The organism is Corynebacterium sp. EPI-003-04-2554_SCH2473622 (assembly GCF_001665955.1).
Lineage (GTDB): Bacteria > Actinomycetota > Actinomycetes > Mycobacteriales > Mycobacteriaceae > Corynebacterium > Corynebacterium pseudodiphtheriticum.
The window spans coordinates 1-115,343 of sequence record NZ_LZMN01000072.1; the positions used below are offsets into that span (position 1 = coordinate 1).

101 protein-coding genes, 1 tRNA gene, 1 other RNA gene and 3 pseudogenes (1 of these 106 running past the window's edge) are annotated in these 115,343 nt (G+C 55.0%); 29 read left to right on the top strand and 77 right to left on the bottom strand.

The genetic code is table 11. The features are described 5' to 3' along the window. Window positions 1-116: 116 nt before the first annotated feature. From A5774_RS07755 to A5774_RS07780, 6 genes are all read right to left on the bottom strand, one after another. Window positions 117-1,100: a hypothetical protein gene (locus A5774_RS07755; protein WP_082936160.1), complete on the bottom strand. Its 984-nt coding sequence runs from the start codon at window positions 1,098-1,100 to the stop codon at window positions 117-119. Between the two features lie 62 nt (window positions 1,101-1,162). Then, window positions 1,163-1,918: an ABC transporter ATP-binding protein gene (locus A5774_RS07760; protein ID WP_027017965.1), complete on the bottom strand. Its 756-nt coding sequence runs from the start codon at window positions 1,916-1,918 to the stop codon at window positions 1,163-1,165. Continuing rightward, entirely contained in the window at window positions 1,915-2,964 is a 1,050-nt protein-coding gene (locus A5774_RS07765) for an iron chelate uptake ABC transporter family permease subunit (RefSeq protein WP_064834281.1), read from the bottom strand. Before A5774_RS07765 ends, A5774_RS07760 begins: the two co-directional genes overlap by 4 nt. Before the next feature lie 94 nt (window positions 2,965-3,058). Next, window positions 3,059-4,102, bottom strand: a complete 1,044-nt coding sequence (locus tag A5774_RS07770) for an ABC transporter permease (protein WP_023018217.1) — start codon at window positions 4,100-4,102, stop codon at window positions 3,059-3,061. 163 nt (window positions 4,103-4,265) lie between these two features. After that, complete coding sequence (locus A5774_RS07775; RefSeq protein ID WP_023018218.1) at window positions 4,266-5,315, bottom strand: siderophore ABC transporter substrate-binding protein; 1,050 nt, start codon at window positions 5,313-5,315, stop codon at window positions 4,266-4,268. Window positions 5,316-5,542: 227 nt separating this feature from the next. Beyond that, window positions 5,543-5,992, bottom strand: a complete 450-nt coding sequence (locus A5774_RS07780; protein ID WP_231892386.1) for a hypothetical protein — start codon at window positions 5,990-5,992, stop codon at window positions 5,543-5,545. 178 nt (window positions 5,993-6,170) lie between these two features. Between A5774_RS07780 and A5774_RS07785 the strand changes: the two genes are divergently transcribed. Continuing rightward, window positions 6,171-7,661 carry a peptide MFS transporter gene (locus A5774_RS07785; RefSeq protein WP_082936161.1) on the top strand — a complete coding sequence of 497 codons (1,491 nt, stop codon included), beginning with the start codon at window positions 6,171-6,173 and terminating at the stop codon, window positions 7,659-7,661. 86 nt (window positions 7,662-7,747) lie between these two features. Here A5774_RS07785 and A5774_RS11745 read toward each other — a convergent pair. Further along, a pseudogene (locus A5774_RS11745) lies at window positions 7,748-8,773 on the bottom strand (DUF2891 family protein). A gap of 509 nt (window positions 8,774-9,282) precedes the next feature. Next, window positions 9,283-9,670: a transfer-messenger RNA gene (gene ssrA / locus A5774_RS07795) on the bottom strand. Between the two features lie 150 nt (window positions 9,671-9,820). On the opposite strand from ssrA, the gene A5774_RS07800 reads away from it, so the two are divergent. Then, on the top strand, window positions 9,821-10,852 hold the full coding sequence (locus tag A5774_RS07800; protein WP_064834209.1) for a DUF4300 family protein: 1,032 nt from the start codon (window positions 9,821-9,823) through the stop codon (window positions 10,850-10,852). Window positions 10,853-10,938: 86 nt separating this feature from the next. On the opposite strand, the gene A5774_RS07805 is transcribed toward A5774_RS07800, so the two are convergent. The 4 genes from A5774_RS07805 to ftsE all read right to left on the bottom strand — a co-directional run bounded on the left by A5774_RS07805 (window position 10,939) and on the right by ftsE (window position 15,192). Continuing rightward, a complete protein-coding gene (locus tag A5774_RS07805; RefSeq protein ID WP_064834211.1) occupies window positions 10,939-12,945 on the bottom strand; it encodes an acyltransferase family protein in 2,007 nt (668 codons plus the stop codon). A 78-nt stretch (window positions 12,946-13,023) separates the two neighbouring features. After that, on the bottom strand, window positions 13,024-13,533 hold the full coding sequence (gene smpB / locus A5774_RS07810; RefSeq protein WP_021353701.1) for an SsrA-binding protein SmpB: 510 nt from the start codon (window positions 13,531-13,533) through the stop codon (window positions 13,024-13,026). A 22-nt stretch (window positions 13,534-13,555) separates the two neighbouring features. Further along, window positions 13,556-14,458: a permease-like cell division protein FtsX gene (gene ftsX / locus A5774_RS07815; RefSeq protein WP_021353700.1), complete on the bottom strand. Its 903-nt coding sequence runs from the start codon at window positions 14,456-14,458 to the stop codon at window positions 13,556-13,558. Between the two features lie 44 nt (window positions 14,459-14,502). After that, on the bottom strand, window positions 14,503-15,192 hold the full coding sequence (gene ftsE, locus A5774_RS07820; RefSeq protein ID WP_023018224.1) for a cell division ATP-binding protein FtsE: 690 nt from the start codon (window positions 15,190-15,192) through the stop codon (window positions 14,503-14,505). Between the two features lie 160 nt (window positions 15,193-15,352). On the opposite strand from ftsE, the gene A5774_RS07825 reads away from it, so the two are divergent. Continuing rightward, complete coding sequence (locus tag A5774_RS07825; protein ID WP_064834213.1) at window positions 15,353-17,044, top strand: AbgT family transporter; 1,692 nt, start codon at window positions 15,353-15,355, stop codon at window positions 17,042-17,044. Here A5774_RS07825 and prfB read toward each other — a convergent pair. Continuing rightward, window positions 17,041-18,186, bottom strand: a complete 1,146-nt coding sequence (prfB, locus tag A5774_RS07830; RefSeq protein WP_064834215.1) for a peptide chain release factor 2 — start codon at window positions 18,184-18,186, stop codon at window positions 17,041-17,043. The genes A5774_RS07825 and prfB overlap by 4 nt on opposite strands. A gap of 192 nt (window positions 18,187-18,378) precedes the next feature. On the opposite strand from prfB, the gene A5774_RS07835 reads away from it, so the two are divergent. After that, entirely contained in the window at window positions 18,379-19,287 is a 909-nt protein-coding gene (locus tag A5774_RS07835) for an inositol monophosphatase family protein (RefSeq protein ID WP_021353696.1), read from the top strand. Then, a complete protein-coding gene (hisN, locus tag A5774_RS07840; protein WP_064834217.1) occupies window positions 19,280-20,104 on the top strand; it encodes a histidinol-phosphatase in 825 nt (274 codons plus the stop codon). Before A5774_RS07835 ends, hisN begins: the two co-directional genes overlap by 8 nt. Before the next feature lie 75 nt (window positions 20,105-20,179). Here hisN and A5774_RS07845 read toward each other — a convergent pair whose 3' ends face one another. The 3 genes from A5774_RS07845 to A5774_RS07855 all read right to left on the bottom strand — a co-directional run bounded on the left by A5774_RS07845 (window position 20,180) and on the right by A5774_RS07855 (window position 23,150). Next, window positions 20,180-21,514, bottom strand: a complete 1,335-nt coding sequence (locus tag A5774_RS07845) for a S1 family peptidase (protein WP_231892387.1) — start codon at window positions 21,512-21,514, stop codon at window positions 20,180-20,182. Window positions 21,515-21,711: 197 nt separating this feature from the next. Then, the gene (locus A5774_RS07850) at window positions 21,712-22,281 is read right to left on the bottom strand and encodes a VanZ family protein (protein ID WP_035000635.1); all 570 of its coding nucleotides are present in this window, start codon (window positions 22,279-22,281) and stop codon (window positions 21,712-21,714) included. After that, window positions 22,281-23,150: a mechanosensitive ion channel family protein gene (locus A5774_RS07855; protein ID WP_231892388.1), complete on the bottom strand. Its 870-nt coding sequence runs from the start codon at window positions 23,148-23,150 to the stop codon at window positions 22,281-22,283. The genes A5774_RS07850 and A5774_RS07855 overlap by 1 nt, the downstream gene beginning before the upstream one ends. A gap of 35 nt (window positions 23,151-23,185) precedes the next feature. Here A5774_RS07855 and A5774_RS07860 point away from each other — a divergent pair, with 35 nt between their 5' ends. After that, window positions 23,186-23,671 carry a DUF488 domain-containing protein gene (locus A5774_RS07860; RefSeq protein ID WP_082936162.1) on the top strand — a complete coding sequence of 162 codons (486 nt, stop codon included), beginning with the start codon at window positions 23,186-23,188 and terminating at the stop codon, window positions 23,669-23,671. 42 nt (window positions 23,672-23,713) lie between these two features. On the opposite strand, the gene A5774_RS07865 is transcribed toward A5774_RS07860, so the two are convergent. From A5774_RS07865 to A5774_RS07895, 6 genes are all read right to left on the bottom strand, one after another. Further along, window positions 23,714-25,393: a urocanate hydratase gene (locus tag A5774_RS07865; protein WP_021353690.1), complete on the bottom strand. Its 1,680-nt coding sequence runs from the start codon at window positions 25,391-25,393 to the stop codon at window positions 23,714-23,716. A gap of 124 nt (window positions 25,394-25,517) precedes the next feature. Next, window positions 25,518-26,264, bottom strand: a complete 747-nt coding sequence (locus A5774_RS07870) for an IclR family transcriptional regulator (RefSeq protein WP_021353689.1) — start codon at window positions 26,262-26,264, stop codon at window positions 25,518-25,520. Between the two features lie 23 nt (window positions 26,265-26,287). Next, window positions 26,288-27,646 carry a nucleoside recognition domain-containing protein gene (locus A5774_RS07875; protein ID WP_156519588.1) on the bottom strand — a complete coding sequence of 453 codons (1,359 nt, stop codon included), beginning with the start codon at window positions 27,644-27,646 and terminating at the stop codon, window positions 26,288-26,290. 423 nt (window positions 27,647-28,069) lie between these two features. Next, on the bottom strand, window positions 28,070-28,681 hold the full coding sequence (locus tag A5774_RS07885; RefSeq protein ID WP_064834223.1) for a LysE family translocator: 612 nt from the start codon (window positions 28,679-28,681) through the stop codon (window positions 28,070-28,072). Window positions 28,682-28,802: 121 nt separating this feature from the next. Continuing rightward, window positions 28,803-28,879, bottom strand: a tRNA-Met gene (locus tag A5774_RS07890). 202 nt (window positions 28,880-29,081) lie between these two features. Then, complete coding sequence (locus tag A5774_RS07895) at window positions 29,082-32,060, bottom strand: UPF0182 family protein (protein WP_064834291.1); 2,979 nt, start codon at window positions 32,058-32,060, stop codon at window positions 29,082-29,084. 145 nt (window positions 32,061-32,205) lie between these two features. Here A5774_RS07895 and A5774_RS07900 point away from each other — a divergent pair, with 145 nt between their 5' ends. After that, entirely contained in the window at window positions 32,206-32,832 is a 627-nt protein-coding gene (locus A5774_RS07900; protein WP_021353684.1) for a PPA1309 family protein, read from the top strand. 11 nt (window positions 32,833-32,843) lie between these two features. Here A5774_RS07900 and A5774_RS11325 read toward each other — a convergent pair whose 3' ends face one another. Next, the gene (locus A5774_RS11325) at window positions 32,844-33,203 is read right to left on the bottom strand and encodes a hypothetical protein (RefSeq protein ID WP_156519589.1); all 360 of its coding nucleotides are present in this window, start codon (window positions 33,201-33,203) and stop codon (window positions 32,844-32,846) included. Between the two features lie 100 nt (window positions 33,204-33,303). On the opposite strand from A5774_RS11325, the gene A5774_RS11330 reads away from it, so the two are divergent. Continuing rightward, on the top strand, window positions 33,304-33,633 hold the full coding sequence (locus A5774_RS11330) for a hypothetical protein (protein WP_052013833.1): 330 nt from the start codon (window positions 33,304-33,306) through the stop codon (window positions 33,631-33,633). Window positions 33,634-33,659: 26 nt separating this feature from the next. Here A5774_RS11330 and A5774_RS07910 read toward each other — a convergent pair whose 3' ends face one another. Continuing rightward, window positions 33,660-34,772 carry a PDZ domain-containing protein gene (locus tag A5774_RS07910; protein ID WP_231892389.1) on the bottom strand — a complete coding sequence of 371 codons (1,113 nt, stop codon included), beginning with the start codon at window positions 34,770-34,772 and terminating at the stop codon, window positions 33,660-33,662. 90 nt (window positions 34,773-34,862) lie between these two features. Between A5774_RS07910 and A5774_RS07915 the strand changes: the two genes are divergently transcribed. After that, window positions 34,863-36,266: a zinc-dependent metalloprotease gene (locus tag A5774_RS07915; RefSeq protein ID WP_064834225.1), complete on the top strand. Its 1,404-nt coding sequence runs from the start codon at window positions 34,863-34,865 to the stop codon at window positions 36,264-36,266. Window positions 36,267-36,307: 41 nt separating this feature from the next. Then, window positions 36,308-37,291: a hypothetical protein gene (locus tag A5774_RS07920; protein WP_064834227.1), complete on the top strand. Its 984-nt coding sequence runs from the start codon at window positions 36,308-36,310 to the stop codon at window positions 37,289-37,291. Here the strand turns inward: A5774_RS07920 and A5774_RS07925 are convergent. The 7 genes from A5774_RS07925 to A5774_RS07955 all read right to left on the bottom strand — a co-directional run bounded on the left by A5774_RS07925 (window position 37,218) and on the right by A5774_RS07955 (window position 49,251). Next, complete coding sequence (locus A5774_RS07925) at window positions 37,218-39,266, bottom strand: ATP-dependent DNA helicase UvrD2 (RefSeq protein WP_064834229.1); 2,049 nt, start codon at window positions 39,264-39,266, stop codon at window positions 37,218-37,220. The two genes, A5774_RS07920 and A5774_RS07925, sit on opposite strands and share 74 nt — an antisense overlap. A gap of 11 nt (window positions 39,267-39,277) precedes the next feature. Continuing rightward, on the bottom strand, window positions 39,278-40,519 hold the full coding sequence (locus A5774_RS07930) for a TrkA family potassium uptake protein (RefSeq protein WP_027017981.1): 1,242 nt from the start codon (window positions 40,517-40,519) through the stop codon (window positions 39,278-39,280). 9 nt (window positions 40,520-40,528) lie between these two features. After that, entirely contained in the window at window positions 40,529-43,963 is a 3,435-nt protein-coding gene (locus tag A5774_RS07935) for a UvrD-helicase domain-containing protein (protein WP_064834231.1), read from the bottom strand. Next, complete coding sequence (locus A5774_RS07940; protein WP_082936164.1) at window positions 43,956-47,141, bottom strand: ATP-dependent DNA helicase; 3,186 nt, start codon at window positions 47,139-47,141, stop codon at window positions 43,956-43,958. Before A5774_RS07940 ends, A5774_RS07935 begins: the two co-directional genes overlap by 8 nt. Window positions 47,142-47,144: 3 nt before the next feature. Beyond that, complete coding sequence (locus tag A5774_RS07945) at window positions 47,145-47,798, bottom strand: hypothetical protein (protein ID WP_231892390.1); 654 nt, start codon at window positions 47,796-47,798, stop codon at window positions 47,145-47,147. A 110-nt stretch (window positions 47,799-47,908) separates the two neighbouring features. Then, on the bottom strand, window positions 47,909-48,877 hold the full coding sequence (locus tag A5774_RS07950; RefSeq protein ID WP_021353673.1) for a DUF3152 domain-containing protein: 969 nt from the start codon (window positions 48,875-48,877) through the stop codon (window positions 47,909-47,911). 146 nt (window positions 48,878-49,023) lie between these two features. Further along, window positions 49,024-49,251 (bottom strand): DUF3107 domain-containing protein, encoded by a 228-nt coding sequence (locus A5774_RS07955; protein WP_021353672.1) that lies wholly within the window; start codon window positions 49,249-49,251, stop codon window positions 49,024-49,026. Window positions 49,252-49,334: 83 nt separating this feature from the next. On the opposite strand from A5774_RS07955, the gene A5774_RS07960 reads away from it, so the two are divergent. Both A5774_RS07960 and A5774_RS07965 read left to right on the top strand, forming a co-directional pair. Then, the gene (locus A5774_RS07960) at window positions 49,335-50,684 is read left to right on the top strand and encodes a DEAD/DEAH box helicase (RefSeq protein WP_064834234.1); all 1,350 of its coding nucleotides are present in this window, start codon (window positions 49,335-49,337) and stop codon (window positions 50,682-50,684) included. A gap of 17 nt (window positions 50,685-50,701) precedes the next feature. Further along, on the top strand, window positions 50,702-52,081 hold the full coding sequence (locus tag A5774_RS07965; RefSeq protein WP_064834235.1) for a hypothetical protein: 1,380 nt from the start codon (window positions 50,702-50,704) through the stop codon (window positions 52,079-52,081). 89 nt (window positions 52,082-52,170) lie between these two features. Here A5774_RS07965 and A5774_RS07970 read toward each other — a convergent pair whose 3' ends face one another. After that, window positions 52,171-52,674 carry a hypothetical protein gene (locus A5774_RS07970; RefSeq protein WP_051137335.1) on the bottom strand — a complete coding sequence of 168 codons (504 nt, stop codon included), beginning with the start codon at window positions 52,672-52,674 and terminating at the stop codon, window positions 52,171-52,173. A gap of 376 nt (window positions 52,675-53,050) precedes the next feature. On the opposite strand from A5774_RS07970, the gene A5774_RS07975 reads away from it, so the two are divergent. Both A5774_RS07975 and A5774_RS12000 read left to right on the top strand, forming a co-directional pair. Next, window positions 53,051-53,311 carry a WhiB family transcriptional regulator gene (locus A5774_RS07975; RefSeq protein ID WP_021353668.1) on the top strand — a complete coding sequence of 87 codons (261 nt, stop codon included), beginning with the start codon at window positions 53,051-53,053 and terminating at the stop codon, window positions 53,309-53,311. A gap of 124 nt (window positions 53,312-53,435) precedes the next feature. Further along, complete coding sequence (locus A5774_RS12000; RefSeq protein ID WP_369707185.1) at window positions 53,436-53,513, top strand: 50S ribosomal protein bL37; 78 nt, start codon at window positions 53,436-53,438, stop codon at window positions 53,511-53,513. A 184-nt stretch (window positions 53,514-53,697) separates the two neighbouring features. On the opposite strand, the gene A5774_RS07980 is transcribed toward A5774_RS12000, so the two are convergent. After that, window positions 53,698-53,991 (bottom strand): hypothetical protein, encoded by a 294-nt coding sequence (locus A5774_RS07980; RefSeq protein ID WP_034644914.1) that lies wholly within the window; start codon window positions 53,989-53,991, stop codon window positions 53,698-53,700. Between the two features lie 140 nt (window positions 53,992-54,131). Further along, window positions 54,132-54,869 (bottom strand): sigma-70 family RNA polymerase sigma factor, encoded by a 738-nt coding sequence (locus tag A5774_RS07985; protein WP_021353665.1) that lies wholly within the window; start codon window positions 54,867-54,869, stop codon window positions 54,132-54,134. A 91-nt stretch (window positions 54,870-54,960) separates the two neighbouring features. Here A5774_RS07985 and aroA point away from each other — a divergent pair, with 91 nt between their 5' ends. After that, the gene (gene aroA, locus A5774_RS07990; RefSeq protein ID WP_064834238.1) at window positions 54,961-56,220 is read left to right on the top strand and encodes a 3-phosphoshikimate 1-carboxyvinyltransferase; all 1,260 of its coding nucleotides are present in this window, start codon (window positions 54,961-54,963) and stop codon (window positions 56,218-56,220) included. After that, window positions 56,221-57,255, top strand: a complete 1,035-nt coding sequence (rsgA, locus tag A5774_RS07995) for a ribosome small subunit-dependent GTPase A (protein ID WP_064834240.1) — start codon at window positions 56,221-56,223, stop codon at window positions 57,253-57,255. Here the strand turns inward: rsgA and A5774_RS08000 are convergent. After that, a complete protein-coding gene (locus A5774_RS08000) occupies window positions 57,252-57,758 on the bottom strand; it encodes a hypothetical protein (RefSeq protein ID WP_064834242.1) in 507 nt (168 codons plus the stop codon). The genes rsgA and A5774_RS08000 overlap by 4 nt on opposite strands. Before the next feature lies 1 nt (window position 57,759). Then, entirely contained in the window at window positions 57,760-58,170 is a 411-nt protein-coding gene (locus A5774_RS08005; RefSeq protein WP_021353661.1) for an HAD family hydrolase, read from the bottom strand. Window positions 58,171-58,320: 150 nt separating this feature from the next. On the opposite strand from A5774_RS08005, the gene A5774_RS08010 reads away from it, so the two are divergent. Next, complete coding sequence (locus A5774_RS08010; RefSeq protein WP_064834244.1) at window positions 58,321-58,746, top strand: hypothetical protein; 426 nt, start codon at window positions 58,321-58,323, stop codon at window positions 58,744-58,746. Here the strand turns inward: A5774_RS08010 and secA are convergent. From secA to A5774_RS08050, 8 genes are all read right to left on the bottom strand, one after another. Further along, window positions 58,743-61,337 carry a preprotein translocase subunit SecA gene (gene secA / locus A5774_RS08015; protein ID WP_023018250.1) on the bottom strand — a complete coding sequence of 865 codons (2,595 nt, stop codon included), beginning with the start codon at window positions 61,335-61,337 and terminating at the stop codon, window positions 58,743-58,745. The genes A5774_RS08010 and secA overlap by 4 nt on opposite strands. Window positions 61,338-61,509: 172 nt before the next feature. Beyond that, a complete protein-coding gene (gene hpf, locus A5774_RS08020) occupies window positions 61,510-62,187 on the bottom strand; it encodes a ribosome hibernation-promoting factor, HPF/YfiA family (RefSeq protein WP_021353658.1) in 678 nt (225 codons plus the stop codon). Between the two features lie 147 nt (window positions 62,188-62,334). Next, on the bottom strand, window positions 62,335-62,982 hold the full coding sequence (locus tag A5774_RS08025) for a ComF family protein (RefSeq protein ID WP_051619308.1): 648 nt from the start codon (window positions 62,980-62,982) through the stop codon (window positions 62,335-62,337). Between the two features lie 24 nt (window positions 62,983-63,006). Then, window positions 63,007-64,845, bottom strand: coding sequence for an MtrAB system accessory lipoprotein LpqB (lpqB, locus tag A5774_RS08030; protein ID WP_021353656.1), 1,839 nt, complete (start codon window positions 64,843-64,845; stop codon window positions 63,007-63,009). After that, window positions 64,835-66,460 (bottom strand): MtrAB system histidine kinase MtrB, encoded by a 1,626-nt coding sequence (gene mtrB, locus A5774_RS08035; RefSeq protein WP_197490275.1) that lies wholly within the window; start codon window positions 66,458-66,460, stop codon window positions 64,835-64,837. The genes lpqB and mtrB overlap by 11 nt, the downstream gene beginning before the upstream one ends. A 99-nt stretch (window positions 66,461-66,559) precedes the next feature. Further along, complete coding sequence (gene mtrA, locus A5774_RS08040) at window positions 66,560-67,264, bottom strand: MtrAB system response regulator MtrA (RefSeq protein ID WP_021353654.1); 705 nt, start codon at window positions 67,262-67,264, stop codon at window positions 66,560-66,562. A gap of 29 nt (window positions 67,265-67,293) precedes the next feature. Beyond that, the gene (locus tag A5774_RS08045; protein ID WP_064834246.1) at window positions 67,294-67,935 is read right to left on the bottom strand and encodes a dTMP kinase; all 642 of its coding nucleotides are present in this window, start codon (window positions 67,933-67,935) and stop codon (window positions 67,294-67,296) included. After that, a complete protein-coding gene (locus A5774_RS08050; RefSeq protein ID WP_021353652.1) occupies window positions 67,935-68,339 on the bottom strand; it encodes a hypothetical protein in 405 nt (134 codons plus the stop codon). Before A5774_RS08050 ends, A5774_RS08045 begins: the two co-directional genes overlap by 1 nt. A 321-nt stretch (window positions 68,340-68,660) precedes the next feature. Between A5774_RS08050 and A5774_RS08055 the strand changes: the two genes are divergently transcribed. Continuing rightward, entirely contained in the window at window positions 68,661-69,677 is a 1,017-nt protein-coding gene (locus A5774_RS08055; protein WP_064834248.1) for a hypothetical protein, read from the top strand. Between the two features lie 81 nt (window positions 69,678-69,758). On the opposite strand, the gene manA is transcribed toward A5774_RS08055, so the two are convergent. The 3 genes and pseudogenes from manA to A5774_RS11750 all read right to left on the bottom strand — a co-directional run. Continuing rightward, window positions 69,759-71,024, bottom strand: a complete 1,266-nt coding sequence (gene manA, locus A5774_RS08060; protein ID WP_064834249.1) for a mannose-6-phosphate isomerase, class I — start codon at window positions 71,022-71,024, stop codon at window positions 69,759-69,761. Between the two features lie 108 nt (window positions 71,025-71,132). After that, window positions 71,133-72,515 carry a phosphomannomutase/phosphoglucomutase gene (locus A5774_RS08065; protein WP_064834250.1) on the bottom strand — a complete coding sequence of 461 codons (1,383 nt, stop codon included), beginning with the start codon at window positions 72,513-72,515 and terminating at the stop codon, window positions 71,133-71,135. A 408-nt stretch (window positions 72,516-72,923) separates the two neighbouring features. After that, window positions 72,924-73,349 (bottom strand): annotated as a pseudogene (locus A5774_RS11750) (DUF3499 domain-containing protein); the annotation flags it as partial. A 107-nt stretch (window positions 73,350-73,456) separates the two neighbouring features. Between A5774_RS11750 and A5774_RS08075 the strand changes: the two are divergent. Then, the gene (locus tag A5774_RS08075; protein ID WP_064834253.1) at window positions 73,457-73,930 is read left to right on the top strand and encodes a metallopeptidase family protein; all 474 of its coding nucleotides are present in this window, start codon (window positions 73,457-73,459) and stop codon (window positions 73,928-73,930) included. A gap of 38 nt (window positions 73,931-73,968) precedes the next feature. On the opposite strand, the gene A5774_RS08080 is transcribed toward A5774_RS08075, so the two are convergent. From A5774_RS08080 to A5774_RS08090, 3 genes are all read right to left on the bottom strand, one after another. Next, window positions 73,969-74,295 carry a WhiB family transcriptional regulator gene (locus tag A5774_RS08080; RefSeq protein ID WP_021353645.1) on the bottom strand — a complete coding sequence of 109 codons (327 nt, stop codon included), beginning with the start codon at window positions 74,293-74,295 and terminating at the stop codon, window positions 73,969-73,971. Window positions 74,296-74,575: 280 nt separating this feature from the next. Continuing rightward, window positions 74,576-75,646, bottom strand: a complete 1,071-nt coding sequence (locus A5774_RS08085) for a sugar phosphate nucleotidyltransferase (protein WP_064834255.1) — start codon at window positions 75,644-75,646, stop codon at window positions 74,576-74,578. 208 nt (window positions 75,647-75,854) lie between these two features. Next, window positions 75,855-76,757, bottom strand: a complete 903-nt coding sequence (locus tag A5774_RS08090) for a glycosyltransferase family 2 protein (protein ID WP_231892391.1) — start codon at window positions 76,755-76,757, stop codon at window positions 75,855-75,857. Between the two features lie 53 nt (window positions 76,758-76,810). On the opposite strand from A5774_RS08090, the gene A5774_RS08095 reads away from it, so the two are divergent. The 4 genes from A5774_RS08095 (at window position 76,811) to A5774_RS08110 (ending at window position 82,820) form a co-directional block, all read left to right on the top strand. Further along, window positions 76,811-78,406 (top strand): LCP family protein, encoded by a 1,596-nt coding sequence (locus A5774_RS08095; protein ID WP_064834257.1) that lies wholly within the window; start codon window positions 76,811-76,813, stop codon window positions 78,404-78,406. 90 nt (window positions 78,407-78,496) lie between these two features. Further along, on the top strand, window positions 78,497-79,219 hold the full coding sequence (locus A5774_RS08100; RefSeq protein WP_064834259.1) for a TIGR03089 family protein: 723 nt from the start codon (window positions 78,497-78,499) through the stop codon (window positions 79,217-79,219). Window positions 79,220-79,347: 128 nt separating this feature from the next. After that, window positions 79,348-80,526 carry an acetyl-CoA C-acyltransferase gene (locus tag A5774_RS08105; RefSeq protein ID WP_064834261.1) on the top strand — a complete coding sequence of 393 codons (1,179 nt, stop codon included), beginning with the start codon at window positions 79,348-79,350 and terminating at the stop codon, window positions 80,524-80,526. A gap of 2 nt (window positions 80,527-80,528) precedes the next feature. Continuing rightward, complete coding sequence (locus A5774_RS08110) at window positions 80,529-82,820, top strand: 3-hydroxyacyl-CoA dehydrogenase/enoyl-CoA hydratase family protein (protein WP_064834262.1); 2,292 nt, start codon at window positions 80,529-80,531, stop codon at window positions 82,818-82,820. A gap of 96 nt (window positions 82,821-82,916) precedes the next feature. Here the strand turns inward: A5774_RS08110 and A5774_RS08115 are convergent, their stop codons facing one another. Further along, window positions 82,917-84,092, bottom strand: a complete 1,176-nt coding sequence (locus A5774_RS08115; protein WP_064834264.1) for an acyl-CoA dehydrogenase family protein — start codon at window positions 84,090-84,092, stop codon at window positions 82,917-82,919. A gap of 167 nt (window positions 84,093-84,259) precedes the next feature. Between A5774_RS08115 and A5774_RS08120 the strand changes: the two genes are divergently transcribed. Beyond that, window positions 84,260-84,904: a TetR/AcrR family transcriptional regulator gene (locus A5774_RS08120; protein WP_064834266.1), complete on the top strand. Its 645-nt coding sequence runs from the start codon at window positions 84,260-84,262 to the stop codon at window positions 84,902-84,904. A 100-nt stretch (window positions 84,905-85,004) separates the two neighbouring features. Here A5774_RS08120 and A5774_RS08125 read toward each other — a convergent pair whose 3' ends face one another. The 4 genes from A5774_RS08125 to lepA all read right to left on the bottom strand — a co-directional run bounded on the left by A5774_RS08125 (window position 85,005) and on the right by lepA (window position 89,694). Next, window positions 85,005-85,886: a CoA ester lyase gene (locus A5774_RS08125; RefSeq protein ID WP_064834268.1), complete on the bottom strand. Its 882-nt coding sequence runs from the start codon at window positions 85,884-85,886 to the stop codon at window positions 85,005-85,007. Window positions 85,887-85,983: 97 nt separating this feature from the next. Then, window positions 85,984-86,142: a hypothetical protein gene (locus A5774_RS11335; protein WP_153246426.1), complete on the bottom strand. Its 159-nt coding sequence runs from the start codon at window positions 86,140-86,142 to the stop codon at window positions 85,984-85,986. 27 nt (window positions 86,143-86,169) lie between these two features. Beyond that, window positions 86,170-87,636 (bottom strand): amidohydrolase, encoded by a 1,467-nt coding sequence (locus tag A5774_RS08130; protein ID WP_156519591.1) that lies wholly within the window; start codon window positions 87,634-87,636, stop codon window positions 86,170-86,172. A 210-nt stretch (window positions 87,637-87,846) separates the two neighbouring features. Continuing rightward, a complete protein-coding gene (lepA, locus tag A5774_RS08135; RefSeq protein WP_021353631.1) occupies window positions 87,847-89,694 on the bottom strand; it encodes a translation elongation factor 4 in 1,848 nt (615 codons plus the stop codon). A 104-nt stretch (window positions 89,695-89,798) separates the two neighbouring features. Between lepA and A5774_RS08140 the strand changes: the two genes are divergently transcribed. The 4 genes from A5774_RS08140 to A5774_RS11845 all read left to right on the top strand — a co-directional run bounded on the left by A5774_RS08140 (window position 89,799) and on the right by A5774_RS11845 (window position 91,785). Further along, on the top strand, window positions 89,799-90,335 hold the full coding sequence (locus A5774_RS08140; protein ID WP_021353630.1) for a type II toxin-antitoxin system PemK/MazF family toxin: 537 nt from the start codon (window positions 89,799-89,801) through the stop codon (window positions 90,333-90,335). A gap of 271 nt (window positions 90,336-90,606) precedes the next feature. After that, the gene (rpsT, locus tag A5774_RS08145) at window positions 90,607-90,873 is read left to right on the top strand and encodes a 30S ribosomal protein S20 (protein WP_021353629.1); all 267 of its coding nucleotides are present in this window, start codon (window positions 90,607-90,609) and stop codon (window positions 90,871-90,873) included. A 296-nt stretch (window positions 90,874-91,169) separates the two neighbouring features. Continuing rightward, window positions 91,170-91,334 carry a hypothetical protein gene (locus A5774_RS11340; protein WP_021353628.1) on the top strand — a complete coding sequence of 55 codons (165 nt, stop codon included), beginning with the start codon at window positions 91,170-91,172 and terminating at the stop codon, window positions 91,332-91,334. 316 nt (window positions 91,335-91,650) lie between these two features. After that, entirely contained in the window at window positions 91,651-91,785 is a 135-nt protein-coding gene (locus A5774_RS11845) for a hypothetical protein (protein ID WP_021353627.1), read from the top strand. 302 nt (window positions 91,786-92,087) lie between these two features. Here the strand turns inward: A5774_RS11845 and A5774_RS11850 are convergent, their stop codons facing one another. From A5774_RS11850 to A5774_RS08235, 18 genes are all read right to left on the bottom strand, one after another. After that, complete coding sequence (locus A5774_RS11850; RefSeq protein ID WP_255342454.1) at window positions 92,088-92,219, bottom strand: hypothetical protein; 132 nt, start codon at window positions 92,217-92,219, stop codon at window positions 92,088-92,090. A gap of 502 nt (window positions 92,220-92,721) precedes the next feature. Next, on the bottom strand, window positions 92,722-93,372 hold the full coding sequence (locus A5774_RS08155; protein ID WP_027018000.1) for a LysE family translocator: 651 nt from the start codon (window positions 93,370-93,372) through the stop codon (window positions 92,722-92,724). Beyond that, on the bottom strand, window positions 93,369-93,800 hold the full coding sequence (locus A5774_RS08160) for an ankyrin repeat domain-containing protein (RefSeq protein WP_064834270.1): 432 nt from the start codon (window positions 93,798-93,800) through the stop codon (window positions 93,369-93,371). The genes A5774_RS08155 and A5774_RS08160 overlap by 4 nt, the downstream gene beginning before the upstream one ends. A gap of 12 nt (window positions 93,801-93,812) precedes the next feature. Then, window positions 93,813-94,769, bottom strand: a complete 957-nt coding sequence (gene holA / locus A5774_RS08165) for a DNA polymerase III subunit delta (RefSeq protein WP_021353623.1) — start codon at window positions 94,767-94,769, stop codon at window positions 93,813-93,815. A 19-nt stretch (window positions 94,770-94,788) separates the two neighbouring features. Beyond that, on the bottom strand, window positions 94,789-96,519 hold the full coding sequence (locus A5774_RS08170) for a ComEC/Rec2 family competence protein (RefSeq protein ID WP_064834272.1): 1,731 nt from the start codon (window positions 96,517-96,519) through the stop codon (window positions 94,789-94,791). 7 nt (window positions 96,520-96,526) lie between these two features. Beyond that, complete coding sequence (locus A5774_RS08175) at window positions 96,527-97,375, bottom strand: helix-hairpin-helix domain-containing protein (protein ID WP_064834300.1); 849 nt, start codon at window positions 97,373-97,375, stop codon at window positions 96,527-96,529. A 167-nt stretch (window positions 97,376-97,542) separates the two neighbouring features. Continuing rightward, the gene (locus A5774_RS08180; protein WP_023018275.1) at window positions 97,543-98,352 is read right to left on the bottom strand and encodes a DegV family protein; all 810 of its coding nucleotides are present in this window, start codon (window positions 98,350-98,352) and stop codon (window positions 97,543-97,545) included. Next, window positions 98,353-99,030 (bottom strand): histidine phosphatase family protein, encoded by a 678-nt coding sequence (locus A5774_RS08185; protein WP_021353618.1) that lies wholly within the window; start codon window positions 99,028-99,030, stop codon window positions 98,353-98,355. Beyond that, complete coding sequence (gene rsfS, locus A5774_RS08190) at window positions 99,027-99,485, bottom strand: ribosome silencing factor (protein WP_021353617.1); 459 nt, start codon at window positions 99,483-99,485, stop codon at window positions 99,027-99,029. The genes A5774_RS08185 and rsfS overlap by 4 nt, the downstream gene beginning before the upstream one ends. A gap of 197 nt (window positions 99,486-99,682) precedes the next feature. Next, a complete protein-coding gene (gene nadD / locus A5774_RS08195; protein WP_021353616.1) occupies window positions 99,683-100,327 on the bottom strand; it encodes a nicotinate-nucleotide adenylyltransferase in 645 nt (214 codons plus the stop codon). Window positions 100,328-100,342: 15 nt separating this feature from the next. Beyond that, entirely contained in the window at window positions 100,343-100,948 is a 606-nt protein-coding gene (locus tag A5774_RS08200; RefSeq protein ID WP_064834274.1) for a hypothetical protein, read from the bottom strand. A gap of 53 nt (window positions 100,949-101,001) precedes the next feature. Further along, window positions 101,002-102,303, bottom strand: coding sequence for a glutamate-5-semialdehyde dehydrogenase (locus A5774_RS08205; RefSeq protein WP_021353614.1), 1,302 nt, complete (start codon window positions 102,301-102,303; stop codon window positions 101,002-101,004). Window positions 102,304-102,398: 95 nt separating this feature from the next. Further along, window positions 102,399-103,307, bottom strand: a complete 909-nt coding sequence (locus tag A5774_RS08210) for a D-isomer specific 2-hydroxyacid dehydrogenase family protein (RefSeq protein WP_034644925.1) — start codon at window positions 103,305-103,307, stop codon at window positions 102,399-102,401. 74 nt (window positions 103,308-103,381) lie between these two features. Then, on the bottom strand, window positions 103,382-104,620 hold the full coding sequence (gene proB / locus A5774_RS08215) for a glutamate 5-kinase (protein ID WP_021353612.1): 1,239 nt from the start codon (window positions 104,618-104,620) through the stop codon (window positions 103,382-103,384). Window positions 104,621-104,676: 56 nt separating this feature from the next. Then, window positions 104,677-106,206 carry a GTPase ObgE gene (gene obgE, locus A5774_RS08220; protein ID WP_021353611.1) on the bottom strand — a complete coding sequence of 510 codons (1,530 nt, stop codon included), beginning with the start codon at window positions 106,204-106,206 and terminating at the stop codon, window positions 104,677-104,679. Between the two features lie 131 nt (window positions 106,207-106,337). Further along, entirely contained in the window at window positions 106,338-106,616 is a 279-nt protein-coding gene (rpmA, locus tag A5774_RS08225; RefSeq protein WP_023018278.1) for a 50S ribosomal protein L27, read from the bottom strand. 20 nt (window positions 106,617-106,636) lie between these two features. After that, complete coding sequence (rplU, locus tag A5774_RS08230) at window positions 106,637-106,942, bottom strand: 50S ribosomal protein L21 (protein ID WP_021353609.1); 306 nt, start codon at window positions 106,940-106,942, stop codon at window positions 106,637-106,639. A gap of 242 nt (window positions 106,943-107,184) precedes the next feature. Beyond that, window positions 107,185-110,844 carry a translation initiation factor IF-2 N-terminal domain-containing protein gene (locus A5774_RS08235; RefSeq protein ID WP_064834276.1) on the bottom strand — a complete coding sequence of 1,220 codons (3,660 nt, stop codon included), beginning with the start codon at window positions 110,842-110,844 and terminating at the stop codon, window positions 107,185-107,187. A 297-nt stretch (window positions 110,845-111,141) separates the two neighbouring features. Here A5774_RS08235 and A5774_RS08240 point away from each other — a divergent pair, with 297 nt between their 5' ends. Further along, window positions 111,142-111,867 (top strand): hypothetical protein, encoded by a 726-nt coding sequence (locus A5774_RS08240; RefSeq protein ID WP_064834277.1) that lies wholly within the window; start codon window positions 111,142-111,144, stop codon window positions 111,865-111,867. A 302-nt stretch (window positions 111,868-112,169) separates the two neighbouring features. Here A5774_RS08240 and ndk read toward each other — a convergent pair whose 3' ends face one another. From ndk to A5774_RS08260, 4 genes and pseudogenes are all read right to left on the bottom strand, one after another. Beyond that, window positions 112,170-112,580 carry a nucleoside-diphosphate kinase gene (ndk, locus tag A5774_RS08245; RefSeq protein WP_021353603.1) on the bottom strand — a complete coding sequence of 137 codons (411 nt, stop codon included), beginning with the start codon at window positions 112,578-112,580 and terminating at the stop codon, window positions 112,170-112,172. Between the two features lie 127 nt (window positions 112,581-112,707). Further along, window positions 112,708-113,073: a DUF4233 domain-containing protein gene (locus tag A5774_RS11560; RefSeq protein WP_081703827.1), complete on the bottom strand. Its 366-nt coding sequence runs from the start codon at window positions 113,071-113,073 to the stop codon at window positions 112,708-112,710. A 188-nt stretch (window positions 113,074-113,261) separates the two neighbouring features. Beyond that, the gene (locus A5774_RS08255) at window positions 113,262-114,860 is read right to left on the bottom strand and encodes a folylpolyglutamate synthase/dihydrofolate synthase family protein (protein ID WP_369815546.1); all 1,599 of its coding nucleotides are present in this window, start codon (window positions 114,858-114,860) and stop codon (window positions 113,262-113,264) included. Then, window positions 114,860-115,343: pseudogene (locus A5774_RS08260) on the bottom strand (valine--tRNA ligase); its annotated part runs 1,682 nt beyond the window's last position; the annotation flags it as partial. The pseudogene A5774_RS08260 and the gene A5774_RS08255, both read right to left, overlap by 1 nt.

The window sequence follows — 115,343 nt, forward strand, 5'->3', positions numbered from 1 at the left end:
CAAACAAAGAACACAACCACCAGAACCAACATCCTGTGAAGTTATTTTCTCTGTCAGCCCCTCGCGGCGACTTGGATAAGCTTAAGCGATAACAAAACACAATGCAAATTCGGGATTTATTGCAAAAGTTTCTGCAGGTAAGGGGCTGTTTTTATGAACAACACCATTACGCACAACTCGACCAAGGTTTGCGTGACTATCACGATCGGAACCGCCTCAAAACCATCCGGAAATGCGAAAGCAATCGGCATAACAACTAGGGAATTTCGGGTGACGCCAGAAAATACCGCTGCCACCCCGTCGTCGATACGCAAATTAGCCACTCTTACGGCAACAATTCCGACCATCGCCATGATTACTGCGAAGACGACATAGATAGCTACCGCAGGTACCAGCTCGCGGCCTTCGCGGAACACATCTGCGCCGTACGTCGCGGTGATGGCGAATAACGTCACCATCATCAACGGCACCATTGCGGCATCTAAGGTGATTCGAGCGTGTCTGGCTATCTTTCCGACGCTCCGGTGCCGCGACGTGCGTTCACACCGCTGTAGTAACCATGCACAACCCAGTGGGATAGCCAACATCCCGACAACGGCACGCAACATTGGCCCCATCGCAGAATCAACGAATTCCGCCCCAATCAACCGCGGGAGTAGCAGACTGAGCAGCGTCATCTGCAGCAGAAACAGCAACGGTGTGATCGCCAACAGCCGGTGATGCGCGGCTCCGGCCATGCCAGAAAATGGCACCACGTAGTCGATGCACGGGGCCAGCAAAACCAAAGTAATCCCGATGAGCAGCACCTGGTCACCACGTACAGGCTGGATTAAAGCCCAAACAACACACGGCACGATGAGAAAATTTAAAACCAAAATTAGTGCGGTTAGCCGTGGGGCTAATCGCACTCGCCGGAGCGGGAGCGCAGAAAACGTCGACAGCATCAAGAGACCAAGAACCGGAGTCGCCATCTTCTCCAGGTCCCACGGGGAGGCGAGAAGGCCGAGCAGTATCGCCGCAATATAGAAAAGAACCTGGTGCTCAGCAAGGAAATCTATCCAACGCTGCTTCCGCTGTGCCACCAGGTTCTGATTCATCATATCGCCGTCACATTAGCGACGTCATATTTTTCTCTGTCACATTCTCACCGTCGTCGGTTAATCTAGTGATAGCAGGCCAGCAGGCCGTCCGGCCCATCAATCACGGCGATGTTCGTATTGAAAATCTCGGTAAGAATCTGATTTTTCATGACCTCTTCTGGAGTACCGAACTCGCAAATCTGTCCGTCTTTTACCGCACAAATATAGTCCGCGTAGCGTGCAGCGAAGTTAATATCATGCAGCACCAGAATGATGGTCCGCCCGAACTCCGGACCTACTTGTTTCAGGTGACGCATCATCTCGACTGAATGCGCAATATCAAGGTTATTTAGCGGTTCATCGAGCAGCACATAATCGGTTTCCTGGCACAACACCATCGCGACGTACGCGCGTTGGCGTTGCCCACCCGATAGCTGGTCCAAGTAGCGGTTTTCCAACGAAGTGAGATTCAGAAAGTCGATGTACTTCGAAATGACTTCCTCATCAGCAGGCGTCAAACGACCTTTGGAATACGGGAAGCGCCCAAACCCGACGAGCTGGCGCACCGTCAAACGCGTAATGAAATGATTTTCCTGGCGCAGAATGGAAACAATGCGCGCCAATTCCTTCGACTTCGTATTAAAAATGTCTGCCCCACCGACGGTAATCTCTCCGGAATCCGGCTGCAGTAACCGCCCGATCATCGTAAGCAAGGTTGACTTGCCGGCGCCGTTCGGGCCGACGAGCGCGGTGATACCGCCGGCAGGAATCTCCAGATTCACCGGGCCAATCTCAACGTCACTGCTATAGGCCTTGTGCAGGTTTCGGAGGGTAATCACAAGCGTCCCTTTCTCAAAATGACAAATAGGAAGACCGAGCCGCCAACCAGCTCGATGACGATCGAGACGACTCCCTGGGCATAGAAAACGTGGTTGAGCACAAAATACGCACCAGTGAGTACTGAAAATGCGGTAAATACCGCCATGGGGAAAACGAAACGGTGGTCAAAAGTATCGGCAAATTGATAAGCCAACGTCGCTACCAAAAATCCAAGGAAGGTCATTGGTCCGACCAATGCCGTCGAAACCGCCATCAGCACGGATACCAAAATCAGCGTACCAATCGACCACAACTTATAGTTCAAGCCCAGGTTCATTGCTGCGTCTTTGCCAAGCCCCAGCACATTCAACCTGCGCGAGAAAACGAACAATAGTCCGGCCGCCCCCAGGCAGAGCGGAATAGCTAACGGATAATATTCCGGATCAGCATTATTGACCGACCCAAACATTCGTGCGGTCAACACATCGAACTCGGACGGTGTGAGCAAGCGCTGCATGAAAGTCGAAATGGAACCCAGACCGCCACCGATAATGATGCCGACCAGCAACATGGCGTGCATATTTGCATGCCTTCCGGTCAACAGCCAAGAATACAGGATCAAGGAAAGCAGAATCATCACGACGATCTGGAACACGAACGTCGACAAGGTGCGGGCGTTATGCAATCCGGCCGCTCCCAGGAAAAACACGGTCGAGGTATGAATCAGCACATACAGCGATTCAAACCCCATGATGGAAGGGGTAATAATGCGGTTATTCGTAACGGTATGAAAAGCCACCGTCGCCATGGCCTGACAGATCGCGACCACCGCCATCGCGATCACGGAATTCATCCGCCGCTCGGCAATGAGCCAAAATTGCTCGGTGCCCACCGGCATCGGGTTCCCATAAGCCAGAAGGCCGAACCCGCAACCAGCAGCTATGACCGCGAGGACACCGAAAATAATCCAATATTTGCGAGCCGCGGCGGAATTTTGAAAGGCAGAGGCACTGCGTTCCCTTCGTTGTTGCCCTTGGTTCTCGCTTATGCATGCTGCCGCACTCATACCGTCTTCCACACGATCCGAAGACTCAGGATTTCCCACCTGCGCACGATCTGCTGTACGAGAAGTGCGTGCCGATACCTTATTTGTCTCAAGATTATCCACGGCGTGCCTGCCTAACAATCAGGGTGACAAAGACAATGGCACCAACGATGCCCAGAATGACAGAAACGGGCATTTCGAATGGACTGATAATCGTACGTCCGATGAGGTCGCACACCACCACAATCGCGATTCCCAACAAGCAGACCCACGGAAGATTCGAGCGCAAATCATCGCCGCGGAACATGGAGACCACATTCGGCACAATCAAGCCCAAAAACGGCAAGGCTCCCACCACTACCGTGACCACGCCGGTGGCTACAGCGATCAAGGCAGTGCCCGCCAATACGATCCGCGCATAATTAACGCCAACGTTGGTGGCAATATCTTCACCAAGCCCGGCGACCGTCAAACGATCGGCAAAGAAAAAAACCGCAACGGCGATCGCAACAACTACCCACAGCACCTCATATTGGCCTTTGTATACCGAGGTAAACGAGCCCATAAACCAGATGCCCAACGATTGCAGCATATCGAATTGCAAGGCGAAAAAAGTCGAGATCGACGAGACCACTGCGCCCAGCATGATGCCGATAATTGGAACTACCAACGATGACCGCAACGAGACCTTGCGCAAAAACAGGAAAAACACCATGGTGCCGACAAAAGCAAAAAAGACGGCACCAATCATGCGTTCAAGCACCGACGCCGTCGGAATGAAGTACATGACAAACAGCAGACCAAGCCCGGCCCATTCGGTAGTTCCAGTGGTGGTCGGCTCCACAAATCGGTTTTGCGTCAGTAATTGCATGACCAAGCCCGACATCGCCATTGCCGCACCTGCTAATACCAACGCAATAGTACGTGGCAAGCGCGTGATGTAGAAAAAGTCCGAACCGTCAGCTGCTTCAAAAATGTTGTATTCGCCAACCATCAGTGATGTCACCAGCAGCGCTGCGACGACGGCGAAACCGACGGCCAGTTTCCAGTCAAATAATTTCGTGCGTGTCTGCGCTCGCCGTGATTGGGATTGCTGTCCCGGCTCGTCGGGAGGCGGACTTGTGCCATCGGGGGTGCTAGGCGTTGTGGCAGTGGTCATGTCTTGTGCCTTCATTTCTTCATCATCGACCGATGCTCATGGCAATGCCGAGGCTACGAATTCGTAGCCTCGGCTGGCATTGTAGGCCTCACTTGTGCATCATTCGAGGAATAATGACTACTCTCGGGACGATCACTCGCACCTACAAACGAGAGCGGAAGAATTACTTCTTCGCTGCTTCAAACGCGTCAGCGATATCGTTCAGAATCTCGGTGTAGGTAATGATGGATTCGTTAGTGTAGGTGTCTTCTGGAGCGTAGACAATCTGCCCGTCTTTGACAGCAGCGACGTTACGCAGAGCATCGGAACCTTCAATCACATCTTTCGCTGCCTGGTAGCCAGGTTCCAACCGTGCAGAAATTGCAGCGTCGCGGTCCAGCACGAACATCCAGGCTGGGTTCGAGTCTGCGATGGCTTCTACGGAAATATCATCACCTTTGTGGTTTTGTGATGCATCATCAACCTCGAGCGCAGGTTTCAAATCCAGCATGTCGAAGATCGGTCCATAAACACGGCCCTTGGACGGAGCGACATATCCAAGCTCACCACCGGAGACGTTCAGTGCCATCACGCTGGATTCACCATCATAGGCTTTCTTCGCGCGTTCGATCGCAGCATCAAATTCGTCGACGAGCTCTTGGGCATCGTCCTCATGCCCGAGCACCTCTCCGAGTGCCAATGCATGCCGACGCAGCTCTTCCGCGAAGTCTTCGTCGTCACGAGGCTCAAACTCTACCAACGCAGCATCTGGGTTCAGCTGCTTAATGTCGTCGTAGTGCGACTGGAAACGCTGCCCATTGATGATGAGATCCGGCTGTGCAGCAACCAAAGCCTCGAGGTCCGGTTCGCGGTGCATACCCAGATCGGCGACCGAATCGTCCTCGCGGTAAGCATCGACCGTATGCGGAACCAGTTGCTTCGGAGCAGCAACCAGGTCTACTCCCCACTTTTCCAAGATCTCGAATGAGCGGTTATCCGTTGCAGCAACAGCCTTGGCGTTTTTCGGGACTTCCTGGGTGCCGTGGTTGTCTTCAATGGTGATGGTGTCACCGTCGGAGGCAGCATCCGACGAAGAGTCCGCAGCGCTTGATTCTGCCGACGTCGTCGCATCTGCGCTGGTGCTCTCGGCATCATCAGTGGAACAAGCTGTAAGAACCAGGCTGGATAGAGCAAGTCCAGTGATTACGGTATTGCGGATCTTAATTGAAGCCATCTTCGTTCACTTCTCCTCGGGGGTAATGTTCGTTCGCAAAACTGGAAATTCTCTGTGTGAAACCTCTTCTACACACAGCCAAAGCTTAACCCTATTAAGCACGGGTTGACTTAACAAGGATTGGCTGGACTATTACACCCTTAGATGGACACGATTCATTAGGAAATCGTTACTTAACCAGCATTTTCCTATGCTTTTCCAATCTTCCCCCTACCCCCGCTAGTGATTTAAGCGACGTTGCGCTTGCCGACACGCCATGCACCGTAGATTAAAGGAATTTGTAGAGGTAGTCGCATTACGCTCACCACAGCTTTTCGCCGTGACTGCGGCACCCACTGCCTCATCATTTCCACGTTTGCGGGAAACACTGCAACCAAAAACGCCGCCGCGACATAACCGGCAATCGAGCGGGTATGGGGTTTCCGCAGCGCATATGCAAGCCCGAGTTCTGCTGCGCCACTGACATAAGTAGCACACCGTGCAGAGACCGGGACCCACCCCGGAACAATCGAATCGAAAACCGCGGGGCGGAGAAAATGCAGTACGCCCGCGACACCGAAAATCGTGCTCAGCCCACGAGCATCTGGCGTTATTCGCTCATTAAGCCGTTGGAACTGCCCACCCCGGCTGGTCGAAACACCCAGCACGTCGGTTTTCTTATCCCGTGTCATATTCATTTCCCGCGTCGCATTCATTTCCCCAACTTAGCAAAATTGCTTCTTGCAAATTGCAGGACTCATATTCGTATTTTCCACGCTTCTATTCGTCGTTTAGCCCCCTTGTGTTCACAGCACAAAAGTGTAGTTTTAGGCTGTTAACGTAATCATTTTCGTGAGTAAGTTCGAGGATTCTCTCATGTCTACATCTCAGTCGGCGACAGACACCGGCACCGCACCAGACGAAACCGGGCCAGATACCGGTTCCGCAACCTTCTTTGGCCACCCACGCATGCTGGCCAACCTGTTTTTCGTGGAAATGTGGGAGCGATTCTCCTTCTACGGAATGCAGATCATCTTGGTCTACTACCTCTACTATTCCGTTGCCGACGGCGGGTTAGGTCTCGATAAAGGCGCTGCTACCGGTGTAATCGGTGCGTACGGTGGCATGGTTTATCTGATGGCTATTGTCGGCGGATATCTAGGCGATAAAGTTTGGGGCCCCGAGCGCACGCTGTTTTATTCAGCCATTGCGATCATGGCAGGTCACATCGCATTGGCCATAATCCCAGATGTCAGCGGTGTCGTCGTCGGCTTGATCCTTATCGCCGTAGGCTCCGGTGGTCTGAAAACCAACGCATCTGTCCTGGTCGGCTCGCTCTATGACCTCAAAGACACCCGCCGGGACGCTGGTTTCACCATCTTCTACATGGGCATCAACATCGGTGCGCTGCTGGGCCCCTTGGCGACGAACTTCGCCTGGGATGTATCCGGCTTCCACCTAGGCTTCGGCATCGCGGCGATCGGTATGGCACTAGGACTCATCCAATACTGGTTCACCCGGAAAAACTTGCCAGCCAGTGCTCACCACGTGTCGAACCCAGCGTCGGCCGCGGAAAAGAAAAAAGCACTCGCTGCAACCATCGCCTTTATCGTTCTTGTCGTCGTCATGGTCTGGGTCTGCCTCATCACGCCAGGCAATATCGATACCTGGGTTATCGGGCTCATCGCAATCTGCGCCATCGTGTTGTTCGTAATTTTGTTCCGCAGCGACAAAACCAACGAAACCGAGCACTCCCGTGTCAAGTCTTTCGTTCCTCTATGGTTCGGAAGCGTGCTGTTCTGGTCGCTCTACCAACAACAGTTCACCGTTATGGCGGTCTATTCCGATACGCGTTTGAACTGGAATATCTTCGGGATGGAGCTCAAGCCCGGATTGTTCAACTCCATCGCACCGCTGTTCATCATCATGTTCGGCACACTGTTTTCCGTCATGTGGACCAAAATGGGCGAAAAACAGCCCACTATTGTCACCAAATTTGCACTCGGTCTACTGGGCGCAGGTATCGCCTTTGCCATTTTCCTGTTTCCTAGCGGACAAGCAATCGTCAACGTGGGATGGTTAGTGGGTGTTCTGTTCGTGATCACGCTAGCCGAGCTATGCATCTCTCCAACCGGCACATCGCTGGCCACGAAACTGGCACCAGAAGCCCACAAATCCCAAATGATGGCGCTGTTCTGGACTTCATTGGGTATGGGCACTGCCATCGCTGGATGGTTGGCGCAGTTCTACAACGAAGAAAACGAAGTCGTGTACTTCTCGATCATGGCGAGCGCGTCATTGATTGGTGGTTTCGCGGTATTCTTCGCACGCAAGCCGATCCTAAAAATGATGCGCGGAGTACGCTAACTCCCCACGTGCATCCATCATCTGCAACCCTTGCTGGCCAGACTGAGAAAACCTCGGACTGGCCAGCTTTTCTTATACACCGTCTGCTATAGCTCTGGCTCGTCTGCCCCGTCTGCGCGAATGGCCAACAAAGCGTAGGTGGTCAACCAATGCGTCGCCATAAAATCTCCGTCGACAAGCTGCTTTTCCACGCTGTCCAACATTGCTGGTGTGCGGTCCGCGATCACCTCTTGAGCTTTTCGACCCAAATGTGGTGCCAGCTCACGCAACATCCACGCGCGCGATAGCGTCAAGCCATACAAATGCGCCAATTGACCATCGGACGGGTCCAAAACTTCCGGGGTCTGGGTCAAGAAAACCAGCGCTTTTTCTTGGCTAGGCAAGTATTATTCTAGCCACGCACTAAATTCGGCTTTATCCAGCACGCGAGAAAGCAACAGCATTTCACACAGCGCATTCGAGAGGAAGTCACTGCCCGACAGCTCCCATTCCACCGGGTAATTGCGATCCCCCAAGAACAGGTTGCGGGCGGCGTCGGCAAGCACATCGGCGAGTCGACCTCGCTCCATCGCTTGCGCGGCATCCAGCATCAAAAACAGATTGAATGCCGTGTTGTAATGCATACCGTGCCGGATCGGTTGGCTTAGCGCAGAAACCCAATTCATGATGTGCTTCTCAGTTAACTCAACTAACGGAAGGAATTCTTCCCGCCCAGAACGGCGCGCAAGTTGTAGCAACCAGGCGCGGCCGTAGGGCTGCTCAAAACTGGGATCATTGACCAGATAATCGTATTCAGCCTGCAGGGACTGCTTATCCCACCGCTGTTCCAGGATATTATGCAGGCGCGTACTAGTTTCCGACGATAGCTTTTCTTCTGACAACAAGCACACCGCCGAATATTGCATGTGCACGCTGGAGTGCCAATCGAAACAGCCCCAGAAACTCGGGTGCTGCGTGCGTGGCCGCACATCACAATCATCGGCAGAGGTACTAATGTGCATATTGACTGCAGGAAATTCCTGCTCCAGCACATCCGCAATACCACGGGCCCACTTTTCTGCAAACTGCCCTAATGATCCTGTGGCAAAAAGTCCTGGAGTCGAATCAGTCATAGCTCACAGTATGCCGAAGGTTTTGCTGCTGAGCCCGAATTGCGCCCCGATTGTGTCCAACCCACATTTTTCAGACATACGCCAGGCATGTATCCGGAATCTTTCTGGATAGCGATACGGATAAGCATCCGGCAGATCCCATAATTTGGCTGATCGATGCCAGTAGTCGCCCCGTAAGAGCGCCAATAAAACATCCCATCGCCGGTAATCATGTCTCAGGTAATCAAGTGTTTGGTGCATTTTTGCAAATAGGCGCGCTAAAAGCGGCCTTTTTTGTTCACTATTTGCAAAAATGCACCATATGTCGACACGACGACCAGGCACATTCCTGGGGATTAACCCAATTTGGCGTTTAACCCGAAGATCATGGCACATATGAGATATTTATGGAAGATGAACACCCCCACTTGCACGCCTATGCACGCTACTGCACAGTTAGCATAACCGCAGTACAAGTGATGATTACATGAGAAAAGCCCAGGTTATTGCTAACCTGGACTACCCCCATACTGTGGAGCTGCCGGGACTTGAACCCGGGTCCTTCGTTGTTTCGCCAGGGCTTCTCCGTGCGCAGTTCGCGCATGATCCTTACTCGGCCCTCCGACTCGCACGAACACGTCTCGGAAGATGGGCCCAGCCATCAGTGAGTGTCCCTACTGGCCCTGATGACTCAGCCAGAAGGCAAGCTCTTTAGTCGATGCCAGATTCCAAGCCAAGAGCATAACTTGGGCTGACAGACACGCGGTCGCTGCAGCTTAATTAGGCAGCGAGGGCGTAGTCACGCTGAGAGGTCTTCTCTGCGTTTATTGTATTTGTAACGCCGCTTACGGTGGCCGTTACCTTACACCGGCACGCTTCCCCTGGCTCAACAGACGAAGTCGAAACCAAATCAACCCCGTTGTCAGGGAAACCCTTGTAAGCGATCAGAATACACCTGTTTGTTGGCTATGTGCAAGCTTGTGCAAGCTTAGGACTATACAACCCGCAGAGCATACTCGCTCTTGCCTGCGACCACATGCAGATTCGTAATTTCGTTAGCATGAACCAATGCGCACGAAACTTTTCCTCGCTTCTTCGCTAACCACCACCCTATTGCTAGCAGCATGTGCGGGACCAGACAGTTCCAGTGAAAGCCCGGCAACAACAGAGTCAACTGGAACAGCCGAGGTAGCCGAAGCAACTCGAGCAACCGGGGCAAGCTCTGCAGAAACTGCGCCTGCAGATTCCTCATCTGACGCGCAACGAAGCCAGTTCCCCACCGCAGAAAATGACGCGGCGAAGCTGTTGGAAGGCATGACGGTCAGCAATCTCGTCGACAAGAAATCGCAGGAGACCGCGCATAAGGCACTCACCGATGCAGGTGTGCCACAGGAAAGTATCGACGGTTTCTTCCGGCTTGTCGACGAATACAATCACGCCGTTCCGACCGGCAGCCTCATCAACGACGGGTTCACCGACTACGGAACGCAAGATCCAGACTATGACGTTGAGGCAATCACCACGGCCTGGCAGCAGCATCACGCCAATTATGCAGGCACGAACTGCCGAATCAACACCTTTACGCTGGCAGATTCCCTGTTCACCGTCAGAAACCAGGACAACCCGAACGAGTCTCTACTGTTTATCGACCAGGAGTCGCTGAACAACGCGCCAGTAGAAATTCTGGATGAGCAAGAGCGCCGCAAGTTCGCTGCGTTCTATAGCAATATCTCAACGACGACAGATCAAGACCCGGCACAGCACATCGCCGATATCCAGGCACATTTCAACGAGCGTGGCATCGAATTCGCCGAGACCGACGCCCGAGTGATCTCAATGTTTTCGCACGACACGCTCACTGACCCGGCGACACTATTCATTGGGCACACCGGCGTCACAGTGCCGCTGGACGATGGCTACCTGTTTCTAGAAAAAATCGCCTTCGATATGCCGTACCAAGCCATCACCGTGCGGGATATGCAGCAGCTCAACGACTATTTAATGCACAAATACGACGATGGGCCAGCCCTAGAATATGGCCGACCCATCATCTTCGATAACGACGAAGTCATCGGCGGTATGCGCTTCGCCAAGCGCTAATACCCGGGTTCGCTAACCCAGCTAGGCACAAGACGAATTAGTCAGCAACGTCGGCTAGTCTCACAACATCTTCCGGAATGGCCCGGTTAGCAGAGAGTATCGGTGTTTTTATCCCCGTTGACGTATTGCTGCAGCGCATATGTGATCGCAGTAACGTATTCGGTAGCACCAATCGGATCCGGGTGGATACCGTCCTCGCGCAACGCCCCTGGGGTGTGCATCGCGTGAGTGCACCAGTCCGCAATATACACATTGTCATAGGTCTTAGCTGCCTCAATGATTTGCTCGCGGGCGCGCGGCATCCAGGATCGGTCACCATATGGCAGAACCATAACGACGGTGCGGTCTTCGCCCATAATCTCCATCATCGAAGCAATCTCGCCCGGATGGGCCTCGCTATTGGTCCCGAATCCGAGGACCACCGTGTCGCGCAGCAGTCCTTGCGAGGCCAGAGATGATGCAACCTGGATGCCGACTCCCCATGCCCGGGAGACATCCGCATCAACATAAATGCCTGGGTATTCTTCGTTCAACGCCATCAACGATGCCAGCATCACCGAATCACCGATGGCGGTAATTTCATCACCGGCGGGCATGCTGCGATCGGAAACGTCTTCCTTATTTGGCTTGTCCTTCGATTTCTCACGATCGCTAGAACTGCCCGTGGAGCTGCTATCGTTGCTGCTTTTCTCGCCGTCGCTCTTCTCAGTATCTATCTTTTTGGCATCCCCGGTTTCAGCATCGCCAGCTTGCTTCTGCATCTCCTGGCGTTGCTGCCGGTTGTGCTCAGCAAGCGCATCCAAATCTTGCTCCAGCTGCGTTTTATCTGATGAATTCACCACCGCGTAGGCAGTTCCGCTCACCGAGCCAACGGTAAGCACGAGCCCGGCTATCCAAGCAACAGGCGCTTTGGGCGAAGCCGTAGCGGAAGCCGAAGCCTTGCGCGGACGGTGCGCCCAGATAACTGCGAAGACTGTGCCATAGCCCTTGCGCCGGAAAGGGTTTTCTATCCAGCGGTAGCTCAATTCCGATAGCCCTAGCGACACTGCCACAGCTAAAAGCCCCCACCAGACAGCATGTCTGTCCAGTGTCTCCTCTGGCGCCAGCTCGCGGATAATCATTATGACCGGCCAGTGCCACAAGTAAATGGAAAACGACCGCTGCCCCAGATAACGCATCAGCGGGAATTCGAAGATCCACCGCAGCGGAGCGACTTCATAGACCACTGCGTAGATCATTCCGGCGCCTGCCAGACTCGTGATAAACAATCCGCCCCAATACGGGAAATTGCCATCATCGGCCATGAAAAATAACTGGACTACATAGATCGCAGTAGCACTTACCCCGATCAGTGCGGCCAAGAACCGCGCTCGCGCAAGCTCTAGTACAGGCCAGGAATCACGTGTCGGATCAGCTTTGCTGGTGGTCAGCAACATCGCCAATACGGCTCCGATCAGCAAGCCAAACGCATGAGTATCGGTGCCGTAATACACACGAGTGGGATCAGCATCCGGGGAATAGACCACCGCCATGGCAATCGCCGAAGCTACCGCCGCCAGCAGCGATGCCAGCGCAATATGCAATCGCTTGCGCGCACCCCACACGGCCAGCAACGCGAACAATGCTAAAGGCCACAGCACGTAGAACTGCTCTTCTACTGCCAGTGACCAATAGTGCGCAAAGACTTCGACCTCGTTATCAGCAAAATACGAGGCCGACGTAGCGATCTGAGTCCAGTTGCTGACGAAAAACAGTGAACCCAAAAACTGCGTCCGGATATTGACTGCAAAATCGCCCCCAATAACACCGACGATCGCGGTGCAGACCACAAGCACAACGACCGCCGTCGGTATGATCCGGCGCAGGCGACGTATCCAGAAGTCCTTCAGATTTACGGTTCCGGTCGTGTCATATTCCCGCAACAGCAACGAAGTGATTAAAAACCCCGAAAGCACAAAAAACATGTCAACGCCCAGATAACCGCCTGGTAACACGTCGCCAAAAAAGTGGTAAGCCACAACCGCTGCCACGGCTAAACCACGCAGACCATCAAGGCCAGCGACTTGCCGTAATCGAGCACGAGTTTTAGACATGAGCTCCAGCCTTTTGCGCCATGCACGCCGTTAAGTAAACATAATTCACCGGAACAACCTCACTCCCAACGAAAATTACTAAACGTTGATGCCCTTCACACGACGTCCCAGCTCTCGAGAGACTTCACGGTTGATGTCGCGGCGTTTAATGTCCTCACGCTTATCGCGGTTCAATTTACCTTCCGCGAGCGCGATTTCACACTTCGCTCTTCCATCTTTGAGGTATACCTTCAGCGGGATTAGCGTGCGGGAGCCATCGCGGACCTGCCCCATCAGCTTGTCGATCTCTCGCCGGTGCAGCAACAGCTTGCGGGTACGCTTCGGTGAGTGGTTCGTCCAATGCCCCATGGAGTATTCCGGGATGTGCAGGTTACGCAACCAAATTTCATTTTTGTCCAAGGTGGCAAACGCGTCGACAAGAGAAATCTTTCCTTCGCGCATGGCTTTAATCTCCGTACCTACCAGCACCATTCCGGCCTCGTAGGTATCGAGAATCTTGAAATCGTGGCGTGCCTTGCGGTTGGTTGCCAAGACCGCCGAGTTGGCCGCCACCGCGTTCTTTTTCGCCTTATTTCCCTTTTTCGCCATAATAAATGCAATCCTACTAGCTTTACTTCCGCACGTAAGAGCGCAACGTGATATACGCGGTAACCCCAGAAAAAGCCATGCCTACAACTGCCACAGTCGGGAAACTAGCCCAGATATCGCGCGTACGGATCGGAGCAATCAACTGCGCCTCATAAAGCCCCGCCAATGAGGGATCCACAATCATGAATTTCGCTGCAAACAAACCAGCCCCGGCAACAACAGCACCGAGCAAGGTAGCCAACATCGCTTCAATAACAAACGGCGCCTGCGTGTACCAGCGGGAAGCCCCCACTATGCGCATAATTCCGATTTCTTCGCGACGGTTGAAAGCCGCAATTTGCACCATGTTGGCGATCAAGAAAATCGCAGCTACCGCTTGCACAATAGCCAAAATAAACGTCGCATTCCGAATGGTGTCCAAATTATCCGTGGCCCCACGGACGTCTTCTACCTGATCAATGACGCCATCCACCTGCGGAAGATCGCGAATTGGATCCAGCGGGCTGGTATCGGTCGGGTCAGCCAAACGGACATGCAGTGCAGCGGGCAGCGCGTCCGGCGAAGTCTCTTCCACCAACACTGGGTCGGTTTCACCGAAAACTTCCACAAACCGTTCATAGGACTGCGCTTGCGAGCGGAAAATCACCGATTCCACGCCATCTTCCGACTCCAAAGCTTGTTTAACCTCGCTACATTGTTCCGAGGTGCAGTCTTCATCATTCGCCGAAACTTCTTCATTCAACTGGACCATTACCTCTACACGCTCGAGATAGATGCCCTTGGTATCCGAAGCCATCATCGAAACCAACACCCCTGCGGTGACCAGGCTGAGCGAAATCGCAGTCGTCACAATCAGCGCAAAAGCCATGGTGAAGTTGCGGCCCAAGCCCTTGAATGATTCTTTGAGCACAAAACTCAGTTTCATATATTTCTCCTGCCCCTGCGGGCTCTCGTTCCTAGCGCGCTTGCCTACCGCGATTCGCCATATACACCGTGAGCTTCATCGCGCACGATCTTGCCGAGGCTCATTTCGATCACGCGTTGACGCATGTCGTTAACCGTGCGTGCGTTGTGCGTAGACATAACGACGGTAGTACCCTTGGCGTTAATCTGCCGTAACAGCGTCATGATCTCGTCTGCGGTGTGCGGGTCCAAGTTGCCCGTCGGCTCGTCGGCAAGCAACAACAATGGCCGGTTTACAAATGCGCGGGCAATGGCGACACGCTGCTGTTCACCACCTGAAAGCTCATTCGGCATCCGGTTGGCTTTGGCATCCAGCCCAACCATTTCCAATGCTTCCATGGTGCGCTTTTTAATGCGCTGTGGCCGTTCGCCAATGACCTCCAGTGCAAAAGCCACATTGTCGTACACGTTTAGTTTGCTGAGCAGACGGAAATCCTGAAAAACGTAGCCAATGCGCTGCCGCAGTTTGTTAATTTCGCTGCCTTTCAGCTTGTTGACGTGAAAGTCTGCGAAATGGATATCACCTTTGGTCACGTTGGTGTCCCGGATGAGGAGCTGCAAAAACGTTGATTTTCCTGATCCGGACGGACCGATCAGGAACACGAATTCACCTTTCTCGATCTGCAAATCGATTTCATCCAGCGCGGGACGTGTTGACGTCGCGTATTCTTTGGAGACTTTGTCGAAAGTGATCACACGTAACACTCTAGCCCCAACCGTGTACCTCGGGTGCTAATGTCGCAGCCCCTGGACAAGTTTCCCTCAGTCCAGATATCGTGAGACGGATCACCAACCAGGTGGTTTCAGAATCATCTCAGAAAACCGGCAGTCAGACCAACCACAGATTGGCCACGCAATGAACACTACTGCTCCTCATAAAAACGCCACAAAGAAAAAAGAAAATCAGACTGCCGCCGATAGCGGCGACAAGACAACTGGATCCGCGGGAGGGTTCCTCGGGCTGATTGAAAAGATCGGCAACAAACTACCAAACCCATTCTGGCTCTTCGTCATCCTTGCCGGCATCGTCGCGTTGTCCAGCTGGCTTGGATCCACACTGGGAATGAAAGCAACCCAGCCTGATTCCGGGGAAATCGTTGCAGTTCAAAATCTGCTGACAACCGAAGGTATCCAACGCATGGTTACCGAGGCTGTCGATAACTTCACCAGCTTCCCGCCGTTGGGCGTGATCCTGACAGTGATGCTCGGTGTAGCTGTTGCGGAACATTCCGGACTGCTCAGCGCCCTGGTGCGGTCCATGGTCGCCAAAGTCGGGCCAAAAGTCTTGACCTTTACGCTAGCTTTGGCCGGTGTCACCGGTTCCGTAGCGTCCGACGCGGTTTATGTCATTTTGATTCCGCTAGGCGCAATGTCTTTCCACGCCCTCGGACGCTCTCCCATTGTGGGCGCGATGGTGGCATTCGCAGCCTCCTCGGCGGGTTTCAACTCCTCGCTCATCCTCAACATCACTGACTTGCTACTAGCAAGCATTTCCACCCCAGCAGCACAGCTTGTCGACGAAAACTACGACGTATCGCCTCTGGCAAATATCTTCTTCGTCATCCCCTCCGCAATCGTGCTCGCTTTGATCATCACGGCTGTCACTGAGCTGTTCGTGAATAAACGTGCACGCGATCTGGTAGATCACGACAAAATTGACTACTCCAAAGTCTCCTTCGACAATGCCGCCGGAGCTGGCAATACATCTGGGGCGGACGAGCCTGCCGACTCTGCCGGCAACAGCGAAGACATCGAAAACAACAGTGACCAGCTCAAGCTCGCTGCCCATGAGAAATCTGGCTTGCGCGCCACCGGCATCGCTTTATTGCTGATGCTCCTGGCATATTTTGCTTTGCTGTTTATCCCCGGCTCACTTCTGGCTGGACCTGACGGGGAAATCATGGATTCACCCCTGATCCGCGCTATCGCAGTTCCAATCGCCGGCATGTTCTTCCTGTGCGGCATTGTTTACGGCCTGGTAGCCAAATCCATCACCAGCTCTGCTGATATCCCAGATTTCATGGCCGCCGGTTTAAAAACCATGCTGCCCATGATCGTGCTGTTTTTTGCGGTAGCACAGTTTTTAGCTTGGTTCGAATGGTCTAACCTCGGCGTCTGGACCGCGATTACTGGTTCTGAATTACTCGAACGCGCAGATCTACCACCAATTCTGCTTTTTGCCGGCGTTGTTGCATTAGTAGCGCTACTGAACCTATTCATCACTTCAGGCTCAGCGCAATGGGCGCTGATGGCACCAGTCCTCGTCCCCATGCTGATGTACGTCGGTACTGCACCAGAAGTCACCCAGATGCTGTTCCGCATCGGGGACAGCCCGACAAATATCATCACGCCGATGTCGCCATACTTTGCGCTGGCACTCACCTTCTTGCAGCGCTACTACAAGCGTTCCGGAGTAGGTACGCTGATGTCGCTGGCGCTCCCCTACTCAATCGCAATGATCATTGGCTGGTTTATCTTCTTTCTGATCTGGTATTTCCTGGGCATCCCGCTGGGGCCAGGATCACCGATGGAATATCCTGCCAACTAGTCCGCAGCAGCGTCATCGCTGCTTGTCTCCCCTGCATCCGACATACGCCAACGGATGGCAGCTTCTAAGAAGCCATCCAAATCACCATCAAGTACCTTGCCCGGGTCCCCAACTTCATGGTTGGTCCGTAAATCTTTCACCATCTGGTACGGGTGCAGGACATAAGAACGCATCTGGTTACCCCACGAAGCATTTCCTCCCGCGCCGAGCGCATCCAGCTCGGCGCGTTCTTCTTGCCGCTTGCGCTCCAACAATTTCGCTTGCAGCACACGCATGGCTGAGGCTTTGTTTTGAATCTGAGATTTCTCGTTCTGACAGGTCACGACGATTCCAGTAGGTAGGTGCGTCAGACGAACCGCCGAGTCCGTAGTATTCACCGACTGGCCACCCGGCCCCGAGGAACGATAGACATCAGTGCGGATCTCAGAATCCGGAACCTCGATGGAATCTGTTTGTTCTACAACCGGCAGCACTTCGACTTCGGCGAAAGAGGTTTGCCGCCGCGCCTGGTTATCGAACGGCGAGATTCGCACCAAACGGTGTGCGCCTTGTTCTACCGACAGGGTTCCATACATGTACTGGCCGTGCACAACGAAAGTCGCAGACTTAATACCGGCTTCTTCAGCATAGGAGACATCATAAATTTCGACTTTATGGCCCTTCCGCTCCGCCCAACGGATATACATGCGCATCAACATTTCGGCCCAATCTGCAGCGTCCACGCCACCGGCGCCGGAACGGATACTGATCACAGCTTCCCGCTCGTCGTATTCTCCCCCCAGCAGCGTGGTGATCTCCATCGCGTGGATATCTTCTTGCAACCCCGCTAATTCTTCATCGGCAGCGAGCATGGCCGCCTCGTCTCCACCTGCGGCGGCTTCTTCGTCGGCAAGCTCGTACAACACCGGAATATCGTCAAGACGCTGACTTAGGTCGGACAGCTTACGTAGTTTCGCCTGATTAGCCGACAATTCTGAGGTGATCTGCTGTGCATGCGCAGGATCGTCCCAAAGACTCGGATCAGCAGCTTTATCCTCTAGCTCACGCACCCGTTCTTTGAGGTGCTCCGGGTCCACGACCTGCTCGATTGAGGCCAGCGTGGTGGTGAGCTCTTTGACTACAGCTGCTTTATCCGATCGCATAACTTTCCAGCCTACTCAATGATTCTGGTTGCTCAATCATGCTGGCTATTCACTCATGTTGGTTGCTCAACTGCTCAACCCAACACGCTGCAGTAAACAACAGAAAAACTAGCAATAACCAAAAACAACGCAGATCAGCAACGTTGGAAACCGAAATTTTCCGTTGCACGCTTTTCAGGCAAAATAGATGATATGAATTCGCCTGCTGATTCTACGTCCGATTCCACTTCCGACGCGCACTCCGCTCACGATCCACAAGTGGAACTCGATAAAGCCATCGACGCCACCGCCAAAGCTTTCATGGTTGCCCACGTCAGCGATGATGACGGACAACTGGCCCAGGCGTTAGTTCTCAACGCCGGGCGCATTGCCTGGCGCTTGCGGGAAAAGGGCTTGGAACAAGACACCAAGACCTCAATCTCGGATGTAGTGACCAATGCAGATCGTGCAGCCGAGCGTTTTATCGCCGCGGTATTAGAAGGAATCCGGGCAGAAGACGGCATCGTCGGCGAGGAAGGCACCCAAACCCGCAGCCGCTCCGGGCGTAATTGGGTCATTGACCCAGTCGACGGGACCTACAACTTCGCTTCCGGTTCAGACTACTGGTGTTCCGCGCTGGCTTTAGTACGCGGAGCTGTAGATGATCCAGACGAGATTATTGCTGCTGCCGTGCACCGCCCAGCAATGGGATATACCTGGTTTTCCGGATCCGGGCTACGCACGACTCGCGATGGCAAAGAACTAGCGCCGATCGACGATCGTACTCTGGACAAATCTTGTGTGGGCACCTATCTACACCCGACCTGCATGAACAAGGAACCTACCCAACGCGCGTGGCATTCTGTGCTTAGCAACGTCGCCACTCTACGAATGCTTGGCGCAGGATCTGTCGATCTGGCGTCGGTCGCTGATGGCACTCTGCACGCTTGGATGCAGCATTCGGTTCCTGCTTGGGATTGGCTCCCAGGGAAAGCACTGGTAGAAGGCGCAGGCGGGGCCACCGCGATCCAATTTGCAGGCGGGGTTCGCTGGCACATCGCAGGAAATCAACGCACCGTCGCGGAAATCGTGGACATACTGAAAGGCACCGACCATGACTAACCCAGTCTCGGAATCCCGTGTGGAAACCAGCACCGGCTCCGCCTACGCCGAAGACCTCGCACTCGCACTTGAGCTCGCCGATCGCGCGGATGGCATCACGCTGCACCGTTTTAACTCCGCCGACCTGCGCGTGCAATCAAAGCCGGATATGACGCCGGTCAGCGACGCCGATATTGCCTGCGAGGAGATGCTACGCGAACAATTGGGCGGCGCCCGCCACAAAGATGCCATTCTTGGCGAGGAAATGGGTGGCACCCCGGTCTTTTCTGGACGACAGTGGGTCATCGACCCCATCGATGGCACCAAAAACTACGTTCGTGGCGTCCCCGTGTGGGCGACGTTGATTGCTTTGCTTGTCGACGGCGAGCCTGTCGTCGGAGTTGTCTCTGCCCCAGCTCTAGGCCGACGGTGGTACGCGGCCAAAGACCACGGTGCTTTCCGACGCGTATTTGCCGGTGAACCGGATCCATTATCGGTTTCTGAGGTGCGCGATTTAGGCGACGCGTCAATGTCGTTTTCTTCTCTGGCCGGTTGGCAGGAACGAGACAAGCTCAACGACTTCGTGGAATTGAGTGACAAAACCTGGCGACTGCGTGGATTTGGTGACTTCTGGTCTTACTGCCTAGTAGCCGAGGGGGCAGTCGATGCCGCTGCGGAACCAGAAGTATCGCTGTGGGATTTAGCAGCGCTGGACATCATCGTGCGTGAAGCCGGTGGGAATTTCACCAGCCTTGATGGCAAGCGAGGCCCACACGGCGGCTCGGCGGTGGCCACGAATGGTCACCTGCACGAATCCGTGTTGGGCCTTCTGGGTTAATACAGACTGGGTGAGCCAAGCAAGATCTTGTGTTGCCACGCCACTGCGCGGTGCGGTCTTAAGACTGCACCGCCTTTAGTTTTCCGGCAACTGGAAACCGGCTCCTACCCCACCCCGTGCATTGAGATCAGCAAAAAGGGTGTTGGCATCAGTAGCCATGGTTGGTACATGCACGAACCCTTGCAATGGGCTCCGGCAGGATAGATCCAGCCCGGTCGGATTCGCACCACCAGAAATCACTCCTACCAAGCGGTTGCCAGTCAGGAGCGGCCCACCGGAATCTCCCAGGCTCGCGCATACCTGATTGAACTGAATACCCTGAACCGCACCGTAGTGAATACCGCAGGTATAACCAGTGGCCACGCCGTTCTTGCACACTTGTTCACCGAAATGCGGGCCATCTGCTATCTCGTCGATGGTGACATTGTTATAACTGCGCGTGACCTCAGCATTGGAACCAAATTCGATCACAGAATAGTCGTGCCGCTCATTGGAAGCGACGATGGTACCGGAATTACCCACTTGCCAGGAGTCACCCGAGGCAACATATTCGCCTTCTCTACCACAGTGTCCGGCAGTAATACCTACCTTGCGGCCTTGTGCATCAGTGCCGGCAACCGCGAGCGTGCAGACTCCTGAGTCACCGACAAATAGCGGCGTACCTGGGCCATACAACGATTTTCCCTGTGCGAGGTATTCATTTGATTCTTCCGGAATACGGGGCGCATCAAACCAAGATCCGGGAACTCGGTGCAAAATGAAATCCTCGGTGGGCTTGCCCGCCAGGATCTTCGACAGCGGGTCATTAACCCAGCGCATATTAGGATCCACTGCCGGGTTTTCGATAATCGCCGGGCGCTCGCCGATGCCGTCATAAGCTGTGCCTGAAGCTGTGCCGACGCTTGCACCTGTGTCTGCGTCGACAGCTGACTCGTCGACATGAGATTCGTCGGCAGCGTACGCATTACCAGAGGTTTGGCGGGTGGAAATCTGTTCAACGGACTTTGACTCGTTTGCCGACGCCTGCGGGCGCTGCGGGCTCCGGTGCTGAGGTAGCACGCTGGCGATCTGCTGGTCGATAGCATCGGTGATCTCTCGGTCTAGCTCCGGGGTTTGAATCCCCCACTGCTGCAACTGGCCACGGGCGTTATCGACGAATCCGGCAGAATCAACCATTGGACCTTCTTCGATGGTCTTGCGGACCTCGTGATACGCCCCGGCGCGCTGATCCCAAGGTTCGGCGTGCGCGGTGGCAGCTCCTGTTACTAGGCCGGTCACACACGTTGCCGCAGACGCAATGATGGCGGTGAACTTCCGTTTCCCGCTACTGCGCGTGTTCACCGACTGTGTGCTTGTCTGCTGTGCTTCACGGTATTGTGCTGCTCGCTGCGCCGCTGGTCGTCCTCGCACGAATCATCCTCTATTCTGCTCGCTCAGGGTAATTCTTTTCTGCCTCATGGTGTCATGCTCATGGTGGCATGGAGTTCCAGTAATCTGGTGGGAATTAATCAGGTCGTTGGATGATAGTTACCAAACGTTTATTACCTGTGAGCGCGAGCTGGGAGAACACTTTTTGTTCACTGCACGCACCACCCCCATACGTGCAGTTAGTCCACGATCTTTTCCGGATCACCGAGCCGCTCGCCAAGCCCCACCAGCACAGCAAAAACCGCAGCCAAAGCCAGCGAAACGCCTGACCAGAACGGGTACAACTTGGGCCCAGCTGCCTTCGCTAACAACGCGCCGAGAAACCCGCCCAGAGTGTTGGAGAGGAGATCATCAGTAGAGCTTCGTCCGATAGAAAATGCGTATTGTGCTATTTCGATACTGAAACTGCACAGCGCAGCCAGTACGGCGACTTTCCATACGCTTGCCCACCCAGTCCGCGGTCCACCGCGCACTCGGTTGCTTCCCCCGCGCGAACTTCCCATGGAAAGCACGATAAACAACAACGCACCAAAGGGAATGAATAAAGCGGTATTACCACCATATTCGAACACACTGAGGAACCAGTTCGATGACGAGCGCCAGACATCGAGTGGTTCCAGAATGATTTCACGCACCCGTTGGTTGTCTGGGTCCCAGAGATAACCGATCTGATAGAAGCTTTTCAGCAAAGTTAAGGCAATGATAACTACCAGCCAAGCTAGAAATGCGATTCGGTGCAGGTTTTTCATTAGTCGTTATTGCCGTTTTCTGGGCTGCGGGCGGAAATCTGCGATTGTTGCAGCTGTGCTGAGTGCCCGCGCAAAGCTTCCAGCCCTGTCGTCGCCAAGGGAATTTCTTCCCGGCGCATTGCTTCGAGCACCGCGAAGATCACTGCATCGGTGGCCTCGCGGGATTCTAGCCGCGTGGACCCAGACCAGAATAATAATTCGAGGCTGACGGTTTCGGTGCCGACTTCGAGGTAATACGCAGTTGGTGCAGGATCGTGCAACACGCATTCCACCGAATCCATCGCTGCAATCGCGGTGTTTTTGGCTTTGGCGAGATCAGCGTTGGTAGCTATATCAATCACCACCCGGGCACGGATGGTTTCAAATCCGGTCTGCACGATGACTTCTCCCGAATGCATGAGCGTATTCGGGATAACGACGAGCTGGCCGTCGAAACGTCTAATGCTTGTGGAACTGAGGTAAATATAAGTGATGGTCCCGGCGTTATCACCCACCTGCACCTGATCACCGACGCGGAATTGATCACGCGCGAGGATCATGATGCCAGCAAACATGTTGCCCAGCACCGTCTGAAAGGCAATACCGGCAGCGATGGAAACAACACCAATGCCGCCGAGAATATCAACCGGGTTAATCGAGGGAAAAACCACCGTCATGGCGGCAGAAAAGGCCAGCACGGCGATGATCCAGAACACCAAACGGCCAAACACCCTGCGTGAACTGTGTACTCTACCGCGTGCTCGCAAATAAAGGCGTGTGATAGCAGTTGCAACGGCTGCGATGACAAGACCAATCAGCAGCGTAATAAAACCGCGGAATACCCCATCCCACGTAATAGTGCGGATGAGTTCTTCACCAGGTGCATTCACGCCGAGTCCATTCACACTTCACTATCTTAGAAGCCATGAGCTTAGAAAATCGAGTAACTAATCCCGACGGATCCATCACGGCGGTTCCTGTTGCCAGCTATCCGGTGCGTAAGCATGAGATCCTCTTATTCCGTGTCTTCGACGTGCGCGGTGAACAGGGCGGTGAGGGTACGGCACGCCCGGCAGCGTTTTCGGTGCTGGCCGACCGGCTGTGGCCGCGCGGGATCAGCAAAGAAGATCTGCAGCCAGACCTGTGGGAGAAACAGCTGTGCCCGTCGAAAGAACTCCGGGAAGAGTTCCACGACGGGCTGTCTTTCGACGAATTCAGCCAGCGCTACAGGTCCGAGCTAGACCAGCGAGCTGCCAATGGCGAGCTTACCGACGCCATGACGACCTTGTCTAAAGCAGCGGGGCAAGGAAATATCGCGCTACTGTTCGCCGGCAAGGACACTGAGCACACCCATGCTCGTGTCCTGGCGCAATGGTTGGTGGAAGCAGTCAGTGCAGACGCAGATTCTTAATTCACGAATTGCGTATTGCGTGTTGTTCCACACGCCTGAGCTTTAGTCTTCGCGGGACTTAAATGGGGTCGGAATCCGCACACCGCGCTCTTCTGCGACTTCATTAGCCCGGTTGTAACCAGCATCGACGTGGCGGATCACACCCATCGCAGGGTCGTTGGTCAACACAGCTTCCAGCTTCTTCGCGGCCAGCTCCGTACCATCAGCGACCGTGACCTGGCCACAGTGGATGGAACGGCCCATACCAACGCCGCCACCGTGGTGCAGGGACACCCACGTGGCACCGCCGGAGGTTGCGGTCAGCGCGTTGAGCAGCGGCCAGTCAGCAACAGCGTCGGTACCGTCCAACATGCCTTCGGTTTCGCGGTATGGCGAGGCTACCGAACCAGAGTCCAAGTGGTCACGGCCAATAACGATCGGCGCTTTGACCTTGCCTTCTGCTACCAGCTTGTTGAACAGCAAACCTGCCTTGTGGCGCTCGCCGTATCCCAACCAGCAGATACGTGCTGGCAGGCCTTCAAATTCCACGTATTCATCGGCAGCATCCAGCCAGTTGTGCAGGTGCTCGTTTTCTGGGAACAGTTCCTTGATGGCCTGGTCGGTGACCTTGATATCCTCTGGATCTCCGGAAAGCGCCACCCAGCGGAATGGTCCCAGCCCTTCACAGAACAATGGCCGGATATATGCCGGGACGAAGCCTGGGAATTCAAATGCGCGATTATAGCCAGCATGTCGGGCCTCGTCACGAATGGAGTTGCCGTAATCAAAGACTTCAGCACCTTCATCCTGGAATTCGACCATCGCTTGCACCTGAGCCGCCATCGATTCGCGTGCTTTCTTGGTAAAAGTCTGCGGGTCAGCCTTCGCCTCGCGGTGCCATTCGTCGACTGAGTGCTCCACCGGCAGGTAGGACAACGGATCGTGCGCGGAAGTCTGGTCTGTCACAATGTCGACTGTGAGCTCGCCTGCGCGGTGTCGCTTGAGCATCTCTGGGAAGATTTCGGCAGCATTGCCGACGACACCAATGGTCAGCGCGCGTTTTTCTGCTTTGGCCTGGTTAGCCATCTCGATGGCTTCATCCAGCGAGGTGGTGACCTCATCCAGGTAGCGCTTGCCTTGTCGACGTTTCAAACGGGTCTCATCAACATCGGCAATGATGCACACACCACCATTGAGTTTGACGGCTAGCGGCTGCGCACCGCCCATACCGCCGCACCCACCGGTCAAAGTCAGGGTTCCAGCCAAGGTGTCGTTGAAACGCTTGGTGGCAACCGCAGCGAACGTTTCGTAGGTACCCTGCAAGATTCCCTGGGTGGCAATATAGATCCAGGAACCTGCGGTCATCTGGCCGTACATCATTAGGCCTTCAGATTCCAGCTTGCGGAAGTGCTCCCAGTTGGCCCAGTCACCCACCAGGTTGGAGTTAGCAATCAGCACACGTGGAGCCCATTCATTGGTACGCAGCACGCCGACAGGCTTACCGGATTGCACCAGCAAGGTCTCATCAGATTCCAGGTCCTTAAGCACATCAACGATGGCATCGAAGGATTCCCAATTACGGGCAGCTTTACCAGTACCGCCATAAACCACGAGATCTTCCGGACGCTCTGCAACCTCGGGGTCCAGGTTGTTCATCAACATGCGCAGCGGAGCTTCCGTCTGCCACGATTTTGCGGACAATTCGGTTCCGCGTGGGGCGCGAATTTCACGGGGTTGCGACATAGTGGTGGGTATCCTTTCACTCAAACACTTCGTTCTTGCTGTTTAATTTAGAAGTTTTCTAGATCACAAAACAGGGACTTGCCGACGGTTATGTCTGAAATACGAGACGGATATGTGCCGCGGGTTATCCCGGATTGCCATACATGCGTGATGAAATGTCGCGCGCAGCAGAACTCAGGTGATCTCGTAATTGTTCGAATTGCCCAGCACGCAAGCTATCCACCGGATACGTCACTGCCAACGCCGCCGCGGGACGCTGCAAATGATCCAACACCGGCACCGCAACACTGGCCTGCCCCCTGCTTACTTCTTGCACTTCCACATCAAATCCGCGTTCGCGGACGTCGGCAAGATGTTTTTGAAACGCTCCCCAACCTTCTGCCGCATCCGATGCCGAGTAAACCGCACGATATTCCGTTTCCGGCAAGTGCGCGAGCATAGCTCTCCCCGAAGCCGTGCCCACCGCTGGCAAGCGGACCCCCACCTGACTAATCAACGACACCGCCCGCGCAGCACGCGTTTCCTGCAAATACACAATCTCAGTGGCAGACAAGCGGGATAAGTGCCCCGATCCGCCTGCCAAACTGGCGGCTTTATCCAGGTATTTCTGACTTAATCGCACCAAAGGCTGCTGGGTCGTATAGGCATTTGCCATGGAATACGCAGCCAGGCCGAGACCATAGGTGCGTTCACCAGAAAGGTGGACAACAAAGCCAGCCTCGACCATCTCCGATAACAGGTGGTATGTGGTCGAACGCGGAATACCCAGTTCACGATGGATGCGCGCTGCGGAAATCGGCACATCGATGGTAGAAAGCAACCGCAAAATATCTAGCGTGTGGCGTGCTGCAGGAACCTGCGGGGAATTCATGATTTTCAGACTAACGAATGGTGCTACAACAACAAATACGCAATCGGGGTGGCAATGAGAATCGTCAGCGCCACGCGTTCAAACCAGATGATCACGATAGAAGTCAGGGAAATCGGGATACGGGTAGCCATGATGCACGGAATAAGCGCGGAGAAGAAAATGATCATCGAGATAGAGACCACGCCGACGACGAACTTCGCCACCAGATCTTCCGCGCCTGCCATGCTGGCCGCAGGCAGGAACATTTCTGCAATACCAGTGGCCATCGCCTGGCTGGCATCCATGGTTTCTGGCAGGCGCACGACCCAGGCGAACGGGTAGAACAGATAGCCTATCCACTCGAACACCGGGGTGAATCGCTCCAGCAAAATGCCACCCAGGCCAACCGAGAGAATCGATGGCACGATGGCACCAGCCATCTTGACTCCATCCACAAAGCTATCGCGCACCGCCCGCCACAGGCTAGGGGCATTTTCCAGGGTATAAAGAGCCTCATGCCAAGCGGCTTTAAACCGACTCCCATTGACTTCTGCTTCTGGCTCCGGAGTCGCGCCCTCGTGATAATCATCCGGAATACGCGACAACGGCGGAATACGTACGGTGATTGCGGTGACCAGGAAAGTAACGACTAGCGTGACGAAAAAGAACGTGGTCCAAATTTCCATGAGGCCGAGTGCATTAGCGACGATGACCATGAACGCTGCGGAGACCGTCGAAAAGCCCGTGGCAATAATGGCGGCTTCTTTCGCGGTATAGCCACCGCGCTGATAAACGCGGTCTGTGATCAAGATGCCCAGCGAATACGAGCCAACGAACGAGGCCACCGCGTCGATAGCCGAACGGCCCGGGGTTTTCCACAGCGGGCGCATAATCGGCTGCATGAGTACGCCGATAAATTCCAAGAAGCCATAGCTGACCAGCAACGCGAGGAACGCCGAGCCAATCGGAACAATCAACCCGACCGGAGTGGCAATCTTTTCCCAGAGAAATGGCACCATGTCTTCGTCGCCAAGCACCCACGGCAGCGCATCCAACACCGCCAGCACCGCGATAATAAAACCGATAACATTCGTGACGACGAAAATCGCAGCGAGCGTGCCTTCTTTCCAGTTTTGATTATAGATGGAACGAACAGCACCAAAACCGGCCAGAGCCAGGATGATCCACGGAACGATGGCGGGCACACTGTCCCGCACGATCGTAACCATGTGGTCGAGCGGGATCGAGCTTTTGTCTTGGTAGGTCAGTGGGAAGAAAAAGACGAACGCACCAATGGCGCTGTAGACAAACAATCGCCAGATATTTTTCGGGACCGGCGGGTCAGTGTGCCCAACGCTTGGCACGTTGGTGACGTGCTTCGGTTCTGGAATGGTCGGCGACACGGCTATTCCCCTTTGCTCTACAGCTGGACTCGGCAGCTGGTTACTCGTTACTACGTATTCACTGTTTCCGCATCACATACCGACGGTCGTGCGCGATAGATCAACGGAATGAGTGATACCGATAACATTAGGTTTTGTTGAACAGTGTGAGCAAGACAATACAAAGGGTGCGAGTCTGGGATCACAGATTTTCGTAGGCTACGGTGTCGCCGCCAGTGTCATCGCCGTCCGGTTCCAATTGGTGGAATAAATCCAGGCTCCACCAACGATTGGGATACTGTCCCGGACGAGGTTGAAAGCGCGTTGTGGCAACAAGCTGAGTCCCGGGAAATAATGGAAAAACAAGGAAAATGCCTAAAAGTCGCAGTGTCTGAGATATCAGGATTGATATGAAGAACACGCATAGTTTTTCCTTTTTATTGTTTAGACAAGTTCGAAGAAATAGAAGACACCAATAGAAATGAAGACAATGCCAGGCAGAAAACGAACAGCAGGAATTCGGGCCAGAGGCGAATTCACTGCTGCTTTCAACAGCACGGACATCATGAGAAATACCAGCAGAGTCACCACTAGCAGAAGGCCGAGAACCAGGGATTTCTGGCTGAATTCTGTGTAATGGCTCATCATTTGAGTAAAGAAAGAGGTAAAGAAAACCAATGCCTTTGGATTCGAAATGTTGGTGACAAAACCCAATCGAAGCGACTTAGCCCATGTACCGGTCCCTAGCGATCGCGCCGAAGGAATCGATTCTGCCACCACTTGGTCGCTATGATTGCTTGCTGGCCTTGCTGCATCACGGAGAGCCAGAACACCCAATATCACGAGAACCACGCAGCCGACCATCGGTAGCGCAACTCGCAGAGTAGGAACAGCGACCAACAACGCTTCGATACCAACCAGCGAGAGCACTGACCACACTGCTACTCCCAGCGCAGCGCCGAGAGCCGTCCAGAACCCCGCACGCAGACCATACCGCGAGGTTTGCAGGCCGATAGAAATAATATCGGGCCCGGCATCGCCATAACAAGGGCCCAACTAAGAAAATCAGCTAGCACTCTCGTCTCCCTTGGCTCTTGTTGAGCTCCACGCGGTGAGAAAATCAGATATACGAAAAATCCCCAGCAGCGCTAGGCGCCACTGGGGATTCATTGAATATTGGTAGCGGGGACAAGATTCGAACTTGCGACCTCTGGGTTATGAGCCCAGCGAGCTACCGAGCTGCTCCACCCCGCGTCGGATGATATTCAATTCATCTGTCAGCTAAAGGCCTTCACTTTCGTGCACCTTCGCGATCTCTCGCTCACTGACAAGATGTAACTATACATGCCATCGCTAGATATGCCAAATCCCGCCATGCGCTGGGCACACAGCGGGATTATCAACGATCGTAAAGCGATATCTTACTCACGTTGCATCGCTGCCAATCGTGGTATCGCTAGTTCTGCGACTGGTAGTTTTCCACCGCACGGTCCAAGCGATCCAGCGCACGTCCGTATTCCTCGAAGGAACCATCCCGCGCCTTCTCCAGATCACGGAGAGCATCATTAATAGCGTCGACGCCTTGGCCACTAGCTGGCGGGGTTGGACCAGAACGATCCGCAGAATCGCGATCCGAGTCAGCATCTTTGTCGCTGGAAGTCGAAGCACCAGCCTCTGCAGTATCAGCCGCATCAGCATCATCGGAGGAACCACGGGAACTGTCCTCGTCACCATCGACCAGGTCGATATCCTGTGCCGCCTGCGAGTCGATGCCTACCTGTTCCAGCGCCTCACCAATAGTTGGTGCATAACCAATGCGGCCCTTGTAAGAAACCAACACACGCAGCAGCTTCGGGAAGGCCGAATCTTGGTCTTTACGCTCGGCGTAAATCGGCTCCAAGTAGAGGATTTCACCGCCGCCTACCGGCAAAGTCAGCAAGTTACCGTTGTAGAGCTCGTTCGTGCGCTCCCACAGACCACGGTCACCAGCAACCTGGTCAGACGACATCATCGCATCCTGCGCCTGGCGCGGACCTTGCGTCTGCGTATTCGTCGGCAAGACACGCACGGTGATGTCACCGTAGTTTTCCGGATCCGAAGACACCGTCATGTGCGCCGACAGGAATTCACGCTCCAAACCACGGAACGGAGTAACCATCTGGAAGCTGGACTTGTCCGGGTTTTCTGGGTCCGCAGCCATCACGTAATACGGAGGCTGCGGCAACTCCTGGGATTCCGGCTGGGTTGGGTCCAGAGGAACCGACCAGAAAGCATCGTTGGAGAAGTACACGCCTGGGTCATCCACGTGGTAGCGCGCGAGCAAGTTGCGCTGCACCTTGAAGATATCTTCTGGGTAGCGGAAATGTGCACGCAGCTCATCAGAAATCTCGGATTCATCCTTCACGGTGTCCGGGAATACTCCGCGCCACGCATCCAATACCGGGTCTTCGGTATCAAACTCGTACAGCTCCACGGTGCCGTCGTAGGCATCCACGGTGGCTTTCACCGAGTTCCGGATATAACCAATGCGGTCATTGATCAAACGCTGCTCGGTGCCATCCGGGTTCAGTGCGTCGCGAGTGGCCTGCGACAACGACATCTCCGTGCTGTAGGGCATCGCATCCAAGGTGGTGTAGCCATCCACGATCCACTTGATCTTGCCGTCGACCACAGCCGGGTAGGTGTGCGAATCGGTGGTCAACCATGGGGCGACCTTTTCGACGCGGGCACGTGGGTCGCGGTCATACAGAATCTTCGATTCTGCACCAACACGGTCCGACAGTAGGAAGTTCATCTCCTGGTATTTCGCGGCATAGATCGCACGCGTGAACCAGTTGCCAATACCTACCCCGCCTTCACCGGTGTAGGTATACGACGAAGAATCAGTGTCGTATTCCACGTCGTTGCCAGTGCCTCCAACAATTGCGTAGTCCAGACCGTCTTGGGCCGAGGCAATGACCGGGCCGTAGTACACACGCGGCTGATCCACCTTGATGCCGAGTTCTTCAGCATCTTCGTCCTCGGCACGGGAAGCCAAGGTCTGCAAGTCAGAAACCGTGTATACCGGGAAACCACCACGGGTGGAACCAGCGGATTCTGCGGCTTCGTTGATGGTATTGGCTTGCGCTGCTACGAAACCGTTGCCATGGGTGTATACGGTGTGGCGGTTAATCCAAGAACGCTGGTTTTCCCGTAGTGCATTCGGATCCAACTCACGAGCGGCCACCACGAAATCACGCTGTTCCCCGTCGATCTCATAGCGGTCCATGGACAACACATCAGGGAAACCGTAGAAGTTACGCAGTTGTTGTTGCTGGGTAAACGTCGGCGCCAAAATGTCTGGATCGAGCAGACGCAGGTTGGAAATGGTGTTTTCGTCTGCAGCGACGTCGTCATCAGAGACTTCTTCCGCGCCCCAGTTCGTTTCATACTCCACGTTGGTTTCATCGATGTTGTAGGCGAAACGGGTAGCCTCGATATTGCGCTCAATCGATTGCGCTTCTTTCAGCGCGCGGTTCGGCTGCACAGAGAACTGCTCCATCAGCATCGGCCATGCAGTACCAACAGCGATAGAGGTCACCAGCATCAGCACCACGGCCAGGCCAGGGATGCGCAGATCCTTGATCACGACAGCCATGAAGAATGCGACGGCCACCAGCGCAGAAACCACAATCAGAATGATCTTGGCCGGCAAATCTGCATGCAGGTTGGTAAACGAAGCACCAGCGAAAATATCGTGCTGGTTAAACAAAATGGTGTAGCGATCCAAGAAGTAGCTGGCAACCTGCACTAGCATCCACAAACCGGCAATAACGGCTAATTGAATGCGCGCAGGCTTCGATACCGAGCCCTTTACCCCCGCTGCCTGGCTACCAACGCGGATCCCACCCAGGATGTAATAGCCCACCAGCGAGAGCACAAAGCTGATGATCAAAAGCACGCTCAGCGAGGACACCAGAATATTCAACAGTGGCAGGTTAAAGGCATAAAATCCCAGATCCATACCGAATTCTGCGTCTTCACGGCCAAAATCACCGCCGTTTAAAAACAACAGAACCGTGCGCCAGTAGGCCTGGCCCATGAACCCTGCCGCGAGTGCGATAATCAACGGTGCACCATAGAGGAATTTGCGCATCGTCGCAGCAATGGAATCTCGGTACTGGTACACCGGCGAATTGACATCCGCCATCGAGACATCGCTCGGACGGTTCTTCCAGGTAAGCCAGCTAATCAAGAAGGTTACAAGACCCGCGACGATACCGAAGGCGAAAAACAGGATGATGCGGGTGATAATCGCAGTGGTATAAACCCCACGGAAATCAACCTCACCAAACCATTGCCAGTCGGTATACAGTGACACCGCGAGCGGGCCGACCGCGAAGAGCACCACGATAATACCCACGAGCCACGATAAAATTCGCGGCGGTTTACGCAGATTAGTTGACGGTTGGTTAAGGCTGCTAGCCAAGTCCAACTCCTTTAAAATAATCGAAAATGGAAAGCGTTATAGTGATCTAGCTTAGGCAATAGTCGACCGAAACAAAAGCACTAGCCAATCGAAGAAAAAGGACGAATTTCTGATGAATACGCAGCAGATAACTCAGCCAATGCTTAATCGCGCGATGATGGAAGCCGTCGACTTCATTCACCCAGAAGGCTGGGACTGCCCGCCGACGCTTTTCGCCTTGGTGCCCACTAGTTTGCTCGCCCAACACGCAGTGGACGTCGACGACGACTCTCCCCTAACCCTCGTTGTGCAAGATGACCTGCCGAGCAATATTGAACCCGGCTCCGAGCACCTGGCCGACTATGTCTCGCGAGTTATCTGGCCAGACAACGTCGTCGGTGCGGTTTTGGCACAAGAGATCAAGTTCAAGGACACAGCAGATTCACAGAGTTCGAAGCCACGGCCTGCGCGCCTATTTTCCGGCGTGATCCGGGAAGAATTCGCCGCCACCAATAATTCGGATTTCGTGGTCGACGAATTGCTTGTCGACGACGCCGACGACTCCGGCGACGCGCAGACCACAGGAACAGAAGGTATAGAACAGACCTTGCTACAGTTACGCCCTACCGAAGAAGAGCTTGCCGACGCCGGCCCGTTCGCCGAAGACGATATCCAGCTTCGCGGTGGCCCTGGTATTGCTCCTGGTGTTATCGCCGCCTTGCGGCATGGCTTAGACCAAAATGGTAGTGGCGTACTCTAAAGTCTCAATAGTCACAATAGTCTCAACCAGAGATTGAAAGTTTTGCCGAACCCGGGAGTTGTCGTGTCCGCCATCTTTTCTGCTCGCACTTTTCGCAAGCGAGCTGTCACACTCGCAGCCAGTGCAGCCCTACCACTAGCACTCGTGTCTTGCTCTTCCGAAGGCGGCAACTCCGATAATTCGGCACACCCAGGAACCTCCGCCACCACTACTGCTGCAACGTCGAGCAGCACCACTTCGAGTAGCGAAACCACGACCAGTAGCACGTCGACAAGCAATACAACCAACACTGCTTCTACCAGCACTGCACATACCAGCACCACTGGCGCAGAAGGATCTGCTGCAAGCAGCGCCAGAGTCGCGGCAGACAAATCCCCTGCCTCGACCGGAACTTCGACGCAATCTGCACAATCTAGCAACCCCGTAGAACTACCGGAATCAGTAGAAAATGCCTACGAAATTTTCGGTTCCTTGGTTCCACGGTCCTTATTCGAAGAATTCGACACCTGCGAGGCCGTCGGCATGCAAAGCTACTACAACTGCACCGGGGCTTCGGTGGGACAATTCCAATTCACTGAATCAAAATCCAAGGCTGTCTCTACGCTGCAAACGCTAACCGAGCTGCGCACCTCACAGGTCGTGGACGATTCCGGTGACCGTGTCGTCGGTTGGTCCTCGTTGGGTTCCACGGTGATCATCACGGTGGTAAGCACTGAATCCGGCCTGGTTATGCAGCACATGATTTCTGGTGATGCGGAAGAACCAGAGCAAAAAATCAAAGAATTAGGGTTGGCAAACTAGCTAATTCCCCTGGCAGAAATCGGCTTTTATAGCTCCGCCGCGCAGGTCTCGACTTCACCACCGTGGGCAAAGGCATCCATCGCCGCAATGGCATCATCCAGGGTGTCAACTTTCGCGATAACCATGTCTCCGTGATCGGCGCGAACGGCTTCCGCACAGTTTTCTGTGGGCGCCAAAAACAATTCTGCACCCACCTCGTGTGATTTCGCTACCTTGTGCGCAATCCCTCCAATAGGCCCAACCTTTGAACTAGCAGAGATAGTTCCCGTACCAGCGACGAACTTCCCGCCTGTGAGGTCACCCTCGCTGAGCTTGTCAATCACTGCCAAGGAAAAAATCATGCCTGCCGACGGGCCACCCACATCTTGCAAGTTATACGTGACATTAATGTCAGCATCCGGGACCGAGGTCATGGTAATTCCCAGCAATGCCTCGCCCTTAGCATGTGGATTTTCTAAAAGTTCGACGTCTTCGTCGTGTTTTTCACCATCACGCTCAAACTCCAAACGGATAGTTTCTCCCGGCTTATGCGAACGCACCGCGTTTTGCACATCTTCGGGAGCAATTACCTTGCGACCGTCGACTTTCACTAGTACGTCGCCGTCGGCAAGCTGCTTGGCACCGGCAGAAATGTCCAATACTTGGGCAATTGCTGTGCGCGTCGGAATATCCAAATAGTTCAACGCCGCCACCGTGGCCGCATCTTCCGAAGCCGTAAACGCTGCCTCGTTTTGTTCCTGGAATTGCTCACGATTGGTGCCTGGCGGATAAATTTTCTCGATCGGCACAATCGTGTCACCCGACCCGATCCACCGCCCAAAAGCTTGTGCAACAGTCATATTGGTGCGCACGGAAACCGTCGTCATGTTCAGGTTACCTGCAGGGTTTTCGTCCACCGTAAAATCTTCACCGGCTTCAACAGCAACCACCGGGGTTCCGCTGACCTCACTCAAAGTATTAAACGTGGGGCCTTTGCCTTCAGCGGCATAAGGAACCGCCAAGGAAATATTGGTGCCGGGAATATGGTCCATGCTAACCAATGCACCGAGGATGACCACAGGAATGGCCCCCAACGCAACCGAGCCCAATCCAGGTTTTTTCGTGGTGTCAGCATCGTTCTTCTTGGCAGCATCATTCACGAGTCACAGACTACCCTGTTCGCTGTCAGCGTTGCGATTTCCAGAGCCTGCCACAAGCAAAGCCGCCGACATCTTCTGTAAGTTGGAGACATGACTAACGGATTCGGATTTTCCTTTCCCAACAGTGGCAACGGTGATGACGACGATGACCGTAACCACAACAGGCACGGTGGCGCCGGTGGTCTCGGCGATATGCTGAACCAATTCGGCCAGATGCTATCTGGCATGGGCTCGTCGATGAACAACAGCAGCGACGATTCCCCAGTCAATTACGACATGGCCAAGCGCATCGCCGGCCAGCAAATCAAATCTGCAACAAAAATTTCTACCCAAGACACCAAAGCGGTAGAAGAAGCAGTCCGGCTAGCCGAACTGTGGTTAGACGATTCCACCAACTTGCCGACATCAGAAAACCGGATGGTTGCCTGGAACGCCGAAGACTGGCTACAGCAGACTCTTCCGATATGGAAACGCTTTGTTGATCCAGTAGCCAAGCACATGAACAAGGCCCAGCTGGATTCGATACCAGAAGAAGCCCGGCAGATGATGGGCCCAATGTCGAACATGATGGGCCAGCTTTCCGGAATGAACTTCGGCATGCAGTTAGGCCATGCGTTGGGTGATCTTGCACAACAGGCGCTAACAGGTTCGGACTTCGGCTTGCCGGTTGCGCCGACAGGCACCACAGCGATTTTGCCGCATAACATCCAATCCGTCGCGCGCGATCTCAACGTGAAAGGCCAGGAAGTTTTGGTCTACATCGCCGCACGAGAAGTTGCCCGCCAGCGCCTGTTCAAACATGTACCGTGGTTGAGTGAGCGTCTAGTGTCTTCCGTCGAGGAATATGCAGTGGGCTTAGTTATCGATACCAGCCATATCGAAGAGGCCGCGCGCGATCTGAACCTGGAATCCGGTGACCCGCAAGCAATTCAAAACGCGATGCAGAATCTGCAGGGCATGGACTTGTCCCCTCGGATCACCTCACGCAACACTGCGGCTGTCGCGCGCTTGGAAACCTTATTGGCTCTTATCGAGGGCTGGGTCGAATTCATCGTTGGCGAAGCGCTACAGGACCGTATTCCTTCTACCCAGGCCATGGCCGAAGCATGGCGTCGCCGCCGCGCTTCCGGGGGATCAGCAGAAAAAGCCTTTGAAAAAGTTGTTGGTATTGAACTTAGCGCACCGCGAGTAACCGACGCTGCGGAGTTGTGGCGCCGTTCCACCGTTGCAGTGGGCATCGATCGGCGGGACTCGGTTTGGGAACACCCAGACTTTTTGCCGCAACCAGAGCACTTGGATAATCCTGCCGCATTCATCGATGGTTTATTAGATGACAGTGACGACCAGGAATTCGAGGCCGAGTTCGCGAAGCTGGAAGAGATGCTGCGCAGTGAGGACGTCAAAGAAAACGGCAGCGCTGAAAACAACAGCACTGAAAACAGCGGCGACGGTACCGATTCTGAGGGAACCAACGACCAAGACGGTTCACGCTAATATGGTGTGAGTTAGACCGCACAACTCTCGGGGGGGATTGTATGGGAGACGAGCAACACCGGTTTTACTTCGCGCCCGGTGTGCGCGTTGTCCAACGTGATGAAAATTGCCTACAGTTTGGGGTGGATTCCACCCGCGTGGGCATCATCGAAACCACACGGCCAGAGACATTAGCCACAAGCTTGCATGAACTTCCGCGTCTGTTTAATCGTAAGGATTTTTCCATCGCCAGCCACAGCGCTGGATTAACCCAACCTGCGGCGCACAGTTTATTTGACGATTTGCTGGCCTACGGCATCATTCGTCCAGCGCTATCCCGGCCAGTAATTGTCCTCGGTACCGGGTTTTTGGCAACAATGCTGCGCAACGCACTAACTGATGCCGACTTTCTGGTGCGCTCGCCTTTGCCAGGCGAACCAGAAGAAACCTATCTCAGCATGCAAAACGCCCAAGACAACAATGTTCCAGTGCTCGTGGTTGACCGGTTAGCAGAGACCACCACTATGGCACCGCTATTGTTAGCAATGGCTCGTACCTGGATTCCTGTCTCGTTAATCGATGCCACTGGTGTCGTCGGCCCTATTCATATCAACGCGATGGGTCCGTGCCCACTATGCATGGAGTTGCATCGCACCGACCGCGACCCCACGTGGCACGCTGCAACCCAAGGTCTGCGGTCACATCAGACAAGTCCGGGCAGCACAGCGTCACCAGGCAGCAAAGCAAACAAAGGAAAGAAAATCGCCGACGGCAGTATGCAGCACTTCCCCACTGCAGCTGCGCATTCCACGGTCGCACACGTTATCGTGACTTTGGAGAGCTTCTACGAGCTCAGCCCACCACCCGGGGCTTCTCCACACAGGATTCATCCCGGCCAGCTCTACGAATTAGATCCCTATGCCCGCCCGCAACAGCGCATCGTTGATAACCATCCACGTTGCCCAGAATGTTTTATGCATACTGACGGACGATATCGAGCAAATCCTGCCCAAACAGTTCCGCCTTTTTCTGGCCTATTCCGCTGATCGCATAAAGCTCATCCACCGTGGTCGGCAATGCTTCACTTATTGCCTGCAAAGTCGCATCGGAAAAAATAATATACGCCGGGACCTGTTCTTCCCTGGCTACCCGAGCCCGCCAGCCCCGCAGCTGGCCAAAGAGGTCTTCGTTTCCAGGCGATTCACACTCTGCATGCCTACCCACGACTTTCTCGCCCGGGGTGGTCAAAGCTTCCCTACACACCCGGCACTTTTTCGTCTTCCGCACCCGAGCCGCCGACGGCTCCTCACGGGTACTCTGCGCGACTAGACCATCCAGAAACCTGGTTCGTTTGCGGCTTGCGCGGCCACCTTCTTGCCGGGCAGGCGCCCAGGACAATGCCAGGTGTTTCCGTGCACGGGTAATACCAACATAAAACAGGCGCCGTTCTTCCTCAATCTGTTCATCACCGGCATCAATCGCGTAGCGAAACGGCAATAATCCTTCGGTAAGGCCCGCCAAAAAGACGGCATCCCATTCCAGTCCTTTCGCCGCGTGCAAGGTCACCAACGTCACGCTGTCGACGGCCGGAGGTTGTTTATCCGCGGCTCGGCGGCGCAGCTCACCCAATACGACTTCTAAAGAGTCCGTGTTCCGCAGCTGCACGATATCTTCCACCAGGTCAACCAAAGCACGGAGCAATTGCCAACGCTCACGCTCTTGTGCGCCATCGGGTTCTTGCGTCGAATAGCCCAGTGGCGCCAACGCCGCCCGCGCAATAGCAACAGGGTCCGGTGGCAGATCGTTTTGCAGGTTGGCACGAATTAGCTGCTGCATGGCATCAACGATCACGCGATTTTCGAAAAAGCTCGTGCCACCGCGAACTTGGTACGCAATGCCGGCGTCGGCAAGGGCTTGCTCCAGCACCGCGGACTGGGCATTGATGCGATACAGCACAGCGATTTCTTTAGCTGGGACACCTTGGTCTAGCAACGTGAGGATCTGCCCAGCAATCTCACGGGCTTCCGCTGGGTCAGACTCGAATTCACGAAATATCGGCTCTGGGCCGGGTTCACGCATACCTTGTAACTCCAGGCGTGTGCCAGCGATCCGGCCTTTCGCTGCACCAATCACCTGATTTGCCAAAGTAGTGACCTGCGGGGTGGAACGATAGTCTCTTTGCAGCTTAACGACGTGCGCGTTGGGGAAATGCCGCGAAAAATCCAGCAGATACTGTGGCGTGGCGCCGGTAAATGAATAAATAGTCTGGTTCGCATCACCAACGACGGTGAGGTCGTCTCGATCGCCTAACCAACCTTCCAATACCCGCTGCTGCAACGGCGTAACGTCCTGATATTCATCAACGACAAAAGTGCGGTAACGCTGCCGGAACTCTTCGGCCACGGCTGGAGCATTTTCCATGGCGCCGGCAACGTGCAGTAGCAGATCCGAAAAATCCAGGTGCATGCCTTCGTCGCTGGTTTTCAGCTGCTCGTAGCGCCGGTACACCTCCGCCACTTGTTCCGCGGGCAGCGGTGGAGTGCGGTCAATGCTGTCAACGTATGCGGCATAGCCATCCGCACCCAACAGGCTGGACTTCGCCCACTCGATCTCGTTGAGCAAGTCGCGGATAGTGTCTTTGCTTGGGGTATTCGTTACCGAGCGTGCGGCGCGAGCAACAACGGGAAAGGCGCTGTCCAGAAGTTTCCATTTCACATCACCGGCGATTTGTGGCCAGAAATAGCGCAACTGACGCCGAGCCGCGGCGTGGAAAGTCATCGCCTGGACTCCCCCAATATTCATACTGGCAAGGCGATCACGCATCTCACCGGCCGCGCGGGAAGTATAAGTCAAAGCCAGCACGCTGTTAGTGGTGGCAAAGCCTTGATCAATCAGGTGCGCAATCCGGTACGTGATGGTTCGAGTTTTACCAGTGCCGGCGCCAGCAATGATCGCAACCGGACCCCGCGGTGCCGTAGCAGCCGCACGCTGATCGTCATCCAACACATCCAGATTCACCATTGGCTAAACCCCTATTCGTTTCCACCGGATTCTTTGCTTTTCAGCTCACGTTGCTCATCAATATGGCGACCGTGGCAGTCCCCGGAGGTATCAGTCACTTCTCGACTCTTAGATTCCCGGTGCGATTTATCTTTCACTTGCTTGGCTTTACCTCCAAGACGTTCCATCTCGCGTTTTTCGTTCTGCTTCTTCCGTTCTGTCTCATCGCTTTTGCGGATGTACAGCAGGCGGTCTTGTGCACGTAGCTCCAGGGTTTCATCCATATCCACACGGTAAACCCGATCATTACGAATCACGCTGAGCACAATATCCGATAAATGCCGGGGATTGGCACCAACCTCATAGCTAGCAACCGGGCGCTCTGCGACCGAGAAGCCTTCCGAGGGCGAAAGCAGATCATCCATCATTTTCACCACCGATGGCGTGGACGTCGACAAGCCCAACAAACGGCCGGCGGTTTCTGAGGAAACCACAGTGGAATTTGCGCCAGATTGCAAAAGGAGGTGCCGGTTTTCTACCTCCCGCACTGCAGCGGAAATCTTTGCCTTTTTATTCATTTCTCGTGCCGACAAAGTGGCCAAGACATTAGTGTCGTCACTATTGGTGGCCACAACGACGTTTTTCGCACGTTCGATACCAGCGATTTTCAAGACATCCGACTTTGTCCCTGAGCCTTGTACAGTCACCACTTCTTGTGCTTCTGCTACGCGCAGGCAGGCACGCTCTGGGTCCACAACCACAATATTGCGCACATCGGTACCGTCATCGAGCAACGCCTGCATCGCGGATTGCCCCTTAGTACCAAAACCGATGATGATTGTGTGATCGTGCACGTGTTTTCTCCATTGCTGAATCTGGAACGTTTTGCGTGAGCGCTCCGTCAGCACAGACAAGGTTGTGCCGACGAGCAAAATTAGGAACATTAACCGGGCTGGGGTAACCAAAAGGATATTGGTTAAGCGGGCACCGGTGGTGACAGGAACAATATCGCCGTAGCCGGTCGTTGTCAGCGAAATAGTCGAATAGTACAACGCATCAATGAGATTGAGTTTTTCGTTGTAACCATCTTGTCCGATATAGACAACAGCAGCGACACCTGTGACGATAGCTGCTGCCAGCATGAACCGGCGCAAGATCAGAAAAAATGGGTGCGTTCGCATGCCTTCGGGGATATGAATGACATCCTCTAAGGCATAATTCGGCAGCGAAGTCAGCTCAAATCGCCGCAGCTTCGCTCTGATTCTTCCGCGCATTGCTGTGTTCTAGTTTCCTTTATTATCACTGTGCCCAGCAGTTCCTGCCCCATTCTCGCGCTGCAGCATGCTCGCAAGCTGTCCAGCATCTGGGAGTTGCTTGGGTTCGAAAGTGTAATTATCCATGATGTAGTGGAACGCCGCACGTACCGGTTTTTCGGTGCCACTGAGGCGCTGCCATGCTTCACGATAGACCGCCAACTGAATAACCGCCGAACGCATCTGCTCGCCTTGCGGTGGCCTGCCGGTTTTCCAGTCGACCACCATCCATTCATCTCCCAAATCGAAGACAGCATCCATACGGCCGCGGACGACGGAACTTCCCAAGCTAAATTCGAAGCCTTGCTCAACATTCGTCGGGGTTCTATCCGCCCAGGCGCTAGCAAGGAAAGCATCTTTCAATTTGTCGAAGTCTGCTTCCACGTTTTCTTCACTACCGGGCAGCTCCGTCTCATCCAAGATCGCGTTGGCGCCATAGCGATCTTCGATCCATTGGTGGAATGCTGTACCTCGCTTGGCATAAGCATTTGGCTTAAACGGAACCGGGCGACGTTGTCTCCGAGCGAATTGAGTCGGATTATCACGCAAAGCAACCAACTCGGACGCAGTAAGCTCACCTGGTATTTCTACATCAACGATGGGTGCAGAAAGCGCACGGTGTTCTTCAATAAGCGCGGTGGCTTCGCGTTCCCACAACGAGAACAACTCACCGCCTAGTGCCGGGGTTTCTTCATCAGTTCCTAGGCTTCCCATTGCTTGTTGCACTAGCTCAGCGCCACGCCGAACTTCCTCCCGAGGGCGTACTGACGGAAATTGTGCAGTGAACCCGGTTAGAACTTCTTCGACACGCTCTTCATTAGGAGTCGCCCTATCGAGCAGTACGGTTTCTCCCATCTCTGTGGCAACCTTAGCGTCCGTCACGTCCCGAAGTTCATCGGCGTCGTCGTCAAGCTGCCAATGCACAATCGTGATTGGTGGCTGTTCTGCCTTCCGCTCGGCTTCTTCTGCACGCTGCTGGGCATAGCGATGCATCTCTGCAAAGTGCTCATACGGGTCCTTCTCCGACCCTGTGACCACCAGTTCATCTTCAGCCCGCGTTAATGCTACGTAAAATAAACGGGAATTTTCTTCCGCATCCACTCCTTTTTGCGCAGCAACAAATGCCTCACCGTTGTTCTGGAATTCTTTACGATCTTCGGCTTCGAATAGTTGCGGCCAATCATGATGTGGAGTACGCGCAGCATCAGTCAAAAACGTACGAGTTTGCGCCTTGTAGGTGCTGGAATCAGCGTGACACACATACACCGAAGAAAACTCCAGGCCTTTCGACTTATGCGCAGTCATAATCTGTACCCGATTGTTTGCCTTCGGTGTCTCACCCGATGCTAACGAATCTTCGTGTTCCCGCGCTAGCTCAGCATAATCAAGCCAAGCTGCGAGGGGTTCACCGTCAAATTCAGCAATGGCTTCTAAGGCTCTGTCCAAGTGCACTGCCCCCGCACGCCGGTGTGTGAGCACTTCCGTACGGAGATGGAAGGTATCAATGATGTCAGCGAATAAATCACTCAACGGCTTGCCCAGACAATAGGTGCGCAAATAACGAAGCTTCGAGGACAATTCAGCTATGCGTTCTAATCCCTCTGCGGAATAGCGTTCCGGCTCACCGAGATCTGCAATCGCGTCAGTCAGGCCAACTGTGTGATCGGCTTCTTCCGCTAGGGCTTGCGCTAATTGTGCTTCCAGTATGTCTTCCGGCAACTGTGGTTCATCTACTGCTTGCATGTCGCTAGACTTCTCTGCTTGCTCGGCAATGCCCGAAGTAGACTCCTCTGGTTGTCGCAAACGACCAGCCAAGTTTTTCGCACGAGCAGCCAAGGCTTTGATATCGACCATCCCCAACCCCACCGCAGGTCCAGAGACGATGCGCAATGCTGCTGTCCAATCATCTGGCCGCACCAGCATCGTTGCGATCGCCATCATGTCTGCAACTTCCGGGATTTCTAATAGGCCGCCCAGGCCAACTACCTCATACGGAACACCTCGTTCTTCTAAAGCTTCTGCAATGACCCCTGATTGCTTATTCTTCCGCACAAGTACTGCGGCGCTGAAACGAGCATGTGGGTCATGCTCGTTTCGTTCCAAGTATTGCTGGTATTTCTGGTGCAGGTTTCCAGCAACCCACGAAACTTCTTCCTCCGCATTCGGCCAATACCCAAAACTCACCTCTCCGGTTCCCGCCCCGGCGCGTGGTTCCAGCGGGGCGACAGGGCGATCTGGGCCTGTTCCCAACACGGCATGGGACACTGTATTGGCAATGTCTAACACGGTGGACGGGTTGCGCCAGGAAATGGTGAGTTCTTTGCTGGGAGCAGGCTGGTCTCCCTCAGCTCCAACTGGGAAATCCTGAGGGAACTGTGCCAGGTTTTCCGAGGTGGCTCCACGCCAACCATAGATTGCCTGCATAGGGTCACCGACTGCAGTTACCGTCAATCCTTCGTGTGGGGTATTACCGAACAAGTTGCGCAAAAGGACCCGTTGGGCATGCGAAGTGTCTTGGTATTCATCGAGCATGACTACCTTCGTCTGCCGTCGTTGTGAAACGCCTACTGACGGATGTTGTTGGGCTAACTGTGCCGCAGCGGACATCTGTTGGGTAAAGGTGACTGCATTACGCTCTATGAGTTCGCGTTCGAGTTGCTCGATCATCGGCAAATAATCGATGCGCAGTTGCTGGCGGTCAACCCAGTTTTGGACATCTTTATTGAGGTCTTTCCGCTGCCGTGGTGCTCGCGGCAAATATTCCACCTCAGCGAAAGCGCGCGCACATTCGCGGAAATCATCGGCGAAGCTCAGATTATTCGCCATGCGTTCAAATAAATCCAGCAATTCCGTAACGATGCTGGATTCTTTTTTATCGGTCTCTAATTTTCCCTCATAGTTACGCACCACGGATTGTGCGATGGAGACCAAATGTGCACGAGTAATCAGCCGGGAAGTAGGCTCGACCGGCAGCAAAAGACCATATTCACGCACCAAATCCCCTGCATAAGAGTCATAGGTAGACACCCGTGGCGCAATGGTTTCCAGATTCGCACGCAAGCTCCCATCCGGATCTATTTCTGGCAAGCGTGGGGAATCACGCAGCACCTGTAACCGGTCGCGAATACGTTTAGCTAACTCTTGTGATGCTTTGCGTGTGAACGTAAGACCAAGCACTTCCTCGGGCAAGGCGTAGCGGTTGGCGACCAACCAGACCACGCGAGCTGCCATGGTCTCAGTTTTTCCGGCACCGGCGCCAGCCACCACCAACAGTGGTCCAGGTTCTGCACCAATAATTTCGGCTTGTTGCTCTGTCGGAGCAAAGCGTTGTCCCAAGATCTCCGACAACAGCTGCGGGCTGACGATCCCGGAATGTTTGTGCCCAGTGTGCGTCGCATTAGACATTGGTGATCACTTCCCCTTCTCCCTGTGCTGGACAAACTGGACGCAGTGAGCAAAAGTCACAATGCTCCCCGGGCCTTGCTGTGACCGTCGGCCCGGATAATTCCTCAACCAAAGGTGGTAGCTGTGCCTGAAACTCTTGTAATTGTTCTTCGTCCAGGCGTGGTTGTTCCCGCGTACCGGCAGCTTTCGCCCGTCCCATCGGGTAGAGCAGCATCGCCATACCAATCTCGACCCCGTCACCGGTAACCACACGCACTTCTTGCTTCTGATCCGTGATCAGCTTTCCCTTACTCAACGCGAGCTGGTACGCGCTTAGCTGGGGATTTCTCGCGGTTTCGTGAAAACTCGGCATTGCCGAGGACGACGAAGTTTTCAAGTCCACAATCACGTAGTTGCCTGCCTCGTCTTTCTCTAAACGATCGATGCGGCCACCGATGGAAATTCCCGGCATAATTTCAACAAAAACATCAACTTCGCTTCCTACGTATTCCAATGCATCACGTGTGCTCACTATCCACGCTTTGCTGCGTTCGAGTAGTTGCGTAAATCGAGCCTTCTCGGCAGCTTGGCGCCATATAGGACCACGGTAAGTCTCTTGATATGCGGCTTCTGTTTTTATCTGTGCCCATTCAGGGTCGACCCCGCGCCCGAGTGCTTCGAAATAAGCGTGGACCAATGTGCCCTGTCGCATGGCATCGGTGGAGGTGGAATCACCCAGCTTTTCGACGACCTCCCGCATCGGGCAATCCAGCAGCCCACGGATCCGTGACGGTGACAATCGGGTTCTCTCGGGTTTTGGCACTTCCCCAGCAACGGTCTCGGTGGCTGCCCACCACTGTGCCGGGTCTGCACCAGGAACTCCCGCTTTCGCCATACGCGCTAGTTGCCTTGCTGCTTGTTGGGTTTCTTGTTCCCCGGAGTTTGGAGAACACACAACGCGACGTAATTCAGCAACCAGAGCCGATACGGACAATACCCGAGGTACTGTCAGCCCGCCGGTGTGCGTCTCGCCTGCAGTATCGGCACCGGATTCTGCATCATAAGGCTCCTTAGCTGCAGCAGCTGCTCGCTTTAGTGCCTCCTCCTGATCTTGTGCGGTAGCAGCCGAGACTATCCGCTCTGGTTCCAAATCAAATTTCAGGCACCAAGCATGAAAAAACCGGGACGGTTCAATAATTTCGTCGGCATGTGGTGCGTATACCGCTGTCACGATTTGCAGCGCGCGAGCACGACTGGTGGCTACTCGGAAAAGACGACGTTCTTCACCCAAACGGTCTGTGGCATGTGAAACATATTCGTCGGGAGCGATGCCGTCATCCAGGAAATCCACCAAATCTTCCTGGCCGAACAGCGATCCGGTCTCTGAAAGATCTGGCCAATTTCCTTCTTGTACACCGCTGACCACGACGGTATCCCATTCACGACCGATTGTCCCGTGTGCGCTGACGATTTCCACGGAATCTGTGCGCGAGCCACGTCGCTCACGCACACCAGTAGGCAGTTCTTGTTCCACAATATGCTGCACGAAGGTTTCTACGGATGCGTCCGGGCGGCGTTCTACAAAATCGCCCGCGGTATCGAACAGTGTCATCACCGCATCCAAGTCCCGGTCTGCCTGCGAACCGGCTGCTCCACCACGCAATGCAGTCGCTGCCATACGGCTAGATAGCTCTGTGGCATCCCATACTGCCCACAGGACGTCTTCAACGCTACCGCCCTGCAGTGCTTCTCTGCCAGCTTGAATTACGCCACGAATGCGCACCAAAATATCAATTTCGCGTTCTGTAAGCAGTTCGGCAAAATCAGGTAAAGCTTCGTCAGTGCTCAGCAAATGCACCAAGCTATCAATGCCGCGTCGCTCCGGGTTGAAACGACGCAACCCACGTATCAGCCGACGCAAAGTAACCGGATCTGCTCCGCCCACCGGGCCAAGCACCAGCTTTTCCATCTCTGCACGGCTCAGATCTTCCTGCAGCGCCCTAATTCCTAGTAACAGGTGTGCAACGACGGGTTGTTCTGCCAACACGGTATCGGTGGGGCTGATATACACCGGCACCCCAGCCGCCAATAACGACCGTCGAATGCCTGCCATATCCGCGGAAGAGCGCACCACTACAGCGATATCTGACCAAGAGATGCCATCATCGAGATGACGACGCCGCACCGCATCCACCACCGCAGCGCTGTTTTCCGTCCCGGAATCTGCCACTAAAGCCCGCCGCTGCGGGCTGCGGTGCATGTCTCGTAATTCCACCGACTGGTCCGCCGACAACTGGTCAAAAAATTCACTGCTCGCACCGCGGAAATGAAAGATTGCATGCTCTCTATTACCGCCGACAACAGCAAGATCGCAACCATCAATCAGTGTTTGCACCAAGCGACCAGCAGTGGGATCAAGTAACTGGGCATCGTCAACGATAATGGTATGCCATGGACTGAGCTCCCGAATCTCATCTAAATTACGCGAGACCTCAGCCATCAACTCCGCGGCCGAATACCGGTAGGTGCCCTCTAGCTCCATCATTTGCGTGTATTCCCGCAAAAATTGCGCGGCAGCCGTCCACATCGGACGCTGAAATTCCCGGCCCAAATCTTCCAGTTGCTGCGCTGATACTCCACGTTCTACTGCCCGCAACAAAAAATCCCGTAGCTGTCGGCCAAAACCAAGATAGCTCAGGGCGGGTCGCACATCGACGGGCCAATCTACTGAACTTACAGCAAGCTCAGACTCGCTTCCGGCAGCGGCCGCGGAGTATTCCTGCGCTTGCAGGCGCAGGATCTCACGCATCATCGCGTCTTGTTCAGCGCCACTGATTAGCCGTAGGGGTAAATCAGTAACCAGGCGCAACAAACCAAAAGCTACCGAGTGGATAGAACGAACCAATGGCCCCTGCGAATAATATTGCGAGACTTTCTCCGATAATTCCCGCCGCAGCCGGGCGCCCGATTCTTTCGATGGTGCGATCACCACAATGCCAGAAGGGTCTTTGCCTTCTGCTAAGCACTGTTCCACTCGTTCCACAGTGGTATCGATCAAAAAAGATGAGACACCGGAACCCGCTGGACCAGTGATTTTCCAGACCCCGGCTGCAGGCAGCTCTACAGGCCATTGTCGTTGTTGAACTTGTCGGGTGTGAGATACCAGCCTGACTTCCGGGTTCGGATGCATTCTCCTCATGTACTACAGCATGGCATACGCCCGTGACACGAGAAGGTCTTCGACCCGGTTAATATGCGAACGTGTGTTTGCTTTCGCCTCGGGGTGCAGGTTATTCACGTGCCGACGATAAGCCACCGCACGCAAAAGCAATTGATCGATGTCGCGAATATGCGCAAAGCGATCACAAATAGAATCATCAACCGCTCCGGCGATCATGCCGTCAACAATTACCAGCGCACAGGTATAGCCCCGCGGACGCAGAGCTGCCGTCGGCACGAGATCCACAATGGTCGGTGGCAAGAGGTGATGGAAAATCGTAGAGGCCAATAAATCAGCATGCCCGACGCAGAGCTCAGTATCCGGAGCCAGGCTCCGATAGGCTTCCCCAGTTTCTTGCCACGCGGCGGCTTCGGCGCGAGCAAAAACATCATCCCGCTGCGCGGTTGGTGCAGGCACAGAAGCCAAACTATCGGCCAACTTCAGTGCTAACAATGCAATTTCATCAACCCGCCGCGCCAGGTCTCCTTGGCTCCAGGCACTAGCTTTCCAGCCAGCCACTGTGTAGCGCCCATCAGTAGACAAAATCGGCCGAGCAATGCGCGCTCCTTCCACAGATAAACCGGCTCGCACCTTGGCCGACCACAATGCAGTCGGGGTGGCTTGCGAAAGCGCCATGTCCCCAATTTTTGTTCCGTTATCCCAAGCATGCCCCAACGGAGCTGGGACTTCTTTCGGCGTCTGAAATGCTTCGCAAACGTGATTAGGTGGCACTGGCATGGCTGTATTTAGGCCTCTTTCTCCGGTTCGTGCAGAGCATGGAGTGCCGCGCCGTTAGGAAGCGGGCGCGGGTACGGCCATGGGTTTGGCCGGCACGTATCAGGATTATCCGGATAAACCTCATCCGGATTCAGCTGAAAAAGTTCAGAATTTTGCAGGCTGATCGTTTGCTGCATCATCACCGGCGCAAGATTCCCATCGCCTGTGCAAGCCTGGTGGTGCGGATAGCCGATCGCATGCCCGACTTCGTGATTGATCAAATACTGGCGGTAAGCACCCAGATCACCTTGAAAAGGAGTAGCCCCACGAACCCAGCGTGACTCGTTGAGCAGTACCGTGGAACCACCCGTGATCGTCGTATGGCACGAGGTTTCTAATTCCAGGTCTACCCCACACATATCAGCGGTGGTAGTCACCGAAGCCAATAAAATCCGGGTGTCAGGATTTTCCTCCGCACCAACATGAACAAATTTAAAAGCTGGATCGTAAGTCCACCCACGCGGATCAGACAATGTTGCATCAACCAAACGCGCAACGGCATCATCACCGCCATAGGGTACGGTGTCCAGACCTTTTTCTACTTCCACCGTATAGCGAATCGTCTTTTCGGTTCCCAGTCCGGCTTCCATCCCTGGGGTTCCAATAGCACGGAATTCGCCCATACCATTGGCGGAATAAATCCCACCCGCAGGCAAATCACGTAATCCCAGCTCCGCTCGCGCTGCCGAACCCGGATCAGGCCCTAACCCAAGTTCACTTTCCGGGTCATCGTGCCCACCGTGCCTGTCATGAGCGCTGCCACCACGATGGTGTTCCGCGGACGAATCCGCATGTGCACCGCCAGACTGAGCAGAATCGCTACTGTCGCCACTGGCGATTTGCACGAGCACAGCAGCGGTTAAAACCAGCAGCACGGGAATAACCACCGCGCGCCGCCAGCCATAATTCTCGACAAATTGCACTACCTGGTTTTTCATAATTCGCTATCGGAGCCTATCCCGGGCCCTTGGGTTCTGCCTGAACTGCAGCGCCCGAACTGCAGCGCCCAATTCCTTAGCTTCCTCAGGTTCTTCAGCTTCTTCAGCTTTCCTAGGGCCCGGCGAGAAATATTCGACGCCCAGGCTTAGGCGCCGCCGAAACCGACAATTGGCTGCTCACTGCTACCAACTTCCACATAAGCGATTGCGTTGGTACGCACCAGGTACTTGCGACCTTTCGCGTCCGCAAGCTCAACGACATCATCAGCTTTGCCCAGTACATCCTTGACGAGCTTCACGGCCTCGTCATGCGACAGCTCAGAGTTGATAACTAGCTCACGTGGAGATTCAATCAGACCAATTTTGATATTCATATCCCATATTCTAGTCAAGTTCTCAAAATTCTGTATCGGTGCGGTTTCTATGCCGGACTAGCCGCAACGGTTAGTATCAAGGTGTGTCTTCCCGCAATGTATCTACCCCGCCCGCCACGCCAACGTTCGCAGAATTAGGCGTGGCAGCGGAAATCTGCGAGGCGCTTGCCGACGACGGCATCCACCACACCTTCGCTATCCAAGAACTCAGCTTGCCCCTCGCACTCGATGGCAAAGATCTGATTGGGCAAGCTCGCACCGGCATGGGCAAGACCCTAGGTTTTGGAATCCCACTGCTCGACCGCGTCTTCGATGACGCAGACATCCCCGAACTCGACGGCACTCCCCGTGCACTGGTGATCGTCCCAACACGCGAGCTGGCAAGCCAGGTCGGCGCGGATCTGTCCCGCGCCAGCCGCTACACACCAGTACGCACATTGACGATTTACGGTGGGGCATCGATCGAAAAACAGGTCGAACAAATAGAAAACGGCGTTGATGTAGTCGTCGGCACACCAGGGCGTGTGCTTGACCTGCATCAACGGGGTTATCTGCAGCTGGGTCGCGTAGCAATCTGTGTGCTTGACGAAGCCGACGAGATGCTGGATTTAGGATTTTTGCCGGATATCGAGCGAATTTTCCAGGCTTTACAGCCAAAGGCGCCAGCTGAAACCCCCGCACGACGGGTGCACACTATGCTGTTTTCTGCCACCATGCCTGGCCAAATCAAGGCATTAACTCGGAAATTCCAGCACAAGCCGATCCATATTCATGCTGAAGATCCGTCGGCAAGCGCTACCCACACGAGCACCCGACAGGTGGTTTTCCAAGCCCACCAGTTGGATAAGCTCGCGGTGGTTTCTCGGATCCTGCAAAGTCCGGGCCGGGAACAAGCGGTGGTGTTCACCCGCACGAAGCGATCGGCTGCCTTCCTGGCAAATGATTTATCCGAGCTGGGTTTCCGGGTTGCTGCAGTACACGGTGATCTTAACCAGGCGCAGCGCGAAAAAGCCTTAGCTGCTTTACGCGCGCATAGCGTCGACGTTTTAGTCGCTACCGACGTTGCCGCTCGCGGAATCGATATTGATTCGATCACCCACGTAATTAATTATCATCTTCCCGACGACGCCATGACGTTTGTCCACCGCATTGGCCGTACCGGGCGCGCGGGAAAGACCGGCACCGCAGTTACTCTCGTCGGCTTGGAAGAAATATCCAAATGGCGCGTGATTAACGACGAACTAGCGTTAGGCCAGCCAACCCCACCGGAATGGTTTTCTACCTCCACTGAACTTGCCGACGCGTTCGACCTGCCCTCCGACATCAGCAACCGCGTGGGTCCAGCCACCCAGGTCATTGGCGTGGATCCGGATAGGCACCGGAAAAAGCGCACCGGTGACTCTCGCGGCCCGCGGCAGAAGCCGAAGCGCTAGTGACAAGGCGAGAGAACATGGCCCCAAAACCAACCATCGATACCCGCACCGGTACAGTGCCATTTTCGGCACCACTACGGCGCACACGCACAGATCTCACCGTCATGGCGGCCGTCGCCACCATCGCGGTGCTTGCCGTGTCAATCGTGTATTCCGGTGCATCGATCCGCAACAGCGAGTTAGTTCTCGCCGAACAGGCCTACGCCGCTCCGGAACCACGCAGCGAGATCCCGAAAGAATTTACCGAAATTGGCCGACTACACTCGGAGCAGTTTCCTGGTGCAGATCCCGCGACTAGCCCGGCACAACCACCAATAGTGGCAGCGGGATTACTCATCACATACGACGAACACGATGGCATGCACCGGGTGCGTGCTTATGCCCCAGAATCTCTTGCCGACGGGCCGCAATCTGGCGCTATTCGGAGCGCCGAAATTGCCCAGGCTACTGCGTCCAGCGAGGAAACGCCCCATACAGAAGCGACACCGCATTGGGAATATTCCCGCGAGTATCCACTCTGCAGCATCGGTAGTGCATGGGATAGTGTCGTGCTCACCTACCGTACTGCTGCCGGGTGCGGCGATGTCATTGCTTTGGATGCCGCTACCGGACAATATGATGCCACCCGCTCGGCCGTAGCACCGGATGTTGTCGGTGGGGTCCAGTCCAATGATCGAGTCGGGATAGTCTCTGCGCAACGCATAGAACTGTGGCGCTCGGATTTGGTTCGCACGGTGGAATACGGTTCTGTGGAAGCCCCGCAAGAACCAAACAGCCAACCAAACGCAAATTGTTCCATCCATTCAGCCTTAACTCGTACAGAATTGCTTGCAGTCGTTGAACACTGTCCCGACGACCCCCAACACAGCGTGTTACGGCTGCAGGAAGCCACGCCAGAAGATTCGCGAGTGCCGGAGGTCAATTCCAGTATTGGCTTAGACCACCCAGGCGCGCATGTCGTTGCTATAGGACAAGATGCTGCAGCCGTCTATCTCCCCGGCGAGCAACCAGAACTGATGTCTTTTAATACCGACGGAACCCGCACGAGCCAGCGTCGTGTAGTCGAAGCAGCAGATTTGGGAAACTTCACCGTCCCAGCGACCGCAGATCTGCCACACCACATGACCTGGTTCGATGGCCACCGCCTGTATTTTTTCACCCCAAATGAACTAGCGGTCGAGCATATTATTGAAGCGGCACTAGGCACCGGAGTTGCGGTGGAAGGCAAAGCGCTAGTGCCAACAGAATTTGGGATCAGCGTTGTTAACTGGAACAACGGAGAAATTGAACGCACCATCCCGTTAGACCGCGGAGATTACCGTGGCCCTGTCTCGCTTGCGGTTGCTGGCGAGCATATCGTCGAAAAGCGCGGAACTGAGTTGGTGGTTCTGCGCTAATTTCGCAGCGGGATCCCCACCCCTACCGATCTAATGCCCTATCACTCAGCCCCTACCATTAGGCACCTGCGATACTCGCTTCGGCAGTATTAGCCTCGGCGACGTGGTGCGTAATGCAGTTCCATCCAAGCATTCGACTGCGGGTGAAAGATCATCAGCAAGGCGATCACAGCCGAAGCCAAGATGAAGATGCCGAAAAACACTGCCCCACCCGACATCATCTGAAACGACGACGCAGCCAGAATCACCTGCAACAACACGATTGGACCGCGCCCCCAGCGCTTACCACGATATTGCGAGAGCGCCGCTGCCACTATCGTGCCGAAGATAATGGCAATGAAACCGGCAGTGCCAGCCCCAATCCAGTTCGCCGTGGCAGCATCTGATGCGATGCTGTTGTTTTCTGCATTGATGATCTCGCGCCAAATCAGCACCCCCGCAAAAATCAGCGCAATCACCGACTGCACCACGGCAATCAGCGACGCAAATTTGATCGTCGCTGGTGGCTGCAAAGGTTTTTCTTTTTTTGCAGGGTTGTTTACTGCGGATTCTGGTTTTTCTGGCATCGCAGAATTTTCGGATCGGGCATTCACGTGCAGTATTCTACCGACTGCAGCAAGCTAGCGATAGATAAAGGATTTGCCGAAAAAGAACCGCCAGCATTCCTCTCGGAAATTACATTCGCGCTGCATGATTTAACTCACTATTTATGGCAGACCCCTAGCATTCACCTTTTATTCATGTAATCATTCCTTCATAGCGACAACATAGGCCGCTAACCGGCACTATTCCGGATCAGCAGCAGCACGCACAGCGAGCAAGCGCACGCACCGCTGATACATCCCGAAGACTCCGGGCCAACTACCGCGCGCCGCGCGAGTTTTTGGCACAAAACCCGGCCGGTAGCACCGCAGAGGTATCCACCTCTCCGATTTATTCCCTGACCTCGACCACTAAGGAGCACACAGCATGTCTGATTGGCGCCACGAAGCAATCTGCCGCAATGAAGATCCAGAACTCTTTTTTCCAGTCGGCAACTCGGGCCCAGCATTGACCCAAGTGGCAAAGGCGAAGCTGGTGTGCAACCGCTGCCCTGTAACTAACGACTGTCTGCAGTGGGCCCTGGAAACTGGCCAGGATGCTGGTGTCTGGGGTGGCATGTCGGAAGAAGAACGTCGCGCCCTCAAGCGCAAGCGCAACCGTGGCCGTCGCGCCCGCGTCAACGCCTAATATTTATCGCGCTTTCCCCTTTTCCGCAACAACCACAATTCATATGTGCGGTTGTCTATAGTGTGAACAGGGTTCGCTAGTATAGTTTCTGTTAACCGTTCCTATTGCTAAAGGAGTGATCACAATGAGCAAGCGTGGTCGTAAGCGTAAAGACCGCCGGAAAAAATCCGCTAACCGCGGTAAACGTCCAAATGGCGGATAGTGTGTGAAAACATACAAAAAGGCAGCACCTGCACACTGCGGGAGCTGCCTTTTTCCTTGCCCTACCTCGCCCTCCTCTTAGCTCGGCGCATCAGAGCCATCGCAGAGCTTCGCTGATCCAGACGCCAACGGTCCAGGCCCTGACAATCCAAGCACTAACAAACCCTGAACATTATCGGTTTCAATCACCCTGCTCGGCCGTCGCCGATGGTGCGCTGACTCATACGTACCGTCGTGGTCCGCTCGGTTCGAATAGACACGATGATGCGCTCTCGTAGACTCCGCGGCGCTGCGGTTTCTGCGTTTTCCTCCACCGCGTTGCAACAGCGGTTGAGCATCGCACGAAAACGCTCTTCCTGTTCTAAACGCTGATAGCACAGCTCACATGTGGCGAGTTCAGCCCGTACGTCCTGCAGTTCCGTCGAGTTGAGCGCACCGTTTTCTGCACCGTCGATGAGCAACCCCACTAAATAGTTCACTCGTTCTGGGCTGCACCCACACGGGGCATAACTTTCTGCCTGCCGAGCTGTTTGTCGATTAGCTGCTGTCCACTGAGCATTCTCATCACTAGCTGCTGCATCGTTAGCCCCTACACTGTTGTGCGTGTTCCACTGTTGCATCAGCGCTCACCTTCTTTGCTGTTCGCTGCATTTTTCGCTGCGTCTGCCGTTTGTGGCCCAGAGGCCTTGGACACCGCCGGTTTGTCTCCTGCAGAGTTTTCCACCGCCTCTTGTGCGGCTGCGATTCCGTGTTCGGCCGCCACTTCCTTTAACGTCTCGCGTAGCTTTTTTCTTCCCCGATTCAGCCGGCTCATCACCGTCCCAAGCGGAATCTCCAGCACTTCCGCTATTTCTTTGTACGCCAGCCCGACGACATCAGAGTAATAGACCACGCGTCGGTAGTCCTCAGAAAGATCGTTCAATGCCGCAGCAATCGTGGTGTCCGGCATCATCGCCAGCGCTTCCACTTCTGCAGATACCAAACCGGTGGGATCATGCCCAGAGCTGGTATACAACTGCCCGTCGGTCAGCTCGTCGGCACTGGTATGCACCGGTTGACGCTGTTTTTTCCGATACCCATTGATATAGGTATTGGTCATGATCCGGTACAGCCAAGCTTTCAGGTTTGTGCCCGGGGTGAACTTGGCGAAATTCTGGAATCCTTTCAGGTAAGTTTCCTGCACCAGATCTTCCGCGTCCTGTGGGTTCCGAGTCATTTTCAGTGCCCCACCGTAGAGCTGATCCAATAATGGCAACGCTAGTTCTTCAAAGTCGCCGCTTGGTTGCGCCGTAGCGGCTGCGGGCTGTTCGGCACGGTCCGTTTTTAGCGCCGGTGCGTCGCTGAGCTCAGTTCTCATCCACGTGTCCTTTCCTGCACTACCCACCTGGCGCTGCGCACTCCTGTCCAGCGCCACCGATGACGGTCCAGTCTCTATTATCATGGCGTCCATGAGCAATTTCTGGGCTGCCCCGTACGCCGCCTCTCCGGTTTCACACGTACAAACGATCCCGGGGTCCAAATCCCTGAGCAATCGCGCCTTGGTACTAGCCAGTTTAGCCGATCGCCCATCGACAATTCTGCGGCCTTTGCACTCACGCGACACGCAGCTCATGGCACAAGCACTCCGCGCGATGGGGGTCAACGTCACCGAATTAAAAGATCGCATCACCGTCGAGCCAGCACCGCTGCAGCCCGCCACCATCGATTGTGGCCTAGCCGGTACTGTTATGCGTTTTTTGCCGCCGCTAGCGGCACTGGCAGCTGGACCAGTGGAGGTCGATGGCGACGCGCAAGCCCGGGCGCGCCCCATTGGTCCGCTGCTCGACGGACTGCGGGCACTTGGTGTCGCCGTCAGCGGCGAACATCTTCCGTTTCGGATCCTAGGCTCGGGAACGCCAGCTGGCGGCGTCGTCGAGATTGACGCATCCGGGTCCTCGCAGTTTGTTTCCGGGTTGTTGCTCTCTGCGGCCCGCTACACCGAGGGCATTACCGTGCGCCATATTGGCAATTCCTTGCCGTCGATGCCGCACATCACCATGACCGTCGAAATGCTGCGCGATGCCGGGGTGTGCGTTGATGTCGCCGATAATGAGTGGCGTGTACATCCAGGTCCCATCCGGGGCGGAACCTGGGATATCGAACCGGATCTTTCCAATGCCACGCCGTTCTTGGCTGCAGCAGCAGTAACCGGCGGCACCGTCACCATCCCCCAATGGCCCGAAAGGACGACGCAACCGGGCGATGAAATCCGCCCGATCTTGCAAGAAATGGGTTGCGAAGTGCAACTGCACAGCTCTGGGGATTTGCGTGTCACCGGCCCTACCGATGGAAAACTGCTCGGTATCAACCGGGATATGGGGGATATCGGTGAGCTCACTCCCACCGTGGCAGCGTTAGCGGCCCTGGCGACGACTCCGTCGACTTTGTCCGGAATCGCTCATCTACGCGGGCACGAAACTGATCGTTTAGCCGCATTGGCTACCGAAATTAATCGCATCGGTGGCAACTGCGAAGAACATGCCGACGGTTTACACATCGAGCCTTCGGCTTTGCACGGAGGTCAGTGGCATTCTTACCACGATCATCGAATGGCTACTGCCGGCGCAATCATTGGCCTGCGCGTCCCCGGCATCGAGGTGGAAAATATTGCCACGACCGCTAAGACGCTTCCGGGTTTTTCCACGATGTGGGAAGCGATGGTGTCCTAGATGGCTCGGCGTGATTGGGACGAATCAGACGTGAAAACTCGCCCGGGCAAAGGGTCAAAACCCCGGACGAAAAAACGGCCGAAGCACAAGGATGCAGTCTTCGGAATGGTGATCGGTAAAGACCGTGGCCGTTGGACCGTAGCATTGGACGACGGCACCGATGTCGTATGCATGCGTGCACGCGAGTTGGGTCGCACCCCTATTGAGGTCGGCGACCGTGTCGGCGTAGTCGGCGATACGTCGGGGAAAAAAGATACTCTCGCGCGTATCGTGAAACTCTCAGACCGTAGTTCTGTGCTGCGCCGCACCGCAGATGACACAGACCCTTATGAGCGCATTGTTGTCGCTAATGCGGACCAGATGCTGATTGTCACTGCTGTGGCAGATCCCCCACCACGCACTGGGTTTGTCGAACGAGCCTTGATCGCGGCTTTCGTGGGCAATATCAGGCCAATTTTGTGTCTAACCAAAACGGATCTTGCTGATCCCACCGATTTTGCCGCCCAGTTTGCGGGCTTAGATATCGCCATTGTGTGCGCCGGCACCTCCGACAGACTCGACGAAGTCTCCCGTTTAGTAGCTGGCCATCGCACGGCACTGATTGGACACTCAGGCGTCGGCAAATCCACCTTGGTCAACCGTTTGGTGCCGAATGCTGACCGCGCCACCGGTGCGGTTTCTGCAATCGGTCGTGGTCGACACACCTCAACACAATCGGTCGCATTGCGGCTGACAGAAACGCTTACCGACGTCGAAGGCTCCCCTGACGGTTGGCTGATTGATACACCAGGAATCCGCTCATTCGGTTTAGCGCATGTCGACGCCGAGACGGTGTTGCAAGTCTTCGATGATCTCGATGAAATCACCGAAGATTGCCCCAGGGGTTGTTCGCATATCGGCCCTCCCGCGGACCCGGAATGCGCGCTCGACGAGCTCGACGCGCAGGATCCAGATCTCACAGCAACTCGCAATCGCCGTGACGCGGTACGCAGACTGCTTACCGCGCTGCGCAGTAACGTCGACTGGGAAAACTAATTACTCAACTGCACCAAAGCGTTGAGTTCGTGGGCGTCGTAATACGCCATCAAATTATCTTGGGCATCGCCTACTGCCAGTTCTGCATCTTCATCGCCCAAATCAGCCGCATCAATCAGCTCGATAGCTTTGGCGGTAGCCTCTTCGGCATCCGCAACATCCATATGGATGGCTGCGAAATCCCGAATCTCGATAGTTGCGGGATCCAGTTTGACGACTGGTTCCCCCATCTCGGGGTCCGGTGTACACGACGAGTCTGGGACATCTGCAGAAATCACCACCCGGCGATGCGGGAGTTCGGAGTCGCCGGTAGTCAGCAAGCGTAGGGAAGCTTCCGCGGCGGAATCAAAAGCGATCATCGCGATCTCTTCTTCTTCACCGGAGTCGAAAAAATCCCGCAATGCGTCCGTTACGGCAAACGCCCAACCATCTTGGGCCGGGAATTCGCCTTTCTCAGCGCACTGCTTAAGCAAGCTAAACGTTGCAGGCAGGTAGATGCGCATTCTAGAATTCTCCGTCGATATCGAAAATTGCCTGTACTTCTACACCTGAGCGGTCGAACTGGGTATACAGCACGCCCACCATGCCGTAGCCGACCGAGGCACGCACGTTATCGATGCCGTCATCGACCATCACGCAGTCATTCAGAGGTAGATCCATAGCAGCAGCAGCATGTTGAAATGCGCCCATTTCCGGTTTTTCCATGCCGATCTCACCGGACAATAGGACAGCATCGACGATGCCGCGGTATTCCCATTCACGAATAGTCTCTGCCTCTGGCCCTCCTGGGTGGTTAGACAGAATTGCAGTGGCAACGCCGTTTGCACGGGCTGCGCCTAATAGGTTGCGCCAGCGGCGCTGATCTTCTTCGGAGCCATCCAAAACTCCGGAATAATCCAGGATTAATCCACGCATATATTCTTCCTTTTGCCCAGGTTATTTCGTTGTTTCGCCCTAGGATTCGGGCAGTGTTGGCATTTTTTGCCGATACTTCCACACAGGTCGTCGTCGACCAGGCACACTGGATACCATACCTGTTTCACATCTTTTTCGGGGAGGGAAAGCATGCTCGCTGCGATACCGGGCTATGCGCACCTGCGAGTGCATATTCCAGATGAGCCAGAGCACAATGGAGACAATGACGGTACCACTATCGACGTTTTGCACCAGTATGCACCGTTGTTGCAAATTGCCTTGGAAATTTTAAGCGGGGTACGCCCGCCGCATCAAATACGTAGCATGCGTTTCGGTGCGGCGGTGCGCATCCATATCGGCGCGCAGCAGCGCAGGGCACGGGCTGAGCAAAACAACAAACTTTCTGGCCCGGTGGCGGTTAAGTCCTTACACAGCAGACCTTCGTCTACCCAACCCGATGGTTGGGAACTATTTGGTACTGCCTTAATTGGGGACACCACGACCCGCCGCCGTTACGGGTTTACCGCGGTGTGCGGCGACGATCAGTTGTTAAGCCTTCGGGTACTGGCTTCTTAACCACCCATGATGCTGTTGGTGGCGCCGCCACCGGCAGATTGGATCGGGGTGCCAGGATCATTATTTTGTTCGCTCTGTTGGGCGAAACGTTTACGCAGCATGAACAATTGGCGCACGGTTTCTTCCTTAATGCCTTCATTCATGGCGTTAAACATGTCGCCGCCTTCTTTCTGGTATTCCACCAGGGGATCGCGCTGAGCCATGGCTCGCAGGCCAATTCCCTCTTTGAGGTAGTCCATCTCATAGAGGTGTTCACGCCATTTCTGATCAATAATCGGCAAGATGATCATGCGCTCGGTGTTGCGCATTTGTTCATCACCACCGATTTCGGCGACTGCTTTTTCCAGCTCGTCATATTCCTTCTGCGCATCGGCGGTCACGGCTTCGCGAAGCTGTTCCGCGCTGAGTTCGCCCTTAGAACCATATTCACTGCCGTCGACAAGTGCTTGCCAAGCAATCGTCGGCTCGTACAGGGTGTTCAAGGCGTTCCACAGCTCGTCGAGATCCCAGTCTTCGACGTAGCCAACCGCCGTAGCGCCGGTAACATAAGCGCTGATGGTGTCGTCAATCATTTTGCGCACGTGAGCAGAGATGTCCTGTGAGGTCAGAATCTCGTGACGCGTTTGGTAAACCACCTTGCGCTGCTCGTTGAGCACCTCGTCGTACTTCAACACGTTTTTGCGCATTTCGAAGTTCTGGTTTTCTACCATCGCCTGCGCGCCCTTGATGGAGTTCGAAACCATCTTCGCCTCAATCGGAACGTCGTCTGGCACATTGAGGCGATTCATCATGTTTTCCATGGACTGGCCGACGAAGCGCACCATCAGCTCATCACGCATAGACAGGTAGAACCGAGTTTCACCTGGATCACCCTGGCGGCCGGAACGACCACGCAGCTGGTTATCAATACGGCGGGATTCGTGGCGCTCGGTACCCAGCACGTACAAGCCACCGGATTCACGGACCTCATCGCCGCGGCGTTTACTCTTCGCCTTTTCGTCTTCGATTTCGTTGTCCCAGGCCTCCTGGTAGGCCTCTTCGTCGTCGAACGGATCCAGGCCGCGCTGACGCAGACGCATATCGAGAATGACCTCGGGGTTACCGCCCAGCACGATGTCGGTACCACGGCCAGCCATGTTCGTCGCGACGGTAACGTTGCCCGGCAGGCCCGCACGCGCGATGATATTGCCTTCTTCTTCGTGGTACTTCGCGTTCAAGACGTTATGCTCGATGCCCTTACGAGTGAGCAGCTGCGACAAATATTCAGAGCGCTCCACCGAGGTAGTACCCACCAGGACGGGTTGCCCGGCAGCAACGTGTTCGGCGATGTCTTCCACGACTGCGGAGAACTTCGCTTCCTGCGTTTTGTAGATGCGGTCGGAGTGATCCACACGCTGGTTTGGTTTGTTCGTCGGGATCGGAACAACGTCCAGCTTATAAATCGAGTTCAGCTCGGCGGCTTCCGTTTCTGCAGTACCGGTCATGCCGGAAATCTTGTCGTATAAACGGAAGTAGTTCTGCAGTGTGACTGTGGCCAAGGTTTGGTTTTCGTTTTTGATCTCGACGTTTTCTTTTGCCTCGATCGCCTGGTGCATGCCTTCACTGAAACGCCGGCCAGCCAAGACACGGCCGGTGAAGCCGTCGACGATCATGACTTCGCCTTCGCGGACGATGTAGTCCTTGTCGCGCACAAATAGCTCTTTGGCTTTCAGCGCGTTGTTCAAAAACGACACCAACTGCGCGTGCTCTGGAGCGTAGAGGTTGTCGATACCCAGCTGGTCTTCGACGTATTCGACGCCGTCTTCACTGATACCGATGGTGCGCTTGCGGTGATCGACTTCGTAGTGCTTGCCTTCGCGCATGCGTGGTGCCAACTGGGCGAACACGGAATAGAACTGGGAACTGCCATCAACGGGACCGGAAATGATCAGCGGGGTGCGGGCTTCGTCGATAAGAATCGAGTCCACCTCGTCGACGATGCAGAAATTGTGTCCGCGCTGCACGGCATCTTTCAACTGGCGCACCATGTTGTCGCGCAAGTAATCGAACCCAAGTTCGTTGTTGGTGCCGTAAGTGATATCGGCGGCGTAGGCTTCACGGCGTTCTTCGGGGCGCATCTGTGAAAGGATCACGCCAACTTCCAGGCCCAACCAGCGGTGTACACGGCCCATCATTTCGGCGTCACGTTTGGCCAGGTAGTCGTTGACCGTGACGACGTGGACGCCTTTGCCTTCCAGTGCGTTGAGGTAGGCCGGGAGTACGGAGGTGAGGGTTTTACCTTCACCGGTGCGCATTTCTGCGACGTTGCCGAAGTGCAGTGCGGCGCCGCCCATGATTTGCACTAGGAAGTGCTTCTGGTCCAATACGCGCCAGGAGGCTTCGCGGGCCACCGCGAATGCTTCCAGCATGATGTCGTTGAGGTCTTCGCCGTCGGCTAGCCGTTTGCGGAATTCGCCCGTTTTGTCCTTCAGTGCCTCGTCAGACAGTGCGGCGTACTCGTCTTCGAGGGCCATGACGTCTTGGGCGATTTTCTTCAGGCGTTTGACGGTCTTGCCTTCACCAGCCCGGAGAAGCTTAGAAAGTCCAAACACAGGTGTGCCATCCTTTAAAATCACGAATAGGTTTTGCTCTGAGCTATTCTACGCGCGCAGCAACAAAAAATTGCCCTAGGCCGATGTTAATGAGCAACACACTTGGGAATCATCGGCCTGGGCGGGCAAGGTAGCTGGCGATGCGCCAGCCATTAATACGCTGTGGTAGCGATTAGCTCTCGTCGCCTTCGGTCAGAGAGATCAAGCCGTAGTCAAAGGCGTGACGACGGTAGACTACCGACGGGCGGTTGTTTTCGGCGTTGATGAACAGGTAGAAATCGTGTCCTACCAGCTCCATTTCGGATAGAGCATCGTCGACGCTCATTGGAACAGCGGCGTGCTCCTTCTCGCGAACGACCTGGCCCGGCTCAATGTCCTCGACGGAATCAGCGTATGGGTCAATATCGTACTTCGACTGCTGAGCCTGTTCTTTAGCTTCAGCTTTCGCCGCTGCAACCATCTCAGCTGCTAGTTCACCGGTACCTTTTGGTGCGCGGTGACCGGACTTAGCGGCTTCGCGACGGACCTTCACCTTACGCAGGCTGCGGGACATCTTCTGAATAGCGGTTTCCAGAGCCGCGTAGAAGGAATCTTCCTTGGCCTCAGCACGCAGCAGGTGACCCTTGCCCGTGGCGGTGATCTGAATGCGGGAGCCTTGATCCTCACGACGAGGGTTCTGCTCTTGCTTCAGCTCCACATGGAAGAACGTCAGCGTGGGGTCCAGCTTTTCGATGCGGGAGAGTTTTCCGTTAACGCGCTCCGCGAAGTGCTCCGGCACCTCAACATTGCGGCCAGTGATGGTGACCTGGGCTTCTGGGGCTTGAGCGTCGTTGTTTACGTCGAAAGTCATAACTGTAATCTTTCCCTTTCATCTCGGTTGCTCTACTTTTATTGTATCAACCGCGAACTAGTTTGACCTGGGTTTGGACTGGGAATTAGCGCTTAATTGGAAAAAGTTTTCAGAGCTTCTCCTAGCTTCTCCTAGCTTCTCCTAGCTTTACGCAGCCGCCAAAACCACACACCCAGCAACGTCTGCACCAGCATAAGTAAGCGTGTCGACAGTCGCGGCCAGTGTTGCCCCGGTGGTTATCACGTCATCCACAACCACCACCTCGGCCCCGCGTGGCACCGAGCGCACCAGCTGAACATTGCCGCGGACGTTGTGCAACCTGTCGTCGCGGTTGAGCCCAGACTGATCCGGCATCGACGACGCGAGGCGCACTGCTTGTCGCGTCGGAAAGCCGCTAGCTGTGCATAACTGGGTGATTGGATCACCACCACGTAGTCTCGCGGAGTGAGTTCGTGTGGGCGCCGGGACGAGTGTTAATCGATGCGAAAACTCCCCGCGCGCCTGCAAGGTTTCTACCGCTGCCCGTAAAACCGCAGCAATATACGGACGGATTGCACGATTATTGCGTTCTTTCATTTCTAAGATGACTTCGCGGTGCGGGCCACCATAGCCACCACAAGCATAGACAGGCGCGAGCACATCAGCTTTCGGGGCGATACGACGAGGCGGCTGGGCCAGCAGCGTACGGCATTGCCGACACAGTAGCTGCCCAGGCACACCACAGCCAGCACACGCGCGTGGCAAGACCAATTCAATAAAACCGGCACGACCAGCACGACGACGAAATTTCGACATGATCCCCCCATTATTGTCAGCCGGCTAGTTCGCCACCACAGGAACCGAACGCTGCCCCTGCAAACCAGGTACTTCCCGCCAGAACGATGTCTCGCTGCCACTGGCTGGAAGCTGCAGTGTCGCGTGCGCATCAGTGATATACAGCGTTGAACCAGAAGCCGCCACGGCCACCACCGGAGCGGTCACATTGCCCGAAGGCAACGACGACACCGCCGAGCCATCCTGTTCCACACGCCACACCGGCGTATCAGCCGCAGACGTCCCCACCAGCAGTGAACCATCCGGCTGCCAATCCAAACTCAACGCGGTGCCACCGATCTCAGTGGCCATCTCATGCACATTCACGATCTTGCGCTCACCAGAAGTCGTGTGCTGGACAACCCCGGTATACACATGGCCATCAATAATCATTGCCGCAACTGCACCACTGTTAGACAAGCGCAATACGGAAATCTCGCCGTCTATATCATCCAAGGCTGAGGTATCCACGCTGCTGGTAGTCAGCTCGCCGGAGCTCGTAGCACGCACCACACGCACAACTTTTTTGTCCTGCGTAGACACCCACACCGCGCCGCCGGTCCGCTCCAATGTTGGGCGAGTAATGAACTCACTGGACAGCGCTTTTTCCAGCTTGCCGTCAAGCTCACCGATAAATAGCTGGGATTCGCCACGGCCTGCAGAATGCGCCACGCCGGTGTTCTTTGCGCGCACCACGGCAACCGTTCCATCAACCCCGATATCGGCGGCACTGATATCCCGCAATTCGCCTGCTGCGTCGTCAAGCGGCACGCGCTGATCTGAAGCAACACGCACCAAAGAACCATTTGCTAAAGCATATAGCGAGCTCACTCCATCGGTCGATGATTTGGGATTCAGCCCCGCAAAATCATCGGTCGACAAAGTTTCCAAACCATCAGCCACCGGAACATCATCAATCAAGACTGAATATGGCCCGGGAACCGAAGCTCCCGCCAACGTCCACACCAATTGTGCGGCAAATTGCATACGCTGCTCAGAGCTCAACGAGGACATGCCGGAGAAATTATAAGTGCCCTCATCAATCCCCAAAAAAGTGGCATCTTCCGGCAGATAATCTTTCGTCGCTGGGGCCAAACGTGAGCTAGCACCTTCTACTAGCATCGTTGCCAACGACGCACCCAGCGATTCTTGCTGCGAATACAACCAGCGCCGATCAGAAACCAGCACGCTGGCAGTGGAATCAAAAAAGTACAGCGACTGCGGCTGATACTGGTTCCGCAGCTCATTACGCTCAATCACTACTCCGGATGGCAGTGAGGAAATCCGCCACTGATTGTCCACCAGCTCCATTTCCACGCTAGTCTCATACAAACCATCTTCGGGCAGATACTTTCCGCCATCACCTAATTTGCCAATGACAGTACCGCGCACGTCGAACTTCCGCTTCGTGGAATCCGCTGGCCCAGACGCAGTGTTGAATTCGATTCGGTCCACAATCAACATGTCGTCGTGATGTGGCTGCCAGTTGCCCTCGGCATTCTCGGTGAGGTACCGCTTGGCCGCCCGGTAATCACCTTCTGGGCTAGCCGAGGCCCGATAAAATTCCCGTAATAATAAATCTGGTTCTTGCCCATCAGTCGGACCAACATTCATATCATCATCCGGGTTGGAAGACGCCTCAAACGGGCGCAACGCTTGCGGGCCGGTATCACGTGGCAATGAACTACATGCCGCCACAAACCCCAGGCTGCTTGCCACTATCAGCGCAAGGCTTCCACGTCGGAAAACCTGCACACCGCGCTTGCCGACGCCACCATGCTGGGTATCTGCGGAACTCCGTCCAAAGACGCCACATTGGTGGGTACGTCGCTGCTTATTCTGCATTACCATCACCACCAGTACCAGCGCCAGAATCAGCCTCAGCCTCAGCACGAGCGTCGTCTACGTCGTCAGTTAATTCCGGTTCGTCGGCGCCCAGCATCACCGCCAGCTCCAAAGGAGCAGGGTCGACTGGACCACGCGGAGTACGTGGCAAAACTAACCGAAACGTCGACCCCACACCCAGCTCACCGATGGCATCCAAAATACCGCCATGCAACTGGGCGTCCTCGCGAGCGATTGCTAAGCCCAAACCGGTGCCGCCAGAATGGCGCTTCCTGGAAACATCTGCTCGCCAAAAACGGTGAAAGACTAAATCCTCCTGGCCTTCTTTCAACCCCACTCCGCGGTCGGCGATGGTAATTGCGATAGCGTGATCATTTGCCGCAGCATTCACCAGCACCGGATTGCCCTCCGAATGGTCTATCGCATTCGCCAACAGATTCCGCAAAATCCGCTCGATACGCCGAGAATCACCAGCAATCGTCAATGGCTCATCCAGCCCGGTAAACCGCACACGAACATTCAACTTATCTGCTAAATGCTCCACCTGGTTCCAGGCTGATTCCAAGCTAGAACGCACATCAATCTGCGTTTCCGACAAATCCGCGACCCCGGCATCATGGCGTGAAATCTCCAACAAATCGCCCAAGAGATCTTCGAACTTGTCCAGTTCGCGAGTCATCAGTTCCGACGCGCGCCGGGTGTGCGGGGCCAGCGATTCAGAATCGGAAGCGATCATATCCGCGGCCATGCGCACCGTCGTCAAGGGTGTACGCAATTCATGGGAGACGTCAGAGGTGAATTGTCGCTGAAGATTGCCGTATTCTTCCAACTGATTAATCTGGCGCACCAATTTGTCCGCCATGTCATTAAACGACATCGCCAACCGCGCCATTTCATCCTCACCTTCGACCACCATTCGCTCACGCAGGTGTCCTCCCGCTAGTCGCTGCGCAGTGCGTGAGGCGGAACGAATCGGCAAAATCACCTGTTGCGTAGCCAACCAGGCAATCCCCACCAGCAACACCAACACAACCACGCCGGCCGTGGATAACAATCCGCGCAACAGGGCCATCGTGGATGCTTCCGATTCCATGGACAGCGCCAAATACACCTGTGCACCCGGGATATCAGATTCTGTCGGCGAGCCAATCAGCAACGCATCATAGACGGTGCCATCGGCACGTTCGACGGGCGTGAACTGATAAGAAACTTGCCCTTCAGAGACGTACCTGCGCAATTCTGCAGGTACCCGAAAACCTTCCGGTGCCGTGGTCAAAGAGCCATCACCGTTATCGACGACGATGATCGTGTCGTAAATCGTGGCTAAATCGGTAGATTCGCTACTCGAATGCGAAATCGACGCGCGCGCAGAGGTAATGCGCACTTGCACGCTGTTTGCTGAACCAGTGGCGTTGATCTGTTGTTCCACAGCAAAGCGTGCACGATCAATCTCCTGGCTAGCGACGTCGAGCTTCTGGTCCACCAATCGTTGCGTGATCACCGAGATCAACGCAAAAGCCAGCACCAGCATAACGACCAATGAGGAAACGAAGATAGATACAATTAGTCGCACCTGCAACGAGGTACGCCAAAACTCCACCAACCTGATGCGCAGGTGGCGGAACCGTTTTTTGGCTGCAAACAAAGATTTCTCGGAGTCAGCAGGCTTAACCGACTCAGCGGGCTTTGCGGATTCGTTCACGCTCCTTCACGCCTAAGCGGTAGGCTTCTTGCCCGTTTTATAGCCCACGCCACGTACCGTCAATACAATCCGCGGATCCTCGGGATCTTTTTCAATCTTCGCCCGCAAGCGCTGTACGTGTACGTTCACCAACCGGGTATCCGAGGCATGCTTATAACCCCAGACCTTTTCCAGCAATGCTTCCCGGGTATGTACTTGGCCAGGCTTACGCGACATTTCCAGCAGCAAATCAAATTCGAGTGGAGTCAGCGAAATCTCTTCGCCGTTTCGGGTCACTGTGTGTTCACTGACATCAATGTGTAGATCCCCCACGACGATTGTCTCCGGAGAATCCGCTTTTGGCTCCCCAGGTTCTACCGCTGGGCGCAAGCGAGCACGGATACGCGCAATCAATTCTTTATGTTTAAACGGCTTAGTGATGTAGTCGTCAGCACCCGATTCTAAGCCCAACACGACATCAACGGTGTCGGTTTTTGCTGTCAGCATGACGATCGGCACAGACGACTCGGTACGGATCGTGCGACAAATATCTACCCCGTTCATGCCCGGCAACATCAGATCCAGCAGAATCAAATCCGGTTCGTGCTCACGAAACGCCGGCACAGCCTCGTTACCGTCAGTCACCGCGATAGGATGAAAGCCTTCAGATTCCAGCACGATAGTCAACATTTCGGAAATCGCGGGGTCATCGTCAACTACCAGAATGGTTGCTGCCATCGTCGTGTTCTTCCTCCGAGAGTGGTGTTTCAGGCCAGTTCGGCCCGGCGCGCTTCGATCGTTGCCATTATCTTATCGATGTCTTCGCTGACTAGCCATTGACTTGCCCAATTTGTCGCAGCAAGTTTGTGATATGCGGCATTTGTTTTGGTTTGTAGGCTGCTATCGCGCTCATAGTGATCACGTTCGCGGCTGGCATCCGCCTGCGCTCGGGAATGTGCGCGCTCAGCAGCGACGTCGACTGGAACATCCAACAGAATCTGTAAATCTGGTTTTGGCAAACCCAAGCGTCCGAATTCGAGTTGTGCGACCCAGTCCGTCACTGTTTCTTCGCCTGTACGCGCCCAGCTATAAGCCGCACTTGAGGCGACGTATCGATCGAGTATCAACACCGAATCGCGGTGGGTACCGTCGGCAAGGTAGCTCCGCAATTTCTCGCGGCTAGCCGCGCGATCCAGAGCGAAAAGGGTGGCCATGGCATAGACGGAATCACTGAGATCACCCATCCGCCCATATAAAGCCTCGCGAGCCAACTGCGCATGGATGGAGTTGTCGTAATCTGGGAACCCCCAGACATCCACGCTGATGCCGCTTTGTCGGAAACGACGGGTTAGCTCTGTGACTGCGGTGTTTTTCCCGGCACCATCGATGCCTTCGATCGCGATAAGCATTAAGACAGAGCTTCCAAAAATGGGTCGAGGTCGAAGTCGACATCCAGCTCGCCCAACAGTTCTGCGGCGGCTTCAGTGAGTTGTTCGTCGCTGCTCCCCACCAATTCGCGAACGAACGGATAAGCAGAGACTATTTCGCCGGCGAAAAATGGTGCACCGCTCCAGATTGCAGCAATCGTGGCAGCAGCATAGCCGTTACTAATTTCGACGTTGTTGGCGTTGTTGCCTGCAGCTAACAGGCAGGCATCGCGGACCGACTCGACTACATCTTCGTCGTCAAGATCTACGAGTTCATCCAGGAAATCCTGATTGTTTTCGTCAGAGAAGATTGCTTCGTCCCAGGATTCTGCATCCTCCCACGATGCGGGCTGTTCCCATGCTGCCGGTGTTGTCGAAGAGGCCACTGCTTACTCCATACCTTTGTGATGTTGTGTCGAACTGATTCAGCTGATCTAGTTTGGCATATTTGCTCAACATTTCAGCAACGCAACCACTGTCTGGGTCACCGGAGTACATCTGAGTTGCCGAAATGCACCTGCGTCGCGGGAGTACATATGAGTCGCCGGAATACATAAGGGGAGGGCACATATAAAAGCCGACCCTGAACTATCGAATATAAGCTGTCTCACAATATCGACTTTGCGACGCCAAGGCCTTACTACTTTGGAATGAAGCTGTTATGGTTTGTTATCAAGTTGCAATCAACGCGGAAGGTCATGTGTCCCATGAGCCAGGAAACCCGTAGGGCCATCGCTTTCATCGGTAGTGGCTGTCTTGCTGCGGGCGTAATTGGTTTCGGAGTCTGGCAGTTTTCAGAACCGGCAAACTTTTCGACGGCATCACAAGTACAAGAAGCAGGACACACGCAAACTTCGACGACTACCGTCACCGAATCTGCCAGCCCAGCCGATTCCACTACAAACTCCGCATCCCAAGACGACGGAAACGCCTCGCGTCAGACTCTCCCTGGCTCGGATTCGACCCTCAGCCAACGGCCTGTCGCACCACAGAACCTTGCCGAAGCCAACGAGCAGGTACTAGCACCACGGGGCACAAAGCCCTCCCGCCGAGCCCAGATTGACGCTGCCGACCCCTTTCTACCCCCTCACGCTGTTCTCCAAGAAAACCCAGACCCGGTCCAGCCGACAGTTGTTTACCGGCCCCGCGGGTTTGAGGCTCTGCAGCCGCAGCAACAACAGGGTCCCCAGGGTGGCTCCGGCAGTCGCGAAAACCAAGAGCCACAAGAACCCCTCGTAATCGCAGAACCAAAGCCGGCACAGCAGCAAGCACCAAAGCCGAACTCTCCAGCAGATAACGTCGCCGGCGCAATCCCAAAATTGGCAGATCTTGATCCGCAGCCTCTGATCAACGAGACCCTAGATCGGGCAGGTCTAACGCCCAACAATAAGCAACAGCCCGGAAATCAGCAGCCCGCAGAAAGCACGGGCACTGATGCACGGGTTGCAACCGATCCACAGGCTGCACGCGTACAAAGAGCCCAAAACCAGCCAGCCCAACCAGATCCGGTGGCTCCCCCCGCTCCCGGCGCAGAAACGCAACGCCACCAGCAGGGTAACCACGCCAGCAACCACGCAAGCGATGGCCCCCATGATGCAGTCGGTTCTAATAGCGCGAGCGCAGCTGGAGAAAACCACCCACAACCGCAGGGGCTGCGCGATGCTATCAGTGAAGCTCTAAAGAACTCAGGCTCGTCCCTTAGCTCGTCTTGGTTGAGCAACTAACCTGGCCCACTACCTGAGCCACAGCCTGGGCTGCAGCCGCTAGCTGTAACCTAGCCACACTAAAAAATCCTCGCTACCGGATCAAACGCGGGCGATAAACAACTCGGCACCGGATTCAGCACCGGCGCGCGTTCCGTCGTGAACACTCTCATCAGCATCCACGAGGACAAAGCCATTGTCAGCCGCCCCGGCCGGTAGCCACACCGCTTCTGTCGGCCGCAGCATACGCCCGTTGCATTCCACCGCACCGCGGGTCACTAAAGCAATCGCCGGCCCCCCATAGTCACACCGTACTCTGGGGTGCTGGCTGGTTAACTGGACGCGTTCCAGCAAAAAATCTTCTGTATGCGAGGGGTAATTGTACTGCCCCTCAGCAATGAGTTCCGGTTCCATGATCGGATCCCGCACACTGGAAAATTGCAACAATGACAACAGCTCTGGCACATCAACGTGCTTTTCTGTAAGCCCTCCACGCAACACATTGTCCGAACTAGCCATGATCTCCACACCCAAGCCAGACAGGTAAGCGTGTAATTGCCCCGCTTCCAAACGCAGTGCTTCCCCTGGTTGCATGGAAACATGATGCAATAACAGAGCGCTTAGCACCCCAATATCACCCGGGTAGCGACGCTGCAGGTCCACCACCGTGCGCAAGCTGTCAAGCATCCACTCGGAGTAGGATTGCCAGCTAGATTCGTCGGCAAGTACCTCGCAGGCTTTATCCACGATCGCGCTTATCAAGTGCTTACGTTCATCTTCGGCAAGCGTCACCCAACAGCGAAACAGCGTATGTAGCTGTGCTGCTTCGTTGTCCTCTTCCACGTTCTCCAACAGCTCGGCATATGGCTCCAGCTCAGGACACCTCAAAACAGAAAACAGTTTATGGGTGGAGCTCGCTTTCCGGAATCCCGCTAATCCACGAAACGGAGTCAACGCGACAATAAGCTCAGGCTTGTGGTTGGAATCCTTATAATTACGCCGCGGATCATCCAGGGCCAGGCCAGCAGCGTTTTCTCGCGCAAACCCCTCTTCGGCTTCTGCCAGACTAGGGTGTGCCTGCAGCGAAAGCGGCTCACCGGCCGCCAACAGCTTCAGCATGAAAGGCAATCGGGAACCCCATTGTTTTTGCACGCGCGCGCCCAAATGATACTCAGGATCTGCCGCGATTATCTCATCCAAGCCCTTAAGCGCACCGTCAGGCTGCGCCACGTAAGCAGGGCCGGTCGCATGCGCTCCAAACCAAAGTTCGGCCACTGGATCACCGGTGGCTGGTTGCCCAGCCAACTCTGGGATCAAGGTAGTCGAGCCCCAAGGGTAATGGCGAATAGCCGGTCGAAGTGGCTGCATAGATCGAAAATTTTCCTTCTACTGCGGGGTGGTAACTGAGGTCCTGCTACAGGCTAAAGCTGCGGTGAGAAAAGCTGTTGTAACGAAGCTGCTGTTCCGTAACCGTGGCTAGGACACCAACCCAGAGATTTCGTCGACAAGCGCGGAAACTTGCTCGGGTGTTTCCGCCTCTACGTTTAGACGCAGCAGGGGCTCTGTGTTCGACGCACGCAAATTGAACCAGGCAGCGCTACCTTCTAAATCCACAGTCATACCGTCCAATTCGTCGATCTCAGCGGCCCGGTCCGCGAAAGCCGCGCGGACTTTCTCCCGGGCAGCTGCTTGGTCAGTAACCGTGAAATTGATCTCCCCGGAAGCCAAATAGTGCTGATACGACTCCATCAGCTCCGAAAGCGTACCCTCATAGGTGGCCAACGCCGCAAGCATGTGCAACGCAGCCAACATGCCGGAATCAGCATTGAAAAACTCACTGAAGTAATAATGGGCAGAGTGCTCGCCGCCGAAAACAGCATTGTGCTCCGCCATTTCCGCTTTGATAAATGAGTGCCCCACCTTTGTGCGCACCGCGGTTCCGCCAGCTTTCTCTACCAGCTCCGGGACCATCTTCGAGGTAATCAAATTATGGATGATCGTCGCCCCTGGATAGCGCTGTAGCATGCGTTCAGCAATCAGGGCACAAATAGCTGAAGGTGAGACCGGCTGCCCCTTTTCATCAACCAAAAATACCCGGTCAGCATCGCCGTCAAAGGCCAGCCCTAAGTCCGCGCCCTGTTCAATGGTGAAACGCTGCAAATCTACGAGGTTTTTCGGGTCCAGCGGGTTGGCCTCGTGGTTCGGGAACGTGCCATCGAGCTCGAAATACAAAGGGCGGATATCAATTGGCAGATCAGCAAACACCGCAGGCACCGTGTGGCCTGCCATACCGTTTGCTGCATCAACGGCCACCACCAACGGACGGGTGCTAGAAAGCGGCACGAGTTCGTTGAGATAACGCGCGTAATCATCCAGAATCTCGTGCTTGCTAATGGTTCCCCGTTGTTGCGCCGGGGCACCGTTGGTGCCGTCGTCGGTGTGGTTCGCCAAATAATCAGTAATGATTCCGAGCCCGGTATCTTGCCCTACTGGTTTGGCTCCAGCCCGACACAATTTGATGCCGTTGTAGGAAGCTGGGTTATGCGAAGCAGTGAACATCGCTCCAGCACACTCCATTTTTCCGGCCGCGAAATACAATTCATCGGTAGAAACCAGCCCCAAAGCCGTAACATCCAAGCCGGATTCTGCTACTCCTTCAGCAAAAGCCTCTGCCAATTCTGGGGAGGACGGGCGCATGTCGTGGCCAACCGCGACACGAGTCTCGTTGCCGTGGTTTTTCAGGAAATCTGCAAACGCGCGTCCAACGTTACGAACGAAATCCGCGGTAATCTCGGATTCCACCAAGCCGCGAATATCGTAGGCCTTAATGACAGAGTTGAGGAATTGTGCAGAATACATATAGGCCATTCTAACGGTCTCGCCTGGAAGCGTGCCGATGACTAGCCAGAATTAAGCCCGCGGTTCCTCCGAGGAATCGTCGGGCCACAACGCTGCAAAATCTGTCGTCGAAGAGTCACGCAACTCCGCCAGCATGGAATCAACGGGGTCCCCACCATTTTCGCTGGTGGATTGCTCAACAGCGCCCTGGCCATCCACAAAATCAGCAGCTTCGTCGGCAGCGTCTACCTTGTGGCCAGCGCCCGAATTGTCTGTAGATTCTGTAATTTCTGTGACCTCGGCTGCACTTGCGTCATGGATGAGATCTTGCTTGCCGACGCCCGCCCGCTGGCTTAGCGCGTGTCGGCTGCCATTCACGTTTACAGAAGGAGCGGTTGCCTCACTAGCGGAATCTTCGACAGAGTCAGTTTCTGGAACCACTTGCAAGTGCGCACGGCGCTGCTGTTTTTGTTCCACCACCCGTGGAACTCGGTGCACCGGGTGATTAGAGCGCTCCGGATCTGCCGCATCTGCGAATGCCGAAGTATGCGCAACCGGGCTCGCGTCCGGGTCTTCCACCAGACCACTAGTAACACGCCCGTTTTCCCGCACCGCCGCGGCAAGAGCGACCAGATCTTCTTCGTCGTCAATATCTATATCCCCGACGCGCACAATCTCCCACCCGACTGGCGCAGTGATTTTTTCCGAATGTTTCTGACATAAATCCCAACTATGTGGGTCAGGTTGCGAGGTCAACGGGCCAACTACCGCCGTAGATTCGGCATACGCATACGTCAGGGTTGCGAGTGCAGGCTGACCACAGCCAGGACGGGAACAGCGACGAATCTGGTTCACGCTCCCAAGTTTAAAGACTCATCGATCACACACGCAAACGGTAGTTCCGCAAGAATTTTCGGCGTGGCGCAACTAGTGCGCAGGCACACGAGTTCTATGCTGATTCCATGAGCAACAGCGCACAACTACGCCCCTACCGCAACCGCCATGGCCGTGGCTTGCGTGGCGTGGTGTTGCCGCAGCAAACCCCACGGTTTCGTTCACGTAGCCAGCAATTCGACATGGCTGCATTGGATGCCTTTAGCTCCATCCATGCTGCGTTCGCCCCGCAGCTAGAATCATTAGATCTTGCGGTTGATACCGTGCCACGAATGAACCTGGGCTCCGACTTAGCGCTGATCGATGATGAAGTCTTCAGCGATGGGCCGGTGCCACTGGGACGGGTGCTACAACCAGGAATTGATGCACAGGGGCAACCCACGCGTGCGCGCATTGTGCTATTTCGCAAACCCATAGAACAACGCGCAGCCACCAGCGAACAACGCCAGCAATTGCTACAAGAAATTCTGACGGTGCTGGTGGCAACTTATCTCAACCTTGATCCACGCGATGTGGATGCACGCTACCCCTGGGGGGATTAACTCAGATACGGCCACTGGGCCATATAACCGCGAAAATACTAGCCGATATCTCGCTTCAAGCGGCGACGCTCACGGTCAGATAGGCCACCCCAGATACCGAAGCGTTCATCGTGCTCTAAAGCGAACTCCAAGCACTCATCACGCACCGGGCAGGCCTGGCAAATACGCTTGGCTTCGCGGGTGGACCCACCTTTTTCCGGAAAAAATGCTTCCGGATCCGTCTGCGCGCACAGCGCCTGGTCTTGCCATTCTTGTTCTACCGCACCGAAGAGCTCTTCGATCGATAGAGCTGCCGCGCCGCCACGGAGAATGGCGTTTTTAGCCATATCGTCCACGCCGTGTCCTTTCTCCGTAGTTCCGTTCATATACTTCCAAAGATTAGACAATGAGACACTAAATATCGTCAACCCAGAATCCACCATCAGAACAGAAACCAGCAGAAAACCCCTGCAAAAGACCTCACCAGTCACAGCAGTAACAAAACTGCGACAACGGGGGTAACTTGCAGGGGTACTATATATAGAGCCGGATCGGCTCTGAAAAACTAATCGGCAGGTGGACGTTCATTCGTCACACAGAAGCAGAGCTTCTCTTCAGGCGTCGGCGTGTCGCTACCAGAGCATTCAGAAAAACGTCGGAAGCGTTCTAAGCATCAGAGCTGAAGCGAATCCCAGTGTCCGGAATAATCACACCCGGCCACACACGCATGCCCGGCGCCAGTTCACACCGCGCACCGATCTGCGCTCCCTCTCCGATCACGCAGCCATCGACAATCGCATTTGCCCCAATATGTGCCCCATCTGCAATGATCGAATTCCGAATACGAGCACCCGGCTCAATAGTGGCACCAGCGAAAATCACCGAAGAGTCGATACGGCAGCCACCGCCGATTTCAGCCCCGCGCCCCACTGTGGTTCCTCCGAGCAACAGCACTCCCCCTGCCACTCCAGCGGCCGGATCTACCAGTGCCTCCCCAGTCCGACCTTCCAGTAGCGGTGAGCCCACGATTCCACGCACCAAATCCGACGAGCCCTGCACAAAATCATCCGGACGGCCCATATCTCGCCAGTACGCGGCATCAACATGGCCAACGACACTGCGGCCTTCGTCGAGAAGCCGTGGGAACGTTTCGCGTTCCACTGAAACATTGCGCCCGGCGGGAATCGAAGTGATCAAATCTTTCTTAAAGACGTAACAGCCCGCGTTGATCTGATCAGTCGGTGGATCTTCCGTTTTTTCCAAAAATGCCGTCACCTGGCCGTTGGCGTCCGTCGGCACGCAGCCGAAAGCACGAGGATCTGATACTCGGACCAAATGCATGGTCAAATCTGCATTCTTTTCTTCGTGCGTGCACAAAATTCCGCGCAAGTCGGTAGCTGCCAATACATCGCCGTTGAAGACCATGACGTTATCGCCACGCAGCTTGTCATAGACATTGCGGATACCTCCGCCGGTACCCAAAGCTTCTTCCTCAACGACGTATTCAATTTCTAATCCGAGTTCAGAGCCGTCACCGAAATATTCCTCGAAAACCTCGGCCCGAAAGGACGTCGACAAGATCACGTGGTTGATTCCAGCGGCCTTGATGCGCGCCAATAAATGCTGCAGGAAGGGGTATCCGGCAGTCGGCAGCATCGGCTTCGGCGTATTGATGGTCAACGGACGCAGGCGCGTGCCCCGCCCGCCGACCAGAATCACGGCGTCGGTATTGCTCATGGCCCAAAATATATCTGTTGCGTGCGTCGATTCTGTGCTCACACACCGGGGCTCGCCCGATCAGACTCGAGGCCACATCTTCAAGGCTTCACAGCCAGGGATTCACAGCCAGGGGTTCACGGCCAGGGCCGACTGCGGCTGACTGCGGCCGGTTGCGGCTAGCCAGGCCCGAATGGCAGGACCGAATGGCGGGGCTGGGTGGAAAGTTTTAACCACGCGTCAAAATTTTGGCGCGCAAATACAACCCAGCGCGCAGGACTGCCCGCACCGGAGCTTGATACCAGTGTGGCAGTCGGTCGCAAAGATAACGGGCAGCCGATTGATGGTGCACGCGCAACATCGTCGCGGATACGCTTTCAGCCTCTGTGGAATGGCCTTGTGCATGACTGATCCGCGCCTTCGGACAATACACGTTGCTGTAGCCGGCACGGGCAAAGCGATCGCCAAGGTCAGTGTCTTCAAAATACATGAAATAGCGCTCGTCAAAGCCCCCAACCCGGGCGAAAGCTTCTCGCCGCACTAATAAGCAGGAACCAGACAGCCAACCAGCTTCGCGTTCCGTTTCCATATCCTGGCCTTGCCGGTAGCGCGCAGACCACGGGTTTGCAGGCCAGATATCCGCGAAAATCGCATGCCCAATGCCGTCTAGCAGGCTCGGTAATGCGCGAGCCGAAGGGTAGGTGCTCCCATCGCTTTCAATGATGCGTGGTCCGATAGCAGCAGCGTTCGGGTGCCGAGCAGCGCAGAGCAGAAGTTCGTCAATCGCTCCATCGTGGAACACCACATCTGGGTTAGTCAGCAGCACGAAATCGTCGGCAAGCGGAACTGGTTGTGCGCCACCAGGCGGAACACTCCCCACAGCCTGCACCCCGGCATTCATACCCGCGCCATAGCCTAGATTGCCACCGGTGGGATAAAACACCACATTTTCAAAGTCTGTAGCGGCTTGTTCAGGTGCGCCGTCGGTGGAGCCATTATCAGCCAGCACCACTAGAACTTGACGCTCGGTGGCCCCCGGCAGTGAGTCCAACAGAGCGCGCAGGTGCTTACCTGGCGAATAAGTCACGGTGATTACCGGCAAACGGGATGCATGGTTTATTTGTTCAGACACAATGCGCTTTATGGTAACGGAAATGTGGCAGTTATGCCCTAAGCTTGAACAGCGTGAATGATCGTAATCGCTCCAGCAGAGAGATTCAGCCCGCCCCGAAATCCCGCTCAACAGTTAAACAGCGCGGTCCCGGTGGGCTTAAGGTCATTATCGCGTTGCTATCTGCCATCACGGTGTTAATCACCGGAGTGGGCTATTGGACGGTCGGTCGCGTTGGTTCCACTCTGACTTCTGCCGGCAACTTGGGGCTGAGCGATACCTCGCAGGGTTCCGGGGAACAAGCCCCTGATGGCGCAGTCGATATTCTCCTGGTCGGTTCCGATTCTCGCACAGACGCACACGGCAACCAGCTCAGCCGCGAAGAACTCGAGCGTCTCAATGCGGGCGAGTTTGCTGGCGAAGACAACACCGACACCATCATGCTGATCCGGGTGCCGAACGACGGATCCCAAGCAACGGCGATTTCCCTGCCCCGCGACACCTACATTCACGACGACGAGTTTGGCAACATGAAACTCAACGGGGTGTACAGCGCGCACAAGCAGGCATACGAAGAATCCGTTCCTGATACTGAGCACGATATCGATCAAGAACGGGAGGCTATGGCAGCCGGACGCTCCGGGCTGATCTCCGCAGTAGCAGATCTCACCGGCATTCAAGTTGATCACTACGCTGAAGTCGGTTTGCTGGGCTTTGTGCTTCTTACCGATGCTGTTGGCGGCGTCGATGTGTGTTTGCAAGAGCCAGTTGATGACCCCATGTCCGGAGCACATTTTCCTGGAGGAACTTCCACTTTGGATGGTCGCGACGCCTTGGCCTTCGTCCGTCAGCGCTACGGACTACCACGTGGCGATCTCGACCGTATTGTGCGTCAGCAGGCGTTTATGGCCTCCCTAGTCAACAAGGTGTTGGAAACCGGCACATTGACTAACCCATCTACTCTGAACAAAATCTCAAACGCGGTGGAACGCTCGGTCGTTATCGACGAGGACTGGGACGTCATGAGCTTTGCCACCCAACTATCAAATTTGGCCGGCGGCAATGTCACGTTCACAACCATCCCGGTGACCTCAATTGATGGAGTTGGCGATTTCGGCGAATCCGTCGTGACCGTTGATACCGAGCAAGTCCACGCGTTCATGGACCATTTGCTTGCCGACGATACGGCCGACGAAGAAGGCACCGACGATGATCCTGCCGGTGGTGGCCACGAATCCGGAGACGAAGACGGCGAAGCACTCGTCGAGATGGTAGCTGCGGGGGCCCAGCTGCACATCCTGAACGCCCAAGCTCCAGCCGGAACTGCTGCAGCGACCGGTGCATGGCTGGACCAGCACGGGTATACCGTGGTTAATACTGCTAATGCGAATGAAGGGTTGTACTCGGTCTCGCAGGTTGTAGCCGCCAATCCGAGTGATCCACGCGCCCAAGCTCTCGCGGATCAACTGGGTATTTCGACGATAACGTCGAATGCGAACCTGGAACCAGATTCCATCGTCGTGGTGGTTGCACCGGATTACAACGGCCCCCTGCTTGAGGAAAAACTGGGGCAAGACGATGCCGACGCCGCTGTGGGCGAAGACTTCGGCAGCGTCGTCGATGCACCAGAAATCGATGCCGGCGGTAACGGCCCACGCTGCGTTCATTAGCAGCAGATCTGTCATAATTCAGCGGAATCTCCACCGGCGATACACAGCTAGCACACTGCATGCCCGCAGCCTGATCCCTAGGATGGGGGCATGGATATGTTGTCTCATTTGCTTGCCGATGACCCCGCGAGCCCACGGCTGACCGTCTATAATGAAGCCGATGACACCCGCATGGATTTTTCTGCTCAAACCACCGAGAATTGGGCATCCAAAATAGCGAATTTCCTGCGCGAAGAATTAGATCTCGACGAAAGCTCGGTAATCCTGTGCGACCTCCCAGTTTCCTGGCACACGGCGATGATTGCCTTGGGCGCGTTGGCTGCGGGAATTTCCGTACGCTTCGCTACTGACGACACCGCAGCCGACCGTGCAGCCGCAGACACGACAACTGATTCGGTGACTAATTCGGGTGCTGATTCGGGTGCCGAACCTGCAGTGTTTTTCACCAGCGCTGAAAAGGTAGCCGAATACGCTCATCATGGGGATGTAGTCGTCGTCACGAACGACCCCTTTGGACGCGGCTTGGAAGAAATGGGTGAACCGGTCCCAGAAGGCGCCATTGATTTCGGCCCAACGGTGCGTTTTTATGGCGATTTTTACCCTGGCCCCACCCGCCCGCTGGCAGAGATCGTGCGTCCCACTAGCGATGCCCAACGTTTGCTGTCGACCGGTTGGACCGATTGGGATTCCTTCACCCGCCAGGTGCTTTCTCCCCTGGCCGCGGGCGGTTCCGCCGTGGTGGTGGCGGGCATGGCCTCTACGGATCGGCTAGCCGAGATCGCCGAGAATGAAAAAATCACCGCACGGGATTAGCCCTGATCGTTGCCGAAACCTGATTTGTGACATAGACTACGCTCCATAACGAATAACCATTCGTAAACGCTGTTTCAGCTGTTTCAGTTAATTCAGATGTTTCAGATGTTTTAACCGCGAGGAGTCGCATGTCAGAGATCTATATCGCCAGTGGTGCCCGCCTTCCGATTGGAAAGTTCCAGGGCTCACTCTCCAAACTCTCTCCTACCGAAATGGGCACCATTGCTGCAAAAGAAGCAATTGCGCGTGCCGGAGTCGACCCCACTGCCGTTGAATCCGTGGTGGTGGGCAACGTAGTTCCCAACGTCCCATCAGATGTTTATCTCTCCCGCAAAATCGGCATCGAATCCGGGCTGAAAGATTCCTCCATCGCCTTCAACGTCAACCGCTTATGTGGCTCCGGCGCCCAGGCCATCATTTCTGCTAGTCAGCAAATCCTCACCGGCGATGCCGAACTAGCTCTGGCGGCAGGCGTGGAACACATGAGTTCTGCACCATACTCCGTCGAAGGCATGCGTACCGGTGGCCAAAAAATGGGGGACGGCCGTTTGCAAGACTGGATGCTCGGCGCGTTGTCTTGCCCATTCGGCACCGGCCACATGGGCGTGACTGCAGAAAACGTCGCCAAGGCCTATCGCATCTCCCGGGAGCGTCAGGACGAATTCGCTGCGGAATCTCAGCGTCGCGCCGCCGCTGCCCGCGATAACGGCGTGCACAAAGAAGAAATTGTGCCAGTCACCCTGCACACTCGCCAGGGCGAGGTCACTTTCGACTTTGACGAGCACGTACGCGAAACCTCACCAGAAGCCCTGGCCAAACTGAAGCCGGCTTTCCAAAAGGACGGCACCGTCACGGCTGGTAACTCCTCTGGCATCAACGACGGCGCGGCTGCCCTGCTCCTGGGCACCGAGTCCGCCCTGAACCAGCACGGTTCTCAACCACTAGGCCGCGTGGTCTCTTGGGGCATCGGTGGCGTCGACCCCACCAAGATGGGCTTGGGCCCGATCACTGCCGTACCCAAGGCACTGCAGAAGGCAAGTTTAAGCCTGGACGATATCGACCTTATTGAATCCAACGAGGCATTCGCGGCACAAGCCATCGCCGTACAAGATGAACTGGGCTTCGATCCAGAAAAGACCAACGTGCACGGCGGCGCTGTAGCCCACGGACACCCGGTAGGCGCATCCGGTGCAATCTTGACTGTCAAGATCCTGCACCACCTGCGTGCGACCGACAAGAAATACGGTCTGGTCACCATGTGCATTGGTGGCGGACAAGGAATTGCACTGATTGTGGAGGCTGTATAAACATGACCACCAAGATCATCACGAACCCAGAACCAACCACCGTAGATGCCCCAGTGAAAAAAGCTGCCGTCATCGGCGCCGGCTCTATGGGCGCAGGCATCGCGGCTCTGATGGCCAGTGCTGGAATTCAGGTCACTCTGCTGGACATGGCCGACGAAGGCGATTCCCATGAGGAGCGCAGCGCACGAGCCTACAAAGGGATTGAAACCCAGAAAAATCGCAAAGGCTTTGTGCACCCCAAGTTCGTGGAAAATATTTCCGCTGGGAACACCACCGACGACCTGGACAAGCTGCATGAATGCGACTGGGTTGTCGAGGCCATTTTCGAGGATCTCGACGCCAAGCGCTCGCTGTATGAAACCGTCGCCCCTCATTTGAACGAGCACGCGCTGCTGTCGTCAAATACTTCCACCATCCCCTTGGCAGAACTAACGGCAAAGCTGCCTGACGTCCTGGCCAGCCGTTTTGCCATCACACACTTTTTCAACCCGCCACGCGTGATGCGCCTGGTCGAAATCGTCGAGGGCGAAAAAACCAGCGCAGCTACCCTGCAAACGTTGAATACCGCTGCTGAGCAGCAACTGGGCAAGGTCGTGGTTGACTGCCGCGATACCCCTGGTTTCATCGCCAATCGTCTGGGCTGTTTCTGGTTGGGTTCCGGCGCAGAACTGGCGATGGAACAAGGCATTTCTTATGAGCTTGCCGACGCCGTATTCTCCAAACCTTTCGGCATTCCTCGTACAGGTGTTTTCGGTTTGTTGGACTACATCGGCCTCCAGCTGGTGAAACCAATCTGGTCCTCGCTGACCAACGCGTTGCCAGAATCCGACCGGCTGCACCAGTTCAATCTGGGAAAAAACGATGTCATCAATGGTCTCGTGGATCGCGGACTCACCGGGCGTACCGGTGATGGCGGCTTCTACCAGGGCCGGGACAAGGTGATCCAAGCAGACTTCAGCTATGGCGAGCGTGAGACCCCAGAAGATCCTGCTACAAAGCACAAGGATGCTGCCGCAGTCATCACCGAAGATAGCCCCGGTGGCCGCTATGCCCGCGACCTATTCGCTGCGACGCTAGGCTACTGCTTGGAAACAGCAGAAGAAATCGCCGATACCGTCGAGCTAATGGATAAGGCCATGGTTTTGGGCTACGGCTGGAAGCAGGGCCCTTTTGCTTTGGCAGATTCAATCGGTCTAGAAAAGGTGGCAGAACTTTACGACGAAACACCTTCCCTGCTGCAGGCTGCCATCACAGCCGGAGGTTTCTACCCAGAAGTCGGCAAGGTGCTGGCCACCGACGGATCTGTTGCAGAGACCAAAGATCGCACTGGTGTGGTCACCGTTAAGGAATTGCTCGCCTCAGGCCAAGCCAAGACCGTGCGCGAAGCCAAAAAAGTCCGAGTGCATCTGTTAGATAATGGCGTCGGCATTCTGGACCTGCAGACCTCGCTAAACTCACTAAGCCAGCCAGCTCTCAACTCGATTCGTTCGATCGTGGACGATGCCGACCAGCTGGGTATCCAAGCATTGGTTGTGGGCAACGACGAGCAACGTGCATTTTCTGCGGGGGCAGACCTGACATCCATTGCCAAAGCAGGTGAAAGCAACGATACCCAACGCATTGATGATCTAGTGCGCAATGGCTCGCAGGTAATGCGCATTCTGCGTAATGCACCATTCCCCGTCGTTGGTGCAGTCCGGGGAGCTGCCTTAGGTGGTGGCTCTGAGCTTTACCTGTCCTGTGACCGCGTAGTTGTCCATGCAGATACCAAGGTGGGCTTCCCGGAACGCAACGTCGGCTTGTTCCCGGCTTGGTCCGGTACCGTCTCCCTACTGGAACGCATGCAGGGCCTGTACGACGATTACCACCAGCGTGCGTTTGACGTGATCACCGATGCCAAACCACTACCAAATATGTATTTCGCAGCAGAATACGGCTTTATCCGGGAAGGCGATGCCATCTTGATGTCGCCGGATCACGTACTGGGTTATGCCATTGAGCAGGCCGCAAGCATGATCGACGGCTATCAGCCACGTGAGGACACCACGATCGCTTTGTACTCTGGCGCTACCCCGCTGGATGAGGGCTGGCCGATTGCGGGAATGACAGACAATGATCATGTCATTGCCCGCCAGCTGGCGAAGCACTACACCGCCGCTGACGGTGTCAGTGAACTAGGCTTCGACGAATTCGCTGACCGGGAAGTCGAGCACGCCGTACCGCTGATTGCACTGCCAGCAAACGTGGAACGCGCTATGCACATGGCGAAAACTCGCAAGCCGCTGAACAACTAGGCCTGGATAGCACAGGCACAGCGCCGTTCTTGCTAAGGGCTACACCTACTACACCGAAGTAGGTGTAGCCTCCCGAGGTAGCTAGCGTTAAGCACGTTATTTAAACGCGCCCACGCCAGTGATCTTCTTACCAATGATGAGTGACTGCACCGTGTCGGTGCCTTCGTAGGTGTGATAAGCCTCGGTATCAGCAAAATGACGGGCAATATTGTTATCTAACAAAATGCCGACGCCACCGAGCATGTCACGGGCATCAGCAGCGACTTTGCGAGCACCACGAGTACAACGCAACTTGTTAAAGGAGGCCTGTTCGCCGGTGAGCTTGCCAGAGGCATTGAGTTCAGCGATGTGACGATTCAACAGCATCATTTGGCTGATCTCCAACTGCATATCTACCAAACGCTGCTGAATGATCTGGCTTTCAGACAAGCGACGCCCAAACTGGATACGCTCGTCTGCGTATTCTCGCGCTTTTTCATAACACGCAATGGCCGCACCCAACGCAATCCAAGCCACCCCAGTACGCGTAGCCATCAGCACGGCTGCGGTGTCTTTGAACGTTTTCGCGTTTTGCAGTTGGTTTTCTGCGGGAATGCGCACATCGTTAAGCTTGATGTGTGCCTGGTGGATAGCGCGCAATGAGATCTTATTTTCGATAACCTGCGCGTCGTAGCCCTTCGCATCCTGTGGCACGATGAAACCAGAAACCTCGCCGTCTTCAGTGCGGGCCCACACTACGGAAATGTCCCCGCCCTTACCCAGGCCGATCCATTTCTTTTCCCCGTTGAGCACCCACTCATCGCCATCGCGGTCAGCCGTGGTCTCTAAAGCAATCGAATCCGAACCGTGGTCTGGTTCCGTCAACGCGAAAGCACCCAGTAGCTCACCCGTGGCCATCTTCGGCAAATATTTATCTTTTTGTTCCTGCGAGCCACACATATCAATTGAGCGCATCGCCAACCCCGCTTGCACCGCCAGAATCGTGGCGACGGAGCCATCGATGCGGGCGACTTCCATCAGCGTTAAGCCAGAACCCAAATGCGACAAAGTTTCATGACCGGGCACATCCAAGCCGTCGGTGAGCAGATCGCGTTCTACGATTTCTGGAATCAAATCAAACGGAATTTCTGCACGTTGCCAGTAATCGTTGATGACAGCCTCAACCGGTTCACGCAAGCTTGCTGCCCGCTTCCAGGCGTTGAGGTCGGCTTCTGGGATATCGTTGAATACACCGAGCAGGTCTGTGCCTGTCGCAAGCGGGTTGGTGGACATGGTTCAGTCACTCCTTAAAGCGAATCATCGTTAGTATTAAGAGTGACTCACATCGCACTAATAGTCAAGCGGAATGCTCGTAACATTTTCTGGCATGCTTAACTAATAGTGCGTCGTCACCAATAGTGCGTCGTCGCCAACCAGACTGACTAGGAGGCATATACCTCATGGCAAATCCAAAACGTCGAGCACAAATTGCCGAAGCCGCAATGCAGCTTTTCGACGAGCGCGGTTACCACGCCACCGGCATGGAAGACATCGCCACGGCCGTCGGCATGCGGGCCTCCAGCCTGTATAACCACTACAGGTCAAAACAAGAAGTACTGGCGGATATCGCGATTAGCTCTATGGAGGCATTGCTGCGCTTCCATGCGACTGGCTATTCGCCTATGAAAACCAGCGCCGACAAGCTTTTTGCCAGCATGAAATATCACACCATATTCCATGCAGAACAAGCTCAGCGAGCACGCATCGTCAATAACGAAATCCGTGCTTTGCAAGAGCCTTCGCGGTCCATCGTCGTACAGATGCGACGTGATTATGTGGCCCGGTGGATGGCGATTGTGCGCGAAGGTATCGATTCTGGGGTCTTTGTTGCCGACGACATCAAGATCGTGTCCTGGGCACTCATTGATATGGGCATCGGTGTCTCGCAATGGTACGCCGATGGTGGGCGACTCAGCAGTGAAGAGCTCGGCGATATGTACGGCCGCATCGCCTTACGTCAGCTGTGCAAGCCCAGCGCGCATAACGTCCACGACACCCCCAGTCCCAATAGCCAATCCCCGATCACGGACAATAAGCACGACTAAATCCCGCGCCCAGGTCTACAGCGGCTTAAATATTTAAGCTTGCAGCCTTGTGCGCGGGACTCCTCAGCCCTGAAAATTCTTGCCGACTATTACTTACCCACTACTGCTTACCGGCCTTAGCCAGCAAATCCAGTGCACGACGATAGATCGGGGCATCAACATAGTTACCGGATTCCAGCTCTACCGAAGATTCCTTACGCGCTACAGCTTCTTCAAATTTCTCCACGGCCTCACGTGCCCAGGCGATAGCGCTATCTGATGGCTTAAACGCCGCAGTCACAATCTTGCACTGAGATGGGTGGATGCACAATTTGCCGCTAAAGCCCAACGCACTGGCGTAGTGGGTGGCATCCACCAGCCCATCTTCGTTAGCCACGTTGAAATACGGAGTATCCACCGGTGGCGATAACCGGAAAGCGACGGAGGCGGTGGCCAGCGTCGAACGGGCGAATAGCAAAGCATCCCGGTTCGAGTGGTTCACACGTAGCTGCTCGGAATAATCGCCCGCACCAAAGGCCAACTGGGTCACTCCACGGGTGGAAGCAATCTCTGCAGCGTTAACAATGCCGCGGGCGGTTTCTACCAAAGCCACGATTGGTACCGGAGCGCCGTCAGAGTCTTTCAATAACTGCTTGGTTTCTGTCATCGCCTTGGACTCGTTAACCAGCGGCTGCATAACAAAATCCAGTTGATCCGATACCGCCTGAAGTGCTTCCAGGTCCTTCGGATACTCCTGCGAGTTCACGCCATTAATACGCACACCAATCAACACCGGCTTATGCGCGGCAATGATATCTGACCCCTGGCCAGAAGAGTATTCCTCGATAAACGAGACAATATTCTGCCGAGCACGCGCCTTGTTCTCTGGTGCACAAGAATCTTGCAAGTCGAAAACGATCGAATCGGTCCCACAATCTACAGCCTCTTGGAAGCTATCAGGGTGGTCACCGGGAACAAACAGAGGCGAAACGAGTGAAATCATATCTTTGAGTCTACGTGAGGAAGATCAACAATACGGCTTTAGGATTCAGATTTCCTGTCCCTGACTTAACCAGGCACATACCAAAATTCGCAGGCCACTAGTGCGCGTGAATCATCCGGATCAAGCCACCATCCACAACGTGTTCATCACTGCGTTCTGGTTGCAGCGCATACGCGGTTAGCTGCTGAAATTGTGCTTCTTGTTGAGCGGAAAGCCCGCAGCCCGGTGCGGGCTGCTGCGAATCTGCGTGCCACATGGCTAACAGCATAACGGGCCAGGCGGGCTAACGGCCATTCCGGATAGCACTCGCTCGTCCTTTCGCTTCCCGCGCGGCGCGCACGCTTGCGGAAGGATGCTTATCTTCTGTCGCCAAACGTTCAAACGCCAAGGCAGCTAATGCCGCGGCCTGATCCCCCAGGATCGAATCATTGAAATTAATCTTCGGTGAGTGATTCCAATCGCGCAGATGCTCCGGCTTGTCCGGATTTGCGGTACCCAAGAACATGAAAGTTCCTGGCACCTGGGCCAACACAAAACCGAAGTCTTCCGAGGCCATCATCGGCGCCTCAAAGGGTTGCACGGCCTCTTCCCCGAACATTTCGCCCCATACAGAGGCCGCGAATTTGGTTTCCCGAGGATTAGTCTTCGTCGTTGGGTACAGCACCTGGAAATCAATATCTACAGAACAGCGATGCGCGGCGGCGACGTTACCGGCTACCTCGGCAATCATTTGGCGTACCGCATCAATCTTTTCATCACGCAGCACCCGCACGGTCGCACCCAAAGTTGCGGTGTCTGGAATCGCATTAAACGCTCCTTCTCCGGCTCGCACGTTGGTCACCGTCACCACAATGGGATCCAGCGCATCAAAACGACGGGTGATAGCCAGCTGCAAGGACGTCTGAATCTCTGCCAACGCTAACACAGGATCAATAGCATCATGCGGGCGAGAGCCATGCCCGCCTTTACCAGTGACAGTAATGGTCAAGTTCGATGATGAAGACATCATCGGCCCTGGCACATAGTGGAAAGTGCCGTAATCCTGCGGGCCAACATGGATACCGTAGGCCGCAATTGGGCGCCGACCAGCAGCATCCAGTACGCCTTCTTCAATCATGGGCGCTGCCCCACCCGGGCCTTCCTCACCCGGTTGGAACATGAAAATCACGTCACCGGCTAGTTCTTCCCGGTAGCGGCACAGGATTTTCGCTGCCCCGACCAAACCTGCGGTGTGTAAATCGTGGCCACAGGCATGCATGTAATCATTTTTCGAAGCAAAAGGCAGGTCCAGACGCTCACGTACTGCCAAAGCATCCATGTCGCCACGCAGCAACACGGACACGGGATGCTCGCCTCGCTTCCCACCACGCAACACCGCGATCACAGAAGTCAGTTCCCTGCCAGTGGTAATTTCCAACGGCAAACCCTCTAGCTCACGCAGTACCTTTTCTTGAGTGCGTGGTAGATGCAAGCCGATTTCTGGATGCTCGTGGAGGTCACGGCGTAGTTCTTGCAGCTCACTGATGATTTCGCTGGCGGCACCACGGAATAATTCCCCGACCGGTTGGCCACCAACAGTAGCCCGCACGAATTCCAACGGGTCTTGTGCCTGTGCCGCGCGCTGCGGAAGCCCTTGCCCCTGAGCCTGTGGCTGCCCAGGGCTAACTGGGCGCCCGACGCGCCCTGGGCTGGCGGAACGGCGATTGTTTAGCGGATTAAACTCTGGCTGTTGCGATTCTGGGCGGGGCACGTGAAGTAACACTTCCTTCGCTAAGAAACCACACCGCGCACAAGACGTCTCAGGAAACTACGCGTGCGCGACGCGAGTCGGTAAAACACTTATGCCCTTCCACAATAGTGAATTTTGCGAGCGGTTACCGACTGCGTCTCATTAGCACCAGCAATCGGTCACTAGACGCGACTAATAACAGTGCCTAACAGCGGCACCTAATGGCAGCGCCTAATCACCATCAGTCGACAGTGCCGCCACGAAAGCTTCCTGTGGTACGTTCACCGAGCCCAGTGACTTCATGCGCTTTTTACCGGCTTTCTGCTTTTCCAACAGCTTCCGCTTACGCGAAATATCGCCGCCATAGCATTTCGCCAACACGTCCTTACGCATCGCACGAATGTTTTCGCGGGCAATAATCTTCGCGCCAATAGCCGCCTGCACCGGCACTTCGAATTGTTGGCGCGGAATGAGCTCTTTCAGCTTCTTCGTCATCTTGTTGCCATAGTGATATGCATGCTCGCGGTGCACGATTGCACTGAAAGCGTCGACAGGATCACCCTGCAACAAAATATCGACCTTAACCAGATCCGCCAACTGCTCACCGGCCTCCTCGTAGTTCAACGAGGCATAGCCTTTGGTGCGAGATTTCAGCATGTCGAAGAAATCAAAGATGATCTCACCCAACGGCATCGTGTAGCGCAACTCGACTCGGTCTTCAGAAAGGTAGTCCATGCCACCCATTTGTCCACGCTTGGACTGGCATAGCTCCATGGTCGGCCCGACGAAATCCGCTGGCACAATGATGGTCATTTTCACGATCGGCTCATAGACCGCATCGTGCTTACCCTCTGGCCAGTCCGCAGGATTGTGCACATACTGCTCGGTGCCGTCTTCTTTGACCACGCGATAAGTCACCGAAGGCGCGGTGGAAATCAAGTCCAGGTCGAATTCACGTTCCAGACGGTCGCGGGTAATTTCCATGTGCAGCAGCCCCAGGAATCCGCAGCGGAAGCCGAAGCCCAGCGCGACGGAAGTTTCTGGTTCAAAGGTCAGTGAGGCGTCGTTAAGCTGGAGTTTTTCTAGCGCATCACGCAGGTCAGGGAAATCTTCCTGCGAGATCGGGAACATGCCCGAATAAACCATCGGTTTGGGTTCGTCATAGCCCTGCAGTGGTTCCTCGGCTCCTTTGTTGGCCCAGGTAATGGTATCGCCAACTTTGGTCTCACGAACGTCTTTTACACCCGTGATGACGTAGCCAACTTCACCAGGGCCTAAGCCTTTACAAGAGGTTGGCTTTGGCGAAACGATGCCCATATCCAGAATTTCCAGGTCTGTCCCGGTATTCATCATGCGTACTTTTTGCCGTGGCTTCAACTGGCCATCGACCACCCTGATATAGGTAACGACACCACGGTAGACGTCGTAGACAGAGTCGAAGATCATTGCGCGGGCGGGCGCGTCGTCTGGATAATCTGTGTGTGGTGGCGGTGTCAGTTCGACGACTTTGTCCAGCAGCTCAACCACACCTTCGCCGGTTTTTCCGGAAACATGCAGGACATCTTCTGGTTCACAACCGATGATGTTCGCCAGCTCTAGGGCATATTTCTCTGGATCTGCGGCAGGCAAGTCAATCTTGTTGAGAACTGGAATGATCTCCAGCTCGTGTTCCATTGCCAAGTACAAGTTCGCCAAAGTTTGCGCTTCGATGCCTTGGGCTGCGTCGACAAGCAAAATGGCTGCCTCACAGGCATCCAGGGCCCGGGAAACTTCATAGGTGAAGTCGACGTGGCCGGGAGTGTCATTCATCTGCAGCACGATTTCTTCACCCTTATGCGGGCCGGACGTTGGGACCCACGGCAAGCGCACAGACTGCGCTTTAATCGTGATGCCACGCTCACGCTCAATGTCCATGTTGTCGAGGTACTGATCGCGCATATCACGCGCATCAACGACGTTGGACAATTGCAGGATGCGGTCCGCCAGGGTGGATTTACCGTGGTCAATATGCGCAATGATGCAGAAGTTGCGCAGGCGCTCGGTTTCGGTGAACGTCTGCGCTGCAAAATTTTTCGACATTACTTCCTCGGACTACCTCTCGTTGTAAACTCCCACCAGCCTACCGAACCACGCCGCAAGGAAAATAGCCAGGACAGCTAAGCGCAATAGCTAGGATGACTAGTATGTCTGCAGCACGGCGGAAAAATAAACGCTGGTCGCCATCCAGCCCCAACGAAGACCTGTTGGAAAAAGGTCTGGCACTAATTAACCAGCGCCTAGGCATGCAGAACACCGTGTCGCGCTCAGTGGCGCGTGCCGCAGCAAAAATTCAAGTATGGAAATCCCGCGCACTGACCCGCACAATTTTCTACGCCCCCGATATGGACGGACACGCTGATTCCGGCGAGGTCGTATGGGTTTGGACACCCACCGACGGCATCGATTCCCCACCACGCGAACGCGCAGTGTTGATTGTTGGGCGGACGAATAGCAGCGTGCTGGCCTTGTTAATCTCGCCGAATCCTACGCATGATCACGATCCGCGGTGGACCAGCATCGGCACCGGGGAATGGGATGAAGCAGGTCGGCCCTGTTGGATTCGGGTGGATCGCGTGCTCGAGATCCAAGAGCAATATTTGCGTCGGCAAGGCGTGTTATTTCCTAGACGACGTTTTGAACGGATCGCCAACCGGCTGCGCAACGAACATCAATGGAATTAGTCGGTACGCGATACGGCGTGACGTGGCAAGGCAATAGACAAGACACGGCGAAGTGAAATGAAGTGGGATTATCGGCCTAATTCTGCTAGGCTCTACAGGGTTGCTCGTCTGTCGAGCTGCACCAAGCGGGGCGGTCAGGACCTTGGGTCCGCCCGATAACGGTTTGGTGACGCGCATCTAGGGTCAGTTTCGGCTGATCGTAATGCTGGAAATGCTTAGGCAGAATGAGTTTTCACGTCAATGTCTATCGACTATAAGAGGTATCTTCACCATGGCAAACATTAAGTCCAAGCAGAAGCGCGTAATCACTAACGAAAAATCGCGCCGTCGCAACCAGCACGTTCGTTCCCGCGTTCGCACCATGATGCGCAACTTCCGCTCCGCTGTGGAAGCTGGCGACAAGGCCGTCGCGGAAGAGAAGCTGCGCGTAGCTTCCCGCGAGCTGGACAAGGCTGTTTCCAAGGGCGTTTTCCACCGCAACACCGCCGCTAACAAGAAGTCTGGCATGGCCAACCTTTTCAACAAGATGGAAGGCTAAGCTAGTTTCTAGCTCAGTCAGTTTCTCACTGAATAGCTGCTAGTCTTGCGCGGTCACCAAAAAGAACCGGCCTGGGTTACTGCACACCCGGACCGGTTCTCTAGTTTTACAGTCACAACGCTTGAAACTATCCTTAACTTTAGCGGTTAACCTTAGTTTTGCACATGATACGTAAAACATATTTGATATTTCCCACCAAAAGCCCTTAAAATTGGGAGCGCAATGCAAGGATAAACCCGTCTATCTCCGGGATTTTGAATTGCGCAACATTCATAAGGACATCAAGGAGAAGACTTATGCCTTTGCCTAAAGTAAACCCAATGGACCCAACCAACCCACTCGTTGCCGATGCACAGGCATCCAGCGTCGGTAACTTCATCGAGGCTATCGGCGTTAACATCGCCAATGTAATCTCTGGCTTCGCCGAAGCTTTCATTCAGGCCTTCGGCTCCAGCTTCTAATTTAGGCAAATAAGCCTAATGCCTTGGTCTAAATTCACTTAGACCAAATCTGCCCGTCAGCGCTTAAGCGTTGGCGGGTTTTTCCTATTCACGGCATTTTTCTACTTCTTATGTAAATATTAAATTAGCAAAGCATAATATTACTAGATTGCGGTTTTTATCACAGTAGAATCTTTCGACCTGGGATTTTTCAGTTTCTTACTGGGAATCATTTGCTCAATATATTTCCCTGCCCCTAGAGTTGGGGGCGCAATACAGGGCGAGCCTAGAACAACAAGCGTTCGACCTAATTCATCTCTACATTTAAGGAGTCCCCATGGACAAGCTTCCTGCAGACGCACCAACCACCACCGGCATCCTGGCTTTCATCGAACAGATCGGCGTGGGCATCGCATCCGTCATCTCCGCTATCGCTGAGCCTTTCATTCAGCTTTTCGGCTCCAGCATCTAATTTAGGCCAAGGCCAAAACAACCGATTGGGAACCCCTACCCCAGTCAATGCCTAAGGCGGCTAACACAACAGTGTTAGCCGCCTTCACAATTACCCAGCAAGCAACTCAACTTGCCCATCGCGCCAGCCCCTGGGTCAACAACTCCAGGTACAACAACACATTCCTAAAGGAAAGTGTTGCAACGACTCTCTGAACTCACGGCGCAGCCATAAATGCAAAAACTCCCCAGCGGAAAACCGCTGAGGAGATCTCAAAGTAACGGCAGGAACTTAGAGCCCCACCGCAGCTGTTAAACAGTCAATTACTTGGAGGAGCTCAGAACGTTGGTGAAAACGCCGGAAACGCCAGCGAATACGAACTTAGCAGCCTCGATGAGGTAACCAGCAACGCCGCTAGCGGTGGTGGACAGGTTAACAAGAATATCGTTGATCATGGTCAACAATCCTTTCATATGAAACGAACGGTACGTGACATAGCTTAACAAGCTACAGTCCACCGCCCATAACCCAACGAAAATATATAAATCCATAAGGCTCGCGTTAAACAAAAAGGTTTTTCTGCAAGTAAATGCGAAGAAATCAAATTAACTGCGCTAAAAATCCCGTTTGAACTGTATGAACTCGAACGTAATATTTTTTGTTTTCCACTTTTTATTTTCGTTACAAGCTACCCCCAGATTAGTGCGTTACAGATTCAGATGCCCCATATTTTTGGGGCATAGTACGCTGTCTAAAAGAATCCTATCCCCCGATAGAAATCGGTTTTAGTTACGATCTCACTGCTTATTGCTTAAAAAGGCATGAAAATGCACCCAACCAATCCAGATTGGGTGCATCCAGAGTATTTTCAACGGCTTCCAAGCATTACTTGGCTCCAGATTTTGCAGGTGACCTATGCCCTCTTGAGTCTTGAGTCTTGGATCTTGGCTCTATAGCCTAAGCCCAAATCATTGTCACAAGCCCGTTAATAGCCAGAGAGCCGCCAATAACCATAAACAGCACTCCAGAAGCAATATCAATCCACGGCCCGGCGGCTAATACACGACGACGTACTGCCTTCGTCGACAAGAAGAATGCCACAACCACAAACAACAAAAACGCTGAGAGTGTCAACGCCGCAATCACAGCAATGGACAAACCAATCGATGGGCTTTGCGGCAACAACGGCGCCACAATTGCCGCTAGGAACAGTACAATCTTCGGGTTCGCGATATTCGTCAGCCAGCCAGTTTTAAACGCAGACTTTAACGAGCCCAAACGTAGCGCAGCGTCGGCCAGATCCACCGGCTTAGTGCTACGGTCGCGCCAGCCGGCCATAGCCATATTCCGCCCCATCCAGATCAACGCGATACCACCAATCAGCTGTACAAAGGCCAGCACAGACGGATAGGCAGTCAAGATCGCAGCCGCCCCAAACACCGTCAGGCTAGTCCACATCACCACCCCCAGCTGAATGCCTAGCGCAGCAGCTAATGCGTGCGTCCGCGATCGCGTCGCCAAGCGCATGATCAAAATCATGTCCGGACCGGGGCTGGCAGCTCCAGCGAGATTCAGCGCTAACAGGCTAGCCCACTGTGCCAGCGTCACTTGGTATTCTCAAAACGCTCGAGCAGATCCGCACGCTCAAACATACGCGCAGTATCCACCGCCGTCGGGTGCCCGTGATTCGGATCTGCCCCGGCTGCGAGCAACACATCTACCACTGCATCTTCCTTCTTGAACACCGCGCCAGCTAATGGCGATTGGCCGCGGTCATTGAGCTTGTCGACGTCTGCCCCACGCTCAGCCAGGCCACGCACCAAATCAGCGTGACCATGATAGGCAGCCATCATCAGCAGACTGTGGCCTTCGTGATTAACCAAATCTGCGTTCAGACCATGCTCAATGTATTCGAGCAACGTGGTATCACCGGCTCGTGCGAAATCAAAAAGCTTAGTGGCGAATTCCTGCAACTGCAGATCATCTGCTGGTTCCGGTTGTTTCGTAGCGTCTTTTTCTGTGTCTTTTTCAGTCATAGCGCCACAATTTTAGCGCGCAAGCTCCGAAATTTTCCGCACCGCTGATTCCAACGCGTACTCGGCGTCGCCTCCCTGGCCTTTCACCTCAGCATCCAACTCAGCAATAATCATCACCGCCTGCGATACATTTTCGCCCCGCCACCGGCGCGCCACCTTCAATGATTTATCCACCAGCCACGGAGGCATTCCCAATTGTCCAGCGAGTTTTTGCGCATTACCGCCATGCTCTGAATACAAACGCGCCACCGTACCCACCTTGCTCGCCAACGCATAGGCCAGTTTCACCGGTGGTTCTCCCAACTGCAAGGCGCGTCGCACCGAAGCCACTGCTTGGGAAGTGTGGCCGGCTACTGCAGCATCTGCGATATCGAAACCGGATACCTCTGCCACGCCTTGGTAATACTCGCGTACTGCGGCCTCGGTGACGTTTCCATTGGTATCGGCAACCAGCTGACTCACTGCCGAGGCAAGTTCACGTAAATCCGATCCCACCCCTTCCAACAGGCTGTGAGTAATTTCCGGGCCCACCCGCACGTTGTGTCGCCGGAATTCCTGGGTCAGCCAATTGGCACGCTCAGAGGGCTTTAGCTTGGCCACGCGATGAGTCTGCGACAATTTTTCAATCTTTTTCATTATCGCCTGATTTCGCCCACCACCGGCATAAACAATGATGATGGTGACCGAAGGCGCTGGGTTCACACACGCATCCAACAACAAATTCAATGGTTCTTTTCCAGCGGTTTCTGCATTGGTGACCACCACAATCCGCTCGTCGCCAAATAACGACGGGCTGGTGGCTTCAATAAGCTCCGGGCCGGTAATATCCCCGGCGCGCAACGTAGTTTGGTGAACCTGCTCGCCATCAGCGGCATTGTTGCGGACTTCCGCCGTCAAGTCTAAGCGCACGCGCTCCGCCAAAAATTCTTCGTCTCCAATAATTAACTGGACGCTGGAATTCAATGCCATGTTTCCTATCGTGCCACAGCTAGAACTTGCCGCTTTCGGCGCGCTGTGAGCCATCGACGTACACGGTTACTGGACCGTCTCGATTGGGGAAAATAATCGGGATGCCGGCAGGCGTCGCGGTCGGCCGATCGGCCTTTCTTCCCGACGAATCGGTAACCACAATAGCTTCTGTGTTGCCGGGAATAGTCTCTGCAGCAATCTGGCCGGAATAATCTGTGATTTCTGCAAGCTCATCAATTACCAGCACGTTATCCGGAGAGATTTCTGCTGGCGCCGGTGGGCGTTGGAGCCAGCCCGCAAACAACATGCCTGTAATACCGACAGCAATGGTGGTCCGCACCAATCCCGCCAGCAAGGCTACGATTATCCAGCCATATGCAATCGCAGCGGCCCACGGAGTGACCTCGATGGTTGCCAATGGAAGGTCTTGTGCCCAGCTCGCAACGCGGTAAATCCACCACACTACGGGTTCTGCGAGTTTCAGCGCAACAGCTTCTGCTGGAAAAGGTAGTGGCAACACGGCCAGAATGGTGGCAGCCAACCCAAGCAATAAGGCGATGCTGACCACGGGGGTAACCGCAACATTGGCGAGCACACTCACCACCGAGACCCGGCCGGCCATGAGCGCCACGAGGGGCATGGTCACAATATCCGCGGCAATAGAAACTGCGAAAGCCCGGACGACCACATCAGGTAGTCGAATTCGCGCCAACGGCCGGTACAACAAGGGCACTAACGCGATGATTCCCGCGGTCGCTGCCACCGACAACGCAAAACCGAAAGTCACTGCCAAATCGCTGTCAATAAGCAAAAGAGTGATCACCGCAATGCTCAAAGCATGAATCGGTGGCATGCGGGAGGAATTCACAATGGCCGCAACTCCGACGAGACCGGTGATGCTTGCGCGCAACACAGATGGTGCCGGCCCCACCACACTGGCGTAGAAAGCCAATACCGCTAGCGCTGCAATCGATTGACCTACCGGACCACACCGTGCGACACGGGCGAGTATTACGGCAGCAGCCACAATCGTCGCCACATGCAAGCCACTCACTGCGGTGAGATGGCTTAATCCAGCATCGATATACATTTGGCGTTGCTGATCTGTCTGCGCACTTCTATCCCCCAGTACCATTCCCGGAACCAGGGCCGCGGTATGTTCACCGAGAAATTGTTGACTAGCTGCTTGCAAAGAATCAGAGATATTAGCCGCAAATTTGGCAAAACCGGTAGGAGGTTGTACTTCCAGGATCTCGCCACGGACTACCACCGGGGCTAATCCAGGACGAGCAGATTCCTGATATGTAGCATCAACCAATATCTGGGATCCGGGAGCTATTCCAGCTGGCTGTTGTGCTGTTTGTCTGGCGGTTTGTTGCACGGTGTCTGCATCCATGCCGGTGGTAGCCGGTTTAGTGAACAAAGCCAAGTTTGGCGCAAGACCATCTACCTTGACTGGAAAATAGTATCCGCCAAATTCTAGTGCCGTACCACGCCCGGCCACCGTGGCCGACAATTGCTCCGAATAAGAAAAAGCTGCTGCGCGACGCTGGCGGGTGGCTGCCATAAACAACGCTGCACCAGCCGCGGCTACTACCAGCATTGCGTGTTGCCAGTGCCCAGTGAATATGCACACCGCACCAACCACCACGAGTAATACAACCGCCCAACCTGGGCCTCCGGTTAAGATCACCAACAGCACAACCGCCCAACTCGTCAGTGCACTAGGCAGCAAACGCAGATCTTGCATGGCTGGTTTATACCGTTACTTCATCTTTTAGCCGGGAAAACTTCGCCGGACCAATCCCGGGCACCTCTAAAAGCTGATCTACAGCAGCAAAGCCACCATTCGCATCCCGAAACTCTATGATCGCAGCAGCTGTAGCTTCGCCTACGCCATGTAACGACGTCAGCTCAGCAGCCGAGGCAGTATTCAATGGAATCGGACCAGTATTTGCACCTGGCCCTGTACCGGTGCTGCCGTTTCCTCCGCTGCTCTCGCTGTTCGGTGCAGCAGCTAAAGGAACAGGATCATTCGGACCAAGCACTACTAACTGTTGGCCATCACTGAGTCGTTCTGCATGATTGATGCGAACCAAATCTGCTTCCGGCAACACACCCGCCACCGCCAGCGCGTCAGCGGCACGGGAACCTTCGGGAAGGGTCATTATTCCCGGGTTATGCACTAACCCCACTACCGAGACCACGATCTCTTCAACTCCGTGGGGACCCGCGGTGCCATCACCGGAAGTCTTGGCGCCTGCTGAGGCTTCCCCGGTTGTATCGTTCCTTGCAGTGGCATCACCCGCTGCTCCAGATCCTGCAGTGCCATCCCCTGCAGAGTTCCCACCGGAGGCTGCAGCAGACCCTGCTGCCAGCGCAGCGAAATCCGGCTGCTCCGAATCCGACTTCCCCGAACCTAGTCCATCCGAGCTCAACGCCCACCACAGCACGCAGCCAATCAGCGCAAACACTGCCGCGGCAATCGCTGCGGTTTGCGACAAAGAAAACCGTGGTTTGGGATAATCCACCGCCATGAGGTCTTCTTCTCCAGTCGGGCGGGTTAATTCCGCAATACGTTCTTTTAGGCGTGCTGTTGGGCTCATGGCCGCGATATTAAAAGTACAAAAGAAGAAAAAGAATACGGCCGCCAACAAGCCTGTGAAAAATTACCTGACAGGTCAACACGCTGCAGCGTTCTGTGGATAACTAACGCACAAACAACGCTATTCCTATAAAACCGTGCTAGTAAAAGCGAGCTAATAAAAACAGGCTAATCTGCCACGGTAAAAACAGCAGAAACCCCGATCGCGCCGGTGCCGACATGCACTCGCAACACTTCACTCATCTCCATGACCATCACCGAAGAACCAGGAGCTAAGGCGTCGACAAGCAAGTCATATAACGTCTCTGCTGCCTCTTCTGCCTCGCTATGCTGCACCGCGATAAACGCCGGCTCGCCAGCAGCCTGCTGAGAAATCAGCTCGACCAACTTGTTAAAGGCTTTGGTTTGGGTGCGGGTTTTCCCAACCAACTCCAACTTGCCTTCCTTAAACTGCATAATCGGCTTCGTCGCCAACAATGCGGTCGACAACATTGCCGTTGTCGTCGACAAACGACCTGAACGGCGCAGATCATCAATCCGGTGCAAATACACCCAAGTAGCAGAACGCGACAGGACCCCCAACGCAGCGTCATGACATTCATCGAGGTCAGCGCCCTGTTGTGCAAGTTTCGCGGCCGTCATCACTGCCGCGCCCATTGCCATCGCGATCGCCGGTGAATCGATAAGGCGAATCTCATCATCGTCGAAAAGCCCCACTGCCGTCTGCGCAGAGTTCCACGTCGCAGACAACTCTTTTGGCAAATGCATCACCAGCACGCCGTCCCCCCGGCTGCGCTCCACCAACCGACCATAAGTTGCCGCCAACTCCAATGACGACAACCCCGCTGTGGAACGCTCTACCGAACCATCCTTGGCAGTTTTCTCCATCACGTGCAGATCCAACACAGTGATGCCAAGTTCTGCGATAACGTCCTCGCTCAAACTAGCTGAGGAATCCGTAACCACCTGAACCGCCATTTAGTCCCCTCGACCCATATTCCAGCCTTCAAGAAACCACCGGGCACTACGCGCATCAGCCGTAGTCGAAAACCGCGGACTAGACTTCGCAGCATCCGAGTGCAATCCCGGGCGCGCGACCAGCTTGGCCCAATGTGTATTCTTCAGGCTCGTCAGCATGGGGAACTGCTCCACTTGCAAATCCAATAAAGCACAAGCCAACGCGGAAATCGCGCCATTGTGAGCAACCAACAACACCCCACCGTCGTCCCAGTCGGAATACTCTTCCATCAGCTCGTCGACAACCGGACGGATACGCTTGGACACATCCACGCGAGATTCACCTCCCGGTGGAGTCCAGCGAGCATCATTGCGCCATTGCGCACGCGCTCCCGGATACTGCTCGTCAACCTCGGTACGAGCCAGACCTTGCCAGTCACCCAAATGAGTCTCGCGCAAGCGTTTATCGGTAGTGACTTCCAGCCCCAAACGATCAGCAATATGACCGGCAGTGGTGGCCGCACGGCTTAAATCTGAAGCAACGATACGCGTGATGCGGACGTCGGCAAGCGACTCCGCTGCCTGGCGTGCCTGGGCATGCCCGCGTTCAGAAAGCTCGGTGTCCAACTGGCCCTGCATCCGCCCGCTGGCGTTGTAGGTCGTCTCACCATGGCGGACGAGATACAGAGAGCGGGTCATGAGCGCTCCTCGCCCACCACCGGAATATCATCGATAGCCTGGGCAGAACGCACCTGCGCACCGTCGAACTCAGAATAAGTACCCGGACGTGAATATTCCACGCCATCGACTTCTACCAGTGGGCAATCGCCATACAAGCGGTCCAGGCCATAAAAATCGCGTTCATCATTGTGCTGGACGTGCACGACAATATCGCCATAATCCAGCAACACCCAGCGATAATCACGCTGGCCTTCCCGACGCAACGGCTTCCGGCCAGCGTCTTTCAGGTCTTCTTCAATCTCGTCGACGACAGCCTTAACCGCGCGCTCCGTATCCGCCGAAGCAATAATGAACACCTCGGTAATGCCCAGGACATCAGAAACGTCCATGGCAACGATATTGGCCGCAGATTTCTCATCAGCGGCGCGAACGGCCACACTCGTGAGTTCGCGAGCGGTATCAGTAGCGGTCAATGCGCACCTTCCTCTTTCTGGCAATAATTTCTTCTGACAGTAGTTAGCTCTGGCAGTAGCTTGTTCTGGCAGTAGCTTGTTTTGGGAATAACTTGTTTTTGACAGCGCACAGCTTCGTGGACTGTGCAGTGAGCGCCAAAGTTGGTCAAGCCCATGAATGGTCTAGTCACAGTTTCGCACGAACTAGCCGGTTTGGGCTAGTTTTCCGCATATAAATTGTTCTTCGAGATATACTGCACCACCCCATCCGGAACCAAATACCACACCGGGCGGCCCTGTCCAGCGCGCTCGCGGATATCGGTAGACGAGATCGCAAGCGCCGGTACATCCACCAAATCTATGCGACGCTCATGAATATCCGGCAGCATCGCCTCAGACAACTCGTAGCCCGGGCGGGTTACCGCCACAAAACGCGCCATCTCGAACATCTCCTCCCACTTATGCCACGACACGATATTCGCCATGGCATCAGCACCCGTGATAAAAAACAGCTCGGCTTCCGGGTATTTTTCCCGCAAATCCCGCAGCGTATCGACGGTATAGGTAGCGCCAACACGGTCAATATCGACGCGGCTCACCCCAAAGCGCGGATTCGACGCAGTAGCAATCACCGTCATCAAATACCGCGCCTCTGCCGGGGTGACTTGCTTATCTGCTTTTTGCCAGGGCTGACCAGTAGGCACGAACAAGACGGTGTCCAAACAAAACTGGTCCGCCACCTCACTTGCAGCAACCAAGTGACCGTTGTGGATCGGATCAAAAGTACCGCCCATTACGCCAATGCGCTGACGGGAACCGGGCATGCTAGCACGACAAACACCGCGATTATGAGGTTTAGCCATGCACAATCCATTCTGCTAATTCATCGACCACGAGGCCATCGTTCGGATAATCAATGAGGAAATAATCACCGTGAAACCAGCTTCATCCCGCAAGGCAGCTACTGCAGAGTGCGGGGTGAGATCACAGGCGAAATCATCAGTCATACAGTAATTAATGCGCCGCACCGAAGCTAATTCCGGGCGTAACAACGGCGGCACCACTGCCGAACCAGCAATGAGCCCGTTACCAACCCGTGGACTGCCCACGATAGAAGGATCCTCAGCGCCTAATTGCGGATTTCCAATATAAACCGCCCCGCGTAATTGGTTTTTCTGGTGCAAATATTTTTCCAGGTGGCTGAGCACAATCGAACCTTGCGAATAACCAAACACAATATAATCCGGGTGGCAGCCTGTGGAATCCTCAAGCTCTTCCACGAAACCAGGTGCCTCGTCGATACCTGACCGCAAGCTCCCAACCACACCAGAAATTGCTTCATGCGCGATTACGCGCGGCGGGGTTTCCCGCAAAATTTCTCCAAGACTGGCGGAAAACTCGAACGCATTCGGATCACTACCGCGCTCAGCGAGCCCCGTGCAGCAGTCATCGCCAGCCTTGTTGCAGCACGGACTCGCAAGCATGAGGCAGTCATACCGGGAATTATTCCAGCTCACATAATCAAATGCGAGCTGACTTATGGGCGGGTGTGACCAGTGCCCTGCAAAATCCACTTGCTAGAGGTCAGCTCCGGCAAAGCCATGGGGCCGCGAGCGTGCAGTTTCTGGGTGGAAATGCCAATCTCTGCACCCATGCCGTAAACCTCACCATCGGTGAAGGCAGTGGATGCATTCAGCATCACTGCAGCGGCATCGACCTCATTGGCGAACTTCTGCAAAATATCTGCATCTTGCGCGGCAATACCTTCGGTATGTCCGGTGCTCCACTTCTGAATGTGCGCGATAGCACCATCGACACCACCGACAACCTTGGCGTTAATATCCATGGACAGGGATTCTTCTGCCCAATCTTCCTCAGTAGCTTGCACCGCGTTTTCCACACCGAAAGCGGAGAGCTCTTCTACATCACCATGAATAGTTACCGCAGCATCCTGTAGTGCGCGTACAACCTGTAGCTTGTCTTCATCGCTCAATGCGGAATCCAGCAGTACAGTCTCGGTGGAGTTACACACCGAGGTACGACGGGTCTTTCCGTTAACCACCATCGCGATGCCCTTGTCAAGATCTGCCGATTTATCAATATAAAAATGGCAGTTCCCAGTACCGGTTTCGATGGTCGGTACAGTAGCACCCAACACAACCGCGTTAATCAGGCCAGCACCACCACGTGGAATAACGAGATCCACAAGGCCACGAGCAGTAATCAGATCCTGCACGGAGTCACGGGTCTCACAAGGCAAAAGCTGCACGGCTTCACGTGGGTGACCCAATTTTTCCAGAGTGTCCTGCAAAAGTTCCACCAACTGCTTGTTGGACTCACGAGCGGACTTCGAACCGCGCAACAACGGCACATTACCTGACTTAATAGCCAGGCCAAATGCATCCACAGTGACGTTAGGACGAGCCTCATAGACCATGCCCATAACACCAAGCGGGACACGCACCTGCTTCATCTCAATGCCGTTGTCCATGGTGGAACCTTGCAGAATCTCGCCTACCGGATCCTGCAAGCCAGCGACCAGACGCAAGCCATTAGCGATACCCGCGATGCGCTCTTCATCCAAACGCAAGCGATCTAACAGCTGATCACTCAGGCCAGCTTCTTTACCATTGACGATATCGCGCTCATTAGCGCCAAGAATAATAGAAGTGTTATCCAGCAAATGCTGGGCCGCAGTTTCCAAAATTTCATTCTTCTGCGGAGTTGAAAGTTGGGCAATCACCGGGGCCACGTCCTTAGCGGCACGGGCCTTGGTGAGAACCTCTTCGCGCTCCTGGGCGCGTTCGGGCGACAAGTTTTCTGTAGCTTTGTCAGTCATGTCGCCCAGTATACGTATTTAACAGCCTGCTTCCAGGCTTAAATAAAACGGCTGTCCGGTTTAGTAGGCCGCTGAAATTATGAAGGCTGCTGCAATTAGTAGCCTGCTGCAACATCAACTTCCGTCGGCATCTTCTCGCCAGCCGCGAAAGCTTCCATATTTTTCAGCATGTGCGCGCCGATGCGCTTACGCACCGAATACAGCGGGTTCGCCAAATGTGGAGTGATGACGCATTCCGGCATCTTCCACAACGGGTGCCCATCCGGCAATGGTTCAGGTTCAGTGACATCCAAACCAGCACCAGCGATGACACCATCACGGAGCGCGTCGACAAGATCATCGGTGTTGACCAAAGGTCCACGACCCACATTCACGACGACGGCGCTATCTTTCATCTTCGCAAAAGCATTGGCATCCACAATATGGTGGGTTTCCTCGGTCAACGGCATCAGCAGCACAAAGTAGTCCGCGCGCGGCCACACCGAATCCAACTCAGTGCTTGGCACAGTCTCATCCGCACCTTCAACGGGGTTACCGGAGCGATTAACCGCAATAATCTCCGGGCCAAAGCCAGAGAGCATGTTAATTAATTCCGCGCCAATTCCACCCGCACCGATAATGGCAACGGTAGAATCTTCGCACAAAAATCGCGTCTTAGCTTCTAGCTCCTCCTGCAACCAAGTTTCCGCCTGCGTGGACGCTTTGTGTGCATGCAGTTGCGCCAAAAGAAGCGCAATCGCAGACTCTGCCACGGTCTTGTCGTACAGGCCGGCAGCATTTGCCCACCGGGCCGACGACGCCTTCATCTGGTCGACGAAAGCATCCACGCCGGCCAGGTGCAGCTGCACGAAACCAAGGGATTCTGGAATCTCCGGCAGCTCATCCGGCTTACCGTTAAACAACATGCAGTCCGCGTCGTCGATGTCGTCGACAAGCGTGTGGCCGGCGTCTTCTAGGGTCTTTTGTACTTTATCCCAGCTGTGCGGGTACATCAGAAACTTCATGGCCCCCAGGTTACCGGGATTTTCGGCGAAGCAACCAATCCTAGCTTCTTCGCCACAACTTCAAAACACCAGTTTTACAGACGCGAAGCGTAGTTCGAGAGGTAGTCAGCATGCACAACCGGACGTTGCATTTCCTCCGGCATGTCTTCGGTCTTCTTACCCATGATCGACTTCAACGCCGACGACGAGTAGTTGACCTCGCCACGGCCGACGACCTCAGAATTCGGTCCAACGATATCCACAATTTCACCGGCACGGAATTCACCATCAACATCGGTGATACCGACTGCCAGCAGCGAATTACCGCCACGAGTAACTGCCTTGAGCGCACCTTCGTCCAAACGCAAAGTTCCACCGGAATCGGCAGAATAGAGTGCCCAGAATTTCCAAGCGGACAAACGGCGTTCTTCACGAGTGTGGAATACGGTACCAACTCGGGCATCTTCCAACGCCGGGCCAATATTATCCGCCGACGTGAGCAGCACCGGCACGCCGCCGCGCGCTGCCAGGCGAGCTGCCGATACTTTCGAGGCCATTCCGCCAGTACCAACCTTGCCGCCGTCACCAGCGGCAACGCCTTTCAGGTCTTTACCAGTGACAACTTCGTCGACGAAGTTAGCATCTGGCTCCGCCGGATTCTTGTCGTACAAGCCATCGACGTCGGAAAGCAAAAATAGCGCATCCGCGCCAGTCAAGTGGGCCACGATTGCCGATAGGCGGTCGTTATCACCAAAACGCATTTCGGAGGTCGCCACCGTGTCGTTTTCATTCACGATCGGTACCGCACGCAAAATACGCAAACGATCGATAGTACGCTGCGCGTTCCGGGTGCGGTCGCGTCGGCCAGCATCCGAGGCAGTCAACAAAACCTGCCCGCACGTACGGTTGTAGCGGGCGAAAGAGCGCGACCACTCATAAGCCAAATGCACCTGGCCAACCGCAGCAGCTGCCTGCTTGGTGGCAAGATCCTGTGGGCGTTCCGTCAAGCCCAGCGGCTTCATGCCAGCGGCGACAGCTCCCGAAGAGACCACAATAACGTCGGAGACTTCCATACGCGCCTGCAACGCATCAACAATGTGATCGATCTTTTCCGGGGAGACGGAAAAATCATCCGTCAGCGAGGAAGAACCGATCTTGACGACGACGCGCTTGGCTTTCGTAATCTGCTCACGCAAAGCAGATTCGTGGCCCATGGCCAAGCTATCTTGTGCTTCTTCCGGCGGATCCGGGAACTTCGCTTCCGGCGAATTATCCTGGTACGGATCCAACGGGAGGTGGGCATGAATGTCACGGTCATGGGCGTTGTGAGGCATACTGCTTAGTCTACAAAAATCCGCGCGCGATCTCACCCATCACACGATCTGAATGCTTAACCCTGCCAACGCTCGCGATCTGATTGTTCTTCGTCGACGTCTCCATAAACCAGTTCGTCGATCAGGCCGCGTCGCGCCTGCGAAGCACGCTTACGCTCTGCCGCGGTAGCACGATCCGTGGTTTCCAATCGAGCATCACGTCCACGACCAGCCAAAGTTGGATCGCCGCCGATCATCGGTTCCCACTCGAAAGTGATCTCGCCGATGGTCACCGGGCAGCCTTCCACCGCGCCTCTGCGGAAAAGCTCTTGTTCCACACCGGCGCGAGCTAAACGGTCAGACAAATAACCAATCGCTTCGTCGTTTTCGAAGTCCGTCTGGGAAATCCAACGCTCAATCTTCTTGCCTTCGACGATGAAGCCACCTTCCACCTGTGGGTCTTCGCGCACTGTGAAATCAGCATGATGGCCGCCCTGTTTCGCACCACGCCCCATAACAGCCTGCGGGCGGATAACTTCTGGCGCCGGTTTTTCTTCTCCAACTGGGCGCTCTGCCCGGTCTGCATCCACAATTTCTGCGAGTTTATAGCGCAATGCATCCAAGCCCTGCCGCGCGACAGCTGAGATGATGAACACCGGCCAACCAAACTGTTCTTCCAGGTCCTCTCTGACAAATTCTGCCAACTCACGGGCTTCTGGCACATCGGCTTTATTAAGCACAATCACTCGTGGGCGTTGCATGATATCGCCCAAACCTGTGTCTTCTTCCAAAGCATCTTGATATTGCGCTAGTTCATGTTCCAAGGCTTCAATATCCGATACCGGATCACGACCTGGCTCAATAGAAGCTGTATCGACGATATGGGCTAGTACAGCGGTACGCTCAATGTGGCGCAAAAACTCCAGACCGAGGCCTTTGCCCTGGGAAGCACCGGGAATTAGGCCGGGCACATCAGCAATAGTAAATACACTGTCACCAGCAGTAACCACCCCTAGGTTCGGGCTCAAAGTGGTGAATGGATAATCACCAATTTTCGGCTTTGCTGCAGACAGAACGGAAATCAGAGACGATTTACCGGCCGACGGGAAACCTACCAGCCCCACGTCGGCAACCGATTTCATTTCTAAAATCAGATCATGTTCCTCCCCGGGCTCGCCTTTCAGCGCGAAACCGGGCGCTTTCCGGGAGGCATTAGCAAGAGCCGCGTTACCCAGGCCGCCATATCCACCTTCCGCAGCCATGAACCGGGTGCCAATTGTGGTCAAGTCCGCCAGCATCTCGCCTTTCGCATTGCGCACGACCGTGCCCACGGGCACCTCCAAGACTAAGTCTTGGCCACGCTTACCCTGGCGATGATCTCCTTCACCGTTGCCGCCGCGTTCTGCCTTGATGTGCGGTCGGAAATGGAAATCTAACAGTGTGTGCACCTGGTTGGAGACTTCCAGGATAATGTCGCCACCATGGCCGCCATTACCGCCGTCGGGGCCACCGAGAGGTTTAAATTTTTCGCGGTGCACCGAGGCACAGCCGTGCCCGCCGTCGCCTGCAGATAGGTGCAGGGTTACTCGATCGATAAAACGAGACATGGCGCGGGCCCTTTCTAGAAAAATGTTGGCGGTGCGTTAGACCATTATTTAAGCAAAAAACGCGCAGCCCCACATTCAGGTGGGAACTGCGCGTTGGAACCGTGTCGGTTCCGACGAGAAGCTCAGGCTATTTATGCGCTGGCTTCTGCGGCTACTTCTTGTGCCGGAACGATGTTGACGACCCGACGTCCGCGCTTAACACCGAAGCTGACGGATCCAGCTTCGAGAGCGAACAAGGTATCGTCGCCACCACGGCCGACGTTCTCACCTGGGTGGAACTTGGTGCCACGCTGGCGAACGATGATCTCACCAGCGTTGACTTTCTGGCCGCCGAATCGCTTAACGCCGAGACGCTTGGCCTCGGAATCGCGACCGTTCGAGGTGGACGATGCGCCCTTCTTGTGTGCCATTGTGCTATCCCCTTAGTGCTTTACTTAATTCCGGTGATCTTGACGACGGTCAGTGGCTGACGGTGGCCCTGACGACGCTTGTAACCAGTTTTGTTCTTGTACTTCAGGATCCGGATTTTTGGACCCTTGGTCTGTTCTACGATTTCAGCGTTGACGGATACACCGCTGAGCTCATCAGCCTTGGTCTTGACGGTTGCGCCATCGGCGAGCAGAACCGGGGTAAGAGCCACGGCATCGCCTGGCTCGCCCTCAAGCTTCTCAACCTTGACGAGGTCACCTTCAGCAACCTTGTACTGCTTTCCGCCGGTCTTGACGATCGCGTACATGGAGGGTTACCCCTTATCTATACTCGACTCGGAACATACGCACCGCACACTGCCAAACAGCCGCGGTGCGTAAGCCCCAAGATGGACTTTAATTACTTAAGCGTTACTTGCCACGCTATCCATGTGCCAACTAGATAGCCACCTAGATATGGCTATCTAGCAGCTGTCTGGATAATGATGCGCAGGCTCATAACAGCGACTGTCCAAGACTACCGTGCACACACCCAAAAAGACAAACCCAACTATTTCTTTACTGGGCGTCGTACAACTCGACGCCGCCGTGTGCTTTTGCGCACAGCCGAGTCTTTAGCGCTGCGTTGGTGCTTCTCACTACCGGTGCGGTGCGTGCTATCACTCGCGTCGCCAGCCTGCTGCTGCGTCGCTGTCGCCTGCGAGTCATCGCCTGATTGGGAAGCCACCGCAGAAATCCGCCGCACTACTCGACGACGCTTCATAGACTTACGCACTGCCTCCTCAGCACCCCCTACAGCCCCTTCAGCCCCTGCTGTTTCTGTAGCCTGTGCAACTGTGTCCTCGTGCTCCTTGCGGTTCGTGAGGATTCTCTTGGTCGGCGCTGTCTGATTGCTTCCCTGGGTATCATCCCACCGGAAATCCGCCTTGCGCGGACGGTGATCAGAACGGGAATTACCACGAGTACGACGGCGGCGGCGCGGACTGGACTCAAACTCTGCAACCGCTTTCTCGTAGGCGTTCTTATCACCTACAGGTTGCGTGTCTCCGACGTTTTGCTTCTCAGCGCCGTTCTTTGCCTCAGCGCTGTTTTTTGCCTCAGTGTCGGTTTGTTTCTCAGCGACGTTACGTGTCTTAGCGCCATCTTGTGCGGCAACCGAAGCTTGCGACACAACATCATGGGCACGCTTGTTCCTACGATTCTTACCACGCTTAGCCCGGCCAGATTTCGCCGAGCCAGTTGTTGGCTCATCCGAACGATCCGAAGTTCGAGCCTTTGGCTGTTGCTTGCCAATCACGCTAGCCGCCAAATTTTCAAATTCTGCGGCTGCAGCCCGCTCTCGTTCGCGTTTGCTCTTCGGGTTCTCGCCCTCATGCACGTCTACTGAAGTCGACGCAGTCACGTCCTCATCATCAGCCGTGTCCGCATCATCACTTGCGCTAGCACCATCCGCGCTAGCGTCAGAGCCTGCCAACAGTACGCGATCGCGACCATAGCCATTGTCTGGCTCATGGTCGTGCGCCTGTGCCGCAATTTCGGCCTGTTTCATGGCATCAACAGGATCGCTGTTGATCAGCACTCCCCTGCCCGAACACGTCGGGCAGTCTGCCGCATAAGCTTCCAATAAGCCGGTACCAATACGCTTTCGGGTAAGCTGCACCAAACCTAAGCTGGTGACTTCCGAAACTTGATGACGGCTACGATCCGAAGTCAAACGCTCTTTCAACCGACGCAACACCAGATCCTGATTTTCTTCCAAGATCATGTCAATGAAGTCAATGACAATCATGCCACCCAAATCTCGCAAACGGATCTGGCGCACAATTTCGTCTACAGCTTCCAAGTTATTGCGCGTGACAGTCTCCTCCAGGTTACCGCCCTTGCGCTTACCAGTGAATTTCCCGGTATTAACGTCAATAACGATCATCGCTTCCGTCCGGTCGATGACCAACGAACCACCGGATGGCAACGGCACATTACGCGACAAGGCCACTTGGATCTGTTCATCAATGTGATACGCAGTAAAGGAATCCTGGTCGTTGAAAGCCTTTGGGTCGTGCTTCGTAATCCGCTTCAACAAATCCGGAGCCACGGACTTGACATAGGAGTAAATGACTTCATAGGCCCGATCACCGTCGACAATGAGCTCAGTGTAGTCCTCGTTAAACAGATCGCGAACCACCTTGACCAGCATATCTGGTTCTTCGAAGAGAGTTACTGGCTCGGTTGATGCAGACTGCATCTCATCTTCCATGCGCTGCTTAATATGCAGCCACTGGTTGTGCATGCGGTCCACGTCAGCAGCAATGGCACGCTCCGGCACGCCTTCGGCAGCCGTGCGGATGATCGTGCCACCATCTTCCGGTACGACGCGCTCCAACATGTCTTTCAAGCGTTTCCGCTCTTCCGCCGGAAGTTTCCGTGAAATCCCAGCATTACGCCCGCCTGGCACATACACCAGGTACCGGCCAGAAAACGAGATATGCGCGGTCAGACGCGCACCCTTATGGCCCAATGGGTCTTTCATGACCTGCACCAACACTTGGTCGCCAGGCTTCAAGGCCGCTTCAATACGACGCTGGTGTCCGCTGAGGCCGCGTGCTTTCCAATCAACTTCCCCGGCATAAAGGACTGCATTGCGTCCCTGCCCAATATCGATGAACGCTGCTTCCATGTTGCGTAACACGTTTTCGACGCGGCCCAGGTAGATATTTCCGATCATGGAGCCTTGGTTTTCCGCATTGACAAAATGCTCGACCAACACGTCGTCTTCGAGCAGACCGAGTTGAGTAACCGTACCTGGCCCGTCCATGCGTGGACGCTCGCAGACAACCATTTTGCGCGTGATCGCCGCTCGACGCTCTTGGAATTCACTTTCGGAAACTATGCGTTCTGTCTTGCGGCTTTCTTCCCGCAGCTCGTTGCGACGACGGCGCTGTGCTTCCAGACGGTCGGAGCCGCGCAAACCACGTGGCTCGTCAATCTTTTCGACGGTGTGCTTGTTGTCCGCAGCTTTGTCTTTATTTTTGGCATCACCGGTGTTTTTCGCGTCACCAGAATTTTTTGCGTCGCCGGAATTTTTTGTGCTGGCAGCTGCTTCTTCCACACTGCCCTGTGAACCTTCGTTCGAGGACTCCTGGGCGCTCTCATCAAAACCGCCGTCTTTCTGGGAAGCGACGTTGCTTCCAACGACATGGCGATTATCATCACCCTGATCAGCGTCAGCAGTCTGCACCGATTGTGCGCTACCACGCCCACGCGATCCGCCACGGCGACCACGGCGGCGTCGACCGCGGGAATTAGTGCTGCTCCCACCACGATTATTCGCGGAGTTGTCGTTACGCACCGCGTCATCACCCGTTAGGCCATCACCCGTTAGATCATCGTTCGTTAGATCATCGTTGCCCGCTAAGTCATCTCCCACCAGATCATCGGAAGCGACTGAGTTGGATGAATGAGCCGTCGCATCGCTTGCTGCGGTCCGCGCACCATTTCTCCTTACACCGCGCGAGGTTTTTCCAGCACGGTTACGTCCCCGGTTATCGCCGTTTTCTTCAGGTGCACCGGTTGCATCCTCGGCTTCTTCCGTAGCGGCGATGATGTCGTCAATCTCAGATTCGGCAACGTCCGGACCGACATCCGGTGCACGGAATACCGGAACGTAGGCATTCATCCTCGGTTCTGCTGGGGCGGGCACATTCGGGGCTGGCTCAGGCTCATCAGCTACCGAAATGTTTGGCAGATCCGCAGCAACTTTTTGCACGATCTGGTTAATTTCATTTTCCACGTTTTTGCGCACCCGGTGGCGCAATTTCTCTTCCGCTTCGTGGTCTAGCGTCGAATCTGTTTGCTTTGGTTGCTTTGGTTGCTGCGCTTTCTTGCCATGCGTATTTTCGCTCTTATCGGCCGTTTTGCCTTCGGCTTCGCTCTGATCGGCGTTGCCTGAATCAGCCCTGCCTGAATCAGCCCTGCCAGCTGTGCCCGAATCGGCTTTGCCTTTGCTCGCGATATAATCCAGTACGGCAGTGACCTCGTCCGGTGCCACATTCGACTGGGCACGCTTAGAAATCTGCAAATCCGCTAAAACTCCAATGAGCTCCCGCGAACTCAACCCTAGATTTTTCGCCAACGTATACACGCGGGTCTTTTCCGGCCATGCCGCGCTTGTCAGCGTCGAAGCTTTTTCAATTGTCTCTTTGGTGAAATTCACCGTTATCTTTTCTCCTGAGCTCGTCTTAAACCCCGGGCGCAGCCACCTGGCCGCTGCCGCGCAGGGCATCGAAAATATTCAAATATAAAGCCCACACCGGGCTCGTCATACAAAAACTGTGTGCCGTAACGTTCTTCCAACCGCACTCGCGGGAACAACACAGTTGGCATTATGTCACAGAATTCTTGCCGACGGATAGCCGCAAAGCACAACTTCGCCCACAGTTTCCTCCCGCTAGCTGCGTGCCATCTGAACAATCGAACTCGGCAACTCGGCGATTTTGATTAAAATAAGGACATGCTCAGTAGAAAGGGTCACCACCGTTCGATAACTACACAACTGCTTTTCAACGCTGGCGCCGCCGTGCCCGCAGGGCTTGGTTATTCGTTGATACTGCACGAACACTGGCTAGCAGCACTACTCAGTTTCGTCTGTGCCATCGGATCCGGTGTCTGGCTGTTCCGTGATTACCTAGTCCCCGTTTCCACCGAGGAATACCGGGACACCGATTACACCCCGCAGCAAAAACTCATGCTGTACCTTCCGATAGTCCCGTGGAGTGTCATTCTGCCGCTGCCAATCGCCCAGTTAGACGGCGTTCTTCATCCAGCTGCCTCCATTGCGGTGACGGCGGCGGTGGCGACCATCGGCTTTGCTTTCCAGATCCTCGGCACCAATATCGGTCCGCGTCGCGTCGGCAAGCGTCGAATCCAACAGGCACTGCGGAAAAGCGATATGGAAGAAATCACCAGCGAGCGACTCGAACTGGTCGCACGCCATCCGAAGGTACTGCGGGACCTGGCGGCCGTCGGAGCCGGGGATAATGTGTTCGTCATGGTCGCAGAATTTGCGGGCGCCATCCACCGGGACACCGATGAAGTGATCACTGAGCTGGAAACATTGCGGAAAGCGCACCTGGTCGAGGCCAAGAAAATTACCGTGCGCGAACAGCCGAACAAGTGGCAATATAGCTTAACCCCCACCGGTATTCAGTGCTTGCAGCACTACCAGCAGGGGCGTTAGCGAAGTTCAGTGTTACAGGAATTGCGGTTGCACTCCCGCTAGCACGGGGGTTGGCTAGCGCGGGGTGGGCAGCGCCCAGCGCCGCCCTTGGCAGAGACGCTGGCGGCAATCCCTAGCTACGGTCAATGTGTCTTTTTTACAAATAGTGCTACGAAATCGCCGGTTTTGCGGCCACTATTTGCAAAATTCGCACATAAACTGCGTCGGGTTATATAAGTGCACGGAACGAGAACACCGAGTGGATACAGATTCTTGGAACCGGAACCCACTGGTTACAGATCCTTGGAACCAGATCCCGCTGCTTACAGGTTCGGGAACCAGATCCCGATCTCGCGCTCTGCGGATTCTGGGGAATCAGAACCGTGGACGACGTTTTCTGCAACGGACAACGCAAAATCACCGCGGATGGTGCCCGGGGTGGCCTTGCCGACGGGATCGGTGCCGCCAGCCAGCTGGCGCCATGCGTCAATGGCGCGGTCGCCTTCCACGATGCCAGCGATCAAGGGCGCGGAAGTGATGAAATCCACCAGCTCACCGAAAAATGGCTTATCGGCGTGCTCAGCGTAGTGCTTTTCTGCGGTTTCACGGTCTGCCACACGCAAATCGAGTTCTGCCAGACGCAGTCCCTTGCGCTCAATGCGGGAGATGATCTCTCCCACGTGGCCATTCTGTACACCGTCAGGTTTGATCAAAATCAGAGTACGTTCAGTCATGGTCTCTAGTTTACAACTTGTTTCAATGAAAACTTCTTCGGTCTAGCACTTCCCAGCCGACACCAAGCACCGGAAATTCCACGACTAGCGCAGCTAGTCTGTACCCAAATGCTGACCACTAGCGCAGCTAGTCCGTGCCCAAATGCTGAGTGGTTAGCAAGCCACGCCGCATGCGTTCCAACAACATCGAGCGCAAATACAGCATGAACGCCCAGACAGCAATGAACAACAGCATGATGACGCCGATGGACCAGTGGATGAAAAACGTCAACAACCCGAGCGCTTGCAGCACCAAAATCATGGGGATAGCCCAGGATTTACGCACGAAAAAGACTGCGAGCACATGCAAAGCCCCGAGCACCGTTACCGCAACCCAGTTCGGCGTCGTCCAATACACGCCACCATCAATTTTTAAAATGACGGTAAGACCCAAAAAGATGCTGATCGCTTGCATGATCAGCGTGCCCGACATCATGCCGGCCAGCCCACGCATGGGGTCTTTTACCGGCGCTTTGCCCGGGCCCAATGGGCCATACTCGGCAGCGCGGCTGCCAGCCGCCCCAGTAACGCGGCGAGCACTATCCTCGCGGACGCTACCCTGCCGGGCACTATCCTTCCGGGCTTTGTCGCGGCTGTCGCGGCTGTCACGGCGGTTATTGTCGTGGCGGGAATTCTGATCTGTCACGACGGTTCCTTTCCAAATAACGTGCGCGCTTCCCCAGCGGTAACCACCGAGCCGGTGATCACGATGCCAGAGCCCGATTGCACCTCGGCATCTTCTGCCAATTCCACGGCCAGCGCGTAGGCACCAGGCAGATCGTCGATAGCGTGCACGCGCTCTTCACCAAAGATTTCCACGGCGTATTCCGCCAGCGTATATGCGTCCAGAGCTCGCGGAGAACTGTTTTGGCTAATAACCACTTCATCCAGATGCGGTTCCAAAGCCAGCAATACGCCCTTGGCATCTTTGTCGTCGAATACGGCTACCACGCCGATGAGACGCTGGAAATTAAAATCACGCGAGAGCGCCGCACCCAGTGCCTGCGCACCATGCGGATTGTGCGCTACATCGATGAACGTAGTCGGCGAGGTACGCACGCGTTCTAAACGGCCCGGCACCGACACGGTGCGGAAGCCTTCCCGCACAGTATCCAGGTCAAGCCCGTGCCCGGCGCGAGCTCCAAAGAACGCTTCTACCGCTGCCAGTGCGCACGAGGCGTTCGCTGCCATGTGACTACCCGAAAGAGGGATGAAGATCTCTGGGTATTCCCCACCAAGCCCGCGCAGGTGCAATTGCTGCCCACCTACAGCGACGGAGGTTTCCAGCACGCCAAATTCGCTGTTATAGCGCGCCACACCGGCTTCCACTTCGACGGCACGGCGCAGAATCACGTCCATGGCTTTCGAGTCTTGTTCTCCGATGATCGCGATGTTCTCGGAGGGCTTCAACACGTCGTCCAGGTCATCACGTTTTTTGATGATCCCGGCTTTTTCCGCCGCGATTTCTTCGATGGTCTCGCCCAGGTAGTTCTGGTGGTCCAAGCCCACGGGCATGACGACGGAAACTTCCGGGTTCACCACGTTGGTGGAATCCCAGGTCCCTCCCAGGCCAACTTCCACCACCGCGACTTCCACCGGAGCATCCGCAAACGCGGCATAAGCCATGGCAGTCAGGATCTCGAATTTGGATAAGCGCACGTCGAAATGCGCATCGGTCATCTGCACAAACGGCTCAATTTCTTCCCATTGGCGCACGTATTCCCGCGCAGGAATCGGGTTACCATCCAAGCAGATGCGTTCGGTGACCGTCTGTAAATGCGGCGAGGTGAACATGCCAGTGCGCCGATGAAAACCACGCAGTAGCGAATCAATCATGCGCACCGTCGAGCTTTTACCGTTGGTGCCCGCGACGTGGATAACGTGGAAGTTTTCTTGCGGGTTGCCCAATAAATCCAGCAGGTACTCTATGCGTTCCAGGCTCGGATCGATCTTGGTTTCTGGCCAGCGGGTATCGAGTTCCGCTTCCACCGCAGCCAGCGCGCTGAGTTCTTCTGGCGTGGCTTGCAGCGGGGCTGGCGCGTTGCGTTCTTCATCCGGCAATCCCAGGTTGAGTTTCAACCCGTGCTCGTCGACTTCCACCGCATCGCCGGCCAAGGCGGCGAGGTCCTGATCTAACTCGCTGCTCTCGGAATGGTCTGTGTGTTGGTGACCATTGCCTGTGTTCTGGCGCTCATGGTCTGCGTGTTGACGATCATGGTCTGCGTGTTCGTTTTCTGTCACTAGCCTAGTGCCTCCAGACGCGCGCCGATGCGGTCAACTTCTTCTTGTGCCAGCTGTTGGCGGTCTTTGATCTTGTCGACGACATCTTGTGGTGCCCTGGCCAAGAATTTCTCGTTTTGCAGCTGGCCACTGGTCTGGGCCAGTTCCTTTTCTGCCTTTTTCAGGTCCTTCTGCAGTCGGGCACGTTCTGCTGCCACGTCCACGGCACCAGAGGTATCCACCGCAATGGTGATCGTGGCCTGGCTGAGACGCACCTCAACGGAAGCAGACTCGGTGAAATCTGCGCCTGGTTCTTCCACGTTTGCCAGGTTGCGCACCAGGTTTTCCTGTCCAACCAAGTCGGCAGCAGCAAAATCCAGCTTTCCGGGAATCTTCTGCGACGGCTTCACGCCCTGGTCCGCACGGAAGCGACGCAGCTCGGTAATCAATACCTCGGCATCGGCAATGCGACGTGCAGCAACCTCATCAACCGCGACCCCACCG

Excerpts from the sequence above, each read along its gene's own strand:
- A5774_RS08185 (WP_021353618.1), bottom strand. The coding sequence starts at position 99,030 with ATGACCCGCTCTCTGTATCTCGTCCGCCATGGTGAGACGACCTACAAC.
- A5774_RS07870 (WP_021353689.1), bottom strand. The coding sequence starts at position 26,264 with ATGAATTCCCCGCAGGTTCCTGCAGCACGCCACACGCTAGATATTTTG.
- A5774_RS08075 (WP_064834253.1), top strand. The coding sequence starts at position 73,457 with ATGAGCAACAGCGCACAACTACGCCCCTACCGCAACCGCCATGGCCGT.
- holA (WP_021353623.1), bottom strand. The coding sequence starts at position 94,769 with ATGGCATTGAATTCCAGCGTCCAGTTAATTATTGGAGACGAAGAATTT.
- A5774_RS07825 (WP_064834213.1), top strand. The coding sequence starts at position 15,353 with ATGAACACTACTGCTCCTCATAAAAACGCCACAAAGAAAAAAGAAAAT.
- A5774_RS07940 (WP_082936164.1), bottom strand. The coding sequence starts at position 47,141 with ATGAGGAGAATGCATCCGAACCCGGAAGTCAGGCTGGTATCTCACACC.
- A5774_RS08100 (WP_064834259.1), top strand. The coding sequence starts at position 78,497 with ATGGATATGTTGTCTCATTTGCTTGCCGATGACCCCGCGAGCCCACGG.
- prfB (WP_064834215.1), bottom strand. The coding sequence starts at position 18,186 with ATGCGATCGGATAAAGCAGCTGTAGTCAAAGAGCTCACCACCACGCTG.
- A5774_RS07850 (WP_035000635.1), bottom strand. The coding sequence starts at position 22,281 with ATGAAAAACCTGCACCGAATCGCATTTCTAGCTTGGCTGGTAGTTATC.
- A5774_RS07835 (WP_021353696.1), top strand. The coding sequence starts at position 18,379 with ATGAATTCGCCTGCTGATTCTACGTCCGATTCCACTTCCGACGCGCAC.
- A5774_RS08065 (WP_064834250.1), bottom strand. The coding sequence starts at position 72,515 with ATGTATTCTGCACAATTCCTCAACTCTGTCATTAAGGCCTACGATATT.
- A5774_RS11845 (WP_021353627.1), top strand. The coding sequence starts at position 91,651 with ATGGACAAGCTTCCTGCAGACGCACCAACCACCACCGGCATCCTGGCT.
- A5774_RS07770 (WP_023018217.1), bottom strand. The coding sequence starts at position 4,102 with ATGACCACTGCCACAACGCCTAGCACCCCCGATGGCACAAGTCCGCCT.
- A5774_RS08170 (WP_064834272.1), bottom strand. The coding sequence starts at position 96,519 with ATGCAAGATCTGCGTTTGCTGCCTAGTGCACTGACGAGTTGGGCGGTT.
- A5774_RS08105 (WP_064834261.1), top strand. The coding sequence starts at position 79,348 with ATGTCAGAGATCTATATCGCCAGTGGTGCCCGCCTTCCGATTGGAAAG.
- A5774_RS07945 (WP_231892390.1), bottom strand. The coding sequence starts at position 47,798 with ATGGCGCTTTCGCAAGCCACCCCGACTGCATTGTGGTCGGCCAAGGTG.
- mtrA (WP_021353654.1), bottom strand. The coding sequence starts at position 67,264 with ATGGCAGCAACCATTCTGGTAGTTGACGATGACCCCGCGATTTCCGAA.
- A5774_RS07955 (WP_021353672.1), bottom strand. The coding sequence starts at position 49,251 with ATGAATATCAAAATTGGTCTGATTGAATCTCCACGTGAGCTAGTTATC.
- A5774_RS08205 (WP_021353614.1), bottom strand. The coding sequence starts at position 102,303 with ATGACTGACAAAGCTACAGAAAACTTGTCGCCCGAACGCGCCCAGGAG.
- A5774_RS08085 (WP_064834255.1), bottom strand. The coding sequence starts at position 75,646 with ATGAGCAATACCGACGCCGTGATTCTGGTCGGCGGGCGGGGCACGCGC.
- A5774_RS07755 (WP_082936160.1), bottom strand. The coding sequence starts at position 1,100 with ATGATGAATCAGAACCTGGTGGCACAGCGGAAGCAGCGTTGGATAGAT.
- lepA (WP_021353631.1), bottom strand. The coding sequence starts at position 89,694 with ATGTCGAAAAATTTTGCAGCGCAGACGTTCACCGAAACCGAGCGCCTG.
- hpf (WP_021353658.1), bottom strand. The coding sequence starts at position 62,187 with ATGACTTTCGACGTAAACAACGACGCTCAAGCCCCAGAAGCCCAGGTC.
- A5774_RS07785 (WP_082936161.1), top strand. The coding sequence starts at position 6,171 with ATGTCTACATCTCAGTCGGCGACAGACACCGGCACCGCACCAGACGAA.
- A5774_RS07900 (WP_021353684.1), top strand. The coding sequence starts at position 32,206 with ATGAATACGCAGCAGATAACTCAGCCAATGCTTAATCGCGCGATGATG.
- obgE (WP_021353611.1), bottom strand. The coding sequence starts at position 106,206 with ATGTCTCGTTTTATCGATCGAGTAACCCTGCACCTATCTGCAGGCGAC.
- A5774_RS08175 (WP_064834300.1), bottom strand. The coding sequence starts at position 97,375 with ATGAGCCCAACAGCACGCCTAAAAGAACGTATTGCGGAATTAACCCGC.
- A5774_RS08045 (WP_064834246.1), bottom strand. The coding sequence starts at position 67,935 with ATGCTTATCGCGATCGAAGGCATCGATGGTGCCGGGAAAAACACCGCA.
- A5774_RS07860 (WP_082936162.1), top strand. The coding sequence starts at position 23,186 with ATGAGCTTAGAAAATCGAGTAACTAATCCCGACGGATCCATCACGGCG.
- A5774_RS07965 (WP_064834235.1), top strand. The coding sequence starts at position 50,702 with ATGGCCCCAAAACCAACCATCGATACCCGCACCGGTACAGTGCCATTT.
- A5774_RS08000 (WP_064834242.1), bottom strand. The coding sequence starts at position 57,758 with ATGCGCATCTACCTGCCTGCAACGTTTAGCTTGCTTAAGCAGTGCGCT.
- A5774_RS07765 (WP_064834281.1), bottom strand. The coding sequence starts at position 2,964 with ATGAGTGCGGCAGCATGCATAAGCGAGAACCAAGGGCAACAACGAAGG.
- A5774_RS07780 (WP_231892386.1), bottom strand. The coding sequence starts at position 5,992 with ATGAATATGACACGGGATAAGAAAACCGACGTGCTGGGTGTTTCGACC.
- A5774_RS07925 (WP_064834229.1), bottom strand. The coding sequence starts at position 39,266 with ATGGTGAATCTGGATGTGTTGGATGACGATCAGCGTGCGGCTGCTACG.
- A5774_RS07975 (WP_021353668.1), top strand. The coding sequence starts at position 53,051 with ATGTCTGATTGGCGCCACGAAGCAATCTGCCGCAATGAAGATCCAGAA.
- A5774_RS08115 (WP_064834264.1), bottom strand. The coding sequence starts at position 84,092 with ATGTCCACCAACCCGCTTGCGACAGGCACAGACCTGCTCGGTGTATTC.
- A5774_RS07930 (WP_027017981.1), bottom strand. The coding sequence starts at position 40,519 with ATGCGCGGAAGAATCAGAGCGAAGCTGCGGCGATTTGAGCTGACTTCG.
- A5774_RS11340 (WP_021353628.1), top strand. The coding sequence starts at position 91,170 with ATGCCTTTGCCTAAAGTAAACCCAATGGACCCAACCAACCCACTCGTT.
- A5774_RS08010 (WP_064834244.1), top strand. The coding sequence starts at position 58,321 with ATGCTCGCTGCGATACCGGGCTATGCGCACCTGCGAGTGCATATTCCA.
- A5774_RS07775 (WP_023018218.1), bottom strand. The coding sequence starts at position 5,315 with ATGGCTTCAATTAAGATCCGCAATACCGTAATCACTGGACTTGCTCTA.
- A5774_RS08025 (WP_051619308.1), bottom strand. The coding sequence starts at position 62,982 with ATGTCGAAATTTCGTCGTCGTGCTGGTCGTGCCGGTTTTATTGAATTG.
- proB (WP_021353612.1), bottom strand. The coding sequence starts at position 104,620 with ATGCCTCACAACGCCCATGACCGTGACATTCATGCCCACCTCCCGTTG.
- rpmA (WP_023018278.1), bottom strand. The coding sequence starts at position 106,616 with ATGGCACACAAGAAGGGCGCATCGTCCACCTCGAACGGTCGCGATTCC.
- rsgA (WP_064834240.1), top strand. The coding sequence starts at position 56,221 with ATGGCTCGGCGTGATTGGGACGAATCAGACGTGAAAACTCGCCCGGGC.
- A5774_RS07950 (WP_021353673.1), bottom strand. The coding sequence starts at position 48,877 with ATGAAAAACCAGGTAGTGCAATTTGTCGAGAATTATGGCTGGCGGCGC.
- A5774_RS07800 (WP_064834209.1), top strand. The coding sequence starts at position 9,821 with ATGCGCACGAAACTTTTCCTCGCTTCTTCGCTAACCACCACCCTATTG.
- rplU (WP_021353609.1), bottom strand. The coding sequence starts at position 106,942 with ATGTACGCGATCGTCAAGACCGGCGGAAAGCAGTACAAGGTTGCTGAA.
- ndk (WP_021353603.1), bottom strand. The coding sequence starts at position 112,580 with ATGACTGAACGTACTCTGATTTTGATCAAACCTGACGGTGTACAGAAT.
- A5774_RS08120 (WP_064834266.1), top strand. The coding sequence starts at position 84,260 with ATGGCAAATCCAAAACGTCGAGCACAAATTGCCGAAGCCGCAATGCAG.
- A5774_RS11560 (WP_081703827.1), bottom strand. The coding sequence starts at position 113,073 with ATGCGTGGGCTGGCCGGCATGATGTCGGGCACGCTGATCATGCAAGCG.
- smpB (WP_021353701.1), bottom strand. The coding sequence starts at position 13,533 with ATGGCGAAAAAGGGAAATAAGGCGAAAAAGAACGCGGTGGCGGCCAAC.
- aroA (WP_064834238.1), top strand. The coding sequence starts at position 54,961 with ATGAGCAATTTCTGGGCTGCCCCGTACGCCGCCTCTCCGGTTTCACAC.
- A5774_RS08180 (WP_023018275.1), bottom strand. The coding sequence starts at position 98,352 with ATGGCGGTTCAGGTGGTTACGGATTCCTCAGCTAGTTTGAGCGAGGAC.
- A5774_RS08240 (WP_064834277.1), top strand. The coding sequence starts at position 111,142 with ATGCTCAGTAGAAAGGGTCACCACCGTTCGATAACTACACAACTGCTT.
- A5774_RS07985 (WP_021353665.1), bottom strand. The coding sequence starts at position 54,869 with ATGAGAACTGAGCTCAGCGACGCACCGGCGCTAAAAACGGACCGTGCC.
- A5774_RS08210 (WP_034644925.1), bottom strand. The coding sequence starts at position 103,307 with ATGAAGTTTCTGATGTACCCGCACAGCTGGGATAAAGTACAAAAGACC.
- A5774_RS12000 (WP_369707185.1), top strand. The coding sequence starts at position 53,436 with ATGAGCAAGCGTGGTCGTAAGCGTAAAGACCGCCGGAAAAAATCCGCT.
- A5774_RS08125 (WP_064834268.1), bottom strand. The coding sequence starts at position 85,886 with ATGATTTCACTCGTTTCGCCTCTGTTTGTTCCCGGTGACCACCCTGAT.
- A5774_RS08055 (WP_064834248.1), top strand. The coding sequence starts at position 68,661 with ATGAGCCAGGAAACCCGTAGGGCCATCGCTTTCATCGGTAGTGGCTGT.
- A5774_RS07865 (WP_021353690.1), bottom strand. The coding sequence starts at position 25,393 with ATGTCGCAACCCCGTGAAATTCGCGCCCCACGCGGAACCGAATTGTCC.
- A5774_RS07920 (WP_064834227.1), top strand. The coding sequence starts at position 36,308 with ATGGGAGACGAGCAACACCGGTTTTACTTCGCGCCCGGTGTGCGCGTT.
- nadD (WP_021353616.1), bottom strand. The coding sequence starts at position 100,327 with ATGGCTAAACCTCATAATCGCGGTGTTTGTCGTGCTAGCATGCCCGGT.
- A5774_RS08110 (WP_064834262.1), top strand. The coding sequence starts at position 80,529 with ATGACCACCAAGATCATCACGAACCCAGAACCAACCACCGTAGATGCC.
- A5774_RS08080 (WP_021353645.1), bottom strand. The coding sequence starts at position 74,295 with ATGAACGGAACTACGGAGAAAGGACACGGCGTGGACGATATGGCTAAA.
- A5774_RS08140 (WP_021353630.1), top strand. The coding sequence starts at position 89,799 with ATGTCTGCAGCACGGCGGAAAAATAAACGCTGGTCGCCATCCAGCCCC.
- A5774_RS07935 (WP_064834231.1), bottom strand. The coding sequence starts at position 43,963 with ATGTCTAATGCGACGCACACTGGGCACAAACATTCCGGGATCGTCAGC.
- A5774_RS07915 (WP_064834225.1), top strand. The coding sequence starts at position 34,863 with ATGACTAACGGATTCGGATTTTCCTTTCCCAACAGTGGCAACGGTGAT.
- manA (WP_064834249.1), bottom strand. The coding sequence starts at position 71,024 with ATGCAGCCACTTCGACCGGCTATTCGCCATTACCCTTGGGGCTCGACT.
- A5774_RS08005 (WP_021353661.1), bottom strand. The coding sequence starts at position 58,170 with ATGCGTGGATTAATCCTGGATTATTCCGGAGTTTTGGATGGCTCCGAA.
- A5774_RS11335 (WP_153246426.1), bottom strand. The coding sequence starts at position 86,142 with ATGTGGCACGCAGATTCGCAGCAGCCCGCACCGGGCTGCGGGCTTTCC.
- lpqB (WP_021353656.1), bottom strand. The coding sequence starts at position 64,845 with ATGCAGAATAAGCAGCGACGTACCCACCAATGTGGCGTCTTTGGACGG.
- ftsX (WP_021353700.1), bottom strand. The coding sequence starts at position 14,458 with ATGAAACTGAGTTTTGTGCTCAAAGAATCATTCAAGGGCTTGGGCCGC.
- hisN (WP_064834217.1), top strand. The coding sequence starts at position 19,280 with ATGACTAACCCAGTCTCGGAATCCCGTGTGGAAACCAGCACCGGCTCC.
- A5774_RS08200 (WP_064834274.1), bottom strand. The coding sequence starts at position 100,948 with ATGCTTGCGAGTCCGTGCTGCAACAAGGCTGGCGATGACTGCTGCACG.
- rpsT (WP_021353629.1), top strand. The coding sequence starts at position 90,607 with ATGGCAAACATTAAGTCCAAGCAGAAGCGCGTAATCACTAACGAAAAA.
- A5774_RS08160 (WP_064834270.1), bottom strand. The coding sequence starts at position 93,800 with ATGACTGAAAAAGACACAGAAAAAGACGCTACGAAACAACCGGAACCA.
- A5774_RS11850 (WP_255342454.1), bottom strand. The coding sequence starts at position 92,219 with ATGATCAACGATATTCTTGTTAACCTGTCCACCACCGCTAGCGGCGTT.
- A5774_RS07805 (WP_064834211.1), bottom strand. The coding sequence starts at position 12,945 with ATGTCTAAAACTCGTGCTCGATTACGGCAAGTCGCTGGCCTTGATGGT.